The sequence below is a fragment of the Streptomyces sp. NPDC093984 genome, from assembly GCF_044764595.1.
Taxonomy (GTDB): Bacteria; Actinomycetota; Actinomycetes; order Streptomycetales; family Streptomycetaceae; genus Streptomyces; species Streptomyces cynarae.
In genome coordinates, this window is record NZ_JBIWIM010000003.1 from 623,401 (window position 1) to 738,487 (window position 115,087).

The 115,087-nt window shown below is 71.2% G+C and carries 94 protein-coding genes, 3 tRNA genes and 2 pseudogenes (2 of these 99 running past the window's edge); 51 read left to right on the forward strand and 48 right to left on the reverse strand.

All coding sequences use genetic code 11. From position 1 onward, the window contains the following. The 3 genes from ACIRC0_RS15015 to ACIRC0_RS15025 form a co-directional block, all read right to left on the reverse strand. Positions 1–294 carry the 5' portion of a TerD family protein gene (locus ACIRC0_RS15015; RefSeq protein WP_366024289.1) on the reverse strand. Its footprint begins 282 nt before the window's first position, so 294 of the gene's 576 nt are visible here — the first part of the coding sequence; it begins with the start codon at positions 292–294; the stop codon falls past the left edge of the window. A gap of 154 nt (positions 295–448) precedes the next feature. Then, a complete protein-coding gene (locus tag ACIRC0_RS15020; protein WP_200417184.1) occupies positions 449–907 on the reverse strand; it encodes a peroxiredoxin in 459 nt (152 codons plus the stop codon). Between the two features lie 236 nt (positions 908–1,143). Then, complete coding sequence (locus ACIRC0_RS15025; protein ID WP_200417185.1) at positions 1,144–1,581, reverse strand: DUF3052 domain-containing protein; 438 nt, start codon at positions 1,579–1,581, stop codon at positions 1,144–1,146. 426 nt (positions 1,582–2,007) lie between these two features. Here ACIRC0_RS15025 and aceE point away from each other — a divergent pair, with 426 nt between their 5' ends. Together aceE and ACIRC0_RS15035 are read left to right on the forward strand one after the other, a co-directional pair. After that, a complete protein-coding gene (gene aceE / locus ACIRC0_RS15030) occupies positions 2,008–4,755 on the forward strand; it encodes a pyruvate dehydrogenase (acetyl-transferring), homodimeric type (RefSeq protein WP_403616023.1) in 2,748 nt (915 codons plus the stop codon). Between the two features lie 113 nt (positions 4,756–4,868). Continuing rightward, a complete protein-coding gene (locus tag ACIRC0_RS15035) occupies positions 4,869–5,612 on the forward strand; it encodes a potassium channel family protein (protein ID WP_403616026.1) in 744 nt (247 codons plus the stop codon). Between the two features lie 215 nt (positions 5,613–5,827). On the opposite strand, the gene ACIRC0_RS15040 is transcribed toward ACIRC0_RS15035, so the two are convergent. Further along, positions 5,828–6,124, reverse strand: a complete 297-nt coding sequence (locus ACIRC0_RS15040) for a small hydrophobic protein (RefSeq protein ID WP_403616028.1) — start codon at positions 6,122–6,124, stop codon at positions 5,828–5,830. A gap of 193 nt (positions 6,125–6,317) precedes the next feature. Then, positions 6,318–7,934, reverse strand: coding sequence for an MFS transporter (locus ACIRC0_RS15045; protein ID WP_403616030.1), 1,617 nt, complete (start codon positions 7,932–7,934; stop codon positions 6,318–6,320). A gap of 112 nt (positions 7,935–8,046) precedes the next feature. Between ACIRC0_RS15045 and ACIRC0_RS15050 the strand changes: the two genes are divergently transcribed. From ACIRC0_RS15050 to ACIRC0_RS15060, 3 genes are all read left to right on the forward strand, one after another. Then, entirely contained in the window at positions 8,047–8,688 is a 642-nt protein-coding gene (locus ACIRC0_RS15050; protein ID WP_403616033.1) for a TetR family transcriptional regulator, read from the forward strand. A gap of 258 nt (positions 8,689–8,946) precedes the next feature. Continuing rightward, positions 8,947–10,164, forward strand: coding sequence for an alpha/beta hydrolase (locus ACIRC0_RS15055; RefSeq protein WP_403616035.1), 1,218 nt, complete (start codon positions 8,947–8,949; stop codon positions 10,162–10,164). Positions 10,165–10,229: 65 nt separating this feature from the next. Further along, complete coding sequence (locus tag ACIRC0_RS15060; RefSeq protein ID WP_403616037.1) at positions 10,230–11,078, forward strand: DUF4429 domain-containing protein; 849 nt, start codon at positions 10,230–10,232, stop codon at positions 11,076–11,078. A 23-nt stretch (positions 11,079–11,101) separates the two neighbouring features. On the opposite strand, the gene ACIRC0_RS15065 is transcribed toward ACIRC0_RS15060, so the two are convergent. Next, on the reverse strand, positions 11,102–12,118 hold the full coding sequence (locus ACIRC0_RS15065) for an aldo/keto reductase (RefSeq protein ID WP_403616039.1): 1,017 nt from the start codon (positions 12,116–12,118) through the stop codon (positions 11,102–11,104). Beyond that, positions 12,115–12,591 carry a MerR family transcriptional regulator gene (locus ACIRC0_RS15070; protein ID WP_403616041.1) on the reverse strand — a complete coding sequence of 159 codons (477 nt, stop codon included), beginning with the start codon at positions 12,589–12,591 and terminating at the stop codon, positions 12,115–12,117. Before ACIRC0_RS15070 ends, ACIRC0_RS15065 begins: the two co-directional genes overlap by 4 nt. 96 nt (positions 12,592–12,687) lie before the next feature. On the opposite strand from ACIRC0_RS15070, the gene ACIRC0_RS15075 reads away from it, so the two are divergent. Together ACIRC0_RS15075 and ACIRC0_RS15080 are read left to right on the forward strand one after the other, a co-directional pair. Further along, positions 12,688–13,185: a GNAT family N-acetyltransferase gene (locus ACIRC0_RS15075; RefSeq protein ID WP_403616043.1), complete on the forward strand. Its 498-nt coding sequence runs from the start codon at positions 12,688–12,690 to the stop codon at positions 13,183–13,185. 18 nt (positions 13,186–13,203) lie between these two features. Next, a complete protein-coding gene (locus ACIRC0_RS15080; protein ID WP_403616045.1) occupies positions 13,204–14,025 on the forward strand; it encodes a serine hydrolase domain-containing protein in 822 nt (273 codons plus the stop codon). Here ACIRC0_RS15080 and ACIRC0_RS15085 read toward each other — a convergent pair. Together ACIRC0_RS15085 and ACIRC0_RS15090 are read right to left on the reverse strand one after the other, a co-directional pair. After that, positions 13,991–14,482 (reverse strand): hypothetical protein, encoded by a 492-nt coding sequence (locus ACIRC0_RS15085; protein ID WP_403616048.1) that lies wholly within the window; start codon positions 14,480–14,482, stop codon positions 13,991–13,993. The two genes, ACIRC0_RS15080 and ACIRC0_RS15085, sit on opposite strands and share 35 nt — an antisense overlap. Positions 14,483–14,527: 45 nt before the next feature. After that, positions 14,528–15,184, reverse strand: coding sequence for a pirin family protein (locus tag ACIRC0_RS15090; RefSeq protein WP_403616050.1), 657 nt, complete (start codon positions 15,182–15,184; stop codon positions 14,528–14,530). 81 nt (positions 15,185–15,265) lie between these two features. On the opposite strand from ACIRC0_RS15090, the gene fasR reads away from it, so the two are divergent. From fasR to fabF, 5 genes are all read left to right on the forward strand, one after another. Next, positions 15,266–16,471, forward strand: a complete 1,206-nt coding sequence (fasR, locus tag ACIRC0_RS15095) for a fatty acid biosynthesis transcriptional regulator FasR (protein WP_403616053.1) — start codon at positions 15,266–15,268, stop codon at positions 16,469–16,471. Between the two features lie 89 nt (positions 16,472–16,560). Next, positions 16,561–17,475, forward strand: coding sequence for an ACP S-malonyltransferase (locus ACIRC0_RS15100; RefSeq protein ID WP_403616055.1), 915 nt, complete (start codon positions 16,561–16,563; stop codon positions 17,473–17,475). Between the two features lie 16 nt (positions 17,476–17,491). Beyond that, positions 17,492–18,523, forward strand: a complete 1,032-nt coding sequence (locus tag ACIRC0_RS15105) for a ketoacyl-ACP synthase III (RefSeq protein ID WP_403616057.1) — start codon at positions 17,492–17,494, stop codon at positions 18,521–18,523. A gap of 103 nt (positions 18,524–18,626) precedes the next feature. Then, a complete protein-coding gene (locus tag ACIRC0_RS15110) occupies positions 18,627–18,875 on the forward strand; it encodes an acyl carrier protein (RefSeq protein WP_043440034.1) in 249 nt (82 codons plus the stop codon). Positions 18,876–18,995: 120 nt separating this feature from the next. Then, positions 18,996–20,267, forward strand: a complete 1,272-nt coding sequence (gene fabF / locus ACIRC0_RS15115) for a beta-ketoacyl-ACP synthase II (RefSeq protein WP_403616060.1) — start codon at positions 18,996–18,998, stop codon at positions 20,265–20,267. Positions 20,268–20,340: 73 nt separating this feature from the next. Here fabF and ACIRC0_RS15120 read toward each other — a convergent pair whose 3' ends face one another. Continuing rightward, complete coding sequence (locus ACIRC0_RS15120) at positions 20,341–20,835, reverse strand: DUF3145 domain-containing protein (RefSeq protein ID WP_263229724.1); 495 nt, start codon at positions 20,833–20,835, stop codon at positions 20,341–20,343. Between the two features lie 203 nt (positions 20,836–21,038). Between ACIRC0_RS15120 and ACIRC0_RS15125 the strand changes: the two genes are divergently transcribed. Beyond that, positions 21,039–21,923, forward strand: coding sequence for an SGNH/GDSL hydrolase family protein (locus ACIRC0_RS15125; protein ID WP_403616063.1), 885 nt, complete (start codon positions 21,039–21,041; stop codon positions 21,921–21,923). Between the two features lie 10 nt (positions 21,924–21,933). Next, on the forward strand, positions 21,934–22,905 hold the full coding sequence (locus ACIRC0_RS15130) for an aldose epimerase family protein (RefSeq protein WP_403616066.1): 972 nt from the start codon (positions 21,934–21,936) through the stop codon (positions 22,903–22,905). Positions 22,906–23,138: 233 nt separating this feature from the next. Here the strand turns inward: ACIRC0_RS15130 and ACIRC0_RS15135 are convergent, their stop codons facing one another. The 3 genes from ACIRC0_RS15135 to ACIRC0_RS15145 form a co-directional block, all read right to left on the reverse strand. Further along, positions 23,139–23,936 (reverse strand): EI24 domain-containing protein, encoded by a 798-nt coding sequence (locus ACIRC0_RS15135; RefSeq protein WP_403616069.1) that lies wholly within the window; start codon positions 23,934–23,936, stop codon positions 23,139–23,141. An 82-nt stretch (positions 23,937–24,018) separates the two neighbouring features. After that, positions 24,019–24,882, reverse strand: coding sequence for a hypothetical protein (locus ACIRC0_RS15140; protein ID WP_403616072.1), 864 nt, complete (start codon positions 24,880–24,882; stop codon positions 24,019–24,021). Between the two features lie 224 nt (positions 24,883–25,106). Beyond that, entirely contained in the window at positions 25,107–26,105 is a 999-nt protein-coding gene (locus ACIRC0_RS15145) for an NADP-dependent oxidoreductase (RefSeq protein WP_403616073.1), read from the reverse strand. Positions 26,106–26,194: 89 nt separating this feature from the next. Between ACIRC0_RS15145 and ACIRC0_RS15150 the strand changes: the two genes are divergently transcribed. After that, complete coding sequence (locus ACIRC0_RS15150; protein ID WP_403616075.1) at positions 26,195–26,650, forward strand: MarR family winged helix-turn-helix transcriptional regulator; 456 nt, start codon at positions 26,195–26,197, stop codon at positions 26,648–26,650. A gap of 115 nt (positions 26,651–26,765) precedes the next feature. On the opposite strand, the gene yjfF is transcribed toward ACIRC0_RS15150, so the two are convergent. The 6 genes from yjfF to ACIRC0_RS15180 form a co-directional block, all read right to left on the reverse strand. Further along, on the reverse strand, positions 26,766–27,788 hold the full coding sequence (gene yjfF / locus ACIRC0_RS15155; RefSeq protein ID WP_403616077.1) for a galactofuranose ABC transporter, permease protein YjfF: 1,023 nt from the start codon (positions 27,786–27,788) through the stop codon (positions 26,766–26,768). Beyond that, on the reverse strand, positions 27,788–28,885 hold the full coding sequence (locus ACIRC0_RS15160; protein WP_403616080.1) for an ABC transporter permease: 1,098 nt from the start codon (positions 28,883–28,885) through the stop codon (positions 27,788–27,790). Before ACIRC0_RS15160 ends, yjfF begins: the two co-directional genes overlap by 1 nt. Beyond that, on the reverse strand, positions 28,882–30,420 hold the full coding sequence (locus ACIRC0_RS15165; RefSeq protein ID WP_403616082.1) for a sugar ABC transporter ATP-binding protein: 1,539 nt from the start codon (positions 30,418–30,420) through the stop codon (positions 28,882–28,884). The genes ACIRC0_RS15160 and ACIRC0_RS15165 overlap by 4 nt, the downstream gene beginning before the upstream one ends. A 95-nt stretch (positions 30,421–30,515) precedes the next feature. Further along, positions 30,516–31,520 (reverse strand): ABC transporter substrate-binding protein, encoded by a 1,005-nt coding sequence (locus tag ACIRC0_RS15170; RefSeq protein ID WP_403616086.1) that lies wholly within the window; start codon positions 31,518–31,520, stop codon positions 30,516–30,518. 138 nt (positions 31,521–31,658) lie between these two features. Beyond that, positions 31,659–32,675, reverse strand: coding sequence for a LacI family DNA-binding transcriptional regulator (locus ACIRC0_RS15175; protein ID WP_403616511.1), 1,017 nt, complete (start codon positions 32,673–32,675; stop codon positions 31,659–31,661). Positions 32,676–33,151: 476 nt separating this feature from the next. After that, positions 33,152–33,946, reverse strand: coding sequence for a hypothetical protein (locus ACIRC0_RS15180; protein WP_403616088.1), 795 nt, complete (start codon positions 33,944–33,946; stop codon positions 33,152–33,154). Positions 33,947–34,253: 307 nt separating this feature from the next. Between ACIRC0_RS15180 and ACIRC0_RS15185 the strand changes: the two genes are divergently transcribed. From ACIRC0_RS15185 to ACIRC0_RS15230, 10 genes and pseudogenes are all read left to right on the forward strand, one after another. Further along, positions 34,254–35,417: a mandelate racemase/muconate lactonizing enzyme family protein gene (locus tag ACIRC0_RS15185; RefSeq protein WP_403616090.1), complete on the forward strand. Its 1,164-nt coding sequence runs from the start codon at positions 34,254–34,256 to the stop codon at positions 35,415–35,417. Further along, entirely contained in the window at positions 35,414–36,418 is a 1,005-nt protein-coding gene (locus ACIRC0_RS15190; protein ID WP_403616092.1) for a zinc-binding dehydrogenase, read from the forward strand. Before ACIRC0_RS15185 ends, ACIRC0_RS15190 begins: the two co-directional genes overlap by 4 nt. Positions 36,419–36,542: 124 nt before the next feature. Then, positions 36,543–37,508: a hypothetical protein gene (locus ACIRC0_RS15195; RefSeq protein ID WP_403616094.1), complete on the forward strand. Its 966-nt coding sequence runs from the start codon at positions 36,543–36,545 to the stop codon at positions 37,506–37,508. Positions 37,509–37,634: 126 nt separating this feature from the next. After that, on the forward strand, positions 37,635–38,744 hold the full coding sequence (chvE, locus tag ACIRC0_RS15200; RefSeq protein ID WP_403616096.1) for a multiple monosaccharide ABC transporter substrate-binding protein: 1,110 nt from the start codon (positions 37,635–37,637) through the stop codon (positions 38,742–38,744). Between the two features lie 46 nt (positions 38,745–38,790). Further along, a complete protein-coding gene (gene mmsA / locus ACIRC0_RS15205) occupies positions 38,791–40,341 on the forward strand; it encodes a multiple monosaccharide ABC transporter ATP-binding protein (RefSeq protein WP_403616099.1) in 1,551 nt (516 codons plus the stop codon). Next, the gene (gene mmsB / locus ACIRC0_RS15210) at positions 40,338–41,582 is read left to right on the forward strand and encodes a multiple monosaccharide ABC transporter permease (RefSeq protein WP_403616101.1); all 1,245 of its coding nucleotides are present in this window, start codon (positions 40,338–40,340) and stop codon (positions 41,580–41,582) included. The genes mmsA and mmsB overlap by 4 nt, the downstream gene beginning before the upstream one ends. 105 nt (positions 41,583–41,687) lie before the next feature. Next, a pseudogene (locus tag ACIRC0_RS15215) lies at positions 41,688–42,786 on the forward strand (aldose epimerase family protein). A 113-nt stretch (positions 42,787–42,899) separates the two neighbouring features. Then, the gene (locus tag ACIRC0_RS15220; protein WP_403616104.1) at positions 42,900–44,522 is read left to right on the forward strand and encodes a pyridoxal phosphate-dependent aminotransferase; all 1,623 of its coding nucleotides are present in this window, start codon (positions 42,900–42,902) and stop codon (positions 44,520–44,522) included. Between the two features lie 404 nt (positions 44,523–44,926). Continuing rightward, positions 44,927–45,646: a LysM peptidoglycan-binding domain-containing protein gene (locus ACIRC0_RS15225; RefSeq protein WP_403616106.1), complete on the forward strand. Its 720-nt coding sequence runs from the start codon at positions 44,927–44,929 to the stop codon at positions 45,644–45,646. A gap of 118 nt (positions 45,647–45,764) precedes the next feature. Further along, positions 45,765–46,889 (forward strand): substrate-binding domain-containing protein, encoded by a 1,125-nt coding sequence (locus ACIRC0_RS15230; RefSeq protein WP_403616109.1) that lies wholly within the window; start codon positions 45,765–45,767, stop codon positions 46,887–46,889. A 26-nt stretch (positions 46,890–46,915) separates the two neighbouring features. Here the strand turns inward: ACIRC0_RS15230 and ACIRC0_RS15235 are convergent, their stop codons facing one another. Together ACIRC0_RS15235 and ACIRC0_RS15240 are read right to left on the reverse strand one after the other, a co-directional pair. Next, positions 46,916–48,361, reverse strand: coding sequence for a M1 family metallopeptidase (locus ACIRC0_RS15235; protein WP_403616111.1), 1,446 nt, complete (start codon positions 48,359–48,361; stop codon positions 46,916–46,918). Between the two features lie 42 nt (positions 48,362–48,403). Beyond that, complete coding sequence (locus ACIRC0_RS15240) at positions 48,404–48,862, reverse strand: RrF2 family transcriptional regulator (RefSeq protein ID WP_388573026.1); 459 nt, start codon at positions 48,860–48,862, stop codon at positions 48,404–48,406. Positions 48,863–48,901: 39 nt separating this feature from the next. Between ACIRC0_RS15240 and ACIRC0_RS15245 the strand changes: the two genes are divergently transcribed. After that, entirely contained in the window at positions 48,902–51,850 is a 2,949-nt protein-coding gene (locus ACIRC0_RS15245; RefSeq protein WP_403616113.1) for a beta-galactosidase, read from the forward strand. Here the strand turns inward: ACIRC0_RS15245 and ACIRC0_RS15250 are convergent. From ACIRC0_RS15250 to ACIRC0_RS15260, 3 genes are all read right to left on the reverse strand, one after another. Next, positions 51,847–52,836 carry an arabinan endo-1,5-alpha-L-arabinosidase gene (locus tag ACIRC0_RS15250; protein WP_403616116.1) on the reverse strand — a complete coding sequence of 330 codons (990 nt, stop codon included), beginning with the start codon at positions 52,834–52,836 and terminating at the stop codon, positions 51,847–51,849. The two genes, ACIRC0_RS15245 and ACIRC0_RS15250, sit on opposite strands and share 4 nt — an antisense overlap. A gap of 218 nt (positions 52,837–53,054) precedes the next feature. Next, positions 53,055–53,900, reverse strand: coding sequence for an SMP-30/gluconolactonase/LRE family protein (locus ACIRC0_RS15255; protein WP_403616118.1), 846 nt, complete (start codon positions 53,898–53,900; stop codon positions 53,055–53,057). Then, the gene (locus ACIRC0_RS15260; RefSeq protein WP_403616120.1) at positions 53,897–54,670 is read right to left on the reverse strand and encodes an IclR family transcriptional regulator; all 774 of its coding nucleotides are present in this window, start codon (positions 54,668–54,670) and stop codon (positions 53,897–53,899) included. Before ACIRC0_RS15260 ends, ACIRC0_RS15255 begins: the two co-directional genes overlap by 4 nt. 134 nt (positions 54,671–54,804) lie before the next feature. Between ACIRC0_RS15260 and ACIRC0_RS15265 the strand changes: the two genes are divergently transcribed. Continuing rightward, entirely contained in the window at positions 54,805–55,383 is a 579-nt protein-coding gene (locus ACIRC0_RS15265) for a hypothetical protein (protein ID WP_403616121.1), read from the forward strand. On the opposite strand, the gene ACIRC0_RS15270 is transcribed toward ACIRC0_RS15265, so the two are convergent. After that, positions 55,367–56,236 (reverse strand): RimK family alpha-L-glutamate ligase, encoded by an 870-nt coding sequence (locus tag ACIRC0_RS15270; protein WP_403616123.1) that lies wholly within the window; start codon positions 56,234–56,236, stop codon positions 55,367–55,369. The two genes, ACIRC0_RS15265 and ACIRC0_RS15270, sit on opposite strands and share 17 nt — an antisense overlap. Positions 56,237–56,460: 224 nt before the next feature. After that, positions 56,461–57,615 carry an RNA-guided endonuclease InsQ/TnpB family protein gene (locus ACIRC0_RS15275; protein ID WP_403616514.1) on the reverse strand — a complete coding sequence of 385 codons (1,155 nt, stop codon included), beginning with the start codon at positions 57,613–57,615 and terminating at the stop codon, positions 56,461–56,463. A gap of 307 nt (positions 57,616–57,922) precedes the next feature. Here ACIRC0_RS15275 and ACIRC0_RS15280 point away from each other — a divergent pair, with 307 nt between their 5' ends. The 5 genes from ACIRC0_RS15280 (at position 57,923) to ACIRC0_RS15300 (ending at position 63,298) form a co-directional block, all read left to right on the forward strand. Beyond that, a complete protein-coding gene (locus ACIRC0_RS15280) occupies positions 57,923–59,446 on the forward strand; it encodes an acyl-CoA synthetase (protein ID WP_403616125.1) in 1,524 nt (507 codons plus the stop codon). Next, positions 59,439–60,776 (forward strand): carboxyl transferase domain-containing protein, encoded by a 1,338-nt coding sequence (locus ACIRC0_RS15285; protein WP_403616127.1) that lies wholly within the window; start codon positions 59,439–59,441, stop codon positions 60,774–60,776. The genes ACIRC0_RS15280 and ACIRC0_RS15285 overlap by 8 nt, the downstream gene beginning before the upstream one ends. 157 nt (positions 60,777–60,933) lie before the next feature. Further along, complete coding sequence (locus ACIRC0_RS15290) at positions 60,934–61,971, forward strand: rod shape-determining protein (protein ID WP_403616130.1); 1,038 nt, start codon at positions 60,934–60,936, stop codon at positions 61,969–61,971. A 96-nt stretch (positions 61,972–62,067) separates the two neighbouring features. Then, positions 62,068–62,496 carry a DUF6153 family protein gene (locus ACIRC0_RS15295; protein ID WP_403616132.1) on the forward strand — a complete coding sequence of 143 codons (429 nt, stop codon included), beginning with the start codon at positions 62,068–62,070 and terminating at the stop codon, positions 62,494–62,496. A 106-nt stretch (positions 62,497–62,602) separates the two neighbouring features. Beyond that, the gene (locus ACIRC0_RS15300; RefSeq protein WP_403616135.1) at positions 62,603–63,298 is read left to right on the forward strand and encodes a DUF305 domain-containing protein; all 696 of its coding nucleotides are present in this window, start codon (positions 62,603–62,605) and stop codon (positions 63,296–63,298) included. A gap of 238 nt (positions 63,299–63,536) precedes the next feature. On the opposite strand, the gene ACIRC0_RS15305 is transcribed toward ACIRC0_RS15300, so the two are convergent. Continuing rightward, positions 63,537–63,755, reverse strand: coding sequence for a class IIb bacteriocin, lactobin A/cerein 7B family (locus ACIRC0_RS15305; RefSeq protein ID WP_403616137.1), 219 nt, complete (start codon positions 63,753–63,755; stop codon positions 63,537–63,539). A gap of 827 nt (positions 63,756–64,582) precedes the next feature. Here ACIRC0_RS15305 and ACIRC0_RS15310 point away from each other — a divergent pair. Further along, positions 64,583–66,994, forward strand: a complete 2,412-nt coding sequence (locus ACIRC0_RS15310; RefSeq protein ID WP_403616140.1) for a helicase C-terminal domain-containing protein — start codon at positions 64,583–64,585, stop codon at positions 66,992–66,994. A gap of 182 nt (positions 66,995–67,176) precedes the next feature. Here the strand turns inward: ACIRC0_RS15310 and ACIRC0_RS15315 are convergent, their stop codons facing one another. The 5 genes from ACIRC0_RS15315 to ACIRC0_RS15335 all read right to left on the reverse strand — a co-directional run bounded on the left by ACIRC0_RS15315 (position 67,177) and on the right by ACIRC0_RS15335 (position 68,448). Continuing rightward, complete coding sequence (locus ACIRC0_RS15315; RefSeq protein WP_403616142.1) at positions 67,177–67,584, reverse strand: PIN domain nuclease; 408 nt, start codon at positions 67,582–67,584, stop codon at positions 67,177–67,179. Then, positions 67,581–67,814 carry a type II toxin-antitoxin system VapB family antitoxin gene (locus ACIRC0_RS15320; protein WP_403616515.1) on the reverse strand — a complete coding sequence of 78 codons (234 nt, stop codon included), beginning with the start codon at positions 67,812–67,814 and terminating at the stop codon, positions 67,581–67,583. The genes ACIRC0_RS15315 and ACIRC0_RS15320 overlap by 4 nt, the downstream gene beginning before the upstream one ends. A 229-nt stretch (positions 67,815–68,043) precedes the next feature. Further along, a tRNA-Ile gene (locus tag ACIRC0_RS15325) sits at positions 68,044–68,120 on the reverse strand. Between the two features lie 177 nt (positions 68,121–68,297). Beyond that, positions 68,298–68,370: transfer RNA gene (locus ACIRC0_RS15330), tRNA-Asn, on the reverse strand. A gap of 5 nt (positions 68,371–68,375) precedes the next feature. Then, positions 68,376–68,448, reverse strand: a tRNA-Asn gene (locus ACIRC0_RS15335). A 164-nt stretch (positions 68,449–68,612) separates the two neighbouring features. Between ACIRC0_RS15335 and ACIRC0_RS15340 the strand changes: the two genes are divergently transcribed. The 4 genes from ACIRC0_RS15340 to ACIRC0_RS15355 all read left to right on the forward strand — a co-directional run bounded on the left by ACIRC0_RS15340 (position 68,613) and on the right by ACIRC0_RS15355 (position 74,371). Further along, entirely contained in the window at positions 68,613–68,918 is a 306-nt protein-coding gene (locus ACIRC0_RS15340; protein ID WP_403616145.1) for a YtxH domain-containing protein, read from the forward strand. Positions 68,919–69,007: 89 nt separating this feature from the next. After that, positions 69,008–70,462, forward strand: a complete 1,455-nt coding sequence (locus tag ACIRC0_RS15345; protein WP_403616147.1) for an FGGY-family carbohydrate kinase — start codon at positions 69,008–69,010, stop codon at positions 70,460–70,462. A 247-nt stretch (positions 70,463–70,709) separates the two neighbouring features. Next, positions 70,710–72,443, forward strand: coding sequence for an ABC transporter ATP-binding protein (locus ACIRC0_RS15350; RefSeq protein WP_403616150.1), 1,734 nt, complete (start codon positions 70,710–70,712; stop codon positions 72,441–72,443). Next, positions 72,443–74,371, forward strand: a complete 1,929-nt coding sequence (locus ACIRC0_RS15355) for an ABC transporter ATP-binding protein (RefSeq protein ID WP_403616153.1) — start codon at positions 72,443–72,445, stop codon at positions 74,369–74,371. Before ACIRC0_RS15350 ends, ACIRC0_RS15355 begins: the two co-directional genes overlap by 1 nt. Positions 74,372–74,404: 33 nt before the next feature. Here ACIRC0_RS15355 and ACIRC0_RS15360 read toward each other — a convergent pair. The 5 genes and pseudogenes from ACIRC0_RS15360 to ACIRC0_RS15380 form a co-directional block, all read right to left on the reverse strand. After that, positions 74,405–75,696: pseudogene (locus tag ACIRC0_RS15360) on the reverse strand (RNA polymerase sigma factor). A gap of 113 nt (positions 75,697–75,809) precedes the next feature. Further along, the gene (dnaG, locus tag ACIRC0_RS15365) at positions 75,810–77,714 is read right to left on the reverse strand and encodes a DNA primase (protein WP_403616156.1); all 1,905 of its coding nucleotides are present in this window, start codon (positions 77,712–77,714) and stop codon (positions 75,810–75,812) included. 223 nt (positions 77,715–77,937) lie between these two features. Beyond that, the gene (locus ACIRC0_RS15370; protein WP_403616158.1) at positions 77,938–79,203 is read right to left on the reverse strand and encodes an NAD(P)/FAD-dependent oxidoreductase; all 1,266 of its coding nucleotides are present in this window, start codon (positions 79,201–79,203) and stop codon (positions 77,938–77,940) included. Between the two features lie 163 nt (positions 79,204–79,366). Next, positions 79,367–80,692, reverse strand: coding sequence for a deoxyguanosinetriphosphate triphosphohydrolase (locus tag ACIRC0_RS15375; RefSeq protein ID WP_403616162.1), 1,326 nt, complete (start codon positions 80,690–80,692; stop codon positions 79,367–79,369). Between the two features lie 73 nt (positions 80,693–80,765). Continuing rightward, positions 80,766–81,668, reverse strand: a complete 903-nt coding sequence (locus ACIRC0_RS15380) for a sirohydrochlorin chelatase (protein WP_403616164.1) — start codon at positions 81,666–81,668, stop codon at positions 80,766–80,768. A gap of 148 nt (positions 81,669–81,816) precedes the next feature. On the opposite strand from ACIRC0_RS15380, the gene ACIRC0_RS15385 reads away from it, so the two are divergent. From ACIRC0_RS15385 to ACIRC0_RS15395, 3 genes are all read left to right on the forward strand, one after another. Next, the gene (locus ACIRC0_RS15385) at positions 81,817–82,497 is read left to right on the forward strand and encodes a vancomycin high temperature exclusion protein (protein ID WP_403616166.1); all 681 of its coding nucleotides are present in this window, start codon (positions 81,817–81,819) and stop codon (positions 82,495–82,497) included. A gap of 2 nt (positions 82,498–82,499) precedes the next feature. After that, positions 82,500–83,972: a membrane-associated oxidoreductase gene (locus tag ACIRC0_RS15390; protein WP_403616168.1), complete on the forward strand. Its 1,473-nt coding sequence runs from the start codon at positions 82,500–82,502 to the stop codon at positions 83,970–83,972. A 130-nt stretch (positions 83,973–84,102) separates the two neighbouring features. Then, positions 84,103–86,394 (forward strand): molybdopterin oxidoreductase family protein, encoded by a 2,292-nt coding sequence (locus tag ACIRC0_RS15395; protein WP_403616170.1) that lies wholly within the window; start codon positions 84,103–84,105, stop codon positions 86,392–86,394. Here ACIRC0_RS15395 and ACIRC0_RS15400 read toward each other — a convergent pair. Together ACIRC0_RS15400 and ACIRC0_RS15405 are read right to left on the reverse strand one after the other, a co-directional pair. Further along, on the reverse strand, positions 86,342–87,283 hold the full coding sequence (locus ACIRC0_RS15400; protein ID WP_403616173.1) for a protocatechuate dioxygenase: 942 nt from the start codon (positions 87,281–87,283) through the stop codon (positions 86,342–86,344). The two genes, ACIRC0_RS15395 and ACIRC0_RS15400, sit on opposite strands and share 53 nt — an antisense overlap. A 101-nt stretch (positions 87,284–87,384) precedes the next feature. Then, on the reverse strand, positions 87,385–87,798 hold the full coding sequence (locus ACIRC0_RS15405; protein WP_403616175.1) for a gamma-glutamylcyclotransferase family protein: 414 nt from the start codon (positions 87,796–87,798) through the stop codon (positions 87,385–87,387). Between the two features lie 142 nt (positions 87,799–87,940). On the opposite strand from ACIRC0_RS15405, the gene ACIRC0_RS15410 reads away from it, so the two are divergent. From ACIRC0_RS15410 to ACIRC0_RS15425, 4 genes are all read left to right on the forward strand, one after another. Beyond that, on the forward strand, positions 87,941–89,593 hold the full coding sequence (locus ACIRC0_RS15410; RefSeq protein ID WP_403616177.1) for a M4 family metallopeptidase: 1,653 nt from the start codon (positions 87,941–87,943) through the stop codon (positions 89,591–89,593). Between the two features lie 75 nt (positions 89,594–89,668). Next, entirely contained in the window at positions 89,669–90,598 is a 930-nt protein-coding gene (locus ACIRC0_RS15415; protein WP_403616180.1) for an aminoglycoside phosphotransferase family protein, read from the forward strand. Positions 90,599–90,860: 262 nt separating this feature from the next. After that, entirely contained in the window at positions 90,861–91,385 is a 525-nt protein-coding gene (locus ACIRC0_RS15420; RefSeq protein ID WP_403616183.1) for a hypothetical protein, read from the forward strand. Positions 91,386–91,719: 334 nt separating this feature from the next. Further along, entirely contained in the window at positions 91,720–92,340 is a 621-nt protein-coding gene (locus tag ACIRC0_RS15425) for a class F sortase (RefSeq protein ID WP_403616186.1), read from the forward strand. Between the two features lie 34 nt (positions 92,341–92,374). Here ACIRC0_RS15425 and ACIRC0_RS15430 read toward each other — a convergent pair whose 3' ends face one another. From ACIRC0_RS15430 to ACIRC0_RS15445, 4 genes are all read right to left on the reverse strand, one after another. Beyond that, positions 92,375–93,157 (reverse strand): sulfite exporter TauE/SafE family protein, encoded by a 783-nt coding sequence (locus ACIRC0_RS15430; RefSeq protein WP_403616189.1) that lies wholly within the window; start codon positions 93,155–93,157, stop codon positions 92,375–92,377. A gap of 150 nt (positions 93,158–93,307) precedes the next feature. Further along, complete coding sequence (gene nirD, locus ACIRC0_RS15435; protein ID WP_403616192.1) at positions 93,308–93,661, reverse strand: nitrite reductase small subunit NirD; 354 nt, start codon at positions 93,659–93,661, stop codon at positions 93,308–93,310. Beyond that, positions 93,658–96,249 carry a nitrite reductase large subunit NirB gene (gene nirB, locus ACIRC0_RS15440; protein ID WP_403616194.1) on the reverse strand — a complete coding sequence of 864 codons (2,592 nt, stop codon included), beginning with the start codon at positions 96,247–96,249 and terminating at the stop codon, positions 93,658–93,660. Before nirB ends, nirD begins: the two co-directional genes overlap by 4 nt. Beyond that, a complete protein-coding gene (locus tag ACIRC0_RS15445) occupies positions 96,249–97,466 on the reverse strand; it encodes an NAD(P)/FAD-dependent oxidoreductase (RefSeq protein WP_403616196.1) in 1,218 nt (405 codons plus the stop codon). Before ACIRC0_RS15445 ends, nirB begins: the two co-directional genes overlap by 1 nt. Positions 97,467–97,921: 455 nt before the next feature. Between ACIRC0_RS15445 and ACIRC0_RS15450 the strand changes: the two genes are divergently transcribed. Continuing rightward, on the forward strand, positions 97,922–98,527 hold the full coding sequence (locus ACIRC0_RS15450; RefSeq protein WP_403616198.1) for a hypothetical protein: 606 nt from the start codon (positions 97,922–97,924) through the stop codon (positions 98,525–98,527). A 128-nt stretch (positions 98,528–98,655) separates the two neighbouring features. On the opposite strand, the gene ppdK is transcribed toward ACIRC0_RS15450, so the two are convergent. Continuing rightward, positions 98,656–101,349, reverse strand: coding sequence for a pyruvate, phosphate dikinase (gene ppdK / locus ACIRC0_RS15455; protein ID WP_403616200.1), 2,694 nt, complete (start codon positions 101,347–101,349; stop codon positions 98,656–98,658). A gap of 505 nt (positions 101,350–101,854) precedes the next feature. Continuing rightward, complete coding sequence (locus ACIRC0_RS15460; protein ID WP_403616202.1) at positions 101,855–103,075, reverse strand: ROK family protein; 1,221 nt, start codon at positions 103,073–103,075, stop codon at positions 101,855–101,857. Positions 103,076–103,206: 131 nt separating this feature from the next. On the opposite strand from ACIRC0_RS15460, the gene ACIRC0_RS15465 reads away from it, so the two are divergent. The 3 genes from ACIRC0_RS15465 to ACIRC0_RS15475 all read left to right on the forward strand — a co-directional run bounded on the left by ACIRC0_RS15465 (position 103,207) and on the right by ACIRC0_RS15475 (position 108,943). After that, complete coding sequence (locus tag ACIRC0_RS15465) at positions 103,207–104,784, forward strand: MGH1-like glycoside hydrolase domain-containing protein (protein WP_403616204.1); 1,578 nt, start codon at positions 103,207–103,209, stop codon at positions 104,782–104,784. Then, a complete protein-coding gene (locus tag ACIRC0_RS15470; protein ID WP_403616207.1) occupies positions 104,781–106,718 on the forward strand; it encodes a glycogen debranching N-terminal domain-containing protein in 1,938 nt (645 codons plus the stop codon). Before ACIRC0_RS15465 ends, ACIRC0_RS15470 begins: the two co-directional genes overlap by 4 nt. Positions 106,719–106,975: 257 nt before the next feature. After that, positions 106,976–108,943 carry a CDP-alcohol phosphatidyltransferase gene (locus ACIRC0_RS15475; protein ID WP_403616210.1) on the forward strand — a complete coding sequence of 656 codons (1,968 nt, stop codon included), beginning with the start codon at positions 106,976–106,978 and terminating at the stop codon, positions 108,941–108,943. Here the strand turns inward: ACIRC0_RS15475 and dusB are convergent, their stop codons facing one another. Continuing rightward, positions 108,944–110,086: a tRNA dihydrouridine synthase DusB gene (gene dusB, locus ACIRC0_RS15480; protein WP_403616213.1), complete on the reverse strand. Its 1,143-nt coding sequence runs from the start codon at positions 110,084–110,086 to the stop codon at positions 108,944–108,946. It abuts the gene before it with no gap. A gap of 82 nt (positions 110,087–110,168) precedes the next feature. Here dusB and ACIRC0_RS15485 point away from each other — a divergent pair, with 82 nt between their 5' ends. Continuing rightward, the gene (locus ACIRC0_RS15485) at positions 110,169–111,614 is read left to right on the forward strand and encodes an MFS transporter (protein ID WP_403616216.1); all 1,446 of its coding nucleotides are present in this window, start codon (positions 110,169–110,171) and stop codon (positions 111,612–111,614) included. Positions 111,615–111,643: 29 nt separating this feature from the next. On the opposite strand, the gene ACIRC0_RS15490 is transcribed toward ACIRC0_RS15485, so the two are convergent. After that, positions 111,644–112,588: a helix-turn-helix transcriptional regulator gene (locus ACIRC0_RS15490; protein ID WP_403616218.1), complete on the reverse strand. Its 945-nt coding sequence runs from the start codon at positions 112,586–112,588 to the stop codon at positions 111,644–111,646. 101 nt (positions 112,589–112,689) lie between these two features. Here ACIRC0_RS15490 and ACIRC0_RS15495 point away from each other — a divergent pair, with 101 nt between their 5' ends. Together ACIRC0_RS15495 and ACIRC0_RS15500 are read left to right on the forward strand one after the other, a co-directional pair. After that, positions 112,690–114,117 (forward strand): MFS transporter, encoded by a 1,428-nt coding sequence (locus ACIRC0_RS15495; protein ID WP_403616220.1) that lies wholly within the window; start codon positions 112,690–112,692, stop codon positions 114,115–114,117. Positions 114,118–114,255: 138 nt separating this feature from the next. Then, positions 114,256–114,714, forward strand: a complete 459-nt coding sequence (locus ACIRC0_RS15500) for a VOC family protein (protein ID WP_403616223.1) — start codon at positions 114,256–114,258, stop codon at positions 114,712–114,714. A gap of 76 nt (positions 114,715–114,790) precedes the next feature. Here the strand turns inward: ACIRC0_RS15500 and ACIRC0_RS15505 are convergent, their stop codons facing one another. After that, on the reverse strand, positions 114,791–115,087 hold the end of the coding sequence (locus ACIRC0_RS15505) for a glycosyltransferase family 2 protein (RefSeq protein WP_403616226.1). It continues 675 nt past the right edge of the window; only the last 297 of its 972 coding nucleotides appear in the window; its start codon lies beyond the right edge, outside the window; its stop codon occupies positions 114,791–114,793.

A 115,087-nucleotide genomic window follows, 5' to 3' on the forward strand; every position in this document is an offset into this window, starting at 1 on the left:
CACCCCCGCGAGGTTGACCTTGATCACCTCGTCGTCGCCCTCGCCCTCACCCGTGAGGTTGTCACCCGTGTGCTCGACGGAGCCGTCGGGGCTCTTGAGGTTGTTGAAGAACACGAAGTGCTGGTCGCTGGCCACCTTGCCCGACGAGTTCAGCAACAGAGCGCTGGCGTCCAGGTCGAAGTCGGTGCCGGTGGTGGTGCGGACGTCCCAGCCGAGTCCCACGAGGACCGCGGTCAGGCCGGGGGCCTCCTTGGTCAGCGATACGTTGCCGCCCTTGCTGAGGCTGACTCCCACGAGTCCCTCCATTGGTGTCCAGGGGCGGGGAGCCCCGTCGTGCGATGTACCGGATCAACGAATCGATCCTAGTGACGGGTTCCCACACCCCACAGGCCTTGGAACCGAAGTAAGCCGAAGGGGCGCGCCCCTCGGGCGGACCCTCGGCACGCGATCACAGGGTGTCGAGCGCCTTCACGTACTCGTTCAGGTCACGCGCGTCCGGCAGGCCGTTGACGACGGTCCACCGCACCACGCCCTCCTTGTCGATGATGAAGGTCCCGCGCACCGCGCAACCCTTGTCCTCGTCGAAGACGCCGTAGGCGCGCGAAATGTTGCCGTGCGGCCAGAAGTCGGACAGCAGCGGGTACTCCAGGCCCTCCTGCTCGGCGAAGACGCGCAGGGTGTGGATGGAGTCGTTGGAGACGGCGAGCAGCTGGGTGTCGTCGTTGACGAACTTCGGCAGGTTGTCGCGCAGCGCGCACAGCTCGCCGGTGCACACGCCGGTGAAGGCGAACGGGTAGAAGAGGAGCACCACGTTCTTCTGACCGCGGAAGTCGGAGAGCTTCACGGCCCTGCCGTGGTTGTCCTTGAGCTCGAAGTCGGGGGCCTTGTCGCCGACCTGGATCGCCATGGTCCTGCTTCCCTTTCGACGGGACGGTTGAGGCAGGACCACCCTACGCAGCGACCAGGGCACGCTCACGGACGGGCTGGGCGAAACCAGCCCGTCCTGGGGGTGCCCCCTGCTCGAAGAGCTTGGGGGAGATTGCGGACGAGGCCTTTCAGGCCGATGGGGGTCTGGGGGCGCAGCCCCCGGCTGCGGCCACCCAGACGGGGGCACCGCTCAGAGCACGGCCCCCCAGCGGAGCGTCACCGCTTGGACTTCGCGGCCTTCGGCGTCACCAGACGCGAGCCGCTCCAGTCCTTGCCCACACTGACGCTCTTGGACGCCGACAGGCCCGCCGTCGTCGCGGCTTCCGAGATGTCACTGGGCTCCACATAGCCCGTTCGGCCGGTCTTCGGCGTGAGGAGCAGGATCGAGCCGCCTTCTTCGACGTACGTGGTGGCATCCACCAGCGCGTCCGTCAGGTCGCCGTCCTCGTCGCGGAACCACAGCACCACGGCATCGGCAACGTCGTCGTAGTCCTCGTCCACGAGCTCGCTGCCGACAACTTCCTCGATGGCCTCGCGAAGCTCCTGGTCGACATCGTCGTCGTAGCCGATCTCCTGGACCACCTGCTCGGGCTGGAACCCCAGCCTGACGGCAGGGTTCGTCCGCTCCTCCGCGTGGTCCGCGGTCGCGCTCACGGGTTGCCTCCTGATCATGTCTTGGTGAGTATCTCAGCCACGCGCGTACGCGAAGCATTGGCCGTAGTCCACACGGGCGGGACGGATCGCGCAAGTACCCGGCGGTTCAGACCGCCGAAACGGTGACGATCCTGGCCGTGTCGCCGCAACTCCAGGCACGGTATCGCGCCGCGAGGTGACCTACACCACACCGTTCTGCCCGGTTTGCGCATTCCGGAATCATCCACGGGTACGAGTCCCGAATGACTTTGCGGGGCGCGTCACGGCCTGGGCGTATCGTTGCGTTTTGATCGGGCCCGCCCCTGAACATCCGGTCCGCCGCCGTGGTTACCTCAGGGTAGAGATGACGTTTCGCTTCCCCGAGGTACACGATGGGGACCGGTGCAGGCACAGGAAAAAGTGGCCCTCTGACAGGTAAGGAACAGCGTGGCTTCCGGATCCGATCGCAATCCGATCATCATTGGCGGCCTTCCGAGTCAGGTTCCTGACTTCGATCCCGAAGAAACCCAGGAGTGGCTCGACTCGCTCGACGCCGCCGTGGACCAGCGCGGCCGTGAGCGGGCCCGCTACCTGATGCTCCGTCTGATCGAGCGGGCCCGTGAGCGGCGCGTGGCCGTGCCCGAGATGCGCAGCACGGACTACGTCAACACCATCGCGACCAAGGACGAGCCGTTCTTCCCCGGCAACGAGGAGATCGAGCGCAAGATCCTCAACGCCACCCGGTGGAACGCCGCCGTCATGGTCTCCCGCGCCCAGCGCCCCGGCATCGGCGTCGGCGGCCACATCGCCACCTTCGCCTCCTCCGCCTCGCTGTACGACGTGGGCTTCAACCACTTCTTCCGCGGCAAGGACGAGGGCGACGGCGGCGACCAGGTCTTCTTCCAGGGGCACGCCTCCCCGGGCATCTACGCCCGCGCGTACCTGCTGGACCGGCTCACCGAGCAGCACCTGGACGGCTTCCGCCAGGAGAAGTCCAAGTCCCCGTACGGCCTCTCCAGCTACCCGCACCCGCGCTCGATGCCGGACTTCTGGGAGTTCCCGACGGTCTCCATGGGCCTCGGCCCGATCGGCGCGATCTACCAGGCGCGGATGAACCGCTACATGGAGGCGCGCGGCATCGCCGACACCTCCAAGTCGCACGTGTGGGCGTTCCTGGGTGACGGCGAGATGGACGAGCCCGAGTCGCTCGGACAGCTGACGATCGCCGCCCGCGAGGGCCTGGACAACCTGACCTTCGTCGTCAACTGCAACCTGCAGCGCCTGGACGGCCCGGTGCGCGGCAACGGCAAGATCATCCAGGAGCTGGAGTCGGTCTTCCGGGGCGCCGGCTGGAACGTGATCAAGCTCATCTGGGACCGCTCCTGGGACCCGCTGCTGGCCCAGGACCGGGACGGCGTGCTGGTCAACAAGATGAACACGACGCCCGACGGCCAGTTCCAGACGTATGCCACCGAGTCCGGCGCGTACATCCGCGAGCACTTCTTCGGCGACGACCTGCGGCTGCGCGCGATGGTCGAGAACATGACCGACGACCAGATCCTCCACCTGGGCCGCGGCGGTCACGACCACCGCAAGATCTTCGCAGCCTTCTCCGCGGCCAAGGCCCACAAGGGCCAGCCGACGGTGATCCTGGCCAAGACGATCAAGGGCTGGACGCTGGGTCCGAACTTCGAGGGCCGCAACGCCACCCACCAGATGAAGAAGCTGACGGTCACCGACCTCAAGCACTTCCGGGACCGCCTGCACCTGCCGATCTCCGACAAGGAGCTGGAGTCCGGCCCGCCGCCGTACTACCACCCGGGCCGGGAGTCGGAGGAGATCCAGTACATGCACGACATGCGCAAGGCGTGCGGCGGGTACGTCCCGACGCGTGTCGTGCGGTCGAAGCCGCTGGCGCTGCCGGACGACAAGACGTACGCGACCGTGAAGAAGGGCTCCGGTCAGCAGTCCATCGCCACGACCATGGCGTTCGTCCGGCTGCTGAAGGACCTCATGCGGGACAAGGAGCTCGGCAGGCGGTTCGTGCTGATCGCGCCCGACGAGTACCGCACCTTCGGCATGGACTCGTTCTTCCCGAGCGCGAAGATCTACAACCCGCTCGGCCAGCAGTACGAGGCCGTGGACCGGGACCTGCTGCTCGCGTACAAGGAGTCGCCGACCGGGCAGATGCTGCACGACGGCATCTCCGAGGCGGGCTGCACGGCGTCGCTGATCGCGGCGGGCTCGGCGTACGCCACGCACGGCGAGCCGCTCATCCCGGTGTACGTCTTCTACTCGATGTTCGGTTTCCAGCGCACCGGCGACCAGTTCTGGCAGATGGCCGACCAGCTGGCGCGTGGTTTCGTCCTCGGCGCGACCGCCGGCCGTACGACGCTGACCGGTGAGGGCCTGCAGCACGCGGACGGCCACTCGCAGCTGCTCGCCTCCACCAACCCGGCGTGCGTGGCCTACGACCCGGCGTTCTCCTACGAGATCGCCTACATCGTGCAGGACGGTCTGCGCCGGATGTACGGCTCCTCGCCCGAGCACCCGCACGGCGAGGACGTCTTCTACTACCTCACCGTCTACAACGAGCCGATCCAGCACCCGGCCGAGCCGGCGAACGTGGACGTCGAGGGCATCCTCAAGGGCATCTACCGCTTCAGCGAGGGCGCGGCGGGCAGCGTCCCGGCGCAGATCATGGCCTCGGGCGTCGCTCTGCCCTGGGCGATCGAGGCGCAGAGGCTCCTCGCCGAGGAGTGGAACGTGAAGGCCGACGTCTGGTCGGCGACCTCCTGGAACGAGCTGCGGCGCGACGCGGTGGCGTGCGAGGAGCACAACCTGCTCCACCCGGAGGAGGAGCAGCGCGTCCCGTACGTGACGCGGAAGCTCAGCGGTGCGGAAGGTCCGTTCGTGGCGGTGTCCGACTGGATGCGGTCGGTGCCGGACCAGATCGCGCGCTGGGTGCCGGGCACGTACCAGTCGCTGGGCGCGGACGGCTTCGGCTTCGCCGACACGCGCGGTGCGGCGCGCCGCTTCTTCCACATCGACGCGCAGTCCGTCGTCGTGGCGGTGCTCGCGGAGCTGGCGAAGGAGGGGAAGGTCGACCGCTCGGTGCTGAAGCAGGCCATCGACCGGTACCAGCTGCTGGACGTGACGGCGGCGGACCCGGGCGCGGCGGGCGGCGACGCGTGACGTCACGCTGCGCTCGGCTTGAGCGGTAGCCACGGTAGTGGTCGAAGGGCGGCGGGACCCGGCTCCCGCCGCCCTTCGTCGTCATATGTCTTTACGTTCTTTACGATGCGGGCATGAAGGAGCAGTCGGCGCAGGCCCGTTGGGAGTACCACACCCAGCGCCCCCTGCTGGCGCTGGCCGTCCTGTTCGGCGTCGCGTACGCGGTGCCGATCGTGGACAGCGGGGCGAGCCGGGCGCTGGCTACCGCCTGCGCGGTGGTGGAGTGGGCGGTGTGGGCCGCGTTCGCCGCCGACTACCTGGTGCGGCTGGCGCTGTCCGGGCAGCGGCGTGAGTTCGTACGGACGCACTGGCTGGACCTGTGCGCGGTGATCCTGCCGATGCTGCAGCCGCTCAGACTGCTGCGGATGGTGGCCACGCTGATACTCGTCGGGCGGCGGGCTCGGATGGCCTCGCAGATCCGGCTGACGACGTATGTCGGCGGAGCGGTGATCGGGCTGCTGATGTTCGGGTCGCTGGCCGTGCTGTCGGTGGAGCGGGAGTCGCCGCGCGGGAACATCAGGACGCTGGGCGACGCGGTGTGGTGGTCGTTCACGACGATGACGACCGTGGGGTACGGGGATCACGCGCCGACCACCGGGCTGGGGCGGATGATCGCGGTCGGGCTGATGCTGTCGGGGATAGCCCTGCTGGGTGTGGTGACCGCGAACATCGCCGCGTGGTTCATCGCCCGCTTCGAGAAGGACGACGTGGAGGAGCGGCGGCAGACCGCGGCGATCGAGGCGTTGACGGAGGAGGTGCGGGCGCTTCGCGCGGAGGTCGCTTCGCTGGTGCGGGAGCGGGAGGGGCAGCGGGGTTAGCCCGGAGCGTGCCCGGTGCCGGGGCCGGCCGCGGGTTGGCCCGCCACTCGACGGTGCGAGGTGCCTCCCCCAAGCTCTTCGAGCAGGGGGGAGCCCCTGCGCCCACCCTCCCCCAAGCTCTCGGCTTCGCTCGAGCAGGGGGGACCCCCATCGCCCCTGGGGGTACCTCCCAGGCCGTCAAGGCTCTGGGGGAGGCACGACTGCCCGCAGCTGCGTCAAAACCCCGGTGTCCCGCCCGCCAGCCACACGATCGCCAGGAGCGTGTCGATCGCTCCCAGGACCACGGCCACCAGGGCCGGCACCGAACGGCTTCCCGTCCAGGTGCGGCCCATGGCCAGCCAGCCGCAGATGACCGCGACCGGGCCCAGGATGATGCCGAGGGCGAAGAAGCCCGCGATCGCACAGATGACTCCGACGATCCCGAGCGTCGCGCGATCCGGCCCGCTCCGGGACCACATCCGGCTCCGTGAGCGGGGGTACCTGCGCGTGCCGTGTCCGAAGCCCGCCATCATCAACTCCCTGAACTCAGCCGTCGGTTCGGGCTGATGTGCGGGTACCCCCGTTTCGCGTTTCAGTCCTGCCGATGCGCTGCCCCCCTCCAGCAGCGCACCGCAGGACGTGACCCACTGTGACCCGCGGTGCGCGCCCGGCGGGAGGGATCTTGAGCGCCTTCACCCTGATGAGCGAACTTGCCCTCTGGAGGCGTCAGATGTGCGCGGCGCCCGCGCCCGCCTCCGCGTTCTCCCCGCGCTTGGTGAGCAGCGCGACCAGTACGGCCACGGCCGCGACCCCGGCCGCGACGAGGGAGGCGAGGCTCATCCCGGAGATGAACGTGTCGTGCGCGACGGAGGTGATCTTCGCGGCGAACGCCTCCGGCGTGCCCTTCGGCACCGGGGCGACACCGACCTGCACCGCCTCGGAGGCCTGGTCCAGCTGGGCCCGGCCGATCGGCGGGAGCCCCGCGTCCTTCCAGTTGCCGGGCAGGTCGTGGTCCACCTTGGAGGCCATCACGGCGCCCAGCACCGCGGTACCGAGGCTGCCGCCGATCTGCATGGCGGCCTGCTGGAGACCGCCGGCCACACCGGACAGCTCCATGGCCGCGTTGCCGACGATGACCTCGGTGGCACCGACCATCACGGGCGCCAGACCGAGGCCCAGGAGGGCGAACCACAGCGACATCGTGGCGCTGCCCGTGCCCGCCTCGAGCGTGGACATGCCGTACATGGCGACGGCGGTGGCGGCCATGCCGCCGGCGAGCGGGATGCGCGGGCCCAGCTTGGTGATCAGCGCGCCCGCGAGCGGGGAGCCGACGATCATCATGCCGGTGAGCGGCAGGAGGTGCAGGCCGGCGTCGATCGGGCTCATCCCGTGCACGTTCTGCAGGTAGAAGGTGACGAAGAACAGGCCGCCCATGAAGGCGATCGCCATCAGGACCATCAGGACGACACCCGCGGACAGCGGCACCGAGCGGAACAGCGACAGCGGGATCAGCGGCTCCTTCACCCTCGTCTCCCAGACGGAGAAGAGGGCGAAGCCCAGCACGGACGCTCCGATGAACAGCCAGGTCTTCCCGTCGCCCCAGCCCCACGTCGGGGCCTTGATCAGTGCCCAGACCAGGCAGAACATGGCGCCGGACAGCAACGCGATGCCGAGGACGTCGAAGGAGCGCGGCGCGTTCTCGGCGCGGTGGTCGGTCAGGATCAGCAGACCCAGGACCAGGGCGAGGGCGCCGACCGGAACGTTGATGAAGAACACCGACTGCCAGTTGACGTGCTCGACGAGGACGCCGCCGAGGATCGGGCCGCCCGCGGTGGAGGCGCCGATGACCATGCCCCAGATGCCGATCGCCATGTTCAGCTTCTCGGCCGGGAAGGTGGCCCGCAGCAGGCCGAGCGCGGCCGGCATCAGCAGCGCGCCGAACAGGCCCTGGAAGACGCGGAAGGTGACGACCGCTGCGATGCTGTGCGACAGGCCGATGGCCCCCGACGCGGCGGCGAAGCCGGTCACGCCGATGAGGAAGGTCTGCCGGTGACCGAAGCGGTCGCCGAGCTTGCCCGCGGTGATCAGGGAGACCGCGAGGGCGAGGAAGTAGCCGTTGGTGATCCACTGGACATCGGCGAAGCTGGCGCCCAGGTCCTTCTGGATGGCCGGGTTGGCGATGGCCACGATGGTGCCGTCCAGGGCCACCATCATGACCCCCACGGCAACGGTGATCAGGGTGAACCACGGGTGCCCGCGCAGCCCCCTGCCCGGCGCGGGGTCCGACGGGGCTGTCGGCGCCTTGTCCCCCGGCCCTGTCGTGTCGATGGTCTGACTAGTCATGTGTTCGAGGCTAGTGACAGCCACTGACAATAGACAAACCGATTCACAAGTCGGTAACTGTCACGCCGCTCCCGGATAGTGTGAACGGGGCAGATGAACGGAATGAGGACTCATGGAAACGGCGTCGCGGCCGGGTCTGCGTGAGCGCAAGAAGCAGCGCACCCGGGACGCGTTGTTGCGTGCCGCCCTGGAGCTGTTCACCACCCGGGGGTACGAGGAGACGACCGTCGACGACATCGCCGAGGCCGTGGACGTCTCGCAGCGCACCTTCTTCCGGTACTTCGCCGGCAAGGAGGACGTCGTCTTCTTCGCCCAGTCCGTGGCGGAGGAGCACTTCGTCGCCCTCCTGCGCGGACGGCCGCTCGACGAGGCCCCCTTGGAGGCGCTGCGGCAGGCGGTGCTGGAGGGCTGGGACGGCATCGGCGAGGCCATCGAGCGGATCGTCCCGGTGGAACTCCACATGCGCACCTACCGGTTGATCGAGTCGACGCCCTCCCTGTTCGCCACCCATCTGCGCCGCTCGGCGGAGCTGGAGGAGGAGATCGCCCGGATCGTCGCCGAGCGTGAGGGACTCGACGTGGACTCGGACCCGCGGCCGCGTGTCGCGGTGGCCGTGTTCGGCGGGGTGATCCGGGTCACGGAACGCCTGTGGTGCGCGGGCGGCGACACCAGCGTGGACGCGATCCGCGAGCTGACGGCCTCGTATCTCGACGCGCTCCGTCCCGCGTTGGCGGACAAGTGGCGCACCGAGTGACGACGCACGCATTCCGCAGGAACTGATTGCGTGTCGGCCCCGTGGGCGTCAAGTGAATTCCGGGCGCGCCCGAGGGCGGCGGCGACCGGGCGGGTGACCTCTCCGTGACAGCGTGTGTCAAGTGACGTGCACCTCATCGACTTAGCGTGACGATCGAACGCAAGGCCTACCCGTTTTGCCCTAATTGACATATCAGAAACGTGAGACGCGTCACTCGGTTAACGCGAGACCCTCTCGTTCTCCTAGTGTGTCCTCCCAGTGACTTCCTTCGACACCTCCCCGCAACTCAACGTCTGGCGCGCACTGCTCGCGGTGGCCGTGGTCTTCGTGATGCTCGCGACGACCGGCTGGACCGCCGTGCGCAGCCACCGTGGCGCGACACCCCTCGAGGCGTCGCGTTCTGCGTGGGAGCACGGCACGATCGCCGGGCACAGGCTGCCGGACCCCGGTGGCTCCCCGGCCCACCTCGCCCGCTTCTTCTCCTCGATCGGCGCCCACCAGCGCTCCCGGCTCGCCCACCGTTACCCGCTCGCGGTCGGCAACATGAACGGGGCGCCGGTGGGCCTGCGTTACGAGGCCAACCGCATCGCGCTCGACCAGCAGCGGAGGGTCGAGCGCGCCCGGATGCACGACGACCGGCTGTCGTCGGTGGGCCAGCAGGAGGCGGGCCGCCTCATGCACCGCTTCGAGGCGCTGATGCAGAAGGGCCGGCAGATCCTCGCCTTCGACCCGGACGGTTCGGGCCGCATCGCGGAGGTCTTCGGCGACCTGGACTCCGCCCGGCGGGTCTCGGTCGTCGTGCCCGGCGTCGACACCGACCTGCTCACCTTCCAGCGCACCGTCCGCAAGTACTCGGCCCCGGTCGGCATGGCCCAGTCGCTGTACGCGGCGGAGCGTGCGGCGAGCCCCGGCACCCGTACGGCCGTGATCGCCTGGGCCGACTACACCTCGCCCAGCGGCCTCGGCATGGAGGCGGCGACCGCGATGCGCGCCGGGCAGGGCGCCGTCCGGCTGAACGCGCTGCTGCGCGCCCTGCCCGGCCGCTCGTCCGTCCAGCTGTACTGCCACAGCTACGGCTCGGTGCTGTGCGGGATCGCCGCGCGCACGCTTCCCGCACGGGTGTCCGACATAACGGTGGCGGGCAGCCCCGGCATGCGCACGGAGTCGGCCACCGGGCTGCACACGACCGCACGGGTGTGGGCCATGCGGGACGCCGACGACTGGATCCAGGACGTGCCGTACCTGGAGGTCGGGGGCCTCGGCCACGGCGCCGACCCGGTCTCCCGCGGCTTCGGCGCGAGGGTGCTGTCCGCACAGGGGGCGGAGGGGCACGCCGGCTACTTCGCGCCGGGCACCGAGAGCCTGCGCAACTTCGCCGCGATCGGCGTCGGCGCGTACGACGCGGTGCACTGCGCACACGACGATGACGCGTGCCGGGCGGATCTGCCCGGCACGGCGCCGGTCGGACGCGCGTAGAAGACCAGGAATTGCGGTCTGCTCGGGGAGCGACGGAGGAGCGCGTGCCGCATACGATGAGCCGCATGGGTGACGTACTGGCCGGATTTCATGCCGTCTGGGAGTTCGAGTCCGACTCCGTGCTCATCCGCTTCGAACGGGGGATCCGCACACCGAAGCTGTTCCAGGCGCTCGGGCAGCGCCGTATCCCCCTTGAGGCGATCGCGGGGGTCGCACTGGGCCCGGGCAGACGCGGGACCGTGGTCCTGCACGCGGTGCCGAGACCCGGCGCCGACCCGCTGATGGAGGTGGCGGACGGACAGCTCAAGGAGACCTCCGACCCCTACCGGCTGGTCCTGCCCGCCGACCGCGAGACCCTGGCCGAGTCCTACGCGCACGAGCTGCGCGCCCGTATCAGCGGGGACGACACTCCGGCCGAGCGGTTCCTGGTCGCACCGCCCGAGGCGCCGCTGCAGTTCAAGGCATACGACGGGAAGGCGTCCTTCGACGGCAAGGCGGTGTCCTTCCGCTGGTTCCGGACGGGCGCGTCCTCGGCCAAGTGGAAGGCCGGCGACCAGAGTTTCCCGATCACCGGCCTCAGCGGGGTTGAGTGGCGGTCGCCCGAGGTGTTCGACGGGTACCTGCGGTTGCTGCGCCGAGACGGCGGCTTGCAGTCTGCTCAGCCCGATCAGGACCCCGCGGCCGTCGTTTTCGGGCTCGGCTACGGCCCCGTTCACGAGTCGTTGCCGTTCGCCGCGGCGGTGCTGGCCGCGGTGCGCGCCGCGGGCACCGCACCGGTCGCGGTGCCCGCCCCTCGACGGGACCCGGCGGACATCGCCGAGCGGATTCGCCACCTCGGGGAGCTGCATGAGGCGGGGCTCGTCACGGACGAGGAGTTCTCCGTGAAGAAGGCGGAGTTGCTGGCGGAGCTCTGAGCTCCGCCGGGTTCGGTGAGCGCCTACTCCCGCCCCGCCGACGTGAAGCTCATGTCCGCGTAGCGGTCGCCCGCCACCTTGGCCGCGATCGGCTCCAGCAGGGACAGTTCCTCCTGCGTCAGGACGATCCGCGTCGCCGTCACGTTCTCCTCCACCCGCGAGCGCTTGGTCGTGCCCGGGATCGGGACCACCGCGAGGCCGCGCACCGTGGCCTGCTGCTGCACCCAGGCCAGCGCGATCTGCGCCGGGGAGGCGCCGTGGGCCTTCGCGACGGACCGGATCGGTTCGAGGAGCGCCACGTTGGCGGCCGCGTTCTCGCCCGTGAAGCGGGGCATCGTACGGCGGAAGTCCTGGTCCGTGAGGTCCGTCTCCGCGTTCGAGAAGGAGCCCGTGAGGAAGCCCCGGCCGAGCGGCGAGTACGGCACCAGGGCCACGCCCAGCTCCTTGGCGGCCGGCACCACCTGCGCCTCGATGTCCCGGCTGAACAGCGACCACTCCGACTGCACCGCGGCGATCGGGTGGACGGCCTGGGCCGCCCGGAGTTCGTCGGCGGTGACCTCGCTCAGCCCGAGGTGCTTGACCTTGCCCTCGCGCACCAGCTCCGCCATCGTGCCGACGGACTCCTCGATCGGCACGTTCACGTCCCGGCGGTGCATGTAGTAGAGGTCGATCACGTCGACGTCCAGGCGCTTCAGGCTCGCCTCGACGCAACTACGGATGTAGGGCGGGTCGTTGCGGATGATCCGCTTGAACGGGTCGTCGGGCGAGGTGGAGATCGCGAACTTGGTGGCGATGACGACCTCGTCCCGGTGCGCCTTGAAGAACGGCGACAGGAACCTCTCGTTCTCCCCCGCGCCGTACATGTCCGCCGTGTCGTAGAGCGTGACGCCCAGCTCCAGCGCCCGCTCCAGCGCGGCCCGCGACTCCTCGGCGTCCGCGGGGCCGTACGCGAAGCTCATGCCCATGCAGCCGAGGCCCTGCACACCCACCTCGGGGCCGTCGTCTCCGAGCCGCACCTGCGCGATCCTGCTGTCCGTCATCGGGGCCTCTCCGACGCCAGGGCGCGCCCGGCGTCCGCGTAGAAATCGATCTTTCGGTTCAGCACCGCGAGCGTGTCCTGGAGCTCCGCGATCCGGGCGAGCACGTCCCGGCGGGTCGCCTCCAGGAGCTCGTAGCGCTCGGCGTACGTGTGGTCTCCGGCGCGGACCAGCTCGGCGTAGCGCACCATGTCGGCGACGGGCATGCCGGTGAGCCGGAGCTTGCCGACGAGGTCGAGCCAGTCCAGGTCGGCGTTGCAGTAACGGCGCTGGCCGGTGTGCGAGCGGTCCACGTTGGGCATCAACCCGATCCGCTCGTACCAGCGCAGGGTGTGCGCCGTCAGCCCGGTGAAGGCGACGACCTCGCTGATCGTGTAACTGTCCTGCCCATCCGGGCGGGGGTGCCGCCCGGGCGGTACGCCGCAGATGTCGGTCCCGTTTTCGGCCGCCTCGGCCAAGGTCTCGATCACCGTCATGGCCTCCACGCTAGGGCCTTCGAGTGCACTCCAAGCAAGCGGAATGTAATGAAAATGGCGAGACCCGAACGGCGGGCTGTGACTAGCGTGCGGGACATGAGTCTCGTACGCCGGGCCGTGCCCGAGGACGCCGACGAAGTGCTGCGCCTGCGCCAGGTGATGATCGATTCGGTCTTCTCCTCCGACTCCTCCGACTCCGCCACCTCCTCCACCTCGTCCACGAAGTGGCACGAGGAGTCCCTGCCGACCCTGCGCGGCCGGCTCGCCGATCCGGACGGCGGCTTCGCGGCGTTCGTCGTGGACCATCCGGAGCGGCCGGGGGCGCTGGCGGCGCTGGTGGCCGGGACGATCGAGTACCGGATCGGGCGGGCCGGCAATCCGCGCGGGCGGGTGGGGCACGTCTTCAGCGTCGCCACCGATCCGGACGTGCGTCGCCGCGGCTACGCCCGCGCCTGCATGGAGGAGCTGCTGGGCTGGTTCCGGGAGCAGGGCGTCCCTCAGGTCGACCTGAACGCGTCCGCCGAGGCGGAGCCGCTGTACGCGTCGCTGGGCTTCGTGCGCAAGCCGGACCCCTCGATGCGGTTGCAGCTGTGAGCCGCTTAGGCTCGGGGCATGTCCCTGCAGAGCCTGGCACTGATCGAGAACTGGCCCGTCCCCACCGCCGCCGCGGCCCTCGTCCGCGCGGACGGCACCGTCCTCGGTACGCACGGTCCGGTCGACCACCGCTTCCCGCTGGCCTCGGTGACCAAGCCGCTCGCCGCGTACGCGGTGCTCGTCGCGTACGAGGAGGGGGCGATCGAGCTGGACGAGCCCGCCGGGCCGTCCGGCGCGACGGTGCGCCATCTGCTCGCGCACACCTCCGGGCTGGCGTTCGACGAACACCGGGTGACCTCCGCGCCCGGGGAGCGGCGGCTCTACTCGAACGCCGGGTTCGAGGCGCTGGGCGACCACGTGGCCAAGGCGACGGACATCCCGTTCGCCGAGTACGCCCGGCAGGCGGTCCTGGAGCCGCTCGGCATGACGTCCACGACCCTCGACGGCTCCCCGGCGAAGGACGGCGTCTCGACCGTCGCGGACCTCGCGCGGTTCGCGGCGGAGGTGCAGGCGCCGCGGCTGCTGGATGTACGGACGGTGGCCGAGGCGATGACGGTGCAGTACCCCGGGACGAAGGGGGTGTTGCCCGGGTACGGGCACCAGAACCCGAACGACTGGGGGCTGGGATTCGAAATCCGCGACTCGAAGTCGCCGCACTGGACGGGGAGTTCCTCCTCGCCGAGGACCTTCGGGCACTTCGGGCAGTCGGGGACGTTCCTGTGGATCGACCCGGACGCGGGGGTGGCGTGCGTGGCCCTCACGGACCGGGCGTTCGGGCCGTGGGCGATCGAGGCGTGGACGCCGTTCACGGACGCGGTGCTGGCTGAGGTGCGGGGCTGACCGCTCGGGCCCGGCGCTCGGTCGCGAAGCCCCACGCCACCATCAGCGCGGCGGCGCCCAGGCCGAACGCGGCCACGAGTCCGTTCAACCAGGTGTACAGGGCGCTGCTCGAAAACGTCGTGCCGTCGTCCAGGACGCAGTCGAAGCCCAGCGGCACGTAGGACGGCCGGTATCCGGCGAGATGGTGGCGGACGTCCGGCGGGACGTCACGGCACGAGGGGGAGGGGGCCGAGTCCGTGCCGGACTCGGATTCGTGCGCCGCCAGGTCGACCGCCCCCAGCCCGATCAGGTAGAGGCCCACTGCCGCCACCGCCGCCATGACGGCGCACCAGCGCAGCAGGTCCACGGCCCAGTCCGGGCGGCGTCCGGGGAGGGCGGCCGAGAGCAGCTTGAGGACGACGGCCATGAGCCAGACGGGGCTCGCCAACAGGGCGGGCAGTGCCAGCAGGACGAGCACGAGTCGGTCACCTTCCCTGGGCGCGCATGCGGAGGCATTGCACTCCTAGGGAGTCGTTTCCCACACCAGAAGTTCCGCCCGCGTCGCCGCGACCGCCTCCAGGTCCTTGGCGTCCGTGATCCGCACCGCGTCCCCCGGGCCCAACTCGTGCCCCTCCAGCAGCACTTCGCCGCGCACCACGTGCACGTACACGTACGGGGCGTCCGGGATCGCCGTCCGCTCCCCCGCGCCCAGGCGCCGTACATGGAGCATCGCGCCCGCCTCCGGGACCGCGTACGGGGTGGAGTCGGCGATGCCGTGGACGACCTCGTAGACCGGGTCGCCGCCGGGGGCCAGGGGTGACAGCCACATCTGGACGAAGACCAGGGGGGTCTCGCCGTCGTTGCGTTCGACGTGGCGGACGCCTGCCCCCGCGCTGAGGCGCTGGACGTCGCCGGGGCGGATCACCGACGTGTGGCCCGTGGAGTCGCGGTGGGTCAGTTCGCCCTCCACCACCCATGTGACGATCTCCGTGTGGCTGTGCGGGTGCTCGTCGAAGCCGGCGCCCGGTGCGAGCCGCTCCTCGTTGCAGGCGATCACCGCGCCGAAACGGAGATTGTCCGGGTCGTAGTGCGGGCCGAAGCTGAAGGCGTGCAGGGACTCGATCCCGGCCGCCGGGTCCCCTCCGCGGTAGCGCTCGCCGGCGCGCCGTACGTCCATCACAGCCCCCACCGTAGCCCCGTACCTCCCTCGCTCAGGGACCCCCGCCACACGGTCCCGTCCCGATAAGGCAGTCTTGTCCCCGTGCCCGAACCCGAAGCCCGCCTCACCGAGCCCGCAGCGCATTCCATCCATCCGCACGCCGCGACCCTGAAGCGGCTGGAGAAATCGTCCGGAAGCCTCGCCGCGCAGGCCATCGCGCGCATGGACGAGACGCTGCCGTGGTACCGGGCGATGCCTCCGGAGAACCGTTCCTGGATCGGGCTGGTGGCTCAGGCGGGCATCGCCGCGTTCACCGAGTGGTTCCGGCACCCGGACGCCCCGCAGGCCATCTCCACCGATGTGTTCGGGACCGCGCCTCGCGAGCTGACCAGGGCGATCACCCTGCGGCAGACCGTGGAGATGGTGCGCACGACCATCGAGGTCATGGAGTCGGCCATCGACGAGGTGGCCGCTCCCGGCGACGAGTCCGTGCTGCGCGAGGCGCTCCTCGTGTACGCGCGGGAGATCGCCTTCGCCACCGCGCAGGTCTACGCCCAGGCCGCCGAGGCCCGCGGCGCCTGGGACGCACGGCTCGAGTCGCTCGTCGTGAACGCCGTGCTCAGCGGGGAGGCCGACGAGGGGGCCGTCAGCCGGGCCGCCGCACTTGGCTGGAACTCGCCTGAACATGTGTGCGTGGTGCTCGGCACGGCGCCCGACGGTGACAGCGAGTTGACGGTGGAGGCCATCCGACGGGCAGCCCGGCACGCCAAGTTGCAGGTCCTCACCGGGGTGCTCGGGGACCGGCTCGTGGTCATCGCCGGCGGCAGTGACAATCCGCTCGCCGTCGCCAAGTCGCTGATCGGGCCGTTCGCCGCCGGGCCGGTCGTCGCCGGGCCGATCGTGCCCGATCTGCTCGCCGCGACCCGGTCCGCGCAGGCCGCCGCCGCGGGCCTGAAGGCGTGTTCTGCCTGGCAGGACGCACCGCGCCCGGTCCTGGCGGACGATCTGCTGCCGGAGCGCGCGATCGCAGGCGATCCGGGTGCGCGCGAGCAACTGGTGGAGGAGATCTACAGACCGCTGGAAGAAGCGGGCTCGGCGCTGCTGGAAACGCTCAGCGTGTATCTGGAGCAGGCGTCCAGTCTCGAGGGCGCCGCGCGCATGCTCTTCGTTCACCCGAACACCGTTCGCTACCGGCTCCGACGTGTGACTGACGTCACCGGTTGGTCACCCTCTGATGTACGCTCCGCGTTCACGTTGCGGATCGCACTGATCCTGGGGCGTCTGGCCGAGGGTGATCCCCAGACCTAGTCTTTTGTCGGGGGCCCACAAAACCCCCTGCGGTTCTTCGTCCTTGTCCCCACGGGCGGCCCCGGCCGTCCCCAAGAGAGAGTGTGAGAGTGCTCGTACTCGTCGCTCCCGGCCAGGGCGCCCAGACGCCCGGCTTCCTGACCTCCTGGCTCGACCTCCCCGGCGCCGCCGACCGCGTCGGCGCCTGGTCGGAGGCCATCGGACTGGACCTCGTCCACTACGGAACGCGGGCCGACGCCGACGCCATCCGGGACACCGCCGTGGCCCAGCCCCTGCTGGTGGCCGCCGGGCTGCTGTCCGCCGCGGCACTCGGTGACATCACGCCCGGCGCCGTCGCCGGGCACAGCGTCGGCGAGATCACCGCGGCGGCCTTCGCGGGTGTCCTCGGCGACACGGCCGCGCTGACCCTGGTCCGCAAGCGGGGCCTGGCCATGGCGGACGCCGCCGCGATCACGCCCACCGGCATGTCGGCCCTGCTCGGAGGCGACCCCGAGACGACGATCCCGCACCTGGACAAGCTGGGCCTCACCCCGGCGAACGTGAACGGCGCCGGGCAGATCGTGGCCGCCGGCACCCTGGAGCAGCTCGCCGCCCTGGAGGCGGACAAGCCGGAGGGTGTGCGCCGGGTCGTTCCGCTGAAGGTGGCCGGCGCCTTCCACACCCACCACATGGCCCCCGCGGTCGACGCCCTCGCGCACGCCGCCGAGGCGCTGACGCCCGCCGACCCGCGGGTCACGTACGTCTCCAACAAGGACGGGCAGACCGTCGAGACCGGTGCCGAGGTGCTCAAGCGCCTGGTCGGCCAGGTCGCCAACCCGGTCCGCTGGGACCTGTGCATGGAGACCTTCGAGAAGCTGGGCGCGACCGCGCTGATCGAGGTGTGCCCCGGCGGCACCCTCACCGGCATCGCCAAGCGCGCGCTGCCGGGTGTCAAGACCCTCGCCCTGAAGACCCCCGACGACCTCGACGCGGCTCGCGAACTCATCGCCGAGCACAGCGCCTGATCAGGAGAGCGAGAGCATGTCGAAGATCAAGGCACGCAAAGGCGCCCCCTACGCGCGCATCCTCGGCGTCGGCGGGTACCGTCCGGTCCGGGTGGTGCCGAACGAGGTGATCCTGGAGAAGATCGACTCCTCCGACGAGTGGATCCGCTCCCGCTCCGGCATCGAGACCCGGCACTGGGCGAACGACGAGGAGACCGTCGCCGCGATGTCGATCGAGGCGGCCGGCAAGGCGATCGCCGACGCGGGGATCGCCGCCGACCAGATCGGCGCGGTCGTCGTCTCCACCGTCTCCCACTTCAGCCAGACCCCGGCCGTCGCCACCGAGATCGCCGACAAGCTCGGCACGAACAAGGCCGCCGCCTTCGACATCTCGGCGGGCTGCGCGGGCTTCGGCTACGGCCTCACGCTCGCCAAGGGCATGGTGGTGGAAGGTTCCGCCGAGTACGTCCTCGTCATCGGCGTGGAGCGGCTGTCGGACCTGACGGACCTGGAGGACCGGGCCACCGCCTTCCTGTTCGGCGACGGTGCCGGCGCGGTCGTCGTGGGTCCCTCCGAGGAGCCGCACATCGGCCCGACCGTGTGGGGTTCGGAGGGCGACAAGTCCGAGACCATCAAGCAGACGGTGCCGTGGAACGCCTTCCGGCTCGGCGACGTCTCCCAGCTCCCGGTGGACAGCGAGGGCAACGTCAAGTTCCCCGCGATCACGCAGGAGGGCCAGGCGGTGTTCCGCTGGGCCGTGTTCGAGATGGCGAAGGTCGCCCAGCAGGCGCTGGACGCGGCCGGGATCACCCCGGACGACCTGGACGTCTTCATCCCGCACCAGGCCAACGTGCGGATCATCGACTCGATGGTGAAGACTCTCAAGCTGCCGGAGCATGTCACGGTCGCCCGTGACATCCGCACCACCGGCAACACCTCGGCCGCCTCGATCCCGCTCGCGATGGAGCGGCTCCTGGCGACCGGCGAGGCGAAGAGCGGCGACACCGCGCTCGTCATCGGCTTCGGGGCGGGTCTCGTCTACGCCGCCACGGTCGTTACCCTCCCCTAGGCACTCCGTGCCGGATCATGCGGTCCGGTGCGGGAACTGCACCACCTGCCGCTGACGCGGCGGGCGCCACACCCTGATTGATATCTACGAAGGAGCGCCTGACATGGCCGCCACTCAGGAAGAGATCGTCGCCGGTCTCGCCGAGATCGTGAACGAGATCGCCGGGATCCCCACCGAGGACGTCCAGCTGGACAAGTCCTTCACCGACGACCTGGACGTCGACTCGCTGTCCATGGTCGAGGTCGTCGTCGCCGCCGAGGAGCGTTTCGACGTCAAGATCCCCGACGACGACGTCAAGAACCTCAAGACGGTCGGTGACGCCGCCGAGTACATCCTCAAGCACCAGGCCTGATCGACCGATCACCTGGGCTGACAGCCAGGCGCCGGGCCGATGGTCCGGCCGCCGGGCCGTTGCCCCGCCACCCGGCGGTGGCGCCGCTGAATCCTCGTATCCGTTGGAGAAAGAATTCCCGTGAGCTCGACCAATCGCACCGTGGTCGTCACCGGTATCGGCGCAACCACACCGCTGGGTGGCGACGCGGCCTCTACCTGGGAGGGCCTGATCGCCGGCAAGTCCGGTGTCGGACCCCTGGAGCAGGAGTGGGCCGCCGAGCAGGCGGTCCGCATCGCCGCGCAGATCGCCGTGGAGCCGTCCGAGGTCATCCCGCGGCCCCAGGCCCGCCGTCTGGACCGTTCGGCGCAGTTCGCGCTGATCGCGGCCAAGGAGGCCTGGGCGGACGCCGGTTTCACCGCCAAGGCGGGCGAGGACGCAAGCGTCGACCCCGACCGGCTCGGCGCGGTCATCGCCTCCGGCATCGGTGGTGTGACGACCCTCCTCGACCAGTACGACGTGCTGAAGGAGAAGGGCGTCCGCCGTGTCTCCCCGCACACCGTGCCCATGCTGATGCCGAACGGCCCGTCCGCGAACGTGGGTCTGGCCGTCGGCGCCCGCGCCGGTGTGCACACCCCGGTCTCCGCCTGCGCTTCGGGCGCGGAGGCCATCGGCTACGCCATCGAGATGATCCGCACCGGCCGCGCCGACGTGGTCGTCGCCGGCGGTACGGAGGCGGCGATCCACCCGCTGCCCATCGCCGCGTTCGGCAACATGATGGCGATGTCCAAGAACAACGACGACCCGCAGGGCGCCTCGCGTCCCTACGACGTCGACCGTGACGGCTTCGTCCTCGGTGAGGGCGCGGGCGTCCTGGTCCTGGAGTCCGCCGAGCACGCCGCCAAGCGCGGCGCCCGCGTCTACGCGGAGGCGGTCGGCCAGGGCATCTCCGCCGACAGCCACGACATCGTGCAGCCCGAGCCCGAGGGCCGCGGCATCTCGCACGCCCTGCACAACCTGCTGGACAACAGCGGTCTCGACCCGGCGGAGATCGTGCACGTCAACGCGCACGCCACCTCGACGCCGGCCGGTGACATCGCCGAACTGAAGGCGCTGCGGAAGGTGTTCGGGGACCACGCGGACCACATCGCGGTCTCCGCGACCAAGTCGATGACCGGTCACCTTCTCGGTGGTGCGGGCGGCGTGGAGTCGGTGGCGACCGTGCTCGCGCTGTACAACCGGGTGGCGCCGCCGACGATCAACGTGCAGAACATCGACCCGGAGGCCGAGGCCAACGCGGACGTCGTCCGCGGGGAGGCCCGGAAGCTGCGGGCCGAGGGCCGGATCGCCGCGCTGAACGACTCGTTCGGGTTCGGCGGCCACAACGTGGTGCTGGCGTTCCGAACGGTCTGATCAGCACCCCCTAACTACACGTGAGGGGCCCCCACCGGCTGGTGGGGGCCCCTCACGTCGTGTGCGGAGGTCTTCAGACGACCTGGTGCAGCCAGCGCACCGGCGCTCCCTCGCCCGCGTACCGGAACGGTTCCAGTTCGTCGTCCCACGGCTTGCCCAGGAGCCGGGCCAGTTCCGCCTCCAGGTCGCTCTCACCGCGCTGGGAGCGGATGAGGGCCGCGCGCAGCCGGTCCTCGGGGATCAGGATGTCGCCGTGGATGCCGGTGACCGCGTGGAAGATGCCCAGGTCGGGGGTGCAGCTGTAGCGCTCGCCCTCGGCGGTCGGGCACGGTTCCGCGGTGACCTCGAAGCGCAGCAGCTGCCAGCCGCGCAGCGCGGAGGCGAGCTTGGAGGCGGTGCCGGCCTCGCCCTGCCAGGAGAACTCCGATCTCCAGGTGCCGGGGGCGGCGGGCTGCCGGATCCAGTCGAGGTTGACGCGGGTGCCCAGCACGCCCGCGACGGCCCACTCGACGTGCGGGCACAGTGCGCGGGGGGCGGAGTGCACGTACAGGACTCCACGTGTCGTCACCTGAACCTCCGGGCAGAGCGCCACATCTTGTAACTTTACGGAACGGGTGTGGCAAGGGCGGCCACGGGGCGAGGCTACCGTGCGGCGGGCCGAGGAGTGTGACGTACCGTCGGTCCCGTTGCCCGTGAATGCCGCGGTTTCACCCAAGGGGACGCGGGCCTGACCCAGCGTGTTCGAAGCGCTGCCGAACGAGGGGACCAGGGATGCGGAACCGAAGCCACCGCTTCAGGGCCGTCGCCGCGGTCGCGGCCGCGGTCGTCCTGGGGCTCGCCGGATGCGACGCCTCGGGCGGCGGGCGGGGCACCGCGCCGTCGTCGCGGCCGTCCCCGAAGCCGGTCTGGAACCGCTCCCCCGACTCGATCGCCGCCGTCGGCGACTCCATCACGCGCGGCTTCGACGCCTGCACGGTGCTGTCCGACTGCCCCCAGGTGTCGTGGGCGACGGGCACCGACACCGCCGTCGACAGCCTGGCCGTACGGCTGCTCGGGGCGACCGGGGCGGCGGAGCGCAGCTGGAACTACGCGGTGACCGGGGCGCGGATGGCCGACCTGGCCGGGCAGGTCGCGCAGGCGGTGCAGCGCAGGCCGGAGCTGGTGACGGTGATGGTCGGGGCCAACGACGCCTGCCGCTCCTCCACCTCGGCGATGACCCCGGTCGGCGACTTCCGCGAGCAGTTCGAGGACGCGATGGCCGTCCTGCGCCGGTCGCTGCCCAAGGCACAGGTGTACGTCTCCAGCGTGCCGAACCTGATGCGGCTGTGGTCCGAGGGCCGCACCAGCGCGCTGGGCAAGCAGGTGTGGAAGCTGGGAATCTGCCCGTCGATGCTGGGCAACGCGGACGCGCTGGACGCCGCGTCCACCCAGCGGCGCGCCACCGTGCAGTCGCGGGTGGAGGAGTACAACCGGGCCCTGAAGGAGGTGTGCGCGAAGGACCGGCGGTGCCGCTTCGACGGCAACGCGGTCTTCGACTACCGCTTCGGGCCCGCGCAGTTGAGCCCCTGGGACTGGTTCCACCCGAGCAGGAACGGTCAGGCACGACTCGCCGAGATCGCCTACCGTGCCGTCACCGCCGAGGATCCCGTGACCTAGGGTTTCCCACATGAGCGAACTTTTCGGCACACTTTCCGACGGCTCGGCGGTCCACCGCTGGACGCTGGAGCGGGGCGGGGTGCGGGTGCGCGTCCTGTCGTACGGCGGGATCGTGCAGTCGGCGGAGGTCCCGGACCGGGACGGGGGCCGGGCGGACGTGGTGCTGGGCTTCCCGGATCTGGACGGCTATCTGCGCCATCCGGAGCCGTTCCTCGGGGCTCTGGTCGGGCGGTACGCCAACCGGATCGCGGGCGCCCGCTTCCCGCTCGACGGCCGGACCTACGCGCTGGAGCCGAACAACGGCCCCAACTCGCTGCACGGCGGGTCGCGAGGGTTCGACAAGCGGGTGTGGGACGCGGAGCCGGTCGAGCACGGCGTACGGCTGTCCCGGGTGAGCCCGCACGGCGAGGAGGGGTTCCCGGGCCGGCTCGAGGTCTCGGCGACGTACACCCTCGACGCGGACGGCGCGCTGCGGATCGCGTACGAGGCGGTCACGGACGCGCCGACCGTGGTGAACCTGACGAACCACTCGTACTGGAACCTGGCGGGTTCCGGGAACGCGGGCGGCCACGAGCTGAGCATCGCGGCCTCCCGGTACACCCCGGTGGACGCGGACCTGATCCCGACGGGGGCGCCGGAGACCGTCGAGGGCAGCCGCTTCGACTTCCGGGAGTCCCGGAAGGTGGGCTCCGGCTACGACCACAACTTCGTGCTCGACAAGGGTGTGACGCGCACCCCGGTGGAGGTCGCCGAGCTGCACGACCCGGCGTCAGGGCGCCTGCTCACCGTGTCCACGACCGAGCCCGGCCTGCAGCTGTACACGGCGGACCACCTCGACGCCCCGTTCGCCCCCGGCGACGGTATCGCTCTGGAGACCCAGCACTTCCCGGACTCCCCGAACCGCCCGGACTTCCCGAGCACGCGGCTGCGGCCTGGCGAGGTGTACCGGTCGGAGACGGTGTACGGCTTCTCGGTGCGCTAGCGGCTCGGCCCGGACGAGCCACGAGCCCCGGCCCGGCCGTCAGGTCCCGGACCGGGGCTGTTCGTAGGGGGACTCCGTCCCGCCCCAGACGTTAATCGTCGTCGTGACCCGGCGGTCGGCGATCGAGCGTCCGCCCTGGATTTCGTACGAACCCTTCACAAACGTCCACGTGGGCGCGCGCTCGTCCCAAGATCTTCGGCGGGAGGCGGCGGCGTACGCCCCCGGAGGCGCCCTCAGGAATGGGTGATCTGCTCGTCCTCGGGGTTCTCCTCCGCCTCCCGGGCGTTCTCCTCGCCCAGCAGGTCCCGGGCCAGCAGCGTGGCGCCCGCGACCGCGCCCGGCATCAGGAAGACGGCGACGAACGGGACGAGGAACGCCAGGCCGAGAGGTGTGCCGAAGCCCCAGACGAGCAGCTTGCGGGAGCGCAACAGGGTGAGGCGGTCGCGGAGTTCGACGCCGCGGCGCTGGAGTGCCACGGCGGTGAGTTCCTCGGTGAGGAAGAAGCCGGTGACGAAGAAGCCGATGACCGGGACGACGGTCTGGCCCACGAACGGCAGGAAGCCGAGGGCGAAGAGCAGGACGCCCCAGAGCGCGGCCCGTACGAGGACGCGGAGGCTGTCGCGGGCCGATATCCAGATCTCCCGGTGCAGGGGCAGGTCCGACTCGGGTGCGGTGCCGTCCGGGGAGACGTCGCGGTCGACCTTCTCCGAGAGGTTCTCGTAGAAGGGCTGGCCTATGAGGAGGGTGACCGCGGTGAAGGTGAGGACGGCGAGGAGGAGGGCGAGGGCGAACAGCACGACGGTGAGGAAACCGCGGAAGAGCCCGAGCCAGGGGTCCGGCCAGCCGTCGGCGAAGGGGGTGGCCCAGGTGACGAGGTCGTCGCCCCACAGGGCGAGTGCGACGAGCGCCGCCGCGTACAGGACGAGGGCGATCAGGCCCGGCAGGATCCCGAAGCCGTACTGTTTGCCGTGGCGGGCCACCCAGCGTTGGCCCTTGAGGAGATAGCCGAGTCCCGCGCCCAGATCATGCATGGGAAAACCCTATCGACGGTCGGGCTTTCGATTGTCATGATGGCGTCACCGTCGCCCGTCATGCTCGTGTCGCCCTCGCCTGTCATGCCGGTGTCACCGTCACCACGACCGCCCGCTCCGCCGCCGGGCTCATCGCCGCCGACACCCGTACCGCCGTCGCCCTGGTGACGCGGCCCGCGCGCGCAGCCGCCGCCAGGAGCAGCGGCTGGATCTGTTCCAGGCCCGTGACGAGGAGTTCCTCGCCCGCCAGCAGGACCGGGTGGGCCGCCCTCGTCGTCGCGGCGGCCGCTTCCGTGAGGTCCGCCAGGGGTGGCAGGGCCGCCCGGACCAGGGTCGCCACCGTGGCCGCGGCGCGTTCCGTCAGGTCCTCCTGGAGCGGCAGCAAGGGGGCCGCCGCGGTCGTCAACGCGTCGGCGATCCGCGTGAGTTCGGGCGCCGAGTCACGCAGGACCTCCGCCGCGGCGCGGACCAGCGGGGTCAGCGCGAGAAGCGTGCCCGCCGCGAGGCCGGCCGCCGCGGGCAGCAGCGGGGCGGTGGCCTCCATCAGTTCCCCGACGACCGCCGCGACCTCCTCCATCGCCGGTTCCACGGCGTCGAGCACCGGCAGCAGGCCCTCTCCGAGGGCGGCCAGCAGGGCCTGCGCCGGTTCGCTCACCGGGTGCACGGCCAGCGGCGCGCCTGTGGTGCCCAGCCGGGCCAGGGTGTCGACGATCCGGTAGAACGCCTCCTGCGCCTGCGGTGACCCGCTCGCGTCCGCCAGCTCCGCCGTCGTCCGCCGCAGCATGCGCAGCGCCTCGGCGCCCGAACCGTCGCGCGGATCGAGGGTGTTGACGGCGATCCTGCTGATGTTCCCTGCCGTGTCCAGGAGCTGGCCTGCGACGTCGGTGGTGCCGCGCGCCAGGCGCACCACGTCGTGCCAGCGGGGGAGCGTCGGAATCGGGGACATGGGCGGCCCTCCTCGCTCCTCAGCATGCCCGCTCGGGGCCGCCGGGGCCGCCGAGTTCGGGCATCCGTTACCGCCGGGCCACGTCCCCGTCTCCCGGAGGCGGCGATTCCCGCAGGCGGACGGCACGATGAAGGCCGCACCCCACGTCCAGGGGTGCGGCCTTCGCCGTAGGCAACGACCGTGATCAGGCGGGCGTCACGGTGAGGCGGGTGGTGTTCCGCCGGTCAGAGCTTGACGATCATCTTGCCGACGTTGTCGCCGCGCAGGACGCCGAAGAACGCCTCCAGGTTGTTCTCGATGCCCTCGACGACGGTCTCGCTGTACTTCAGCTCGCCGGCGCGGACCCAGGCGCCGACCTCCTCGACGAACTGCGGCTGCAGGTCGTAGTGGTCGCCGACCAGGAAGCCCTCGATCCGGCCGCGGGTCTGGATGAGCCGGGCGAGGTTCCTCGGGCCGGGGGCGGGCTCGGTGTTGTTGTAGACGGAGATCATGCCGCAGACGGCGATGCGCCCACCGCGGTTGAGGGAGCCGATGGCGGCCTCCAGGTGGTCGCCGCCGACGTTGTCGAAGTAGACGTCGATCCCGTCGGGGGCGGCGGCGCGGAGCTGCTCGCTCACGGGGCCGTTCTTGTAGTTGAAGGCGGCGTCGAAGCCGTACTCCTCCAGCAGCAGCTTGACCTTCTCGTCGGAGCCCGCGGAACCGATGACCCGGGAGGCGCCCTTCAGCTTGGCGATCTGGCCGACCTGGCTGCCGACGGCGCCCGCGGCGCCGGAGACGAAGACGGAGTCGCCCTCCTTGAAGGCGGCGGTGCGCAGCAGGCCGGCGTAGGCGGTGAGACCGGTCATGCCCAGCACGCCGAGGTAGGTGGACAGCGGCGCGGCGTCCGGGTCGACCTTGACGGCCTGCTTGGCGTCGACGAGGCCGTACTCGCGCCAGCCCATGAAGTGCAGGACGTGGTCGCCGGGCGCGATGCCGTCCACGTTCGAGGCGACGACCTCGCCGACCGCGCCGCCCTGCATCGGCTGGTTCAGCTCGAAGGGCGCGACGTAGGACTTCGCGGCGCTCATCCGGCCACGCATGTACGGGTCCACGGAGAGGTACTTGTTGCGAACCAGCACCTGGCCCTCGCCCGGTGTCGGGACCTCCGCTTCGACAAGGGCGAAGTCCTCCGGCTTCGGCCAGCCGACCGGTCGGCTGAGCAGGTGCCACTCGCGGTTGATCATGACTGTGCCTTTCGGATTTACTTCAGTACCTGAAACAACCATGCGCCTGAATATTTCAGCGTGTCAAGTAAGCGGTTATCCTGAAGCGCATGGCCACTCCGCGGAAGACCCCTCGCCCCGACGCCCTGACCTTGGAAGTCGTCGAGCTCATCGGCGAGGTGGTGGCCCGCTTCTACGAGGACTACGAGACCGCGGCCGGCGAGCACGCGCTGACCGGCGCACAGGCACGCCTGCTCAGTCTTCTGTCGCTGGAGCCGCTGCCGATGCGCAAGCTGGCCCAGAAACTGAAATGCGAGCCGTCGAACGTCACCGGCATCGTCGACCGCCTGGAGTCCCGCGGCCTGGTCGAACGCCGCCCGGATCCGGCGGACCGCCGGGTGAAGCTGGCCGCGGCGACGGACGACGGCCGCCGCGTCGCCCGCAGCCTGCGCGAGTCACTGCGCTTCGCGAGAGAGCCCCTGGCGGCGCTCACCGAGGAGGAGCGCCACATGATGCGGGGACTGTTGCAGCGGATGCTGACCTCGGGCACCACCCAGGGGCACTGAGAACGGGTGGTGCCGCAGGCCCTGTCGGCCTTGCGCGCCACCGGGGCGGAAACGGACGAGCGGTCCGGTGCACGGTGTGCCCCGGACCGCTCGGACTGGCAACGTCCCTTTGGGATCAGGTCTTCTTGCGGGCCGTCATGATCCGCTGGACCAGGATGAACACGCACAGCAGCACACCGGTGGCGATCTTCGTCCACCAGGAGCTGAGCGTGCCCTCGAACTGGATGATGCTCTTGATCAGGCCCAGCACCAGCACACCGAACAGGGTTCCCAGCACGTAGCCGGAGCCACCCGTCAGCAGCGTGCCGCCGATCACGACCGCGGCGATCGCGTCGAGTTCCATGCCGGTGGCGTGCAGCGGGTCACCGGACTGGATGTACAGGGTGAACAGGAGACCGGCGAGCGCCGAGCAGAAGCCGCTCACCGTGTACACGGCGATCTTCGTGCCGCCCTGCGGGAGACCCATCAGCATGGCCGAGTGCTCGTTGCCGCCGATGGCGTACACCCGGCGCCCGAAGCGCGTGTAGTGCAGGACGTAGAACGCCACGGCGAGGACGACCAGCGCGACGATCGCACCGATCGACAAAAAGCCCGCCCCCAGCGACACCTGTGCATCGGCCATGCTGCTCACCGAGGCGTCGCTGATGGAGATCGACTCCTTGCTGATGACCAGGCACAGGCCGCGGAAGAGGAAGAGGCCGGCGAGGGTCACGATGAAGGGCTGGATCTCGAAGTTGTGGATCACGTAGCCCATCAGGAAGCCACCGAAGGCGCCCACGCCCAGCGCCATGGGGATCACGAGCGGCAGCGGCACCCCCTGGCGCTCCACCAGCCAGGCCGTCAACATCGTCGTGAAGCCCATCATCGAGCCGACGGACAGGTCGATGCCGCCGGAGAGGATGACGAAGGTGGCGCCGACGGCCGCGACCAGCAGATAGCCGTTGTCGATGAACAGGTTCAGGAAGACCTGCGGTTCGGCGAACCCGTAGTACTGGTAGCGGCTCAGGCCGACGCCGTACATCACGATGAAGAGCAGTGCCGTCGCCGCGACGGGCAGGCGCTGGTCACCGAGCAGACGCCGGGCCTTGGACGGGGTACGGCTGTCCGGCGCCGTGGGCCTCTGGGTGGTCGCGCTCATCACGACACCTCCATCTTGGGAGCGGCGTCGGCCGCCGGGGCGGTGTCCGCCGGGGCCACGGCCGGCGTGGCGCTCCCCTTCCTGCCGAGCCTGGCGCCGAACAGCCTGGTGCGGAACTTCGGGGACTGGAGCAGGCAGACGACGATGACGACGGCGGCCTTGAAGACCAGGTTGGTCTGGGTCGGCACGCCGATGGTGTAGATCGTGGTGGTCAGAGTCTGGATGACGAGGGCGCCGACCACCGTGCCGCCGACGGAGAACCGGCCGCCCAGGAGCGAGGTGCCGCCGATCACCACGGCGAGGATCGCGTCGAGTTCGATCCACAGGCCGGCGTTGTTTCCGTCCGCGGCCGAGGTGTTGGAGCTGATCATCAGGCCCGCGACACCTGCGCACAGGGCGCAGAACACATACACCATGATCTTGATGCGCCGGGACCTGATGCCCACCAGGCGGCTGGCCTCGGCGTTGCCGCCTACCGACTCGACGAGCAGACCGAGTGCCGTGCGACGGGTCAGCGCGACGGTGACGGCCACGACCACGGCCACCACGAAGATGGAGAACGGCAGCGTCAGCCAGTAGCCGCCGCCGATCAGCTTGTAGGGGTCGCTGTTGACGGTGATGATCTGGCCGCCGCTGATCAGCTGGGCGACACCGCGACCGGCGACCATGATGATCAGCGTGGCGATGATCGGCTGGATGCCCATCCTGGCGACCAGGAAGCCGTTCCACAGACCGCAGACGACCGCGGCCAGCAGGCCCAGGCCCATGGCGAGCAGCACTCCCGACAGGGCGTTCTGGTCGGCCTGGTGGCTGATGTACGAGCAGGCCAGCGCTCCGGTGATGGCGACCACCGCGCCGACGGAGAGGTCGATGCCGCCGGTGGCGATGACCAGGGTCATGCCGACCGCCACCAGGATGAGGGGCGATCCGAACAGCACGATGGAGACGAGGCTGCCGTACAGGTGGCCGCCCGACATCCGCACGGAGAAGAAGTCGGGCGTAAAGGGAACGTTGACGAGCAGCAGGAGGACGAGGACCGCTACCGGCCAGAAGAGGTGGTGCTGGGTCAGCGCTCGCCATCGGGAAGGGGTGGTCACTGGTGCTCTCCGCTCGCGATGGTCTCCAGGATCCGGCTGGGGGTGATCTCGGGCCCGTTGGCGATCTGCGCCACCAGCCGGCGGTCGCGCAGCACTCCGATGGTGTGACTGAGCCGGAGTACCTCCTCCAGCTCGGCCGCGATGTACAGGACGGACATGCCGTCCTCGGAGAGGGAGACCACGAGCTTCTGGATCTCCGCCTTCGCGCCGATGTCGATGCCGCGCGTCGGCTCGTCGAGGATCAGCAGCTTCGGCTGGGTGATCAGCCAGCGGGCCAGCAGCACCTTCTGCTGGTTGCCGCCGCTGAGCTGTCCGACCCGGGCCTCGGGATTGGCGGGGCGGATGTCCAGCGCCTTGATGTACTTGGCGACGAGTTCGTCGCGCTGCGAGACCGGGATGGGCCGGGTCCAGCCGCGCGAGGCCTGCAGGGCCAGGATGATGTTCTCCCGCACCGTCAGATCCGGCACCAGCCCCTCGGTCTTGCGGTTCTCGGAGCAGAACGCGACGCCGGCGCCGATCGCGTCGTTGGGAGCGCTCATCGACACCTGCTTGCCGCCGATGGACACCTTGCCGCTGTCCGGCTGGTCGGCGCCGAAGAGCAACCGGGCGAGTTCGGTCCGGCCCGATCCGAGCAGGCCGGCGAGTCCCACCACCTCGCCCTTCTTGATCTCCAGGTCGAAGGGGGCGATGCCGCCGGTCCTGCCGAGGCCGTCCGCCTGGAGCAGCGTCTCGCCGAGGTCGGAGTGCAGCTGCTGGTCGTGGAGCTCCTCCAGCTGGTCCAGTGCCTTGCCGAGCATGAGCTGGACGAGCCCGACCTGGTCGAGGTCGCGCACCATGTGCTCGCCGACGAGGGTGCCGTTGCGCAGCACGGTCATCCGGTCGCAGACCTCGTAGATCTGGTCGAGGAAGTGCGAGACGAACAGGATCGCGACGCCCTCGTCCTTCAACCGCCGCATGAGGGCGAACAGTTCGAGGACCTCGTCCCGGTCGAGGCTGGAGGTCGGCTCGTCGAGGATCAGCACCTTGGTGCCCGGTCCCTCGTCGCCGCTGTCGCCGGTGCCCACCGACCGCACGATCGCGACCAGTTGCTGCACGGCCAGCGGGTACGAGGACAGCGGAGCGGTGACGTCGATGTCGAGGCCGAGCCGGTCGACGAGCTCAGCCGCCTCCTTGCGCAGCCGCTTCCACTGGATGCGGCCCATGCGGGTCGGTTCGCGCCCGATGAAGATGTTCTCCGCCACCGACAGGTTCGGGCAGAGGTTGACCTCCTGGTAGACCGTGCTGATACCGGCCTGCTGCGCCTGCTGCGGGCTGCCGAACCGCACGGACTTCCCGTCCAGCGTGATCGTGCCGCCGTCCAGGGAGTAGACCCCCGTCAGCACCTTGATCAAGGTGGACTTTCCCGCGCCGTTCTCGCCGATCAGGGCGTGGATCTCGCCGGGGAAGAGCCGGAAGTCGACGTCCGACAGAGCCCGTACCCCCGGGAACTCTTTGACAATGCCCGTCATTTCCAGGACGGGCCGCGGCTCTGCCATGGCAGCGCTCCTATTGAGACTGGTTCAGGCCCGCAGGGAGCCCCGTGACCGAGGGCTCGGTCGGACGGGGGCTCCCTGCCGGTGGGCGCGGTCGGTCAGTACTTGCGGTTCGGGAGCGCGGCTGCGGCCTGGTCCTGCATGAAGTCGCCCTCCTTGGTCTTGATCCAGCGCTCGACCGACTGGCCCTCGTGAACCTTCTTCACGACCTCCATGAGCTGGGGGCCGAGCAGCGGGTTGCACTCGACAATGGCGTTGATCTTGCCCTGGGACATGGCGACGAAGCCGTCGTGGACGCCGTCGATCGAGACGATCAGGATGTCCTTGCCGGGCTTCTTGCCCGCAGCCTCGATGGACTGGATGGCGCCGAGGGCCATGTCGTCGTTGTGCGCGAAGAGCACGTTGACGTCCGGGTTGGACTGCAGGAAGGCCGCCATGACCTGCTTGCCGCCGGCGCGGGTGAAGTCACCGGTCTGGCTGACGACGATCTTCCAGTCGTCCTTGTGCTGCGCGTCCATGACCTCCTTGAAGCCCTTGGCGCGCTCGATCGCCGGGGCGGCGCCGGTGGTGCCCTCCAGCTGGGCGATCTTCACCGCACCCTTGTGGCCGGCCTTCTGAAGGACCTTCTCCAGGATCCTCGCGGCGCGGCGGCCCTCGTCGGTGAAGTCGGAGCCGACCAGGGTCACATACAACGAGTCGTCGGAGGTCTCCACCGAGCGGTCGGTGAGAACCACCGGGATCTTCGCGGCCTTGGCCTCCTTGAGCACCGCGTCCCAGCCGGTGACGACCACCGGCGAGAAGGCGATGACGTCCACCTTCTGCGCGATGTAGCTGCGGATGGCGGAGATCTGGTTCTCCTGCTTCTGCTGGGCGTCGGAGAACTTGAGGTTGTAACCCGCCGCCTTGGCCGCGTCCTTCACGGAGGTGGTGTTGGCGCTGCGCCAGCCGCTCTCGGATCCGACCTGGGAGAAGCCGAGGGTGATCGTCTTGCTGCCGCCCCCGGAGGAGCCGGAGGAACTGTTGTCCTTCTTGGCGCAGGCCGCCAGGCCGCCCGCGGCCGCCACGCCGACCGCCGCCGTGAGGAAGTTCCTTCTGTTGAGCATGTTCTTCTCCTTTGAAGAGCCGACCCGGGGATGGGACCCGCTGGTGCTGGAGGGGAGCCGGCCGCAGTGCGTCCAGCCTGTCGATCATTGTTCGAAATATCGACCACACTGCTGCATACGGTGCGGCCGACCGGTCGGTCAGTGGGGTACGCCCTCCGTTCGAGCGGCGTACGGGAAAGTGCTGGCGCGGACGACGAGTTGGGGTTCGATCGTGATCCGGGCCGTGGTGGCGGGTGGCCGGCCCTCGATCAACTCCAGGAGTAGCGCGATGCCACGCTTGCCCACCGCCGAGAAGTCCTGCCGAACGGTGGTGAGAGGAGGAGCGTAGAACTCCGACTCCGGGATGTCGTCGAAACCGACCACCGCGACGTCCTGGGGCGTTCGGACCCCCGCCTCACGCAGGGCCCGCAACACGCCCAGTGCCATCTGGTCGTTGGCCGCGAAGACGGCGGTCAGCCCTCGGCCCACCCAGCCGGCCAGTTCCTGGCCCGCGCGGTAACCCGACAGCGGACTCCAGTCCCCGCGCAGCGGCACCGGCGCCTCGACGCCCGCCGCTTCCAGGGTCGCCCGCCAGCCGGCGGCCCGGTCGGCCGCCTCCTGCCAGTCCTCGGGCCCGGCGAGGTGCCAGACCGTGCGGTGGCCTGCGGCCAGCAGATGACTGGTGGCCAGCGTCGCTCCCAGGTGCTGGTCCACACTGACGCCGGGGATGTCGACGCCCGGCGCGCTGCCTACGACCACCACCGGGAAGGGGTAACGGAGTTCGGCGAGAGCGTCCACCGCCGACTGCTGCGGAGCGATGGCGACCACTCCTTCCACTCCGCCCTCGCTGAGGTGGTCCATGGCTTCGGAGAGCGTCTCCATGGTCAGCTTGCGCAGGCTGACCGTCGAGACGAGATATCCCTCGGCGCGGGCCGCCTCTTCGAGCGCGAACAGCGTACTGGCCGGCCCGTAGAGGGTGGTGTCGGAGGCGACCACACCCAGCGTCCGGGTGCGCCGCGTCACCAGGGCTCGTGCGGAGGAGTTGCGGCGATAGCCCATCTCCTCGATCGCGCGCAGCACCCTGGCCCGTGTCGCGTCCCGCACATTGGGGTGGTCCCCCAGCACACGGGACACGGTCTGGTGGGACACACCGGCCACGCGCGCCACGTCCGCCATGGTGGGCGGTCGAAGTTCACTGTCTGGCACGACCCCCCCTCCCCTGGCGCTCGCCTGCCGGTAAGTCCTGCCATGTGGGCGGTTGTCGCCGCGCCGCGGGTTTCACTCCGTGGTTCCGGAAAGCCCGACGGTACGGGCGGGAAGGGCGAGTTGGCGCGCTGTGCATACGGCCCTCGCACCTCCCGTCCCCCGCGTTGACCGCTCACTGGTGAATGCGGGGGCTATTGTGAGCGCTAACAATTCACGGGAGTCAAGAGGGCTGCACCGATATCGTCGTTCACGGTTGAATAACGCACCTGGGGGCTGCACGTCCGCCCTGGTCAAAGGCCCGGAGCAAGCCCCGGGCACCCGTGTCGAGCGGCGGCTCGGCAACGCCGCGGCGACCGGAACGAGCCGACGTGAGCCCCACTGGGGACGTTCGGGGCACGAGGGCGCCGGGCAAGCCGCCTCCCGGACTTAAGCCTCCAGCCGTCGCCCTACGTGCACCACCACAGGAAGCGCGTGCACGTCTGGGACGGCGAGGGATCCGGCTTCGACGTCGTGGGATCCGCCGTCGGCCTGCCCGTCTCGGCCGGGCGCGTCGTCGCCGGACCCTGCGTCGGCGTGACCGGTGAAGGGCCCGCGGTCGCCGACCGGGTGGCCTTGCCGCCGGCGCTCTTGGACGCGGAGGGCGACGGGGAATCCGAGGCCGATGCGGACGTCGACGGGTTCGGGGACATCGAACCGGCGCCCCTGCTCGTCGGGCCGTCCAGGGACCGTGCCGGCCGTGCCGTCCTCTGCGCCTGCGACGACGTTCCGCCCTCGGCGTTCGCACCCCCCGCCGCCGGGGGCCTGGGGTCGGCGAAGGGCGCGTCGACGCCGAGTTCCGCGAGGCTCAGGCCGCCCGCCGCGAGGACGAAGCCCGCGGTGATCAGGAGGGTGCGCCGGCGGCGTCGGCGGTGGGCCGCGGCCTTGCGGTCACGACGACTGGCACTGCCGGCGACGGCCGGTCCGGTCGCCTCCTCGTCGGCTTCCCGTCCAGCCCCCCGCCGGCGCCCCTGTGTCCGGCGCCTGGCCGCCCGCCCCTGCGGCACGCTTGCGTCGTCGGGGCCGTGCATGTGCTGGTCCGGACTGCCGGAGTCCTCCTCGCCGTACGGCTCGACGGCGATGTCCGGCTGCGGAGCGACGTCCGCTTCCTCCGCGTACGCGCGGAGTTCTTCGACTGCTGTGCCGCACCCCGGGCATGCGAGGGCGCCATTGAGGTGCCGTCGGCACGGGTGGCAGAAGTCCATGACGCGGGAAGACTAGGTCCCCCGTCGGGGACGTTCCCAGGAGCGCCTGTGAAGGTTGTGTGGGAAACGCGCCGCTGAGGCGCGGCGACTTGATACCGGCACTCCACATTCCGCGCCATCTCGCGGCATCCCATCGGCAACCCCGGCATCCCCTGCCCATCCCCCCGATGCCGGCACAAAAGTAGCCTGAGAAAGTGTCGGAACCGTTACTCGTTCACCCCATTGACACTCCCGCCGCGCCAAACTTACTGTCTGGCCAGCATTTCGAACGAGTGACGAAATCTCGAACAGCTGAAAGGCGAGCTCCGTGCGCATCACCGGAATCAGCACACACGTGGTCGGCACGCCCTGGCGGAATCTGACGTACGTACAGGTGCACACCGACGAGGGCATCACGGGCGTGGGCGAGACCCGCATGCTGGGCCACACCGACGCGCTGATCGGCTACCTCAAAGAGGCCGAGGTCAATCACATTCTCGGCTCGGACCCGTTCGCTGTCGAGGACCTGGTCCGCCGTATGAAGTACGGCGACTACGGGCGCGCCGGTGAGATCGTGATGTCCGGCATCGCCGTGGTCGAGATGGCCTGCTGGGACATCAAGGGCAAGGCCCTCGGGGTGCCCGTCTGGCAGCTGCTCGGCGGCAAGGTCACCGACAAGGTCAAGGCCTACGCGAACGGGTGGTACACCACCGAGCGGACCCCGGAGGCCTATCACAAGGCCGCCCAGGGGGTCATGGAGCGCGGGTACCGGGCCCTGAAGATCGACCCCTTCGGTACCGGCCACTTCGAGCTCGACCACGAGCAGACCATGTACGCGGTCTCCCTCATCGAAGCCGTGCGCGACGCCATCGGGCCGGACGCCGAGCTGATGCTGGAGATGCACGGCCGCTTCTCCCCCTCGACCGCCGTGCGGCTCGCCAAGGAGCTGGCGCCGTTCAAGCCCGCCTGGCTGGAGGAGCCGGTTCCGCCGGAGAACCTCAAGGCGCTCGAGAAGGTCGCCGCCAAGGTCGACATCCCGGTCGCCACGGGCGAGCGCATCCACGACCGCATCGAGTTCCGCGAGCTGTTCGACAGCCAGGCCGTGGACATCATCCAGCCCGACCTCGGCCACATCGGCGGCATCTGGGAGACGCGGAAGCTGGCCGCGACCGCAGAGACCCACTACATGCTGGTGGCCCCGCACAACGTGGGCGGCTCGGTACTCACCGCCGCCTCCCTCCAGGTCGGCTTCACCACGCCCAACTTCAAGATCCTCGAGCACTTCAACGACTTCGCGGACGCGGAGATCAAGAAGGTGATCAAGGGCGCTCCGCAGGTGAACCCGGAGGACGGCTGCTTCCACATCTCCGACGCACCGGGTCTCGGTGTGGAACTGGACACCGACGCGGCGGCCGAGTTCCCGCAGCAGCGGGCCCACTTCGACCTGTGGGCCGAGGGCTGGGAGAAGCGGAACCCGAAGGACGGGCAGTGAGCACCGCTGTCGTCGTCGAGGCTCCGGGCGTGCACCGGCTCGAGGCCCACTCGCCGCGCGAACCCGGTCCGGGCGAGGCCTTGGTGCGCGTGCACGCCGTAGGCATCTGCGGAAGCGACCGCGAGGTCTACCAGGGCAACCGGCCCGAGGGCTACGTCCGCTACCCCCTCGTCCCCGGCCACGAGTGGTCCGGAACGGTGCAGGCGGTCGGCGCGGGTGTATCCGAGACGCTCGTCGGCCGCAAGACCGTGGGCGAGGGCTTCCGCAACTGCCAGGTCTGCGACCGTTGCCACGCGGGCGAGACGACCCTGTGCACCGCGGGGTACGAGGAGACGGGCTTCACCCAGCCGGGCGCGATGGCCACCACCCTCACGCTCCCGGCCCGCCTGCTGCACCTCCTGCCGGACGACGCCGACCTCACGGCGGCGGCGCTGCTGGAGCCGGCCGCCTGCATCGCGGCCGCCGCGCTGAAGGGGAACGCGCGGCCCGGCGAGCGGGTCGCGGTCGTCGGCACGGGCACGCTCGGCATGTTCGCCGTGCAGTTCCTGAAGGCGATCTCGCCGTCCGAGTTGCTGGTGGTGGGCACCCGGAGCGACCGGGAGGCGCTGTCACGCCGGTTCGGCGCGACCGACTTCCGCACCAAGGAACAGGAGCTCCCCGACGACTTCGACGTCGTCATCGAGACCGCCGGGTCCGCGTCCGCCGCGCACACCGCGGCCTCACTGCTCAGGCGCGGCGGGCGTCTCGTCCTGACGGGCATCCCGGCGCCGGGCGCTGCGGGCCTCGACCCCACCGACCTCGTCGTACGGCAGCTGGAGGTGCACACCGTGTTCGGTGCGCCGCCGGACGCCTGGGCGCACACGGTGCGGGTCTTCGGCGCAGGGTTGCTCGACCCCTCACCGCTGGTCACGCACGAATTGCCGCTCGCCGAGTTCCCGCAGGCCATCGAGCTGGTGGGGTCCGGCGATCCGAAGGTGGGCAAGGTCCTGCTCCGGCCCTGACGCCCGCTCCCAGCCGTACGCCGGTACGGGGCTACCTGACGAGTTCCGTACCGGTGTACCACTTCACCCACCCGCACCCTGCGCCGCGAACCTCGTCCGAAATCCCGAACATGAAGGACTCCTAGTGACCGACTCCGCTACGGCACCCCGCAGGCCCGGTGAGCAGGCGCTCGCCGCGCTCGGCCTACGTGCGCCCGACCTCTCTCCCGCCGACGCCTCGCCGCACACCTTCCCCGGAGGCGGCCGCTGGCGCACCGAGATCCCCTCGTGCGAGGGCCCCGAGGCGCTCGCGGTGGTCCTCAAGGAGTCGTCCAGGCTCGACGTGCCGATCCACCGGATCAGCCAGGGCTCCGGCGTATGGATGCTGACCGACGCCGAGATCACCGAGATGGTCGAGGCCACGGCCGAGCGTGACATCGAACTCTGCCTGTTCACGGGCCCGCGTGGCACATGGGACATCGGCGCCTCGGTCCGCTCCGACTCGCGGGGCGCCGGCCTCAGGGCGCGCGGCCACGACGCGGTCGCCGGCTGTGTCGAGGACGCCGTCCGGGCGACCGAACTCGGCGTCAAGTGCCTGCTCGTGGCCGACGAGGGCGTGCTGTGGACGCTGCACCAGGCCCGCGAGAAGGGCATCATCCCGGCCGAGACCACGCTCAAGGTGTCGGCGCTGATCGGCCCGGTCAATCCGGCGGCGTACGCCGTGTACGAGCGCCTGGGCGCCGACTCGATCAACGTGCCCAGCGACCTCACGCTGGACCACCTCACCGAGATCCGCAGGGTTTCCGGGGCACCGATGGACATGTACATCGAGGCCCCGGACGACCTCGGCGGCTACGTCCGCATGTACGAGGTCGCCGAACTGATCAGACGCGGCGCGCCGCTCTACCTGAAGTTCGGTCTGTCCAAGGCACCCGGGATCTACCCGTACGGACACCACCTGCGGGAGCTGACCCTGGCCACCGCCAAGGAACGGGTACGGCGCGGCCGGCTCGCTCTTGACCTGCTGGCACGCCACGGAGCGGACGGCGACATGGCGCCGCTCGGTTCGCGGCTGCCGGGCTCGCTCAACCGGTTCGACATTCCGTCATAACGTTCCGGAAACTCAGCTTCACACCAGCCGACAGACCCGCGCAGAATCCCACACACCTCTTCTTGGTCGACAGACCGCACGGCATCCGTGCCGCCGAACCTCTCCGCACAGCAAGGACTGATCACCATGCGCACTCGCAGAGCCGCACTCACCGCGATAGCCGGAGCCGCCTCCCTCGCCCTCACCCTGACCGCCTGCGGCCAGAACAGCGAGGGCGGCAGCAAGGAGAAGGCGGGCAGCGCCAAGGGCGGCACCATCGGCATCGCGATGCCGACCAAGTCGTCCGAGCGCTGGATCAACGACGGCAACAACGTCGTCAAGAACCTCCAGGCCAAGGGCTACAAGACCAAGCTGGTCTACGGCGAGGACGACCCCGACACCCAGGTCTCCCAGATCGAGAACCTGATCACCCAGGGCGTCAAGGGCCTGATCATCGCGGCCATCGACAACAAGTCCCTGAACAACGTCCTCCAGCAGGCCGCCGACGCGCACATCCCGGTCATCTCCTACGACCGCCTCATCCTCGGCACCAAGAACGTCGACTACTACGCCTCGTTCGACAACGAGAAGGTCGGCGTGCTGCAGGGCACGTACATCGTGCAGAAGCTCGGCCTGGACAAGGGTAAGAAGGGCCCGTTCAACATCGAGCTGTTCGCCGGCTCCAACGACGACAACAACACCAAGTACTTCTTCAACGGTGCGATGAGCGTGCTCCAGCCGTACATCGACAAGAAGGAGCTGGTGGTCAAGTCCGGGCAGACGCAGCTCAACCAGGTCACCACGCTGCGCTGGGACGGCACCACCGCGCAGAAGCGCATGGAGGACATCCTCACCTCCGCCTACAAGAGCGGCAGGGTCGACGCGGTGCTCTCGCCCTACGACGGCATCTCCATCGGCATCCTGTCCGCGCTGAAGTCGGACGGCTACGGCTCCGCGAGCAAGCCGCTGCCGGTCATCACCGGCCAGGACGCCGAGCTCGCCTCGGTGAAGTCGATCATCGCCGGTCAGCAGACGCAGACCGTCTACAAGGACACCCGCCAGCTCGCCAAGGTCGCCGCGACCATGGTCGACGACGCCCTCAACAACAAGAAGCCGCAGGTCAACGACACCAAGACGTACGACAACGGCACCAAGGTCGTGCCCGCCTACCTGCTCCAGCCGGTGAGCGTCGACAAGTCGAACTACGAGGACGTGCTGGTCAAGGGCGGCTACTACACCGACGCCCAGCTCAAGTAACCGAGCGCACACCCCCACCGACCGCACACGACTGGAAGGCACGACCATGGCGGGACCCGTCCTGGAAATGCGCTCGATCGTCAAGACCTTTCCCGGCGTCAAGGCACTGTCGGACGTCAATCTGACTGTCCGTCAGGGCGAGGTCCATGCCATCTGCGGGGAGAACGGCGCCGGCAAGTCGACCTTGATGAAGGTCCTCTCCGGCGTCCACCCGCACGGCACGTACGAGGGGGAGATCCTCTTCGAGGGAGAGGTCTGCCACTTCAAGGACATCCGGGCGAGCGAACAGCACGGCATCGTGATCATCCACCAGGAGCTGGCACTGGTGCCGTTCCTCTCCATCGCCGAGAACATCTTCCTCGGCAACGAACACGCCGCACGCGGGTTCATCAACTGGAACGAGACGCTCAAGCACGCCACCGAACTGCTGCGCCGCGTCGGTCTCGACGAGCACCCGGAGACCCGGATCGCCGACATCGGCGTGGGCAAGCAGCAGCTCGTGGAGATCGCCAAGGCGCTCTCCAAGGACGTGAAGCTCCTCATCCTGGACGAGCCGACGGCGGCCCTGAACGACGAGGACAGCGGCAAGCTCCTCGATCTCATCCTGGAGCTGAAGAACCAGGGCATCACCTCGATCATCATCTCCCACAAGCTGAACGAGATCCGCAAGGTCGCCGACTCGGTGACGATCCTGCGCGACGGCCGCACCATCGAGACGCTGGACGTCAAGGCGCCGGAGACCACCGAGGAGCGGATCATCGCCGGCATGGTCGGCCGCGACCTCGACCACCGGTTCCCCGAGCGCTCCCCGCACGAGGCGGAGGAGGGCGCGGCGCCGGCCCTGGAGATCCGCAACTGGACCGTGTTCCACCCGATCGACCAGCAGCGCAAGGTCGTCGACGACGTGTCGATCCAGGTGCGGCGCGGGGAGATCGTCGGCATCGCGGGGCTGATGGGCGCGGGCCGTACCGAGCTGGCCATGAACGTCTTCGGGCGCACCTACGGCCGGTACGCGGGCGGCACGGTCCTCAAGGACGGCAAGGAGATCCGTACGAAGACGGTCGCGGAGGCGGTCGCGCACGGCATCGCGTACGTCACCGAGGACCGCAAGCACTACGGCCTGAACCTCATCGACACCATCAACCGGAACATCTCGCTGACCGCCCTGAACAAGGTCGCCAAGCGGGGCGTGGTCGACGAGCAGGAGGAGCGGCAGGTCGCCGAGGGCTTCCGCAAGTCCATGAACATCAAGGCGCCGACCGTGTTCGAGCCGGTGGGCAAGCTGTCGGGCGGCAACCAGCAGAAGGTCGTCCTCAGCAAGTGGATCTTCGCGGGACCGGACGTGCTGATCCTGGACGAGCCCACCCGCGGCATCGACGTGGGCGCCAAGTACGAGATCTACACGGTGATCGACCAGCTGGCCGCGCAGGGCAAGGCGGTCGTCTTCATCTCCTCCGAGCTGCCGGAGCTGCTCGGCATGTGCGACCGCATCTACACCATGGCCGCCGGGCGGCTGACCGGAGAGGTTCCACGGGCCGAGGCCACCCAGGAAGTGCTGATGCGCCAGATGACGAAGGACAAAGAGGTAACCCGATGAGCACGGATGTGACCGCCAAGACCCCGGCCCCCGCGCCGCCGGGCAAGAGCGGATCGGCCACCGGCGGGGGCCTGCTCCAGCTGGTACTGGGCGGGCTGCGCCGCAACATGCGGCAGTACGGCATGCTGATCGCGCTCGGCCTGATCGTCATCCTCTTCGAGGTCTGGACCGGCGGCGACCTGCTGCTGCCGCGCAACGTCTCGAACCTGGTCCTGCAGAACAGCTACATCCTGATCCTCGCGATCGGCATGATGCTCGTCATCATCGCAGGGCACATCGACCTCTCGGTCGGCTCGCTGACGGCGTTCGTGGGCGCCTTCGCGGCCGTGCTGACCGTGGAACACAGTGTGGCGTGGCCCATCGCACTGGTGCTGTGCCTGCTGGTGGGCGCGGTGGCCGGCGCGGTGCAGGGCTACCTGATCGCGTATCTCGGCATACCGTCGTTCATCGTCACCCTCGCCGGGATGCTGCTCTTCCGCGGTCTGACGGAGATCCTGCTCAAGGGGCAGACCCTCGGCCCCTTCCCGGACGGGCTGCAGAAGCTCGGCAACGGCTTCCTGCCCGAGGTCGGCCCGAACACCAACTACCACAACCTCACGCTGCTGCTCGGCCTCGTCATGATCGCCGCCGTGGTCTGGCAGGAGGTCCGCGACCGGCGCCGGCAGCGGGAGTTCTCCCTCGACGTGCTGCCCGCGCGGCTGTTCGCGCTGAAGCTCGTCGCCCTGGTCGCCGCGGTCCTGGCCCTCACGATGCTGCTCGCCAGCTACCAGGGCGCGCCGATCATCCTCATCATCCTGGGCGTCCTGGTGGTCGGCTACGGCTATGTCATGCGCAACGCCGTCTTCGGCCGCCACATCTACGCGATCGGCGGCAACCTGCCGGCCGCGAAGCTGTCCGGCGTCAAGGACAAGCGGGTCACCTTCCAGGTGTTCCTGAACATGGGCGTGCTCGCGGCCCTGGCGGGTCTGGTGGTCGCCGCCCGCCTGAACGCGGCCTCGCCGAAGGCGGGCGTGAACTTCGAGCTCGAGGCGATCGCCTCCTCGTTCATCGGTGGCGCGTCCATGAGCGGCGGTGTCGGCACCGTCCTCGGCGCGATCATCGGTGGTCTCGTCCTCGGCGTGCTGAACAACGGCATGAACCTCCTCAGCGTCGGCACCGACTGGCAGCAGGTCATCAAGGGCCTGGCCCTACTGGTGGCGGTCGGTTTCGACGTGTGGAACAAGCGCAAGTCCGGTTCGTGAGCCGGTAAGGGCCCCCGCCGAAAGGCGGGGGCCCTTTTCCCGGTACAGGAGCCGAACGTGGAACCGGGCGGACGCTCGGTCGTCGCGGGAGCGGCGCCAACGGACATGACCGCGGCCACCTCGGGCAGGGCGCAGGCAGCAGAAAGCAGGAGAACCCGTGAAGGAACTGTTCGGCAAGCTCGCCGACGGCACCGAGGTCCACCGCTGGTCCCTGGAGAACGGCGGCACCCGGCTGAAGGTCCTCTCCTACGGTGGCATCGTCCAGTCCCTGGAGATCCCGGACCGCCACGGCCGCTGCGAGAACGTCTCCCTCGGCTTCGACACCATCGACGACTACGTGGCGAAGACCCCGTACTTCGGCGCCCTCATCGGCCGCTACGGCAACCGTATGGCCAAGGGCCGGTTCACCCTGGAGGGCAAGAGCCACCAGTTGTCCGTCAACGACGGCGTGAACAGCCTGCACGGCGGCGAGCAGGGCTTCGACAAGCGCATCTGGGACGTCGAGCCGTTCACCGAGGGCTCCGACGTCGGCCTGCACCTGTACTACACGAGCGTCGACGGCGAGATGGGCTACCCGGGCACGCTCAAGGCGAAGGTGACGTACACCCTCGACAAGCACGGCGACTGGCGCATCGACTACGAGGCCACCACGGACAAGGCCACCGTCGTCAACCTCACCAGCCACGTCTACTGGAACCTGGCCGGCGAGGGCAGCGGCACCATCGAGGACCACGAGCTGCAGATCGCCGCCTCCCGCTACACGCCCACCGACTCGGGCCTCATCCCCACCGGCGAGCCGGCGAAGGTCGCCGGCACCCCCTTCGACTTCCGCCACGCCAAGCCGGTCGGCCGGGACATCCGGGCCGGCCACCCGCAGCAGGTGCAGGCCAAGGGCTACGACCACAACTGGGTCCTGGACAAGGGCGTCACCGCGAAGCCCGAGCACGTCGCCACGCTCCGCGACCCGCGCTCGGGCCGCACCCTGAAGATCTTCACCGACCAGCCGGGCCTGCAGTTCTACTCGGGCAACTTCCTCGACGGCACCCTGGTCGGCACCGGCGGCCACACCTACCGCCAGGGCGACGCGCTGTGCCTGGAGACCCAGCACTTCCCGGACTCGCCGAACCACGCCGACTTCCCGTCGACCGTGCTGCGGCCCGGGCAGACGTACCGGACGACGACGATCCACTCGTTCAGCGCGTAAACGCGAGGGAACTCACACTCGACGCACACCAGTTGAACAACGCCACGTCCGTATCCGTATGAGTGGGTGGCCCGTGCTCCCCCGCACGGGCCACCCACCGTACGGAGGTTGCCTTGGCAGACAACGTCACCTCGCTGTTCCGCAGCTCCTCGGCGCACAGCCCCTCGATGGCGGCGCTGACACGGGAGAACGACGGAGTCGGCCCGGTGGACTTCTGCATCCCCTGCAACCCGTACTTCCCCACGCCCGCCATGTTCGAGGAGATGGCGGGCAAGCTGCGTGAGATCCTCACCTACTACCCGAGCGGCGCGGAGACGATCACGGCCGAGCTGTGCGGTCTGCTCCAGCTGCCGCCGCAGTGCGTCGCCATGGGCAACGGCTCCACCGAGCTGATCACCTGGATCGACCACCTGCTGGTCCGCGAGTCCCTCGCCGTCCCCGTCCCCACCTTCGGCCGCTGGACCGACCAGCCCATGGAGACCGGCAAGCGGGTCGACATGTTCCCGCTCCAGGAGTCCAGCGGCTTCTCCCTGGACCTCACCCAGTACGCCGAGTTCATCCGCAAGCGGGGCACCCGGGTCGCCGTCGTCTGCAACCCGAACAACCCCGACGGCGGCTACCAGTACAAGCACGCCCTGGTGCAGTTCATGGACCAGATGGCCGACCTCGACCTGGTCGTCGTGGACGAGTCCTTCCTGGAGTTCGCGGACGCCGAGGCCGACCCCAGCGTCGTGCAGGAGGCCATGCTGCGGCCCAACGTCGTCGTGCTGCGCAGCCTCGGCAAGAACTTCGGCCTGCACGGCATCCGCTTCGGCTACCTGGTCGCCAACCCGTCGCTCGCGGGCCGGATCCGCTCCATGCTGCCGAAGTGGAACCTCAACTCCTTCGCCGAGCACGTGGTGTTCATGCTCAAGGAGCACGGGGCGGAGTACCAGCAGAGCCTGCAGCAGGTGCGCCGCGACCGTCTGGAGATGGCCAGCCACCTCTCGGCGCTGCCCGGCCTGACGGTCTACCCGTCCCAGGGCAACTTCCTCTTCGTGCGCCTCCCCGTGGGTGCCGAGGGCACCGTGGTCCGCGACCGGCTGCTCACCGAGCACCGGATCCTGGTCCGCGAGTGCGGCAACAAGATCGGCTCCTCCAGCCGCTTCCTGCGACTCGTGGTGCGCCCCCAGGTGGACGTGCGTCGCCTGGTGTCCGCCCTGGAGCAGGTGCTCTACGGGTCCAGGAGGGGAGCCGCCGTGCCCGAGCTGAGCCAGGGGACCGGCTACAGCTCGGGTACGGCGGCGGTGGACCGCCTGGTCAACCAGACCAACGGGGCCGGGGTGCGGGGGCTCGCCGCCCAGGCCGCAGGGTCCGCTCAGGGGCTCCCGGCCGCCGCGCCGCTCCCCGCCGCGCAGCCGGCCGTCGGCGGAACGCCCATGCCCGCGGCGGCTCAGGCCGCTCCCCCGCCGCCGGCGCCCGCGCCACTGCTCACGCCCGCACCCGCACCGGCTCCGCTGCCGACCCCCGCACCCGCTCCGGCGCCCTTCCCGGCGCCCGCCCCGGTCCCCGCCGCTGCCGCGGCGACCGGCCCCACGCCGCCGGGCGTCCCCGCGCGCGGCGGTCTGACCGCCGCCCAGGTGCGCGGCGTGACCGCGCCCGCCCCCGGCATCCCCGGCCTGGCACCGGCCCCGGCCACCGGCTGGCCCAGCCCGCCGGCCTGGCCGAACGCGGCGGGGATGGGGCAGGCGGGGTAGGGCCGCGGCGCAGGTGCCGTCCGGGTGAGCCGTCCGGGTGATACAAAAGCCACCGAGTTATTGCCTGATGTCCGATTTACTCCTATAAATACCAAGGCGTCACTAAGCAACTGTTTCGCCCACCGGGCGGCTCCACTTGAAATGCCACTCGACCGCGAGTGACGCAATTCACTTACGATGCGCCTTAGTGACTTACCCGGTCCTTAACTCCCCGGCTTTGCAGACATGACCCAATCCGAGGCACGGGCGACAACTAGCCTGCTTAGTAAAGACGGGAATTGTCGAGTTATTCCCGGCGGCTAAGAATGTTCCCGCCGCAGCGCACCGCAAACGAAATGCGGTGCTGTTTGTCGAGGGGAACCGGCAACTGCGGGCAATGCAATCCCCGGACCAAGGACCGCACCATGCCCAAACACGCCTCCAACCGCTCGCGCCGGGCGCGCCGGTTCTCCACCGGCAGCGCCGTCACCGTCGGCTCATTCGCCCTGGCCTGCACGGCCGTGCTCGGGACGGCCCAGGCCGCCCACGCCGCTCCGGCCGCTTCGGCCGTCGCGGGCACTCCGGCCGCGTCCGCCGGTACGACCACATACGTCGTCCGGCTCGGCGACCACCTGGCCTCTATCGCACGGGCCCACAATGTGCCGGGCGGCTGGCAGGCCATCGCAGCGGCCAACAAGATTGCCAGCCCCTACATCATCCGGCCGGGTCAGGTCCTGATTCTTCCCACCGGTTCTTCCTCGATCAAGAAAACCGTGGCCTCCCCGGCCAAGAAAACCGCACCGGCCTCCAGCGGCGTGATCTACGCCAACAACCTGGACGGCTGGATCAAGCACTCGCTGGCGGTCATGAAGCAGCACGGTATTCCGGGGTCCTACAACGGCATTTACCGCAATGTCATCCGCGAGTCCTCCGGCAACCCGAAGGCCATCAACCTCTGGGACTCCAACGCCGCGAAGGGCACCCCGTCGAAGGGCCTCCTCCAGGTGATCGACCCGACGTTCCGCGCGTACCACGTGCCGGGCACCTCGTGGGACATCTACGACCCGGTAGCCAACATCACCGCCGCGTGCAACTACGCCTACCACCGCTACGGTTCGATCGACAACGTCAACGGTCCTTACTGACCCGTCCGGCCCGGACCCCGGGGCGGTGGCCGCGCAGTGCGGCCGCCGCCCCGTCCGCGTTCAGCGGGCGACGGGCCAGCCGCTGCCGAAGTCCAGCAGGTTGATCCCCAGTTTCGGCGTGCCGTTGTCGTGTCGCGACCACTACAAGGTGCTGGCGGTGCTGGAACGCGAGGCGGGCTTCACGGAGCAGACGTTCCCGGACCCCGAGGTGGTCGGCGGCATCGTGGGCGGGGTCCGCCGCGGCAGGATGCGCAGGACCGAGTACTACCCGTTCGCCGCCAGACCGGTCCGGGTACTGCTCGTCCTCCTCGTCCTCGTGCTCATCGGGGAGTCCCTCTACATGCTGCTGCGCAGCGACCCCGAGCCCGCACCGCTGGACTGCGCCAAGGGCACGCTCACCCTGTCCGGGTCCACCGCGTTCGCGCCGGTTCTGCGGGAAGCCGCGCGGCAGTACGAGAAGACGTGCCCCGACGCGCGCATCCCCCTCTCGGACGACACCTTCAAGGGCAGTGTCCCGGGCCTCGACGCCCTCGACGCCGCAGGGAAGAAGGAGAAGCCGGCGGGCGTCCAGGGCCTCGGCGACCGGCTGACGTTCAGCGACGGCCCGAAGAGCGAGGACGGCCGCCCGCAGCTGCTGCCCCGGCCCGTGGCCCTCTCCCTCTTCACACTGGTGGTCAGCCCGGACGCGGGCGTGAAGGACCTGTCGCTGAAGCAGGTCCGGGACATCTACGCGGGCAGGACAACCAACTGGAACCAGGTCAAGGGCAACAACCTGCCCGTCCACCTCGTCAGCCGCAATCCCGGCTCCGGCACCCGCACCACCCTGGAACTCCGCGTCCTCGGCAACAAGCGGCTGCCGGGCGTCACGGCGAGCGACTGCGCCGCCATGGACGCCGCCAAGCCGGGCCGGTGCGAGGTCGGCGACACCCAGACCCTCCTGGACACCGCGGCGTCGACCCCGGGCGCCCTGGGCCACAGCGAGGTCGGCGCGGCCACGGCCGACGCCGGCATCCAGCCCGTCCGCATCGACGGCTACCCGGCCACGCTGGAGGGCGTCGACGGCGGCGCGTACCCGTACTGGCAGACCGAGTACGCCTACACCTACGGCGAACCGCCCGCCGACTCCCTCGCCGCCGGCTTCCTGCGCTACCTCTCCGACGAGGTCGGCAAGGACATCATCCGCTCCCACGGCGACCGCCCCTGCGCGGAACTGGCCAAGCCGCTGCTGTGCCGTCCGAGCTGATTGAGCACTGGCGCCGGCAACGCAGCTCAGGCGGCGGCAGGCCTGCCGTTCCCGTAGAGCCACGTCTGGAACAGGCCGGACAGGTCCTTCCCTGACAGGCGCTCGCACAGAGCTGTGAACTGTGCGGTGTCCGCGTTGCCGTGTCGGTGCTCAGCGGTCCAGGTGCGCAGGATCGTGAAGAAGACGCTGTCCCCCACGGCCTCGCGCACCTTGTGCAGGGTCATGGCGCCCCGTCCGTACACCGGCGGGTCGGACACCCGGACGCCACTGGGGGGTTCCGCCGGGGGAAAGTCCCAGATGCCGTCGCTCTCGGGGTGGACACCTTCGTAGAAGGCGTCGAAGACCTGCTGCGCGGTGTCGCCGCCCGTGTGCTCCTGCCAGAGCCACTCCGCATAGGTGGCGAATCCTTCGTTGAGCCACATGTCCTTCCAGGCGCGTGGCGTGACGGAGTTGCCGAACCACTGGTGTACCAACTCGTGTACCAGCAGGCTCTCGTCGGGAACCGAGCCGAAGTACGGTCTGGTCTGGGTCTCCAGGGCGTATCCGAGATCCGGGAGATGGTCGACGACGGCGCCCGTCGAGCGAAAGGGATACGGCCCGAAGCGGTCGCTCGCCCAGGTCACGATGTCCGAGACCGAGCTCCGCAGCTTCTTGGAGTCCTGGGCCTCGTCGGGATCGACGGCGACGTACACCGGCACGCCGTCGGCCGTCCTGCCCTCGCCGATGTCGAAGGAGCCGACCGCGATGGTGGCCAGGTAGCTCGCCATGGGCTCTGTGCTGCGCCAGTGCACGGTGACGCGGTCCTCCTCCACCTCCTTGCTCATCAGCTCCCCGTTGCTGACGGCGACATAGGAGTCCCCGTCGCCGTCATCGGGCACAGTGACCGTGATGTCGTAGGCGGCCTTGTCCGAGGGGTGGTGATTGCCCGGGAACCAGGCGGCGGAGCCGTTCGGCTCACCGAGGGCGACAGCCCCGTCGTCCGTCTCGAGCCAGCCCTCCACCGCTCCGTCCGCATCCTTGAGCGTCCTGGGGTTGCCGTCGTACCGGATGGTGGCCGTGAAGGTCCTCCCCTTCCCGATCACGTGGGAGGGCGTCAGCGTCAACTCGCCTTCGGACCGGCTGAACCGCGCTTCCACGCCATTCACCGCCGCGTGCCGCACCCTCAGTCCCGTGAGGTCGAGGTTGAAGCGGCTCAGGTCCTGAGTGGCGCGCGCGCTGATCACCGCGGAGCCCTCGAGGTGGTTGGTCTCGGGCACATAGGTGAGCGCAAGACCGTAGTGAGAGACGTCGTAACCACCGTTGCCCGCTGACGGGAAGAGCGCGTCCTCGACACCGGGCGCGCCCGGCTGCCCGACGGTCGTCCGCTCCGGTCCGGAACAAGCGACGCTCGCGAAGAGCAGCAGCGCCAGGAGCAGGGCGCGCCGCGGGGAGTCTGCCCCTCGGGTCCTTCCGAGCGCCAGGCGTTGTGGCACGTTCCCCCCTTGTGTTCCCCCCTTTATGACGTCGGCCCGTCCTCAGGGGTTCTCCCACGACGCAGGTTCCGCGGCCAGGCGGCGGACCGGTTCCGGGAGGGTGTCCGTCGCGATGTCGGCGAGGGTGACGCCCTCGAGGATCTTGCGTACGTTCGCCCGCAGGGCGATCCACAGGGGCAGGAGCGGCTGCGCCGAGCCCGTGTAGGTCAGGCCCGTGGGCCGCTCCCCCCGTACCGACACGATCGGCCCGTCCACCGCGCGGATGACGTCCGCCACGGTGATCGCGGACGGCTCCCGGGCCAGGGCGTAGCCGCCGGTTCCGCCGCGTCGGCTGGTGACCAGGCCCGCGCGGCGCAGATCGCCCAGGATGCCCTCCAGGAACTTGTGCGGAATGCCCTGCGCGGCCGCGACCGTCTCCGCCTTCACCGGGGCGGTGCCCTCGCGCACGGCCAGCTCCAGCGCCGCCCGTACCGCGTAATCCGCCCGTGCCGAGATCCTCATGCGGCCATTCTGATGCCTGCCACGGGTGACAATCCTGACGTGGCGATGAGCAGACGTACATTCCATATGATCACCGGCACCGCCGCGCTCGGTCTGGCGCTCGGCGGCAGCGGTGAGGTGTGCGCCACCGCGAGCGCCCCGACAGGGCCGCCCCCAGGTCCGCCTCGGGCGGACGGACGGGCGCACACTGTCGGCTTCGACCGGTACTCGATGCTCGTCGACGGCCGGCGGGTCGTGCTGTGGTCGGGCGAGATGCACCCGTTCCGGCTACCGAGCCCGTCGCTGTGGCGGGACGTGCTGCAGAAGATGCGCGGCCACGGGTACAACACCGTCAGCGTCTATGTGGCGTGGAACTTCCACTCCTCCGCCCCCGGCCGCCATGACTTCACGGGCGTCCGCGACCTCGACCTGTTCCTGCGTACCGCCGCCGAAACCGGTCTGTACGTGACCCTGCGCCCGGGCCCCTACATCAACGCCGAGGTCGACGCGGGCGGCTTCCCCGGCTGGCTGACCGCGACGCCGGGCACGGCCCGCACCTCCGATCCGACGTACCTCGCGTACGTCGACGAGTGGCTGACGGCCGTCAACCGGATCGCCGTACGGCATCTGTACACGGACGGCGGCGGCACGATCGTCCTCTACCAGCTCGAGAACGAGTACGCGAACCACGTCACCGAGGCCGCCGGCCGCGACTACATGGCCCACCTGTACGACAAGGTCCGCGCCGACGGCATCGATGTGCCGCTCTTCCACAACGACAAGGGCCGCAACGGCTACTGGGCGCCCGGCACTTTCGACACCGGCGCGGAGCGGGGGCGCTGGCTGTACGGCTTCGACGGGTATCCGTCGCCGTTCCGGACGCCGCCGGACTGGGGGTACTTCGGGCCGGGCGGGTCCACAGCGAGTCCCGGCACGCCGGGTTTCCTGGCCGAGTTCGGGGGCGGCTGGTTCGACCCCTGGGGCGGGGTGGAGTTCGGCGGGAAGGGGTACGCGGAGTCGCGCCGCACCCGGGACGCGGCGTACGAGCGGCGCTTCCACCTGACCAACCTCGCCAACGGCATCAAGATCCACAACGTGTATATGACGTTCGGCGGCACGTCGTGGGGGTGGCTGCCCGCGCCGGTCGTCTACACGTCGTACGACTACGGCGCCGCCCTCGACGAGGCCAGGCAGCCGACCGCCAAGCTGGTCCCGATGCACCAGATCGGGCACCTGCTGCACACCGTGCCGGAGCTGGCCGAGCTGGACCGGGCGGAGGACGTCGACGTCGGCGGCGGCTCGGCGCTCAGGGCGTATCACCTGGTCGGTCCGGACACCGGGGCGCATGTGTACGTGCTGCGCAACGACTCCTCCGCTGAAGCCGAGGCCGCCGTCCCCGTCGCCGGGACCACCGTCCGGGTGCCCGTGCCCGGTCTCGACGCCCGGCTGCTGGCCGCCGGGATCTCGCTCGGGCGGCGGACGCTGCGGTACTCCTCCGCGCAGCCCATGCTGCGGCTGGCCGTCGGGCGGCAGGACCTCGCCGTGTTCACGGGCCGTTCGGGCGAGGCGACGACGACCGTCCTGGAGTGCGCGCGCGAGCCGAGGGTCACCGTGCTGGAGGGGGACGCGGCACACACGTACGCGCGGGGCGCCCTGCGCCTGGACGTGCGGCTCGGCGGGCTCGTCCGGGTGCTGGTGGAGGGCGGAGGCGTGGCACGTCCGCTGCTGCTCCTCCTCGCGGACGACGAGACGTCCGTACGGCTGTGGCCCCACTCCACACCGTCCGGGCCGTTCCTGGTGTACGGGCCCCCTCTGCTGCGCACCGCCGAGCGTCGCGGCACCACCGCACAGCTCACCGGCGACACGGTCGACGACGCGGATCTGGAGGTGTGGGCGCCGTCCGGGGTGACCGAGGTCGTCTGGAACGGGGCTCCCGTGCCCGCGCGCGGCACCCCGTCCGGCAGTCTGCGCGCCACCCGGCGGCTGCCGGGCGCGGCACCGGTCCGGCTGCCCGCGCTGACCGGGTGGCGCCGGAGGGCGGAGAACCCCGAGGCCGCCGTCGGCTTCGACGACTCGGCGTGGCGGACGGCCGACCGGACGACGTCGTACGCCACGACTCCCGTGCCGGCCGGACAGCCCGTCCTCTTCGCCGACGACTACGGCTTCCACTACGGGGACGTCTGGTACCGGGGCCGTTTCGAGGGAGCGGCGGGCGCCGGGTCCGTGTCGCTGGCGTACGTGTCCGGCACACAGGGGTTGCTGATGGCGTGGCTGGACGGGAGGCCGCTGGGCACCCACCGGATGCCCGTGCCGGACGCGAGGACGGTGCGGCGGGGGACGTGGTCGGCCACGGCGACGTTCCCCATCGCGCCGGGTGACGGGCCGCATGTGCTGTCCGTGCTGGTCCGGCGCATGCAGCACGACGAGGACGGCGGGGCGAACGACAGCCACAAGGCGGGCCGGGGCCTGGCCTCCGTCGCCTTCGGCGGGGCGTCGCCCGCGGTGCGCTGGCGGATCCAGGGCGAGGCCGCCCCGGACCCGGTGCGCGGCCCGCTGAACAACGGCGGGCTCTATGGGGAGCGGCACGGCTGGCATCTGCCCGGTTTCCCGGACGGCGACTGGGAGGCGGTCGCGCTTCCGCGTGCCGAGCGGGGGCAGGGTGTGGTCTGGTACCGGACGCGGTTCCGGTTGGCCGTCGACCCCGGCACGGACGCGTCCATCGGGCTCACCCTGACGGACGATCCGGCGCGGGCCTACCGGGCGCAGATCTTCCTCAACGGCTGGAACATGGGCCAGTACATCAACGACGTGGGTCCCCAGCACACCTTCGTCCTGCCGAACGGTGTGCTCGACACCCGGGGCCCGAACACGCTCGCGCTGGCGGTCCTCGCCGACGGGACCACCCCGTCGGGGCCGGGCGCCGTCGAGCTGACGCTGCTGGGACGGGCGGCCGGCGGAGTCCCGGTGACGCTGGTGGACTCCCCCGGCTTTCCGGGCCCGTCGTTCTAGTGGCGGATGGTCGACGAGGGCTGCTCGAGCGTGGGCCAGCCGTCGCGTGTCCAGCCGAGCGGGTTCAGGCCCAGCTCGGGTGTGCCGTTGTCGTCCGCGTCGTAGTAGTGGTACGCGATCCAGTCCTCGCCCTGGTCGCGGAAGACGGACTCTCCGCCGGGGCCGATGTAGCGGCCGTGGGAGGCGAGGAACAGGTCGCCGCCGCCGTTCAGCAGGGGTGTGCCGGTGCTGTCGGTGTAGGGGCCGGTCACCGACGTGGACCTGCCGACCCTGATCTTGTACGTGGAGTTCACTCCGGCGCAGCAGGCGTCGTAGGAGGCGAACAGGTAGTAGTACGGGCCGTGTTTGACCACGTAGGCGCCCTCGACGGCGTACGGGGCGTCGGGGCGGGTCGCCAGGTGGTGCACCGTGGCGCCGGGGATCGCCTTGCCGGTCGCAGGGTCCAGTTCGACCATGCGGATGCCGGTCCAGTACGAGCCGAACGCCATCCACAGCTTGCCGTTCGCGGGGATCACCGCCGGGTCGATGGCGTTCCAGGCGTCGGTCGTCTCGGAGGTGAAGACCTTGCCGTGGTCGGTCCAGGTGCCGGGCATGCCGGTCGGGGAGGTGGCGACGCCGATCGCGGAGTGGTTGGTGCCCCAGGAGGAGACGGCGTAGTAGAGCCAGTAGCGGCCGTCGCGGTAGGACAGGTCGGGTGCCCAGGGGTCGCCGGTGGAGTTGTACTCGTACCACCAACTCGGCGGTTCGGCGAAGGCGTTGCCCGCGTCGTCCCAGTGGCGCAGGTCCTTGGAGAGGCGGGCGCCGATGACGCCGCCGGTGGAGTAGGCCACGTAGAGGCCGTTCTCGAGGTGGTGGACGGTCGGGTCGTGGATGATCTGCTGGCCGGTGAGGGGGAGCGGGTCGGGGTAGTCGGCGGCCTGGGCGGTGGAGGGCAGGAAGGCGAGGAGGGCGGCGGCCGGGATCGCCGCGAGTCTGAGGCGCTTCAACGGACGGTCTCCTTACGGGAGATGCTGCGTGACGTGCTGCCGACCGAGCCTGGCGTGTTCGAGATTTCGTGCGATGCTCGTAACTTCGAACGGGACCGTAGAATGGAAGCGGTTTCACGTCAATGGGCCGGACAGGAACCGGAAGAACCGTTTACTCCGGCACAGTTCAGGGCCCCCACCCGGTGACGACCGAGCGGAGGCCCTGAGCGGACGATGGGTCAGCCGGCGAACGCGGGCTGCGCCAGGCCCTTTCCGGCGCCGGGGACGACGAGGAGCGAGCCGGAGAGCGGGTGCGGGGCCTCCAAGCCCGTACGGGCCGTGGTGATGTACAGGTCGGCCAGGTCGGCGCCGCCGAACGCGCATGCGGTGGGGCGCTCGACGGGCAGTTCCAGGACGCGGTCCAGGTCCCCGGACGGGGTGTAGCGGTGGATCGCGCCGCCGTCCCACAGGGCGACCCACACACAGCCGTCCGCGTCGACGGTCAGTCCGTCCGGGAAGCCCCGGTCGACGTGAGCCAGGGCGCGCCCGCCCACCGGGAGCCCGTCGTCGCCGACGTCGAAGACGTCGATACGGCGGGTCGGCGAGTCGATGTAGTACATCAGCCGGCCGTCGGGGCTCCAGCCGGTGCCGTTGCTCACGGCGACGTCGTCGAGGACGGTGCGGACGGTGCCGTCGCCGGTGATCCGGGACAGGGTGCCACCGCCCGGCGCCTCGTCGTAGCGCATGGTGCCCGCCCACAGGGAGCCGTCCGGCGCGACGGCCGCATCGTTGCCGCGGCGGCCGGGGACAGGCTCGCGATGCAGCCAGCGGAAGGTGCCGTCAGGGTCGCGCAGGCCCACGCCGTCGCGGAGGTTGAGCACCAGGCCGCCGCCGGCGCGCGGCTTGGCGGCGCCCACGTGCTGCTCCGTGGTCATCACCGTGCGACGCCCGGAGGCGGGGTCGTAGGTGTGCACCCGCGACCCCAGGATGTCGACCCAGATCAGCCGACCGCCGTCGGCGTCCCACGTCGGGCCCTCGCCGAGGACCGCGTCCTCGCGTACGGCGAGCTCGTACGTCGTCGTCATGCGACGCTCCGGTGGCCGAGCCGCTCGGAGAGTTCCGCGGCGCCCTTCGCGGCGAGCTGCTCCAGCTCGGCGAGGCGCTCGTCGCTCCAGCGGATCATGGGCACGGAGATGGACAGCGCGGCGACGACCTGCCCGGTGCGGTCGCGCACGGGGGCGGCGACGCAGCTGACGTCGGGGTTGGACTCGCGGCTCTCCACGGCGATGCCGCGGGCGCGGATCTGAGCCAGGGCCTCGCGCAGGGCCGCCGGGTCGGTGATGCTGTTGGGAGTCATCGCGACCAGCTCGGCGTCGTCCGGGACACGGGCGGCGAGTTCCGGCTCGGGCAGGGACGCGAGGAGCATCTTGCCGACGGAGGTGCAGTGGGCGGGGAGCCGGCGCCCGGCCGCCGACACCATGCGCACGGCGTGCGTGGAGTCGACCTTGGCGATGTAGATGACGTCGGTGCCCTCGAGGATGGCCACGTGGACGGTCTCGTCGCAGGTCTCGGCCACGGACCGGGCGACCTGCAGGCCCTCGGCGGCGAGGTCGAGCTGCTCGGCGTAGCGGCTGCCGAGCTGGTACGGGCGGACGCCGAGGCGGTAGCGTCCCGGCTGGCCCTGCACCGGCACGATGTACGAGCGCGCGGCGAGCGTGGTGACGAGCTCGTGCACCGTGGTGCGCGGCAGCTGGAGCTTGCGCACGATGTCGGGGGCGGACAGCGTGCCGTCCCCGTCGAGGAAGAGCTCCAGGATGTCGAGAGCCCGGGTGACGGCAGGTACGAGGCGTCCCACGACCGGCCCCCTCTCCATGTTCGAAATTTCAACTGGCGATCGGCATGACGAACACAGGCTAGTCATAGTGCGCTGGGGCGGCAATGGTCCTGCGAAGTGCGGGATCGGGCAAGTGGTCGGCGAGGATGGACGGCATGCCGTCCGCCTTCACACCCCGTGACTTCCAGCTGGTCCTGCTGCGCCGTATGGCCGACCACAATCCGGACCTGGTGGAGGACGCCCGCCATGAGCTCGGCGTCTCGATCGCGGACATGCGCGAGGCCAACAAGCGCTGGCAGGCGATGGTCCGCTCGCCGCGCTCCCGCTCGGCCGTCTCCCGGTACCGCTCGGTCCTGGGCCAACCGGAGTCCACCACTCCCCGCCGCATCGGCGACCTGGACTGCGACGCCCTGCTGTGGCCGGTCCCGCTCTGGCCGGACCTGCGCTTCGAGGTCCTGGTGGCGCCGAACGGGGTGGTGTGGAACGAGTGGCTGGTACGGGCCCCGGGCGCACCGTCCCCACCACTGAAGACCCTGGAGGACCTCACCCCCTGGTCCTGCACGGTCGACGAGGCGGCCCGCGCCTTCGCCCCCGCCCGCCCCCTGGAGGGCACGGCCCCGACCCGCTGGGGCCTGGCCTTCACGGCCCCGGACGCGCGGGGCGTACGCCACCAGGTCGCCGCGGAGTTCACCTGGGGGCTGTTGCAGCGGGTGGGCGTCAGCGGGCAGCGGTGAGGATCGCGTCCACGACCACGGGCAGCGACCCGGTGTGGAGGTCGAGGAACAGGTTCGGCTCGACGAGCTCCAGCTCCATCACGCACGGCTCCCCGTCCGCCCCGTCCACCAGGTCGACCCGGGCGTAGAGGAGCTCCGCCCCGCCCGGTACGGCGGCCAGGGCGCGCTCGGCGGTGGCGAGTTCGGCCGGGGTCGGGGTCCAGGGCTCCAGGCCGGGGTGGGCCACCTTCTTCTCGTCGTACGGGGTGCCGGGCGCCAGGACGGCGCCCTTCCGGCTGGCGTGCAGCAGCCGCCCGCCGAAGAACTGCACCGCCCGCTCCCCGCTCACGTCGATGTCCTTCACATAGGGCTGCACCATCGCCGTGAACCCCTCGGCGTGCATGCGGGCGAGCTGTCGTACGGCGATGTCGTGCTCCCCGGGCGCGTACCGGGCGGCGAACCGGGCGCCGGCGCCCGAGGTGGGCTTGATGACGTACTCGTGGTCGCCGGGCAGGTCGGTGGGGTCGCCGGGGGCGATGTACCCCGTGGGGACGGTGGGGACACCCGCGGCGGCCAGGTCCCCGAGGTACCGCTTGTCGGTGTTCCAGCGCACGACGTCCGCCGGGTTGGCCAGCCGCGTGGCCCTGCCGCACCGCTCGGCCCACGCGGTGAACTCGGCCGCCCGCCAGCTGTAGTCCCACGTGGACCGGATCACGGCCAGGTCGTATCCCGCCCAGTCGACGTCCGTGTCGTCCCAGTACACGGCGTCGGCCTCGGCCCCCGCCGCCCGCAACTCCCGCACGAGCACCGGAAGATCGCGGTCGACGGTGACCTCCGGCCCGGGACGGCAGGTGACGAGTGCGACTCGGGCCACGGCTGGGCTCCTGTTCGTATGACGAATGCTCCGCGACGATGCCTCCGCGCAGGCTAACAACAGAGCGTGGAACCGGGCACGGGCCGTTGACCTTCACCTTCGGTCACCTTCTCGGTCGCGAACGGCCGAGCTTGTGCACTCAGTCGTTTCACACCTCGTCGCGCTCCCGACTGCCCCCTACGACAGGACGGTCACGGGTCGCATCCACCCTGCTCCCCTGTGTTCTAAGGAGTGGGTGCGGGTGCGGTGACGAACACCCACGCCGAGCGTGCGCGGTTGCGCACGTTCACCCCGGCGACGACGTCGGCCGGACCAGCGAGCCCGCACCGACGACAACGGAAATGGTCCCGGGTGGACCGGTTGGCCCGCTCGATGTGGCCGCAGCGCGGGCAGCGCTGCGAGGTATAGGCCGCGTCCACCTCGAGGAAGGGCACCCCGGCCTTGCGTGCCTTGTAGGCCAGGTGCTGTCCGAGCTGGCGGAAGGGCCAGGAGGAGAGCGTGCCCCGCTGGTCGCGGCGAAGCCGTACCCGCTCGCGGATCCCGTCGAGTTGCTCGACGGCGATGCCCCGACCGGTGCGTTGCGCGACGGACACGATCTCCTTGCTGATGCGGTGGTTCACCTGGGTGGCATGGCGCTTCTCCTTCTGCGCGCGGCGTGCGAGACGGCGCGTGGCCGAGCGGGTGTTCTTCTTCTGCAGTTCGGCGCGTTTGCGAGCCTGGCAACGCCGGTAACGGCCCAGCCGGTGGCCCTGGTAATTGGTGCCGTCGGATGTGGTGGCGAGATTGACAACGCCCCGATCCACACCGATGAAGTCGGCCGGCTCGTACACCTCGGGATCCGGGATCTCACAGGTGGCGATCAAAAACCACTTTCCGCCCCGCTGGACCACGTCGCTCTCGCCCTTCCGGTAGGTCACGAGCATCTTGAGCTGGTCGGAAGAACAGGCGAACCCGATGCCCTTCATCCGCCCGTCCACGGTCCAGATCGACACGGTGCGCGCGTCGTATTGCCACGACAGACAGCGGTCGTCGAACGGCTGAGCCGCCTCGGGCCGGAAGGCGATCGGGGAGCTGACCGCTGCGCGGTGCCGCTTGGACGTGGGCGGCCCCAGGTTCCCGGCTTGCAGGTTGGCCTTCAGGGTCGCGTAGGCGTCGACGACCTTCTTCACCACGCGCACCACCGGCTGCGCGGACAGACCAAAGGTGATCTTCAGGTCCGCGTAGACCTGCTTCTGCAGGCCGTTGCGGTCCTTCAACGCCTTGGCGAAGGCCACGCTGGAGGCATAGGTGGCAGCCTGGTTGCAGGCGTGCAGGGTCGCCTCCAGCGCCGACGCCTGCTCGGGTGTCGGCAGCAGCTTGACCTGAACCACCAGCCTCATGCCATCGGACCGTAGTACGGCCACCGTATGCGCGACCGATACTTCCTTGCCGTTCACTAGTCCCGGTGACCCGTGGAATCGTTGTTCGCCTGCCCCGGCTCTGCAGGCCAGACCAAGCGCTCCGCGTCGGTGCGCGAGCGGATGCAGCGACGCTCCGCGTCACTGGGCTGCGGAGCAATTCCTCCCGGCGCACACGCCGGGTGCGGCAATGACAATGCTGACGAGGCCACATGGCCGGCAGGGGAGTGCGGCACGATGGGTCCGTAGGCCCCGTCCGCATGTCCGCCTCGACGCAAGGAGTGTCCGCGTGTCCTCCCTCTTTCCGGCGCTGTCCGATCCCTCGGCCGGGCGGCGGCCCGCCCTGCGGTTCGGGGAGCGGGGTCTGACCTATGCGGAACTCGCCTCGGCGGCGGGGGCGCTAGCCGGGCGGATCGGCGAGGTGATGGGGGTCCCCCCTGCTCATGGGGGTCCCCCCGCTCGAGCGAAGTCGAGAGTGGGGGAGGAGTCGAGAGCTTGGGGGAGGGTGGCCGTGTGGGCCACGCCCTCCCTGGAGACCGCCGTCGCCGCGGTCGCCGCGCTGAGCGCCGGTGTGCCCTTCGTGCCGCTCAACCCGAAGTCCGGGGAGCGGGAGCTCGGGCACATCCTGGCGGACAGCGCGCCGTCGCTGGTGCTCGCCGGGCCGGGCGTCGAACTGCCCGGCCCGGTCGGCGGGCTGGAGCGCGTCGACGTCGATGTGCACGGCTCCGGGGCTCTCCCGCAGGACGGGACCGGCGACGAGGATCCCGCCCTCGTCGTCTACACCTCCGGCACCACCGGCCCGCCCAAGGGCGCCGTCATCCCCCGCCGTGCCGTCGCCACCACCCTCGACGCGCTCGCGGACGCCTGGCAGTGGACCGGTGACGACGTGCTCGTGCACGGGCTGCCGTTGTTCCATGTGCACGGGCTGGTGCTGGGCGTTCTCGGGCCGCTGCGGCGCGGCGGGTCCGTGCGGCACCTGGGGCGGTTCAGTACGGACGGGGTGGCGCGGGAGCTCGGCGGGGGCGCGACCATGCTGTTCGGGGTGCCGACGATGTACCACCGCATCGCCGAGGCCCTGCCCGCCGACCCCGAGCTGGCCAAGGCGCTCGCCGGGGCCCGGCTGCTGGTCTCCGGGTCCGCCGCCCTGCCGGTGCACGACCACGAGCGGATCGCCGCCGCGACCGGCCGCCGGGTCGTCGAGCGGTACGGCATGACCGAGACGCTGATGAACACCAGCGTGCGGGTGGACGCGGAGGCACGCGCGGGGACGGTGGGGGTTCCGCTGCCGGGTGTGGAGCTGCGGCTCGTCGAGGAGGACGGGTCCGTCATCGCGGCCTGCGACGGGGAGAGCGTCGGGGAGATCCACGTGCGCGGGCCGAACCTGTTCACCGGGTACCTCAACCGGCCCGACGCCACCGCCGCCGCGTTCACCCCGGACGGCTGGTTCCGCACCGGGGACATGGCGGTGCGCGAGCCCGACGGGTATGTGCGGATCGTGGGGCGCAAGGCGACCGACCTCATCAAGAGCGGCGGCTACAAGATCGGGGCCGGGGAGATCGAGAACGCGCTTCTCGAGCACCCGGGTGTCCGGGAGGCCGCCGTCGCCGGGGAGCCCGACGACGACCTGGGCGAGCGGATCGTCGCCTGGGTGGTGCCCACTGATCCCGCGGCGCCGCCCGGTGCCGACGAGCTGGCCGGCCACGTGGCCCGCCGGCTCGCCCCGCACAAGCGTCCGCGCGTGGTGCGGTACCTGGACGCCCTGCCCCGCAACGACATGGGGAAGATCATGAAGCGGGCGCTGCCGGATGCCTGAGCGCCCGTCCGCGCGGGACGCCCTCGCCCTTGTCGCCGACGACTTCGCGGAACTCCCCTCTCCCGCGCCCGACGGGCAGCCCGACGGTCCCCTGGCCTGGCCCGGCTACGACGCCTCCCGCGCCCGCGCCGCCGCGCGCACCGGCGAGGAGGAGTCCGTCGTCTGCGGGCACGCCACCGTCGGCGGCACCCCGGTCGTGCTGATCGCGTTCGAGTTCGGCTTCCTCGGCGGCTCCCTGGGCGAACGCACCGGGGACCGGCTGGAGGCGGCCCACGTCCACGCCCGTGAGCGGCGGCTGCCGGTGGTCTCGCTGGTCGCGACGGGCGGCAGCCGGATGCAGGAGGGCATGCTCGCGCTGACCCAGTTGCAGCGCGTGGCCCGCCAGTCGGCGCTCACCCGCGCGGCCGGCCTGCCCCAGCTCGCGGTGTTGCGGGACCCGACGACGGGCGGCGGCTGGGCCACGCTGGGCGCGGGCGCCGACGTGGTGCTGGCCCTGCCGGACGCCCAGGTGGGCTTCGCGGGCTCCCGGGTGCGCCCACCGGACGCGGACCCGGCGGCGTACACCGCTCAGGCGCAGCTCGCGGCGGGCACCGTCGACGCGGTCGTACGGCCCGGAGAGCTGCGCGAGACGCTGAGCCGGTGGCTGGCGCTGCTGACGGCGCGCTCCACCGAACCCGCGCCCGTGCCCGGCGCGCTCGGCCGGGTGGACCTCCCGGCCACCGGCTGGGACGCGGTGCGGCGCGCCCGGGACCCGGAGCGCCCCCGCGCGCACGCCTACCTGGACGCCTGCTTCACCCTCCGGGTGGCCATCAGCGGCGACCGCTGCGGCGGCACCGACCCGGACGGCATGCTGTGCGGCTTCGGCACCCACGACGGCCGGACCATCGCCTACGCCGCCCAGACCGGCACCGCGACCCGGCCCGCCGGGTACCGTACGGCCGCGCGGCTGATCCGCCTGGCGGACCGGCTGTCCCTGCCGGTGCTGACGCTGGTGGACACACCGGGCGCCGCCAACGACGCCGAGGCCGAACGGCAGGGCGCGGGCGCCGCGATCGCCGACCTGTTCGCCGCGGTCGCCACCGCCCGTACGCCGATCACCACCCTGGTCATCGGCGAGGGCGGCTCAGGCGGCGCCCTGGCGCTCGCCGCGCCCGGCAACACGTGGGTCACCCCGGACAGCTACTTCTCCGTCATCGCACCCGAGCTCGCCGCCGCGATACTCAAGCGCCCTCCGGAGCAGATGCGGGAGACGGCGGACCAGCTCCGGGTTCGGCCGCAGGACCTGGTCGCCCTGGGGGTGGTGCGGGGGATCGCCGACGCCGCTACGTGAGGAGCGGACCCCGTACAAGGTCCCCCGTGCGCGACGCGCCCAGGACCACCCGCCCGGACCACCCCGAGGGGCGCGGGCCCGCGTCACGGCGGAGGATGCGGAGAAGAGGCCCGCCGCCCGGCGGCCCGCCCGCGGTCCGTTCTCGGGAGGTACCGCCATGACCGTCAGCCTGGACCAGCTGCGCCGCTGCCACTTCGCCGTCGACCTGGGCGCGGCGAGGACCCGCGTCTACGTCAAGGGCGCGGGGCTGGTGGTGGACCAGCCCAGTGCGGCGGCCGTGAACACCCGCACCGGCGCGCTGATCGCGGTCGGTGAGTTCGCCGAGAAGATGACGGGCCGCACGCCCTCGTACATCCGCGTCGTCCGGCCCGTCTCCGGCGGTACCGTCGTCGACATCGAGATGGCCCAGCGCATGCTGCGCCATCTGCTCGGCGAGAAGCTCCGCCGCAGCCTGCGCCGCAAGCCCCGGCTGCGGGCCGCCGCCTGCACCCCGCACGACGCGGACCCGCTGGCCCAGCGCGCGGCCGTGGAGACGCTGGTCGGGCTGGGGGCGCGCAGGGTGGAGCTGGTGGACACGCTCGTCGCGGCGGCCGTGGGGTGCGGGCTGCCCGTCGAGCAGCCCGAAGCCTCCATGATCATGGTGTGCGGGGCCGCCGCCACGCAGATCGCGGTGCTGTCGCTGGGGAACATCGTGACCGCCGAGCGCATCCCGGTGGGCGGCGAGGCCGTCGATCACGCCATAGTGCAACACCTGCGGCACGAGCACGCGCTGATGCTGCCGAGCCAGTCCGTACGGCCGCTGCGGCTCGCCCTGTGCGCGGGCGGGTTCACCTCGGACGGGCCCGCCTCCACCGAGATCATGGGGCGGGACGTGGCGACCGGGCTCGCGCGCTCCGTGAAGGTCGACACGGCGGCCGTGCGGAACGCCATCCAGACCCCGCTGACCGCCGTCCTGGACGGCATCGGCAAGGTGCTGCGGGACTGCCCGCCCGATCTGGTGGCCGACCTCGCCGACCGCGGGATCATGATGGTCGGGGGCAGCGCGCTGCTGCCGGGGCTCGACGACATGCTGCGCCAGGCGACCGGCATGCCCGTGCACATCGCCGAACGGCCCGACATCTGCGCGGTCCAGGGCCTGGGCGCGATGCTGGAGGGCAGGATCCGGCCTCTGACGCTGGATCCGCTGGCGGCCTGAGCTCCGACCGCTGGCCGGACGGCCTCCGGTGGGAGCCGGACGGCGTTCCGGGTGGCCTCCGCGGGCAGCGGCGGGCGGTTCCGTACGATGGGCGCCATGACCTCCGGCGTGTGCACCCGCTCCTCGGTGAGCCGTGCCCGCCGGGTGCTGCTGGTGATGGCGGTGCTGGCCGGGGTGCTGGCCATGCACGCGCTGTCGCCGTCCGGCACGCCGTCGGCGGGGCAGCACGTCATGGCGGGGGCGCCGGGTACGGCAGGGCATCGGAGCGCAGCCGCACCCGCTCACGCGGACGACTGCGCGTGCGGCCGTCTGTCGAACGCCGGCCATGGCGGGATGGCCATGGATCACTCGGGCGGCACCTGCGCGGCCGGAGGCACCGCCGCCTCCTACGTCCCGCCCGCCCTGCTGCCCGCGCTCGCGGTTCCCGGGGAGTGCGCCGCGGCCTTCTCCGGCCCTCCGCTCGCGCGGACGGCCGACGGCCGGGCTCCGCCCGACCTGTCCGAACTACAGCTTCTGCGGATCTAGAGGCGCCCGCACGACACCTTCCCTCTCAGGTGGCGTGCTCCGGTCCGTCTCACGATCCGTTCTTCCCGCGCGCCTGCGCGGGGTGTTCCAAGGAGCTGTACTTCTCATGGCATTTCGCCGTTCCCCGATCCGCCGTTCCCCGATCCGCCGTACCGCCGCGCTGGCCGCGGCCGCGACCGCAGCGGTGGTGCTGACCGCCTGCGGCGGCACCGACTCCTCCTCCTCGTCCTCCGCTTCGTCGGGGCACTCCGGCCACGGCATGGGGTCCATGTCCCCGGCCACCCCCTCGGGCGCCGCCTCCGCGGCGCAGGGCGGCCACAACGCGCAGGACGTGACGTTCGCGCAGGAGATGATCCCGCACCACCGCCAGGCCGTGGCCATGGCCGGCCTGGCCCCGTCGCGGGCCGCCTCCCAGGACGTCAAGGACCTCGCCGCGAGGATCCGGAAGGCACAGGACCCGGAGATCGCCACCATGTCGGGCTGGCTGAAGGCCTGGGGCGAGAAGGTCCCCGACGCCAGCGGGTCGGGCATGGAGAGCATGCCGGGCATGGACCACTCCGGCTCGTCGATGCCCGGCATGATGTCGGACGGGGACATGAAGAAGCTTCAGGGCCTGTCGGGTGACGCCTTCGACAAGGCCTTCCTCCAGATGATGATCGGCCACCACGAGGGCGCGATCGCCATGGCGAGGACCGAACAGGGCAAGGGCGCCTACGGTCCCGCGCAGACGATGGCGAAGTCGATCGTCACCTCGCAGTCCGCCGAGATCACCGAGATGAAGAAGATGCTCGGCGAGCGGTAGTCAGTAGGCAGTAGCCCCAGGGCCGGTTCGGGGCGGCGGTGGTACGGCCGCCGCCGCCCCGGATCCGGGTCCCTTCGCACCCGGGCCACGGCGGAGTCAACTCACCTGGTGGGCGGGTGCACTTCGGTCGGCACGCGAGGCCGCTCCCTACCCGGCGTGAGCCGGGCGCAGCACGACAAGAAGGGGCCGTCCGCCTCGCGCGAGGAGCGCGGGGCGGACGGCCCCTTCGAGCCGGCGGTCAGAAGGAGACGTTGACGCCGGCCTGGTGGTAGGCGCCGAGGGTGCCGACGGTGCCCAGGGCAACGCCCTCGACGGTGCCGACCTGAGCCAGGACGTCCGCGTCGCTGACCGTCGTCGGGCCGACGACCGCGCTGGCGTGCGGGGCCAGGCCGCCGGAGACGTTGTCGAGCTCGGCGTCGGACAGCTCGGCGGTGTGGACCTGGGGAGCGGAGTTCATGATGGAACTTCCCTTCGCATGTGGTGTTCCGCAAGGGGGGAGCGCCCCGCTGGGGACAGGTGGCGGGCCGCGACCGCGGGCGTGCGGCATCCGTTACCGGCCACCCTTCGCACGACCCCGCGGCGCCTGAGATCAAAGCACGGAGAGCGCCGGCTATCCAATCAACCGGCGCTGCCACCAGGGCGGTTGACCGCGTAGGCCACGCATCCGTAAAGGCGCGCGCACGAATTGGGGGCGGTTTCTCCACACGCCGCGCGGGGCCGGGACGTGGCCGGTGTTGCCCCCGTGATGCGGAATTAGACATTCCGAACCAATGGAGCGCGCTCCGGCAGGCCGGCGTGGAGATCCCTCGCACCTCGTGCCGCAGTTGCGCATTCGCGGTGCAGATTCGCCGAACCCCGGGTGCCCGACGACTCACCCCGCCGAAGAAGGGTGCCCCGCCCGTCCGTGACCGGACGGGAACCGTCCGTCGGGGAACGGGAACCGGTCCGGGAACCCGTCCGCGAGCGGACGGAAAGTGATGTTCCGCGACGGCTCCACCGGGCGCTCGCCGGGAGGTCCGCGGCGCTAAGGCCGGGGCCTGCGGCCCTCCGCACAGCTACGGTCCCTCTCGCCGTCCGGAACCGGTCCCCCCTCCGGTTTCTCCAACTGCCGCACGAGCGGCGGCTCTGCGGGCAGAACCGGTGCGGTCCCGTCCGCAAGTCTCTGAGACGGGCACATACGGCACCCGCCTGATGCGCCATGCTTGGAGGCCATACGGCATAACACGTGTTGCCCGGTCTGCCGGCGCGCAAGCGTGGCGTTCCCTTCACGAGGTGCACTGATCAGTGAAGTCCGGTAAGTCGACCCTGGCAGCGTGGCTGCACCGCCTCGACGCCGAAGACCTGGAGCAGCTGCTCGCGGCACGGCCGGACGCCGTGTCCCCGCCGGAGCCCCGCTCGGTGAGCGAACTGGCTGAACGCCTCCAACGCCCGGGCTCGGTCGCACTCGCGCTGCCCCGGCTCCCGCTGCCCGTCCTGCAGGCAGCCGAGGCACTGGCGGCACTGAGTGCGCCGGCCTCTCCGGACGTCCTGGCGGACCTGCTGGACGCGACGGAGGACGAGGCCGCATACGGCCTGGAAGCGGCGCTCCGGACGCTGTCCACGCATGCGCTGGTCTGGCCGGACAGCGAGGGAAAACTGCACATGGCCGCGCCCCTGCGGCAGGCGTGGGACACACCGCTCGGAGTGGACCAGCCGCTGGCGACGCTGTTGAAGGACACGACCTCCGAGGAGTTGCGCCGCATGCTCACGGCCCTGGGCGTGCGACCTCCCGGCACCAGACCACAGCGTCTCGCGACGCTCCTGGAGCACCACAGCGACCCGGCACGTGTAGCCGCGGTGGTCGCCCGGGCACCGGCCGACGCCCGGAAACTGCTGGAACGCAGGGCGGACCCCGCGTACCGCCCGCAGACATTCGTCCTCTTCGGGGGCCAGTCCGCCCCCGAACCGGGTGCGCGCTGGGCGCTGGAGCGGGGACTGCTGGTCCAGGGAAGATACAGCTACGGCCCCGTGCGGATGCCCGCCGAGGTGACGCTCGCGCTGCGCGGGCCAGGCTGGCATGCTCCGTTCGACCCCGCGCCGCCCGTCACCCTCCTGGTACCCGTCGCCCCGGCGGAGGTCGACGGTGAGGCGTCCGCCGCGGCCACGTCGTTCGCCGCCCACGCCGCCTCTGTCCTGTCGGTGTGTGCGACGACTCCGCCCGCCCGGCTGAAGTCCGGCGGAGTCGGAGCCCGTGAACTGGCCAGGATCGGCAAGGCGGCACGCTGCGAGGAGGCCGTCGTACGCCTCACCCTTGAGACGGCGTACGAGGCCGGTCTCATGGCCCGTGACGGTGACCGGGTCGCGCCGACGGACGCCTACGACACCTGGGCGGAGTCGGAACCCGCAGCACGGCTCCCGGTGTTGCTGCACGCTTGGTGGACACTTGGGCTCACCCCCTCGCAGGCCCGCGACGACGACAACAAGGCGCTGCCCGCCGTGGCCGGGACCCCGTCCTGCGCCGGTTGCCTCCAGGCCCGGCAGGGGCTGCTCACCGCCGCTTCCCGGCTCCCGGCCGGGCAGGGCGCGAAGAACACGGCCGAACTGGGCCCTCTTACCCACTGGTCACGGCCGCTCGCCGAGGAGTTGCCGCAGGACACGACGCCGTTCGCCACCGTGATCCGGGAGGCCGAGCTGCTCGGTGTCCTCGCTCGCGGCGCGCTGTCCCCGATCGGCGCCGCTCTGCTGGCCGACAGCACCGAGGAACTGGCCGCCGCCTGCCGCCGCCTGCTTCCCGACGCCACCGCGACGGCCCGCTTCGGCGGCGACCTGACCGCCGTCGTCACCGGCACCCCCGCCGCACGGCTGGTCACGCTGCTGGACTCGGTCGCCGATCGGGAGACCAGCGGCACGGCCTCGGTGTGGCGGTTCAGTCCGGCGAGCGTGCGCCGCGCCCTGGACGCCGGCCGCAGCCCGGACTCCATCGAGGCCGACCTGACTGCCGTCGCCGCCAACCCGCTCCCCCAGCCCCTGTCTTACCTGATCATGGACACGGCGCGCAGCCATGGGCGGGTCCGCATCGCCTCGGCCGCCTGTGTCGTCCACGGCGAGGAACCTGCCCTCCTCGCCGAGATCGCCGCCCACCGCAAACTCTCCAAACTGGGTCTGCGGCACCTCGCTCCGACCGTCCTCATCAGCCGCACCCCGCTGGAGAAGACCCTCGCGGCACTGCGGGCCGAGGGATACGCGCCGGTCGCGGAGACAGCCGACGGAACCGTGCGCGTCGAACGGCCCCGCAGCCACCGGGTGACCGCGCCGGTACCGCCTCCGCGCAGAGCGGTCGGCGGCCCCGGTGCCCGGTCCCGTACGACCGCCGCCCCGGAGCAAGCCGAGCCGGCCGCGCTGGCCGCCCGACTCGCGGGCGCCCCGCTCGCCCATCCCGACCCGTGCAACGGCGTCCCCTTCGCCACCGATACCGAAGAAATCATCGCCGGACACGCGACCGAGCTCTCTCACGCCGATGTCCGTCAACTCGCCCACGCCGTCGACGACGGTACGGCGGTCACCATCGAGTACGTCGCCGCCACGGGCAGCCGCACGATCCGCACCGTCAGCGGCCTGGAGCTCGACCCCCCGTATCTGTACGCGTGGTGTCATCTGCGCGACGCGGAGCGGGTGTTCACGCTGTCGCGGATCCACGGGGTGATGCCCCCGACGTAACCCCGGAGCGGCGGACCGGGGCGTTCGAGGTGTCCGTACCAATCCGCAAGGTCGTCACCAGGGGCATGACCTCGCGCTGTTGGTGGCCGCCGCCCCCGTCGCGCCGCCGATCAAATGATCGGGAACGTCGATCGCATGGCAGCACCTCGACGGACCGATCTCTCTCACAGCGACTGCCGTCGTCAGGCGCGTGCGTCCCGCTGCCGCACTTCCTTCAGGACCGCTGCCACGGCAGTGAAGTCGTCGTCCACGTGAAGCACCGTGTGGCCGTGGTGTACCGCAGTGGCGCACACCAGGAGATCGACGGTCTCCGCGGAGCGGTGCTGACCCCGCTGCGTGAGCTTGTACTGCGCGGTGTCGACCCAGCGCCATGCGTTCTTCGGCACCGGCGAGAGCCGGCACAGCGCATCCAACTCCTCGGCAAGCTCGTCGCGGTGAGCCGGGCCGGTGGCGGAGTGGAGGAACTCCGTCCTCGTCGGCTCACAGATGTGGAAGACACCGGCGGCAATGTGCCCTTCCCACGGCCGGATCGCCCCAGGAGTGCGGAACAGATGCCACAGAGCAGAGGTGTCCAGCAGATACGTGATCACTCGAAGGCTGCCTGCCGTGCGCGCGTGGCAGCGTCATGCGCGGCCGCCGCAGCCTCGAACTCACCCCGCTCGCCGCGCGCGGCCAGCTTCTCGGCCGCCTCAAGCCGCTTGATGCGCGCCACGTAGTCCCGCAGAGCCGCGTTGACCGTGTCCTTCTTGGTAGTGGAACCCATGAGACGCATCGCCTCGGCGAGTGCCTCATCGTCCAGGTCGATCTGCGTTACGGACATCTCCACCCCCACCGAGTATGCGATGTACACAGTCATGATACGTCACCAACATCCACAAGGTCAGCGATGCGGAAGATTTCGACCATGCCTCGCATGTCGCCCACGTCGGCGTCCACTACGCGTCCACTGGATCTTGGTCTGATCGAATGAACGAGGGTCGCCACCCGGGAGTGGCGACCCTCGTTCTCGCGTCTCTGCAGATAGAAACGGTCCTGCATCCACCTGCGACTGGTGGGGCGGGTGGGACTCGAACCCACGGCCGACGGATTATGAGTCCGCTGCTCTAACCGGCTGAGCTACCGCCCCGTCACGGCGCGTCGCGTACATGTGTGCGCGCCGTCTGCCGCAGCATAGCCGCTCATACGATCTCCTGCTTCGGATGGTCGTCTTCCGCGGCCCCTTCATGACCTTGAGGACTTCGCCGCGGACGCGGCGGTTCCCCCGGACATGAAAAAGGACCCCGAAGGGTCCTCGTTCAGCATGCTCCCCCGACTGGACTCGAACCAGTAACCTGCCGGTTAACAGCCGGCTGCTCTGCCAATTGAGCTACGGAGGACCGAGCTCCCCCGACTGGACTCGAACCAGTAACCTGCCGGTTAACAGCCGGCTGCTCTGCCAATTGAGCTACGGAGGAATGCCTCGTTGCATCGAACGTACCTCCCCGGGTATCCGCCAGGGGGCGCTCGCTCGCTGCGACACATACATTAGCGCAAGCAGGGGGGTGCTCCGCCAACCGGTACTCCCCGACACCGGCGCCCACGCAAGGGACGACGCAGACGCAAGGGAAGGATGGCCGCCATGCGCTATCGGCTCACGTTCGTCGCCGGGGTGGTCCTGGGCTATGTGCTGGGGACACGGGCCGGGCGCGAGCGTTACGAGCAGTTGAAGAAGTCCGCCCGGCAGGTCGCGCAGAACCCTGCCGTGCGCAACACCGCCGAGACCGCCGCCCACCAGGGCCGCGAGATCGCCGGGAAGGCCCTCCACGCGGTGGGGGCCAAGGTGGGCGACCACATGCCCGACTCGGTCGCCGACCGTGTGCGCTCACTGCGTGAACGCGGCACGAACGGCAGCGGCCCGGACGACTGGGGCACCAGCAACAGCTGACCCGGGATCGGTGACGTGCGCGCCGGGAGGGCCCAGCGGCTCCTCCCGGCGCGCACGTCCACCCCCTTCCGTACGGCAGAATTTCCGCCATGGGGATAGTCGCCGGGTTGGACAGTTCGCCCGATTTCACTCGTATCGTCGTCTGCGACGCGGACACGGGGGCCGTGCTCAGGCAGGGGTATGCACCGCATCCGGTGGAGACCCCCGAGGGTGGCAGCCGTCCCTCCGACGTCGACCCGCAGGCCTGGCTGCTGTCGCTCGGGGAGGCAGCCGGCGGCGGGCTCCTGGAGGGTGTGCAGGCCATCGGCGTCTCCGCGCAGGCGAACGCGCTGGTCCCGCTCGACACGCAGGGCGCCACCGTACGGCCCGCGCTGGTCGGCGGCGACAAGCGGGCGCAGGTCGCGGCGGCCGACCTGATCGACGCGCTCGGCGGCCGGCAGGCCTGGGCCGAGGCCGTCGGCTGCGTCCCGCAGGCCGCGCAGCCCGTGACCAAGCTGCGCTGGCTCGCCAAGACGGAACCCGACAACGCGCTCCGCACCGCCGTGCTGATGCAGGCCCACGACTGGCTGGTGTGGCAGCTGCTCGGCCGCCCCGTGAGACGGACCACCGACCGGGGCGGCGCCTCCGGGACCGGGTACTGGTCGGCGGCGACCGGCAGCTACCGCGGCGACCTCGTCGAGCTCGCCCTCGGCCACCAGGCCATGGTGCCCGAGGTGATCGGTCCCTCCGAGGCGGCCGGTACGACGCCGGAGGGACTGCTGATCTCCGCCGGCACCGGGGAGACCATGGCCGCCGCGCTGGGTCTGGGCATCGGGCTCGGCGACGCGGTGGTCTCGCTCGGCGCCTCCGGGTCCGTGATGGCCGTCCATCCCGAAGCACTCGTCGACCCCTCCGGGATGATCACCTCGTTGGCGGACGCCACGGGCATGCACCTGCCGGTGGTGACCACCCTCAACGCCGTGCGCACCCTGCGCGGCACCGCCGAACTCCTCGGCCTGCCGGACCTCGAGTCGCTGTCCGACCTGGCGATGAAGTCGACGCCCGGCTCGCACGGGCTCGTCCTGCTCCCCTACCTGGAGGGCGAGCGGACCCCGAACCTGCCGCACACCGCTGGCACCCTGGCCGGGCTGCGGCGCGAGTCGATGAAGCCGGAGCACCTGGCGCGGGCCGCGTTCGAGGGCATGCTGTGCGGGCTCGCGGACGCGCTGGACGTGCTGCGCGGGCGCGGCGTGGAGGTGCGGCGGATCTTCCTGCTGGGTGCCGCCGCGGAGCTGCCCGCCGTGCAGGCGGCGGCGCCCTCGCTGTTCGGCGCGCAGGTCGTCGTCCCGCAGCCGGCGGACTACGCGGCGATCGGCGCGGCCCGCCAGGCGGCCTGGTCGCTCGGCGTCTCCCAGGGCACGCTCGACCCGCGCACCCCGCCCCCGTGGCAGGGCGCGGCGGCCCAGGTCCTGGAGCCGGGCGAGGAACTCGCGGTGGGCCAGGCCGTACGGCAGCAGTACGTGTCGGTACGCGAGCAGACGCACCCGGGAGCGTTCCGCCCGTAGACGCGCCGATCGTCGCGGCCGTAGAGGCGGCGGTGTCGTCCATCTCACACGGCGTCACCCGTACGGCGGCCGCCCGGCGGTGACGCACGTCACCACCCTTCAGGACTACGCCCGAAGGCCGAGCCCGCTCGGTCTTGTGACCGCTGTCGGCTTAATCGGTTGAGGTAACGCGGGTGGAGTGTTCGACGATAGGGCGTGGTGCACCACCGACCGCCTCCCTTTCGTCGACCACTCCGAGAGATCTCGCGTGCTCATACGTCTTCTGAGGACCCATATGGGTCCGTACAAGAAACCGATAGCCCTGCTGGTGCTGCTGCAGTTCCTGCAGACCTGCGCCACGCTCTATCTGCCCACCCTGAACGCGCACATCATCGACAACGGTGTCGTGAAGGGGGACACGAACTACATCCTGACCTTCGGCGGCCTCATGATCGGGGTCTCGATGGGCCAGGTGGTGTGCAACATGGGCGCCGTCTACTTCGGGGCCCGGACCGCGTCGGCCGTCGGCCGGGACATCAGGGCAGCCGTCTTCGACCGGGTGCAGTCGTTCTCCTCCCGCGAGGTGGGTCAGTTCGGCGCGCCGTCGCTGATCACCCGCACCACGAACGACGTGCAGCAGGTGCAGATGCTCGCCCTGATGACGTTCACCCTGATGGTGTCGGCGCCGATCATGTGCGTGGGCGGCATCGTCCTGGCACTCGGTCTGGACGTGCCGCTGTCCGGTGTCCTGGTCGCCGTGGTGCCGGTGCTCGGCATCTCCGTGACGCTGATCGTGCGCCGGCTGCGGCCGCTGTTCCGCACCATGCAGGTCCGCCTCGACACGGTGAACCGGGTGCTGCGCGAGCAGATCTCCGGCAACCGGGTCATCCGCGCCTTCGTCCGCGACGACTACGAGAAGGAGCGCTTCAAGGGCTCGAACACCGAGCTCACCGACGTGGCCCTCGCCACCGGCCGCACGCTGGCGCTGATGTTCCCGCTGGTGATGACCGTGGTGAACCTCTCCTCGATCGCCGTGGTCTGGTTCGGGGCACACCGCATCGACAGCGGCGGCATGCAGATCGGCGACCTGACGGCGTTCCTCGCCTACCTCATGCAGATCGTCATGTCCGTGATGATGGCCACCTTCATGTTCATGATGGTTCCGCGCGCGGAGGTCTGCGCCGAGCGCATCCAGGACGTCCTCGCCACCTCCTCCAGCGTCGTACCGCCCAGCGCGCCCGTCGCCGAACTGCGCCGGCACGGTCATCTGGAGATCCGGGGCGCCGGGTTCCGCTATCCGGGTGCCGAGGAGCCGGTGCTCAAGGCCATCGACCTGGTGGCGCGGCCCGGCGAGATCACGGCCGTCATCGGGTCCACCGGCAGCGGCAAGTCCACCCTGCTCGGGCTGATCCCCCGCCTGTTCGACGCCACCGAGGGCGAGGTGCTCGTGGACGGTGTGAACGTGCGGGAGATCGAGCCGAAGCTGCTGGCCAGGACGGTCGGGCTGGTACCGCAGAAGCCGTACCTGTTCGCGGGCACGGTCGCCACGAACCTGCGCTACGGCAATCCGGACGCCACCGACGAGGAGCTGTGGCACGCGCTGGAGGTGGCACAGGCCAAGGACTTCGTCTCCGAGCTGGAGAACGGGCTGGACTCCCCCATCGCGCAGGGCGGCACCAACGTCTCCGGTGGCCAGCGGCAGCGCCTCGCGATCGCCCGCACCCTGGTGCAGCGCCCGGAGATCTACCTCTTCGACGACTCCTTCTCCGCGCTCGACTACGCCACCGACGCGGCCCTGCGGGCGGCGCTCGTCCGGGAGACCGCCAAGGCGACCGTCGTCATCGTCGCCCAGCGGGTGGCGACCATCCGGGACGCCGACCGGATCGTCGTCCTGGACGAGGGCAGTGTCGTCGGCACCGGCCGCCATCACGAGCTGATGGCTGGCAACGAGACCTACCGGGAGATCGTGCTCTCCCAGCTCACGGAAGCGGAGGCTGCCTGATGGCCGGGCCCATGCGGGGGATGATGGGCGGGGGCGGCCCCGACCAGCGCTCGATGGACTTCAAGGGGTCCGGGAAACGGCTCCTCGCCCAGTTCGCACCCGAACGCCCCACCATGATCGCGATGCTGCTCTGCGGTGTGCTGAGCGTCGGGTTGTCCGTGGTCGGACCGAAGATCCTGGGCAGGGCGACGGACCTGGTCTTCGCCGGGATCATCGGCCGTCAGATGCCGGCGGGCCTGAGCAAGGAGCAGGTCCTCGACTCCATGCGGAGTCGGGGCCAGGGCGGCGTCGCCGACATGCTCTCCGGCACGGACTTCACCCCGGGCAAGGGCATCGACTTCGGTGCCGTGGGGGACGTCCTGCTGCTCGCACTGTGCACGTTCCTGGTGGCCGGCCTGCTGATGGCGGTGTCGACGAGGCTCTCCAACCGGGCCATCAACAGGACGATCTACCGCATCCGCGAGGATGTGCAGGCGAAGCTGTCGCGGCTTCCGCTGTCGTACTTCGACCAGCGGCAGCGCGGTGAGGTGCTCAGCCGCGCGACCAACGACATCGACAACATCCAGCAGACGCTGTCGCAGTCGATGGGCCAGCTCATCAACTCGCTGCTGACGATCGTCGGCGTGCTGGCGGTGATGTTCTGGGTGTCGTGGCTGCTGGCGCTGGTCGCCCTGGTGACCGTGCCGCTGTCGTTCTTCGTCGCGACCCGAGTGGGCAAGCGGTCGCAGCCCCACTTCGTGCAGCAGTGGCGCACCACCGGCAAGCTGAACGCCCACATCGAGGAGATGTACACCGGGCACACGCTGGTGAAGGTGTTCGGCCGGCAGGAGGAGTCGGCCCAGCAGTTCGCGGAGCAGAACGAGGCGCTGTACGAGGCGGGGTTCCGGGCGCAGTTCAACAGCGGTGTGATGCAGCCGCTGATGATGTTCGTGTCCAACCTGAACTACGTGCTGGTCGCGGTGGTCGGCGGTCTCCGGGTCGCGTCGGGCGCCCTGTCGATCGGTGATGTGCAGGCCTTCATCCAGTACTCACGGCAGTTCTCGATGCCGCTCACGCAGGTCGCGTCGATGGCGAACCTGGTGCAGTCGGGTGTCGCCTCGGCGGAGCGGATCTTCGAGCTGCTGGACGCGGAGGAGCAGGGGGCCGACCCCGAGCGCGGGCTGCGCCCGGAGGAGCTGCGCGGGCGGGTCGCGCTGGAGAACGTGTCCTTCCGCTACGACCCGGAGAAGCCGCTCATCGAGAACTTGTCGCTGAAGGTGGAGCCGGGCCAGACGGTCGCGATCGTCGGCCCGACGGGAGCGGGCAAGACCACGCTCGTCAACCTGCTGATGCGGTTCTACGACGTCACCGGCGGGCGGATCACGCTCGACGGGGTCGACATCGCGAAGATGTCCCGGGACGAACTGCGGTCCTCGATCGGGATGGTGCTGCAGGACACCTGGCTGTTCGGCGGCACCATCGCGGAGAACATCGCCTACGGCGCCTCCCGCAAGGTCACGCGCGGCGAGATCGAGGAGGCGGCGCGGGCGGCCCACGCGGACCGGTTCATCCGTACGCTGCCGGACGGCTACGACACCGTGATCGACGACGAGGGTACGGGGGTCAGCGCGGGTGAGAAGCAGCTCATCACGATCGCGCGGGCGTTCCTGTCGGACCCGGTGATCCTGGTGCTGGACGAGGCGACGAGTTCCGTGGACACGCGGACCGAGGTGCTGATCCAGAAGGCGATGGCGAAGCTGGCGCACGGGCGGACGTCGTTCGTGATCGCGCACCGGCTGTCGACGATCCGGGACGCCGACACGATCCTCGTGATGGAGAACGGCTCCATCGTCGAACAGGGCTCGCACACGGAGCTGTTGGCCGCGGACGGGGCGTACGCGCGGCTGTACAAGGCGCAGTTCGCGCAGGCTGTCGCCGAGGTCGACTGATCCCCCCGGGGGCCGCCCCGACGGGCGGCCCCTTCAGTCCAGATAACCCCTGAGCTGGTCCGCGAAGGCGTGGTCCCGGAGCTTGTTCAGCGTCTTGGACTCGATCTGGCGGATGCGTTCGCGGGTGACGCCGAAGATGCGGCCTATCTCCTCCAGGGTGCGGGGGCGGCCGTCGACGAGTCCGTACCGCAGCTGGACGACCTTGCGCTCCCTCTCCCCCAGCGTGGACAGGACCGCTTCCAGGTGCTCCCTGAGCAGCAGGAAGGCGGCGGACTCGACCGGGCTGGCGGCGTCGCCGTCCTCAATGAGGTCGCCGAGGGCCACGTCGTCCTCCTCGCCCACGGGGGCGTGCAGGGAGACGGGCTCCTGGGCGAGCCTCAGCACCTCGCTGACCCGCTCGCTGGGCAGCTCCAGATGCGCGGCGACCTCTTCCGGGGTCGGTTCGTAGCCGCGTTCCTGGAGCATCCGGCGCTGGACGCGGATGACCCGGTTGATCAGCTCGACGACATGCACCGGGACGCGGATGGTGCGGGCCTGGTCGGCGAGGGCGCGGGACATGGCCTGACGGATCCACCAGGTCGCGTACGTGGAGAACTTGTAGCCGCGGGCGTAGTCGAACTTCTCGACGGCCCTGATCAGACCGAGGTTTCCCTCCTGCACGAGGTCGAGCATGGTCAGCCCGCGGCCGATGTACCGCTTGGCGACGGAGACGACGAGGCGCAGGTTGGCCTCGATCAGCCGCCGCTTGGCCATGCGCCCCATGACGACGAGCCGGTCCAGGTCGAGCGCGAGCCGGGTGTCCAGGTCGGGGGTGTTGAGGAGCTTCTCCTCGGCGAACAGGCCGGCTTCGACGCGGCGGGCGAGTTCGACCTCCTCGGCAGCCGTCAGCAGCGGGATGCGGCCGATCTCGCGCAGATACTGGCGGAACAGGTCGGAGGAGGGGCCACCGGTGTCGGCACGGTCGCGGAGGGCTCCGACGGGTTCAACGGTTTCGACGGGTTCGACGAGTTCGACGGCTTCGACGGCTTCGACGGGTTCGAGCGGCTCGTCCAAATCGGACGGGCCCGGTGGCTCGGGCTCGGCCTCCGTCTCGGGGTGGTGCGCGAGCCGGTTCTGCGGCGGCACCGCCGGGAGGGCGTCGGTCTCCGCGTCCGGCTCGTCGTTCAGGATCTCCGGTTGGGTGAGGGTCTGGGTCTGCACGGGGGGCGACCTCCAGGAATGTCGCTGCTTCAGGCGTGCGGCAGCGGTACGTCGGTGAGCGGAACCGCGGGGGTGTCGGACCCGCCGCCATGGACGGGCCGGCCGCGCTCCGAGGACTCAGGCACCGGAACCCAGTGTGGAGTACGACACATCACCGCCACGAGGGTTGTGCGCCCACTTTTTGAGTCCGGTCCGTGACCGGGTGGTTACGCTGCCGCACGGGTGTGCGGTACGCCGCCTACAGCGCGGCCGCCCCCCGCTCCCGCAGCGCCTGGTCGTACTGCTGCAGTACCCACAGCTCGTTCTGCACGGCGGCCAGTTGGGCCGGGTCGCCGTGTGTGCCCAGGCGGGTCAGGGTGGACTGGATGTCGCGGATCCGCCGTTCTACGGCGCGGCGGCGGACCGTGACGAGGACCGTGCCCGCGTACACGTCGTCCACCGTCCTGCGCATGATCGCCTCGACGGCGAGCTCCGTGACCATCGCGCGCACCGTGTCGTCGGGTGCCGCGTCGCGGACCCTGACCAGGTACTCCTGCGGGTCCTGCGCGCCCCACTCCGCGCCGCCCGCCTCCATGATCGCCTGCCGTACGGCCGCGTACGGCGCCGCCGTGAACTCGTCGACCCCGTAGGCGTCGAACGCGGGCGACACCAACTCCGGCCGCTGGAGAGCGAGTTTCAGCAGCTCGCGCTCGGTCGCGTAGACCGGGTTGCGGAGGGTGAGGGCCGGGCCGGAGACGGCCGGGCGGGGCGCCGCCTCGTAGCGCTCCGCCGGGCGCGGTCCGGTCGGCGCGGGGCCCCTGCCGCCCCGGTCGCGCGCCCAACGGGCCAGCTGCGCCACCCGCTTCACCACGAACTGCGTGTCCAGGATGCCGAGCATGCCCGCGAGCTGGACCGCCACCTCGTGCTGCGCGCCGCTGTTCTTGATGCGGGCCACGACCGGCGCCGCCTCGTCCAGCGCGGCCGCCCGGCCCGCCGGGGTCTCCAGGTCGTAGCGGCCGACGATCTGGCGCAGCGCGAACTCGAAGAGCGGCGTACGCGGCTCCGCCAGGTCCGCGACCGCCTCGTCGCCCTTGGCGAGCCGCAGGTCGCAGGGGTCCATGCCGTCCGGCGCGATGGCGATGTACGTCTCGGCGGCGAACTTCTGGTCGTCCTCGAAGGCGCGCAGGGCCGCCTTCTGACCGGCCGCGTCGCCGTCGAAGGTGAAGATGACGCGGGCGCTGCCGTTGTCCATCAGCAGCCGCCGCAGGATCTTGATGTGCTCGCCGCCGAAGGCCGTGCCGCAGGTCGCGATGGCCGTGGTGACGCCCGCGAGGTGGCAGGCCATGACGTCGGTGTAGCCCTCGACGACCACCGCCCGGCTGGTCTTCGCGATCTCCTTTTTCGCCAGGTCGATGCCGTACAGGACCTGGGATTTCCGGTAGATCGCCGTTTCGGGGGTGTTGAGGTACTTCGGGCCGGTGTCCGCCTCGTAGAGCTTGCGGGCGCCGAACCCGACCACGTCCCCGCCGATGTCCCGGATCGGCCACATCAGCCGGCCGCGGAAACGGTCGATGGGGCCCCGGCGGCCCTCCTGGGACAGGCCGGAGAGGATCAGCTCCTTGTCGCTGAAACCCTTGCCGCGCAGGTAGCGGGTGAGGTGGTCCCAGCCCTGCGGGCTGTAGCCGACGCCGAAGTGCACGGCGGCGGCCTGGTCGAAGCCGCGCTCGGCCAGGAACTTCCGCCCCGCCTCGGCCTCCGCGCTCGCGTCGAGCTGCTCGGCGTACCACTGGGCGGCCAGCTGGTGGGCCTCCACCAGGCGGATGCGTTCGCCGCGCTGGTGGGTGGGGTTGTACCCGCCCTCCTCGTACCGCAGCGTGATGCCCGCGCGCGCGGCCAGGCGCTCGACCGCCTCCGAGAACGAGAGGTGGTCGACCTTCATCACGAACGTGATGGTGTCGCCGCCCTCCTGGCAGCCGAAGCAGTGGAACAGCCCCTTGCTGGGGCTGACCTGGAAGGACGGCGACTTCTCGTCATGGAAGGGGCACAGCCCCTTCAGGTTTCCCCCGCCGGCGTTGCGCAGCTGGAGGTACTCGGACACGACGGCGTCGATCGGGACAGCGTCCCGTACCGCCTTCACGTCCTCGTCGTTGATCCGTCCTGCCACGCGTGAATTCTACGGGGCAGAACTGACACGCCTGGGGCAAGCGAGACAGCTCACCGGCCGGGGGTCCGGGGGTTGCTCCCCGGGCATCACAGCACGGGGCAGAACTGACACGCCTGGGGCAAGCGAGACAGCCCACCGGCCGGGGGTCCGGGGGTCGACCCCCGGGAATCACAGCACGGGGACGGTGTGACAGGGGCGGCGACAGTGGGCGGCGTCCGCCGTCTCACCGGGCCAGGCTCTCCAGCGGTACCCCCGGGTCCGACAACGCCTCCGGGTCCACCACCGTCCGCTCCCGGATCAGCTTCTGGATGCGGTCCGTGACATCCCACACATTCACGTTCATCCCGGCCAGCACCCTGCCCTCCTTCAGCCAGAAGGCGATGAAGTGCCGCTTGCCGGCGTCCCCCCGGATCACCACCTCGTCGTACGTCCCGGGCGGCGCCCACCCCGAGTACTCCATCCCCACGTCGTACTGGTCGGAGAAGAAGTACGGCACCCGGTCGTACGTCACCTCGCGCCCGAGCATCGCGCGGGCGGCGGCCGGGCCGCCGTTCAGGGCGTTCGCCCAGTGGTCGACGCGCAGCCGGGTGCCGAAGAGGGGGTGGTGGAAGGACGCCACGTCACCGGCCGCGTAGATGTCGGGGTCGGAGGTGCGCAGGGACGCGTCCACCGCGATTCCGCCTCCATGCGCGGGGTCGGCCAGCTCCAGCCCGGCCGCCTCCGCGAGAGCGACCCTGGGGGCCGCGCCGATCGCGGCGAGCACGTCGTGCGCGGGGTGCTCCTCGCCGTCGTCGGTGCGGGCGGCCAGGACCATGCCGTCCTGGCCGATGATCTCGGTGAGCCGCACCCCGAAGTGGAAACGGACCCCGTGGTCGCGGTGCAGCTCCGCGAACAGCTCGCCCAGCTCGGGGCCGAGGACGTGGTGCAGCGGGGTCGGCGCGGACTGGATGACGGTGACCTCCGCGCCGTACTCGCGGGCCGCCGCCGCGACCTCGAGGCCGATCCAGCCGGCGCCCGCGATCACGATGTGGCCGTTGTCCCGGCCGAGGGCGGTGAGGACGCCCTTGAGGCGCTCGGCGTGGGCGAGCCGGCGCAGGTGGTGGACGCCCGCGAGGTCCGTGCCGGGGATGTCCAGGCGGCGGGGCTCGGCGCCGGTCACGAGGAGCAGCTTGTCGTAGTGGACGAGCGTGCCGTCGTCGCCGAAGCGGACCGTCTTCGCGGCGCGGTCGATGGCGTCGACGCTCTGGCCGAGGTGCAGCTCGACGTCGTTGCGCGCGTACCAGGAGGGCTCGTGGACGAAGACGCTGTCGCGCTCCTCCTTGCCGAGCAGGTAGCCCTTGGAGAGGGGAGGGCGTTCGTAGGGGTGGTCGCGTTCGTCGCAGATCAGTATCACGCGGCCGCTGAAGCCCTCCGCTCGGAGCGTCTCGGCCGCCTTGGCGCCGGCGAGACCTCCTCCGACGATGACGAATGTCTGATCCGCGTCGACCACTTGATGCCTCCTCGTAAGGATGTCGCCACATGCGAGCCTCCCGCACGGGGGCGGGCTGCGGGAAGAGGGAGTGCCCCGATCAGGCCACGGAAGGGCACGACCGGCGGTCACGTGCCGCCGTCATGTACGGGTCAGGGCGGGTTGTGTGCGGGTCATGTGCCGGTCATGCGCGCCCCGTCAGCCGCGCGTGCAGGTGGCCGGCCGAGGCGTCCGTGAGCGAGGCGATCTGGTCGACGATCACCCGCTTGCGGGCGCGGTCGTCGGCGGCCTCTTCGAACAGCGCCCGGAACTGCGGGTCCAGTCCGTCGGGCGCGCGGGCGGTGAGCGCCTCGGCCAGTTCGGCGACGACGACGCGCTGGTCGGCGCGGATCCGCTCCTGCTCGGCCCGCTGCATCACGTACAGGTCGGCGACCGCCTTGAGGACCGCGCACTCCATGCGGGTGCTGCGGGGTACGACCAGCTCGGCGGCGTATCTGGTCAGGCGTCCGCTGCCGTACGCCGCCCGGGTGGCGCCCTCCGCCGCCAGGCAGAAGCGGCCGATGAGCTGGCTGGTGGCGTCCTTGAGGCGGCCCTGGGCGATGGCGGAGCCGTCGTACTCGCGTGGCCACCACTGCTGGGCGAGGAGCCGGTCGAGGGCTTCGGCCAGTTCCTCGGGGTCGGTGTCCGCGGGCACGTACCGGCCGAGGGCGACGGCGAAGACCGCCTGCCGCTCCGGTTCGGCGTGCAGGCTGCCGGGGTCGACGTATCCGGCGTGCAGGCCGTCCTCGAAGTCGTGCACGGAGTAGGCCACGTCGTCGGACCAGTCCATGACCTGGGCCTCGAAGCAGGTGCGGTGTCCGGGGGCGCCCTTGCGGAACCAGTCGAAGACGGGGCGGTCGTCCTCGTAGACGCCGAACTTCGCGGAGGCGGGGTCGGTGGGGTGCGCGCCGCGCGGCCAGGGGTACTTGGTGGCGGCGTCGAGGACGGCGCGGGTGAGGTTGAGGCCGACGCTGACGACGTCGCCGGTGCAGACATTGGGGACGAACCGCTTGGGCTCGATGCGGGCGAGCAGGCGCAGGGACTGGGCGTTGCCCTCGAAGCCGCCGCAGTCGTGAGCGAACTCGTTCAGCGCCTGTTCGCCGTTGTGCCCGAAGGGCGGGTGGCCGAGGTCGTGGGAGAGGCAGGCGGCCTCCACCAGGTCCGGGTCGCAGCCGAGGGCGGCGCCGAGCTCGCGGCCGACCTGGGCGCATTCCAGCGAGTGGGTGAGCCGGGTGCGGGGGCTGGCGTCCCAGGCCTCGCTCCGCGTGCCGGGGGTGACGACCTGGGTCTTGCCCGCCAGACGGCGCAGCGCGGCCGAGTGCAGCACGCGGGCGCGGTCGCGCTGGAAGGCGGTGCGGCCGGGGCGTTTGTCGGGCTCGGCGGCCCAGCGCTCGGTGTCCGAGGCGTCGTACGCCGAACCGTTCTCGCAGCGTGCGGGGGTCTCGTGGGCCTTCGGTGCGATCCCGTCCATGACCTGACAGTAATCGCAGCCACGGACAATCGGGATGTCGTCGTCCGTTGCTCGCCGGAGCGTCGGGCGTGGTTCAGGCCGATGCCAGCGCGGGCTCGGTGGCCGCCTCCGGGGTCACGAGGGCCTGGTCGTAGCGGTGCAGGACCAGGCCGGCCATCGCCGCATGGGCGCCGAGAGGGGCCGCCGCGATCCACGGGGCGGCCTCGGCGCACTCCGTGTGGAAGCGGCCGGGGGCGGTGAAGTACGAGGCGACGGCGACCCGGTGGCGGCCGCGGGCGGCCAGCGCGCGGACCGCCTGGGGCACGGTGGGCGCGGCGGCGGAGGCGTAGGCGGGGACGACGGGGACACCGAGGCGTTCGGCGAGGAGCTGGGCGGTGCGGCGGGTGTCGAGGGCGGATTCGGGGTCGCGGGAGCCGGCGGCGGCCAGCACCACCGCGCTGGTGCGGCGCAGGGCGTCGCTCATGCCGGCCGGCCAGCCGGCCTCGACCAGCCGGGCGTACAGGGTCTCCACGAGGAGCGGGTGCGGGCCGAGCGGGGCCGCCACGCGCGTGTGGGCGCGCGCCGCTTCCGCCGCCTCGGGGATGTCCTGCTTGACGTGGTAGCCGCGGCTGAGCAGCAGCGGTACGAGGACGGCGTGAGCGTCGCCGAGGGTGGCGAGGGTGTCGGGCAGCAGCGGCTCGTTCAGCTCGATGTGCCCGAGCCGCACCGGCAGGTGCGGGCGCAGCTCGCGGACCCGTTCCATGAGGGTCCGTACCGTCGCCAGGGCGCGCGGGTCGCGGCTGCCGTGCGCCACGAGGACGAGCGCGGGCGGGGCGGGGCGCCGGCTGCCGTCGAGCGAGACGAGGCTGAGCTGACTGCCGAGCTGGCTGGTGATCCGGTTCATGAGCTGCGCCGTACTGTCGAGGTGGGCGCCACCGGGCGGCCGGCCGCCGGGGCGCGGGGTGGACTCGTCGGGTGGAAGGTGCGACGCCGTCATGCACCGATCCTGGCGGCAGCAGGTTGCCGCGCCGTTGCGCGGCCGTGACCGGGTTGTTTTCCGGCGTTTCACGGCGCGGGCGCGGAGGGTGTGAGGGGGGCGCGCGAACCGGATGGCCGTTCGCCGCGTCCCTCTTGGCATGCCGGGCATGAAGATCCGCAGACCGAGGCTGCCGCGCACGCGCGCCGGACAGCGCAGGGCCGTTCAGGCCCTGGCCGCGCTGTGCGTGCTGGCGCTGCTGCCGGCCACCTGGTTGTACCTGACCACGTCCGGCCGGCTGCGCACCCCGGCGGACGTGCCGCGCACCGAGGTCGCCGTCGTCTTCGGCGCGGGCCTGTGGGGCGGCGAGCCGTCGCCGTACCTCGCCCATCGCCTGGACGCGGCGGCGGACCTGTACCGGGCGGGCCGGATCAAGGTCGTCCTGGTCACCGGGGACAACAGCCGCGAGGACTACGACGAGCCGGACGCGATGCGCGCGTACCTGGCGCGGCACGGCGTACCGCGCGAGCGGGTCGTGACCGACTACGCCGGCTTCGACACCTGGGACTCCTGCGTCCGGGCGAAGAAGATCTTCGGTGTCGACCGGGCAGTCCTGGTCAGCCAGGGCTTCCACATCCGCCGCGCGGTCGCCCTGTGCCAGGCGGCGGGCGTGACGTCGTACGGCGTCGGGGTGGACGCCAAGCACGACGTGACCTGGTACTACGGCGGCACCCGGGAGGTCCTCGCGGCGGGCAAGGCGGCCCTGGACGCACTGTTCCACCCGGACCCGACGTTCCTCGGGCCGAAGGAGCAGGGGATCACGAAAGCGCTGGCGGGGGCACGGGACTGAGCGTGGAGATCACGGATCTGACGCCGGCCGAGCGCCGCGTGTGGGAGGCCTTCCCGCTCGGCGAGGGCGTGGACTTCCGGGAGGGCGCGGACGAGGACGCCACCCAGGGCGCCTCATGGGGGCCCGGGCGGACCCTGCGGGCGGAGGTGCTGCGGGCGCTGCTGCTGGACGGGCCGGTGCGGGACGACCGGATCGCCGGGCTGAAGGTGTGGGGCGCACGCATCACCGGGCGGCTGGACCTCAAGTACGGGACGGTCGAGCACTCCCTCCGCCTGCGGTGCTGCCATTTCGAGCAGGCGCCGGACCTGTACGGGGCGCGGATCGTCGCCCTGGTCCTGAACGACTCGGTGCTGCCCGGGCTGACGGCGGGGAACCTCCGCTCCGAGGGCGTCGTACGGATCACCTGCTGCCGCATCGCGGGGCCGGTGCGGCTGGCGGGGGCGAAGATCTCCAGCGGGTTCTTCGCCAACGCGGCCAGGCTGGGCAGCCCCGACGACGGGACCCCCCAGGAGCCCGTCCTCCAGCTCAACCACGCCGAGGTGAGCACGGACGTGTGGGCCGCCGGGCTGGTCGCGCACGGCCAGGTCCGGATGAACGGGGCCGCCGTCGGCGGCCAGGTGAACCTCGAGAACGCCGAGTTGTACGCCCCCGGCGGGACCGCCCTGCACGCCGAGACCCTGACGGTCGGCACCGACCTGCACGCCAGGGGGCTGCGTGCCCGTGGCCGGGTCAATGTGAGCGGGGCCCGGATCCCCCGCCACCTCAGTCTCACCGGGGCCCGTCTGTCCCACCCGGGCGGACAGGCCCTGCGCGCCAGCAGCAGTGTCGTCGGCGAACTGTGGCTGCGCGGCGCCGCGCCCGTCGAGGGCGTCGTCAATCTGCGCGGCGCCCAGGTGGACCTGCTGCACGTGCCGCCGGAGGTGTGGCCCGGGCAGGTCCGGCTGGACGGGCTCGGTTACCGGGTGCTCGCCCCGCATCTGCCCGCCGAGCAGCGGCTACCGCTGCTGGAACGCGACACCGATGGCTACCTCCCGTACTCCTACGAGCAGTTGAGCACGGCCTACCGCACCGCGGGCGACGACGCCGCCGCCCGCACCGTCCAGCTGGCCAAGCTCCGCCGCCACCGGCGCACCCTGCCCCGGTACGCCCGGCTGTGGGGGTATGTGCAGGACGCCGCCGTGGGCTACGGCTTCCGCCCGATGCGGGCCGCGGGCTGGCTGCTGGTGCTGCTGTGCACCGGTGCGCTCGCCTTCGCGCTGCACCGTCCGCCCGCGCTGAAGCCGTCCGAGGCGCCCGGCTTCAACCCGTTCGTCTACACCCTGGACCTGCTGCTGCCGATCGTCGACTTCGGCCAGCAGGGGGCGTACGCGCCGCGCGGCTGGTACCAGTGGCTGTCGTACCTGCTGATCGCCACCGGCTGGGTGCTGGCGACGACGATCGCGGCGGGCGTCACGCGCTCCCTGAACCGGCAGTAGGCCCCGGGAACCGGCAGTGGGCCCCGGCTGCGGACCTCACGCCGCCCCGGGCCCGGCGGGGAGGTCCTGGTCCCGGCCGTGTAACCGGCAGCGCCCCGCCGTGTAACACGCCCGACGCACGCTGAGCGGCATGCAGACCACCTCGACGCCCACGCACTGCCCGTACTGCGCCCTGCAGTGCGGGATGAACCTCACTCCCACGCCCGAGGGGGGCGTCGAGGTGGCCGAGCGTGCCGACTTCCCGGTGAACCGGGGCGCGCTGTGCGGCAAGGGCCGTACGGCGCCGGAGGTGCTGTCGTCACGGGTGCGGCTGACGTCGCCGCTGGTGCGGTCCGGGGGCGAGCTCAGGCCTGCCACCTGGGAGGAGGCGCTGGACCGTGTCGCCGGGGCGTTCTCGCGCGCGCGGGCGGAGCACGGGCCGGACGCGCTCGGGGTGTTCGGCGGGGGCGGGCTGACGAACGAGAAGGCGTACACGCTCGGGAAGTTCGCCCGGGTGGTGCTCGGCACCTCGCAGATCGACTACAACGGGCGGTTCTGCATGTCGTCCGCGGCGGCGGCCGGTACCAAGGCGTTCGGGCTCGACCGGGGGCTGCCGTTCCCGCTGGAGGACATCCCGAAGACGGGCTGTGTGATCCTCGTGGGCTCCAACCTCGCCGAGACGATGCCGCCGGCGCTGCGGTACCTGACGGAGCTGAAGGAGAACGGCGGCACGCTGATCGTCGTCGATCCCCGGCGGACGCGGACGGCCGAGCAGGCGGATCTGCACCTGGCGGCGCGCCCGGGCACGGACCTCGCGCTGGCGCTCGGCCTGCTGCACCTGGTGGTCGCCGAGGGGCGCACGGACGAGGCGTACATCCGGGAGCGCACCAGCGGCTGGGAGGAGGCGCGGGCGGCGGCGATGGCGCACTGGCCGGAGTATGTGGAGCGGATCACGGGGGTGTCCGTTCCGCAGCTCCGGGAGGCCGTGCGGCTGTTCTGCGCGCCGGAGAACGCGATGGTGCTGACCGCCCGCGGGCCCGAGCAGCAGTCCAAGGGCACGGACACGGTGAGCGCGTGGATCAACCTGTGCCTGGCCACCGGGCGCGCGGGCCGCCCGCTGTCCGGGTACGGCTGTCTGACCGGGCAGGGCAACGGGCAGGGCGGCCGGGAGCACGGCCAGAAGGCCGACCAGCTGCCCGGCTACCGCAAGCTGACCGACCCGGCGGCGCGCCGGCACGTGGCGGAGGTGTGGGGCGTGGACCCGGACTCGCTGCCGGGCCCGGGCCGCAGTGCCTACGAACTCCTCGACGCCCTCGGCACGGACATCCGCACGCTGCTGCTCATGGGCTCCAACCCGGTGGTGTCGGCCCCGCGCGCCGCGCACATCGAGGACCGGCTGCGCTCGCTGGACTTCCTCGCCGTGTGCGACGTGGTCCTGTCGGAGACGGCGGAGCTGGCGGACGTGGTGCTGCCGGTCACGCAGTGGGCGGAGGAGACCGGCACGACGACCAACCTGGAGGGCCGGGTCCTGCTGCGCCGCCGCGCGCTGACCCCGCCGCCCGGGGTGCGCAGCGACCTGGAGGTCATGCACGAACTCGCCGCACGCCTGGGCGTGGAGAAGGGCTTCCCCACGGACCCGGAGGAGGTCTTCGAGGAACTGCGCCGCGCCAGCGCGGGCGGCCCGGCGGACTACTCCGGGATCACCTACCGCAGGCTGGCGGAGGAGAACGGGGTGTTCTGGCCGTGCCCGGCACCGGCCGACAGCGCGGAGCCGGAGGGGCGCGCCGGTGTCGAGGGGGCGTCCGCGCGGAGGCCCGAAGGCCTGAGCACGGTCGCCCCCTCGACACCGGCTGAGGCGCCCTGGAGGCGGAGCGCGGACAAACACTCGCAGGAAGGCGAGGACGCCTGCCTCGACGTGCTCCCCGACGACCCGGCGGACCCCTCCGGCGAACAGGCGCCCGACGCCCACCCCGGCACGCCCCGTCTCTTCCTCGACCGTTTCGCCACCGAGGACGGGCGGGCCCGGTTCGCGGCCGTGTCCTACCGGGCGGTCGCCGAGGAACCCGACGACGCGTACCCGGTGCTGCTGACCACCGGGCGTGTGGTGGCGCAGTACCAGTCGGGGGCGCAGACACGGCGTGTCGCGGAGCTGAACGCCGCCGCGCCCGGGCCGTTCGTGGAGATGCACCCGCGGCTGGCGGAGCGGCTCGGCGCGGCGGAGGGGGACGCGGTCGCGGTGGTGTCGCGGCGGGGACGGGCCGTAGCGCCCGCCCGGATCAGCCGTGCCATCCGGCCCGACACCGTGTTCATGCCGTTTCACTGGCCGGGCGAGGGCCGCGCCAACACGCTGACCAACCCCGCCCTCGACCCCACCTCCCGCATGCCCGAGTTCAAGGTGTGCGCGGTACGGCTGGAGCGCTTGGGCCAGAGCTCCGCGGAGTGAGCTCGGAGGTGGGCGTACGGGACGCGCTCGCCGCATTGTCCGGCGGTGGCGTGCTGTCGGCCGACGCGCTGCTCGGCAGGGGGGAGGTGGGCGCGCCGCCCGCTTCGGTGTTCTCCCGGGTCGGGTCGATGCCGACGGTCAGCGTCGCGACGAGGCCCGTCTCGGCGTCCCCGGTGACCGTCATCAGCCCGTCCCTGGCGCCGCCCCCGCGGTAGACCGGGTCGTGCGCGAGCCGGGTACTGGTGCCGGTGTGCTGGGTGTACGGGGGCTTCGCGTACACCGCTTCGGCGTCGCTGTCGGGGAAGAAGAGCTGCCCGGTCCAGTTGACCCTGCCGCCCTTGTAGGTGCCGGCGGTCTTCTTGCCGCCGGTGTGCACCTTGACGTGGAGGTGCGGGGCGCGTCCCGTGTACCAGCCGGGGAAGATCGTCACGAACTCGGCGACGCCGTCGGCGCCGGTGGTCTGGAAGCCGCGCAGGTACGTCGTGGGGGCTGTGCCGCTGGTGTGGCTCTCTGCGGGTGCCGTGCCGCCCGAGTGCACGCCGGGGAAGCCGGAGTGGTAGCCCCAGGCGTCGCACTGCCAGATCTCGACGGCCGCGTCCTTCAGGAGAGCGCAGGCGTGGGGCTGGTCGCGCACGGTGAGCCGTACGGTGAGCGGCACCCCTTCCTTGCCCTCGGTGATGTCCCTGCGGAAGGGCGCGTCGGCCAGGTGGTACGGCCCTTGTGTGACGCTCGGGTTCAGCACGCACAGCTCGGCGCCGCGTGCCTTGTGGGCGTCCGGCTCGCGTCGGTGGGAGGACGAGCAGGCTCCGGTCCCCAGTCCCAGGACGGCACCCACGGCGGCACCGCCCAGCCTGAGCGCACGCCGCCGGGTGAGGTCGCTATCGGTCATGGCCGGGACCCTAGGCGGGGCGGCGCGTCGGGGGGCGGGGGCACACGGGGTGGTAGCCCGCACGAGCGACGGGAACGGCTCTTTCGCCAAGTGGCGGGCCGTCAGCGGCGGGCGCGCCAGTCCCCGCTCCCGATCAGCTTGCCCCGCGTCCGCAGCCGGGCCGCGACGGCGGGTGCGGCCAGGTACACCCAGGCGCGTACGGTCCGGCCGTCCGCGGCGGTCACCTCCCGCTGCACCCGCTCGTACAGGCTGCGCGGATCACCCGGCACGTACTCCTCGAGGCGGTCCAGGACGGTGAGCAGCCGGTCGTACGCCTCGGGGCGCGCGGTGACGATCTCGCCGGTGACCGTGCCGCCGTCCTCGTCCGCCACCGCGTAGGGGTAGCCGGGCCCTTCGTACAGCACCGCGCCGCGCAGCAGGCCCGGTTCCTCGGAGCCGGTGCGGCCGCGCAGGAAGAGGGCGTGGTTGTGCTCCCCCGGGCGCAGCGTCCCGTAGACGAAGAACGGCAGTCTCACAGAACCGATTCTTCCCCCTCACACATCTCCCCGGCGGCTCCATGGACATGACATGCCCTGAACCCTTGAATCGGAGGGACGCCAGGGGGTTCCCCGCCCCTGCCCTCCCCACGCGCCCCCGGGCGCCTTCCCTAGGAGACCGATGAGCCGGATACGGCCTGCCCGAGGTTCCCGTCTCACCGCGGCCGGCACCGCCGCGACCGCCGCCGCCCTGCTGGCCGCCGCGCTCGCCCCGGCCCCCGCCGCCGGCGCGGCCGCCAGACCCAGCCGGTCCACCGTGATCCGCGACGCCGCGGCGGTGCTGGTGCGCGAGGCCGCCCGCCTGGGCCTGACGCCGGCGCAGGGCACGAGCGTACGAGACGTCGTCGTGGACCCGGACGGCAGCCGGCATGTGCGCTATGACCGGACGTACCGTCAGCTGCCCGTCGTCGGCGGCGATTTCGTGCTCCACCTGGCGCCCGACGGGTCCTACCGCAGCGCCGACCGGGCCACCGGGCGCGACATCTCCCTGTCGACCATCACTCCGGCCGTGAAGGCCCCCAAGGCCGCCGACCTCGCCACCGCCGCGCTGCGCGCCGCGAACGCCGGGGAGTTGCTCAAGCACCTGACCGCCAGGCCGCAGCTCGTCGTCGACGCGCTGCACGGCGCGCCCCGGCTGGCCTGGCGCACCGAGGTCACCGGGCAGGACACGCTCGGCAACCCGGTCGCGCGCACGGTCGTCACGGACGCCGGCACCGGGCGGCAGATCGACGCCTGGGACAGCATCGAGACGGCCACCGGTGACGGCAAGTCCCTCTACAGCGGGACGGTTCCGCTTCAGACGACGCAGTCCGGGTCGGCGTACCAGCTCAAGGACCCCACGCGGGGCGACACGTACACGGGCGACGCCGAGAACAAGACCGACCTGTGCTTCCTCACCACCATCTGCGTCAGCCGCGCTCCCGCCACCCTCTTCGACGACTCCGACAACCACTGGGGTTCGGGCACGGTGTCGGACCGCTCATCAGCGGCGGTGGACGCGCAGTACGGCACCGACGTGACCTGGGACTACTACAAGAACGTGCACGGCCGCAGCGGCATCGCGGGCGACGGCAAGGGCTCCTACAACCGCGTCCACTACGGCACGAACTACAACAACGCCTTCTGGGACGACAACTGCTTCTGCATGACGTACGGCGACGGTGACGGCACGACGCTCGGGCCGCTGGTGGCGCTGGACGTGGCCGGGCACGAGATGACGCACGGCGTGACGTCGAAGACGGCGGCGCTGGCGTACTCCGGGGAGTCGGGCGGCCTGAACGAGGCCACGTCGGACATCTTCGGGACGCTGGTGGAGTGGTACGCGAACAACGCCTCCGATCCGGGCGACTACCTCATCGGCGAGAAGATCGTCCGGTCGGGCTTCGGCAAGTCGGCGCTGCGCTACATGGACAAGCCGTCCAAGGACGGCAACTCGGCGGACTGCTGGAGCAGTTCGGTGGGCAAACTGGACGTGCACTACTCGTCCGGCGTCGCGAACCACTTCGCGTACCTGCTCGCGGAGGGCAGCGGCGCCAAGACCCTCAACGACGTCGGCTACGACTCCCCCACCTGCAACGGCTCCACGGTGACGGGCATCGGCCGGGAAAAGCTCGGCAAGATCTGGTACCGGGCGCTCACGGTCTACATGACGTCCTCCACGAACTACGCGGGCGCCCGCACGGCGACGCTGAACGCGGCGAAGGACCTGTACGGGGCGGGGAGCACGGAGTACAACGCGGTGGCGGCGGCCTGGAGCGCCGTGAACGTCGGCTGAGGAAATGCCGTGGCGGACCGGGTGCCGCCCTGCCTACGCTGCGGCACCCGACCGCCTACCCCCGCCTGGAGACCGATGCCCGCCGTGAAGATGCACGCCGACGAACTGGACGTGGACACCGCGCTGGTGCGCCGGCTGGTCGCCGAGCAGTTCCCTCGGTGGGCCGGGCTGCCGGTCACCGAGGTGCCGTCCGCCGGGACGGACAACGCCATGTACCGCTTGGGCGACGACATGGTCGTACGGTTGCCCCGGCGGCCCGGCGGGGCGCGGCAGGTGGACAAGGAGCAGCGCTGGCTGCCGCTGCTGGCCCCGCATCTGCCGCTGACCGTCCCGGTGCCGCTCGGCAGGGGCGCCCCGGCCGCCGGGTACGCGCAGCCGTGGTCGGTGCTGCGCTGGCTGGACGGCGGGAACGCCTACGACGACCCGATCACCGAACTCGACGCGGCGGCCGTGGAACTGGGCCGTTTCGTGGCGGCACTGAGGCGGGTCGACGCGAGCGGCGGTCCGGCGTCCTGGCGGGGCGGCCCGGTGGCGGCGAACGACGCGTACGTCCGCGCGGCCATCCGCGACCTGGGCGCGGACGGCACGGTGGACGCCGCCGCGGCGACGGCGCTGTGGGAGGAGGTCGTCCGGCTCCCGCAGTGGGAGGGCGATCCGGTCTGGCTGCACGGGGACCTGCTGCCGGGGAACCTGCTCACGACCGCGGGCCGGCTGACCGCGGTGATCGACTTCGGCGGCCTGGGCGTGGGCGACCCGGCGGCCGACACCCTGGCCGCGTGGGCGGTCTTCACCTCCGGCACCCGCGACCTGTTCCGCGAGGCGGCCGCCGTGGACGACGCGACCTGGGCCCGGGGCCGGGGCTGGGCCCTGTGCTTCGGCCTGATGGCGGAGCATTACTACCGGGAGACCAATCCGGTCCTGGCGGCGGTGGGGCACCGGGCGGTGGCCGAGGCTCTGGCGGACCGGGGTTTCCCGGCGGCACGGCGGACGGGATCCGGCGCCTGACGACCGGTCACCCGTTCACCACCCCTGTCCGCCACCCCCGTTCACCCTCGGGTGTTCTTCCCTCACTCACCACCCCTGCGGCGTTGACCTGCCCAAACGCCGCCGCTCACACCTTCGCCGGGCACCCGTTCACCGTATTCCTGACACACGGTCAGCGAGCGGCCGCGGCCCGCTTCCCTTTTCCTCGACAGTGCGGGGACACGACCGACACAGCGGCACGCCGGTGAGGCCGCGGGCCGTGTCCCGCCCGAGGAGCACCACGATGCGACGTATGGCCCGTTCGCTGACCGGCACCGCGCTCGCCCTCGCCGCCGCGGGGCTCGCCGCCGCACCCGCGTACGGCGGTGAGACCGGGAGGCTGGAGGTCTTCCCCTCCATGGCCGCGCCCGGGAACGTGGTCACCGTCAACACGGCGGCGTGCGGCGCGGACGGCTCCGCGGCGGGCGACGCCACCGCTGTCGGCGGCGGCACGTTCACGCTCGCGCCCAGCACGCACGAGCAGGACGTGATCGGCCGGTTCCGGGTGCCGCCCAGCGCGCAGCCGGGGACGTACGAGATCGTCGCCACGTGCTCCGGAGGCCGGCGGGCCAGGGTGACCGGCGACCTGACGGTCACCCTCAGCGCGGCCAAGGACCAGACGCGTCCGCGAGGAAGCGTGAAGACGGGGGTCGGCGGTGCGCTCGGCCCCGACCCCGTGCGGACCGCGGCCGGTGTGACGGCACTCGCCGTCGCCGCCGCGGGCGGTACCTGGCTCCTGCATCGCCGAATGAGAGGCGACGGGATCTGACGGACATCTCCGCTGTCCGTCGCCGGTACCGCCGTCCCCATCCCCCTCCGGGTCCGACTGCCCCTCGCGGCCCGGAGGGGGTCCGGGACCAGGGCCTGTCTTTCGGCTCAGGTCGGCCGCAAGAAGCAGTCCCTCTCAGCCCAGCCGAGCGGGGCGTGGTGCGTGCAGCTGCAAGGCGGAGGAGGGAGTCGACGCGATGGGGGTCCCCCCGCGCGAGCGTGTTCGAGCGTGGGGGAGTCGGCGACCGACGACAACGCCGCAGATGTGCGTGCCACGCCCCGCGACGCCGAGCTGATCCGAAAGACAGGCCCTGGCCCCGCCGGAAGGAGCTTCTGTGCACAAGGTCGGAAACGCCGCGATAGCGTCCGTCACGGCGGTCTCCCTCTGCTCCGGCGCCTGGCTGCTGCACGGCGCGTACAAGAGCGACGCTCCTCCTCAGCCCTCGGCCGCGCAGGGCGCCCTGGACCCGGACCGCGAGGGCTCCGCCGCGCCCGCGCTGCCGCCCTCCCCGCCCGACCGCATCCGCATACCCTCGATCCACGTGGACGCCCCGCTGATGGGCCTGAGGCTGACCAGTGCGGGCAGCCTGGACGTCCCGCCCGCCGACGACAAGAACCTCGCCGGCTGGTACGAGGCCGGCACCATGCCCGGCGAGACCGGCACCGCGATCGTCGCGGGGCACGTCGACAACACCCGGGGCCCGGCGGTCTTCTACGACCTGGGCGCCCTGAGCAAGGGCAGCACGATCGAGATCGGCCGCCGCGACGGCTCGACCGCCGTGTTCACCGTGGACGCGGTCGAGGTCTACGACGCGCGGCACTTCCCCGACGACAAGGTGTACGGCGCGGCGGGGCGCCCGGAGCTACGGGTGATCACCTGCGGCGGCGGCTACTCGAAGGCGACGGGCTACCAAGGCAACGTGGTCGTCTTCGCCCACCTGACGGGCAGCCGCTGATCCGCCCGGGACACCTGCGGCACCTACCGCTCGATCAGGCCAGCCACTGCTCGTACGCCAGGTCCGCGACCAGGGCGAACACCACCGTCAGCAGCACGATCCGCACGAACCCGCTGCCCCGCTTCAGCGCCGTCCGCGCCCCGATCATGCCGCCCGCCAGGTTGAAGCCGGCCATCAGCACCGCCAGCTGCCAGAACACCGTGCCCTTCCAGGCGAACGTGGCGAGCGCGCCCGCGTTGGTGCAGCAGTTGACGATCTTCGCGGTGGCGGAGGCGGTCACCAGGTCCAGGTGCAGCACCGCGGTGAGCGCCAGGACGAGGAAGGTGCCCGTGCCGGGGCCGATGAGGCCGTCATAGAAGCCGATGCCGAGGCCCGCGAGCCCGATCGCGGCGAGCACCCGGCGTGCGGAGACCGGCCCGGTGAAGGGGGCGGTGCCGAAGGCGGGGCGCAGGATCACGAAGGCGCCGACGCCGAGCAGCACCACCATGACGACCGGCTTGAGGACGTCGGTGCTGAGCCCGGCGGCCACGAACGCCCCGGCCGTGGACCCGGCGAGCGCCGCGATCCCGATCCGTACGGCCGTCCCCACGTCGACCGGTGTCCGGCGCGCGTACGTCACGGCCGCCCCCGTCGTCCCGACGATCGCGACGGCCTTGTTGGTGCCGAGCGCGTACGTCGCCGGGGTGCCGCCGGGCAGCCCCAGCAGCAGTACGGGAAGCAGCAGCAGCCCGCCGCCTCCGACCACGGCGTCGATCCAGCCGGCTGCGAGCGCGGCGAGGCACAGGGCGGCGACCATGGTCAGCGAGATGTCGGGCATGATCGCGACCCTAGGGACGGGGTCGGTGGCCCGTCCATCCATATGAGGGTCTTCTGAGGTTGCACGGGGGTCTTCGGAGGTTGCCGACGGCCCCGCCGCCGGGCCTGTGAGCGGCCCGGCGGACAGAGGGAGGGGTCCTCGGCGCCGTCCTCAGGCGGCCCGTACCTCGTACGCCGCCACCCGGACCGTCTCGTCGTCCAGGCACTGGCCGGTCTCCAGGTCGAAGCGCTGCTTGAGCAGCGGCGAGGCGACGAAGGGGCGGCCCTGGTGGGTACCGGTCAGCCCCCGGGAGAGGACCGCGGCGCCGCCGAAGGGGTCCCGGTTGTCGATGCCGTACAGCCGGCCCGAGCGGTCCCGGAAGAGCGCCACCTGGCGACCGTCCGGCAGCAGTGCCGCCACGCCACGGCCCGGGATCAGCGTGCTCATGTCGCAGACCGGGAACCAGGTGTCCTCATCGATCCGGAGCTCGATCTTCAGGTCGGTGGTCTCGAGTGCCAGGGTCATCGCTGGGCGCTTCCTTCCAGGGGTCGCGTGCCGATGGTGAGCAGCGGCAGGTCGGGCTTGATCTGGTCGCGCTCGGGGACGAAGCCGACGACCGGGTCGGGGGTGTCCGGCGCGTTGACGAAGGACACGAACCGGGCCAGCTTCTCGGGGTCGTTGATGGTCTCGGCCCACTCGTCGCGGTAGTTCGCGACGTGCGCGGCCATCAGGGCCTCCAGCTCGTCGCAGATGCCGAGCGAGTCGTGGACGACCACGTCGCGCACGTGGTCCAGGCCGCCGGGGATCCGCTCCAGCCACACCGAGGTGCGCTCCAGACGGTCGGCGGTGCGGATGTAGAACATCAGGAACCGGTCGATGAGGCGGACCAGCTCCGCGTCGGACAGGTCCTGGGCGAGGAGGTCCGCGTGGCGCGGGGTGGCGCCGCCGTTGCCGCCGACGTAGAGGTTCCAGCCGTTGGCGGTGGCGATCACGCCGAAGTCCTTCGACTGGGCCTCGGCGCACTCGCGGGCGCAGCCGGAGACGGCCGACTTCAGCTTGTGCGGGGAGCGCAGGCCCCGGTAGCGCAGCTCCAGGTCGATCGCCATGCGGACGGAGTCCTGGACGCCGTAGCGGCACCACGTGGAGCCCACGCAGGACTTCACCGTGCGCAGCGCCTTGCCGTAGGCGTGGCCGGACTCGAAGCCGGCGTCCACCAGCCGGGCCCAGATCAGCGGGAGCTGCTCGACGCGCGCACCGAACAGGTCGATCCGCTGACCGCCGGTGATCTTCGTGTAGAGGCCGAAGTCCCGGGCGATCTCGCCGATCACGATCAGCTTCTCCGGGGTGATCTCACCGCCGGGGATGCGCGGCACGACCGAGTAGGAGCCGTTCTTCTGCAGGTTGGCCAGGAAGTGGTCGTTGCTGTCCTGCAGCGCGGCCTGCTCCCCGTCCAGGACGTAGCCGCTCGCGCCGATCGTCGGGGCGAGGGAGGCGATGATCGAGGCGACGGCGGGCTTGCAGACCTCGCAGCCGTCGCCGCCCCGGGCCTCCTCGCGACCGTAGCGGTCGAGCAGGTCCTGGTAGGAGTTGATGCGCAGGGCGAGGACGATCTCGTACAGCTCCTCGCGGGTCTGCGAGAAGCAGCCGCACAGGCCCTTGTCGACCTCGACGCCGCTCGCCTCGAGTTCGGCGTCGACCAGCTGGCCCAGCACCTTGACACAACTGCCGCACGTCGTTCCGGCCTTGGTGCACTTCTTCACCTCGGGCACGGTGGTGCACTTGTGCTCGGTGACCGCGCCGCGGATCGTGCCCTTGGTGACGTTGTTGCAGGAGCAGATGATCGCGTCGTCCGGCAGCGCGGTCGGGCCGAGCTGGGCGGACTCCCCGGCACCTGCGGGCAGCACCAGCGACTCGGGCGAGACGGGCGGGACCGAACCGGTGAAGGCCTTCAGCGTGCCGTACGCCTCCGCGTCGCCGACCAGGATGCCGCCGAGCAGCGTGCCGTCGCGGCCGATGACCAGCTTCTTGTACAGACCCGAGCGGGAGTCGGAGTAGACGACGTCGAGGCAGTCCTCGGTGGTGCCGTGCGCGTCGCCGAAGGAGGCCACGTCCACGCCGAGCAGCTTCAGCTTGGTGGACAGGTCGGCGCCGGTGAACTCCGCCTCGTCGGCGGCGATCGTCGCGGCGGCCGTCTCGGCCTGCTCGTAACCGGGCGCGACCAGGCCGTACACCCGGCCGTCGGCGGCCAGCGCGCACTCGCCGATCGCGAACACGTGCGGGTCGGTGACCGTACGGCACTGCTCGTCGACCGTGATGCCGCCGCGCTCGCCGACCGTGAGGCCGCAGTCGCGGGCGAGCTGGTCGCGGGGGCGGACACCGGCCGAGAACACCACCATGTCGGTGGAGAGTTCGGAGCCGTCGGAGAGCCTCATACCGGTGACGGAGCCGTCCTCACCGACGACGATCTCCTGGGTGCCCGTGCCGGTGTGCACGGTCAGGCCCATGTCCTCGATGGTGCGCAGCAGCGCGGCACCGCCGCCCTCGTCGACCTGCACGGGCATCAGGCGCGGCGCGAACTCCACGATGTGCGTGTTCAGTCCGAGGCCCTTGAGCGCGCCGGCCGCTTCCAGACCGAGCAGGCCGCCGCCGACCACCGCGCCCGTCGTCGCCTTCGTCTTCGCGTACTCCTCGATGGCGAGAAGGTCCTCGATGGTGCGGTAGACGAAACAGCCCTCGGCGTCCTTGCCGGGGACCGGCGGGACGAAGGGGTAGGAGCCGGTGGCGAGGACGAGGGTGTCGTAGGCGACCGTCAGCCCGGAGCGGGCGGTGACCGTCTTCGCCTCCCGGTCGATGGTCTCGGCCGGGTCGCCGATGTGCAGCTCGATGCCGTGCGTGGCGATGAACTCCATGTCGGTCATGGACAGCTCGTCGGGCGTGGTGCCCGAGAAGTACGAGGTGAGCTGGACGCGGTCGTAGGCGGGGCGGGGCTCCTCGCACAGCACGACCACCCGGTGCGTGTCGGTCAGGCCGCGCTCGGCGAGCGCTTCGAGGAAGCGCTGGCCGACCATGCCATGGCCGACGAGCACGATCGTGGGGGTGGTGTCCGTGGACATCAGGAGCCTCCATCGTTGGTGAGCAGGTGGAGCAGCGGGGCACCGTCCGTGGGGAGCGGCTCTGCTCCCTCCCAGGCGCGGGCGAGCGCGCCGACGGTGCCGAGTTCGCCGACGAGTACGCCGCCGACCAGGCGGTCGTCGCGGACGACGACCTTCCTGTAGGTGCCGCGGGTGGCGTCGGTGAGCTGAACGACGTCGTCGCCGGGGCGGGGTTCGGTCTCGCCGAAGGCGGCGAGGTCGAGGAAGTCGTGCCCGGCGAGGGTGAGCCGGGTCAGGGAGCGGGTGCCGGTGTAGCGGGAGTCCGGGTCTCCGGCCAGCGACTCCGCCAGCGCCTCGGCCTGTTCGAGAGCCGGGGTGGCGAGCCCGTACACCGTGCCGTCGTGCTGCGCGCAGTCGCCGATGGCCCGGATGTGCGGGTCGGAGGTGCGCAGTTCGTCGTCGACGAGGATGCCCTTGTGGACGGCGAGGCCCGCGTCCTGGGCGAGGCCCACCCGGGGGTGGACGCCGCAGGCGAGGACGACGAGGTCGGTGTCGAGGGCGTAGCCGTCGGCCATCTCCACGGTGCGGACGGCGCCGCCGAGGGTGCGCACGCCGCGCACCCGGGTCTCGGTGTGGACCTCGACGCCGAGGTCGGTGAGGTGGCGGCGCACCAGCTTCGAGGCCGAGGGGTCGAGCTGGCGTTCCATCAGGCGCTCGGCCTGCTGGGCCAGGACGACCTGGGCGCCGCGGGCGGCGAGGGCGCGGGCGGCGGAGACGCCGAGGAGCCCGCCGCCGATGACGACGGCGCGCACACCCGGGCGGACGGCCTTGGCGAGGCCCAGGCAGTCGTCCATGGTGCGGAACGCGTGGACGCCCTCGGGCAGCTCGGGCCGGTCGGGGGTGAGCAGGCCGCGCAGGGGCGGCAGGACGGGGTTCGAACCGGTGGCGAGGACGAGCGTGTCGTATGCGATCACCGAGCCGTCCGAGCAGTGGATCTCGCGGGCCGCCCGGTCGATCCGGGTGACCCGGGCACGGACGAGGCGCTCGGGGGCCTGGAGGGAGATCACCTCGTGCGCGTAGCGGCCGGCCAGCACGTCGGCGAGCAGCACACGGTTGTACGGGGGGTGCTCCTCCTCGCCGACGACCAGGGCGGGCACACCGAGCTCGCCGAGCCGCCGGGCGAGACGGACGCCCGCGAGCCCGGCGCCGATCACCACCACACGCGTATTCGAGGTCATGTGTCGAGCGTGCGGTGCCGACGTTACCCGGCCGCATCACGACTGTTTCCCACGAGGAACGCTGCCCTCAGCGGGGGCGGGGGGTGGGTGTGAGGGTTCCGGGGGCGGGGCGGGGGCGCGGTGTGAGGCGGAAGCAGAGGAGCGGGGGCGGTGTGGCCGAAGGCGCCGCGCAGGCAGTCGTCGAGGGCGGCCGGGCAGCCGCCGAGCAGCCGCCCGGCCCGTGAACGTCTCGCGTGAATGTGCCGCACCTGCGGTCGCGCCTCATGCAGCCGCTGCCCGGCGCACAGCCCGGCCACGATGCCTGCGCCGGGCGACGGGCGCCGGGCGCCGGGCGCCGGGCGACGGGCGCCGGGTGCCGGGCGACGGGCGCCGGGCGACGGGTGCCGAGCGCCGAGCGCCGAGCGCGCAGGATGCCCCCACGACCGTTGTCAGAGCCGACTGGCAGAGTGTTCGACATGGAGCAGGAGCACCAGCAGCGCACGTCAGTTCGCCTCGTCGTCGTGGATCCGGAACTGGACGCTCAATGCGACCGGGTGGAGCAGCGCTTGCTGGTTCCTCTGGCCGGGGCTCCCCGTGAGGGGTGTGATCACGCGCTGTTCGCGGACGGACTCGCAGCCTTCCGGCGCGTCCGGGCGACGCTGGCCGAAGCGGTGGCGCGCGGACCGCGGGTGTGGACGCCGAACGGCCGCTGGGAGCACGAGGGTCTGCGCGTCGTCCAGCTGCCCGCCGAGGAGACGGACCTGTTGTACGCACTGCTGCGTGAGCTGTCCGGGGCCCTGGTCGCATCGCCGCAGCCGTCGGGCGGCGTCGCCGCGTTCCTCGGCGAGGTCTCGTCGAACGGAGAGTCCGCGGCCGGCCTGGTCGGGGCGTTGGCGCGGGTGCTGTCGATGGTGGACCTCGCGCCCGACGCCGACACCGAGGTCCTCTTCACAGCGCTGAAGGCACCCGGCAGCGAGGATGTGCGGCTCTCCTACGCCCAGGAGGAGGCGTGGCAGCGGCTCGCCCACCGCGTGACCATGCTGCTGACCGAGTCCGCTCCCCTGCACCGTTTCCTGTACTGACACGAGAGGGCGGCACCCCCCGCACAGGGGTGCCGCCCTCTCTCGGTGCTCCGGAACCGCTGCCGAGTCGGTGAGGGTCGGGGTGACCGGCAGCTGTTCCGGCGTTCGGTGAAGGTCCGTTTGAAGACCTACCGGTGGTCGCTTCCCTGCGACTGCGACGCCGCGCGGCCGGCCTCCAGGCGGGCCACGGGGATGCGGAACGGGGAGCAGGAGACGTAGTCCAGGCCCACCTCGTGGAAGAAGTGCACCGACTCCGGGTCACCGCCGTGCTCGCCGCACACGCCGAGCTTGAGGTCGGGGCGGGTCGCGCGGCCCGCCTTCGCGGCGTCGCGGACCAGCTTGCCCACGCCGTCCTTGTCGATCGTCTCGAACGGGGAGACGCCGAAGATGCCCTTCTCCAGGTATGCCGTGAAGAAGCTCGCCTCCACGTCGTCCCGGCTGAAGCCCCACACCGTCTGCGTGAGGTCGTTGGTGCCGAAGGAGAAGAACTCGGCGGCCTCCGCGATCTGACCCGCCGTCAGCGCGGCGCGCGGCAGCTCGATCATCGTGCCGATCGCGAGGTTCAGCTCCGTGCCCGTCGCCGACTCGACCTCCGCGATGACCTTGTCGGCCTCGTCGCGGACGATCTCCAGCTCCTGGACCGTGCCGACGAGCGGGATCATGACCTCGGCGCGCGGGTCGCCCTTGGCCGCCTTGCGCTCGGCCGCCGCCTCCGCGATCGCCCGGACCTGCATGGTGAACAGGCCGGGGATGACCAGGCCGAGGCGCACGCCGCGCAGGCCGAGCATCGGGTTCTGCTCGTGCAGCCGGTGCACGGCCTGGAGCAGGCGCAGCTCGTTCTCGTGCGGCTCCTGGCGGGACTCGGCGAGGGCCACGCGGACCGACAGCTCGGTGATGTCCGGCAGGAACTCGTGCAGCGGCGGGTCCAGCAGGCGGATCGTGACCGGGAGGCCGTCCATCGCCTCGAACAGTTCCACGAAGTCCTGCTTCTGCAGCGGCAGGAGCTGCTTGAGCGACTCCTCGCGCTCCGTCTCCGTGTCCGCCAGGATCAGGCGTTCCACCAGCTCACGCCGGTCGCCGAGGAACATGTGCTCGGTGCGGCACAGGCCGATGCCCTGGGCGCCGAAGCGGCGTGCGCGCAGCGCGTCCTCGGCGTTGTCGGCGTTGGCGCGGACGCGCAGGCGGCGCTTGCGGTCCGCGAAGGCCATGATCCGGTGGACCGCCTCGACCAGTTCGTCGGCGTCGTCGGCGCCCGCGTGCATCCGGCCCTCGAAGTACTCGACGACCGGGGACGGCACGACCGGGACCTCGCCCAGGTACACCTTGCCGCTCGAGCCGTCGATGGAGATCAGGTCGCCCTCCTCGACGACCTGCCCGCCCGGCACGGTCATCCGGCGGCGCTTGGTGTCGACCTCGAGCTCCTCCGCGCCGCACACACAGGTCTTGCCCATGCCGCGCGCGACGACGGCCGCGTGGGAGGTCTTGCCACCGCGCGAGGTCAGGATGCCCTCGGCCGCGATCATGCCGTCCAGGTCGTCGGGGTTGGTCTCGCGGCGGACCAGGATGACCTTCTCGCCGGAGCGGGACCACTTCACCGCGGTGTACGAGTCGAAGACCGCCTTGCCGACCGCCGCGCCCGGCGAGGCCGCGATGCCGCGTGCGACCTGCTGGACCTTCGCCTTCTCGTCGAACCGGGGGAACATCAGCTGCGCGAGCTGCGCGCCCGTCACCCGCTGCAGCGCCTCGGCCTCGTCGATCAGGCCCTGGTCCACCAGCTGGGTCGCGATGCGGAAGGCCGCGGCCGCCGTGCGCTTGCCGACGCGGGTCTGCAGCATCCACAGCTTGCCGCGCTCGATGGTGAACTCGATGTCGCAGAGATCCTTGTAGTGGTTCTCCAGCGTCTCCATGATCTGCAGCAGCTGGTCGTACGACTTCTTGTCGATGTTCTCCAGCTCCGCGAGCGGGACGGTGTTGCGGATGCCCGCGACCACGTCCTCGCCCTGCGCGTTCTGCAGGTAGTCGCCGTAGACGCCCTGGTGGCCGGAGGCGGGGTCCCGGGTGAAGGCGACGCCCGTGCCGGAGTCGGGGCCGAGGTTGCCGAAGACCATCGAGCAGACGTTGACCGCGGTGCCGAGGTCGTGCGGGATGCGCTCCTGGCGGCGGTAGAGCTTGGCGCGGTCGCCGTTCCAGGAGTCGAAGACCGCCTTGATGGCGAGGTCCATCTGCTCACGCGGGTCCTGAGGGAAGTCCCGCCCGGCCTCGGTCTTGACGATCTTCTTGAACTTGGTGACCAGCTTCTTCAGGTCGGCCGCGTCGAGCTGGGTGTCGTCGGCGACCTTCTTGGCCTCCTTGGCCGCCTCCAGCGCGTCCTCGAAGAGCTCGCCGTCGACACCGAGGACGGTCTTGCCGAACATCTGGATGAGCCGGCGGTAGGAGTCCCACGCGAAGCGGTCGTCGCCGGCCTGCTTGGCCAGGCCCTGCACGGACTTGTCGGAGAGCCCGATGTTCAGGACGGTGTCCATCATGCCCGGCATCGAGAACTTGGCCCCGGAACGGACGGAGACGAGCAGGGGGTTGTCGGGCTGGCCGAGCTTCTTGCCCATCTTCTTCTCGAGGGCCTCGAGGTGCGCACTCACCTCGTCACGCAGTGCCGGGGGTTCCTCGCCGCTGTCCAGGTAGACCTTGCAGGCCTCGGTGGTGATCGTGAAGCCCGGAGGGACCGGCAGGCCCAGGTTGGTCATCTCGGCGAGGTTCGCGCCCTTGCCGCCGAGAAGGTCCTTGAGGTCCTTGTTGCCTTCGGTGAAGTCGTAAACGAACTTCATGCCCTCGACGCCGTTCTCTGTTACGTGGCGATCTTTGTTTTCCGACACGGTCTCGACTCCTCGAGGACGCGGTGGCTGCCCTGACGGCGAGGAACATACCCAGATCAAAGGCGTCTGGGTACGTCCACTTGTCCGTCATGTGCCCGTAACCACTCGTCCGCCACCGGATCGAAAGTCAAGGCTTGGCAAGTGGCGACCGGGCGATGTTTTCACTTGTTGAAGGCATCAACGCCCGTAGACGGGGTTTGATGCTCACATGAGCAGGTCTCGACACTTCTGATTTTCGATCGATGAACGATCAAGGGGTGACACTCAGTGCCACCCCTTGAGGAAGTGCAACCGCCCAAGATCCGCTCATCTGAGCGCAACCCCTATCAGGGGTGGCGAGAATCACGCTAACCGAGGTCGCCCGATTTCACCATGCGGACGCCGATCCGGACCGAAATGCAACTGTCACGCACACGACAAGAACGAGGGAGGGATCTCCGGGGTACGGGCGGGGGCTTCAGACACCCAGTGCCTTCAGCCGCTCCTCCACCCGCTCCGGTGCGTACAGGTGCTCGACGACCAACGCGCCTGCACCGACCAGCCCCGCCCGCTCCCCGAGCCGCGAGACCACCACGTCCAGGTGCGCGGTGGAGCGGGGCAGCGCCCGCTGGTACAGCAGTTCCCGTACGCCCGTCAGGAACGGCGTCCCGGCCAGGTCGCCCGCGATCATCAGCACCCCCGGGTTCAGCAGGGTCACCACGGTCGCCAGCACCTCCCCGACCCTCCGCCCGGCCTCCCGCGCGAGCGCGACGGCCTCCGGGTGCCCCGCGGCCAGCAGGTCCCGCACGTCCGAGCCGGAGGCGGCAGGCACCCCCGCCCGATCCAGCCGGCGCGCCACGGCACCGCCGCTCGCGACGGCGGCCAGGCAGCCGTAGGACCCGCAGCGGCACAGCGCGTCGGCGCCCTCGGGGACCCGGATGTGCCCGATGTCGCCGGCGCCCCCGTCGACGCCGCGGTAGATCCGGCCGCCCATGACCACGCCCGCGCCGATGCCGGTGGAGACCTTGACCAGCACGAACGCCCGGCAGTCCCGGTGTGCGGTGCGCTGTTCGCCGTACGCCATCAGGTTCGCGTCGTTGTCGACCAGGACGGGGACGTCGGCGGCGCCCCTCGCGTGCTCGGTGAAGGCGCGAGCGAGACGCCCGGTTATGTCGTAGCCGTCCCAGCCCGGCATGATCGGCGGCTGCACGACCCGGCCGGTGTCGCTGTCGACGGGCCCCGGTACCGCGAGGCCGATCCCGCAGACCTCGTGCGCCTGGCGGCCCGCCTTGTCGAGGAGTCCGGCGAACCAGCGGCCCAGTTCACCGAGGACGGCGTCCGGGCCCTCCTCCAGGAGCAGGACGCCGGTGTGCTCGGCCAGGATCTCACCGGCCAGGGTGAGGACGGCCGCGCGGGCGTGCCGGGTGTCGAGGTCGGCGGCGAGCACCACGGCATGGGCGTCGTCGAACTCGAGCGTGATCGAGGGGCGTCCGCCCAGCGGCGAGTCGACCGGTCCGCCCGCGCCCTCCCGCAGCCACCCTGCCCGGAACAGCCGGTCCAGGCGCTGGCCGACCGTGGCCCGGGACAGACCGGTGGCCTGCTGCAGGGCACCCCGGGTCGTGGCGCGGCCACTGCGCACCAGTTCGAGCAGATCTCCGGCGCCGGCCGACGCGCCCGGCTTCCCGGCTCTTCCGCTCATGCGCACCCCCTTGCGTTCACCGACCTTGCCTTACATATTGAGTTTTGCGTGTTAAATAGACGTAACCCTACGGTAGCCACTGCCGAACCGCGCCGAACCGCTCGGCCGCACGTCTTTCGGGGGAGACCTGAGTGGAGCGCACGACCCGACTCACCGCCCGCCGTACGGAACCGGCGCCTCCCGCGCGTCCCTCGGGCTCACCGACCACGTCCCGCCCCTGTGAGACCACCCCTTCCGGCGCACGTGTACACGATCCGGCCATTCCGGGATCGCTGCACGTCAGGGCGGCGCAGGTACTCGACACCAACTGGACGGGGACGTCCACGGTCCCCTCGCGCGGGCTGTACCCGCACCAGTGGTCCTGGGACTCGGCGTTCATCGCGATCGGGCTGCGCCACATCTCGCCGTTACGGGCGCAGACCGAGTTGGAGACGCTGCTGGACGCACAGTGGGCGGACGGGCGGATTCCGCACATCGTGTTCAACCCCTCCGTGCCCTTCGACGCGTACTTCCCGAGCCCCGACTTCTGGCGCTCCTCCACGGCCGGGCGCGCCGCGGGCGCCCCGCGCACCGTACAGACCTCGGGCATCGTGCAGCCACCGGTACACGCCCTGGCGGCCTGGCTGGTGCACCTGGCCGACCCGGGGCTGTCCCTGGCGCGCGGCTTCCTCGCCCGGGTGTACCCGCACCTGGCGGCCTGGCACCGCTATCTGCTGCACCGCCGCGACCTGGGGGGCGGCGGGCTGGCCTCGGTGGTGCATCCCTGGGAGCAGGGCATGGACAACAGCCCCGCCTGGGACGCGCCGCTGTCCCGGATCACCCCGGCCCCGGCCCGCTCCTTCCGCCGCGCCGACCTGGCCCACGGCGCGCCGGAGGACCGGCCGACGGATCTGGACTACGGGCGGTACGTCCGACTGGCGACGGAGTACCGCGACGGCGGATACGCCGACGGCAGCGGCACGTTCGCGGTGGAGGACCCGGCGTTCAACGCGCTGCTGATCGCGTCGGAGCACGCGCTGGCCCGTATCGCGCAGGAGTTGGGCGCACCGGGGACGGCACGGCACGCCCGCGCGGAGCGCCTGACGGGGGCTCTGATCGACCGGCTGTGGGACCCCGTGGAGGGGATGTTCTTCTGCCGGGACGTGTTCGGCGGCGAGACGCGGGAGAGCGGTGCTCTCGATCGAGATCGACGCTTCGGGAGCAGTGCTCTCGGGACAGAGCGCCGCTCCCCCACCGGCACCCTCGTCCCCGAGCGCACCGTCTCCGGCCTCATCCCCCTCCTGCTGCCCACCCTCCCGCGCGACATCACCACCGCCCTCGTCCGCACCCTGCGCGGTCCGCACTTCTCGCTCGGCGACGCCACCCGGCTCGTGCCCAGCTACGACCTGCTCGGCGAGGCCTTCGATCCGCACCGGTACTGGCGCGGGCCCGCCTGGTTCAACACCGGCTGGCTGCTGGAGCGCGGGCTGCGCCTGCACGGCGAGCAGGCGGACGCCGACGCGCTGAGCGAGGCCCTGCTGGAGACCGCGGGCACCTCCGACTTCGCGGAGTACGTCGATCCGTACACCGGCGAGGCGTGCGGAGCGGCCGGCTTCGGCTGGACCGCCGCCCTCACACTCGACCTGCTCCACGACCACCCCGGACAGGGCGTGTCCCCGACGGGCACCGGCACGTTCGACAGGAGTGACAAGGGAGGGGGCCGGGGATGACGGACCGGCATCATCTGCTCGTGTGCGGCGGGACGTTCGCCGCCGTGAGCGACGGCGGGGACATCAGCGGGGTGCGGGGCGTCACCTCCCCGTCCGGGTTGTTCGTACGGGACGCCCGCCATCTGAGCCGCTGGCAGCTCACCGTGGACGGCGCGGTGCCCGAGACGCTCACGCCGGTCGCCGACGGGGACACGGCGCGCTGCGTCCTCGTGCCGCGCGGAGGCCGCCAGGAGCCGCCCGCGCACACGCTCTTCCGCGAACAGGCCGTCGTCGACGGTGCGTTCGTGGAGTCGCTGCTCGTCACCAGCAACCGCCCGGTGCCGACCACGGTCCGTGTCGCGGTCACCGCGGACGCCGACTTCACGGACCAGTTCGAGCTGCGCTCCGACCACCGGACGTACGCCAAGACGGGTGCCGTGCGCTTCCGCCGGGTCCTCGAGGACGGCGTGGAGTTCGGCTACCGGCGCGGCGAGTGGCGCTCCTGTACGAGGGTCACGGCGGAGCCCGCGCCGGACAGTGTCGAGGAGACCGGCACGGGCGCCCGGCGCCTTAAGTGGACGCTGGAGCTGGAGCCGCACGGCTCGGCGGAACTGTCCCTGCGGGTCGCCGCCCGGCCGCACGGGGCGGCTCAGGACCCGGTGGTCCCCGCGTCCCCGGCCGCCGCCAACCACCGACTCCTCCGCCTGGAGGGGGAGTTCATGGAAGGCATCGCCTTCCCCACCGGCTGGCCCGAGCTGGCCACGGCCTGTGCGCGGGGCCTGTCCGACCTGGCCGCGCTCCAGGTTCCGGCGACGGGCCCCGACGGCGAGGAGCTGCGCGTCCCGGCGGCCGGCGCGCCCTGGTTCCTCACGCTCCTCGCCCGCGACGCGCTGCTGACCTCCCTCTTCGTGCTCCCCTATCGCCCCGAGCCGGCGGCGGCCACCCTGCCCGCGCTCGCCGCGACCCAGGCGACCGAGGTCGCCGCGGGGTCGGTCGCCCAGCCGGGAAAGATCGTGCACGAGGTGCGGCACGGGGAGCTGGCTCACTTCGGGCAGGTGCCGTACGGGCGGTACTACGGCTCGGTCGACGCGACACCGCTCTTCCTGGTGCTGCTCGGGGCCTACGTCGAGCAGACCGGTGACACGGCGATGGCTCGCCGCCTGGAGCCCCACGCCCGAGCGGCGATCGGCTGGATGCTGGACCACGGTGGCCTCACCTCGCGCGGCTACCTGGTCTACCGCGCCGACCAGGGCGGCCTCGCCAACCAGAACTGGAAGGACTCCCCCGGCGCGATCTGCTCCGCCGACGGGAGCCGCCCCACCGGGCCGGTGATGGCGGCGGGCGCGCAGGGCTACGCGTACGACGCGCTGCGCCGCACCGCGCACCTGGCGCGCACGGTGTGGGAGGACGAGGTGTACGCGGCGCTGCTCGAACAGGCGGCCGCGGATCTGCGCGACCGCTTCCAGCGGGACTTCTGGATGGAGGACCAGGCGTTCCCGGCGCTGGCGCTGGACGGCGAGGGCAACCAGGTGGACGCACTGGCCTCGGACGCGGGGCATCTGCTGTGGTCGGGCCTGCTGGACAAGGAGTACGGGGAAATGGTGGGCCGCCGCCTCCTGGAGGAGGACTTCTTCTCGGGCTGGGGCGTCCGGACCCTGGCCGCGGACCAGGCGGCGTACCACCCGATGTCGTACCACCGCGGCTCGGTCTGGCCGCACGACAACGCGCTGATCACGCTGGGCCTCGCCCGATACGGCCTGCACGACGAGGCCCGTACGGTCGCCCACGCCCTGGTCGACGCGGCGACGGCGACGGGCCACCGGCTGCCGGAGGTGCTCGCCGGATACGGCCGCGACAGCCACCCGGAGCCGGTGCCGTACCCGCACGCCTGCGTCCGCGAGTCCCGCTCGGCGGCGACCCCGCTCGCCCTGCTCACGGCGGTGGGCGGGGCGTAGCCCCTCAGACACCCGGGACCGCGCGGAGCCAATGGGCGGGCGGCGCGCGGCCCCGGGGCGGCTCCTTCCCGACGCCTCACCTGTGCGACCCGACGTACTCCCGGAGTGGGTTGACCTGGGATTTGCCGGGTGTTTGCCGGGTGCTGGGGCGTCGTGGTGAACGCATGTACCCGGCCACCCGTACGGGATGACGGCGGGCCGGCCTCCCCAGCGCGGCCCGCCCTCCACCACGGGCTTCGCACGGAAGGACCCTCGGGTTGCCTCTCAACACGCGCGCACCACACACGACGAGCAAGGCGGGGGCGGCCACCGACGGGGTCCTGCCGGCGGAGGAGGACGAGCGACCGGCGCCGGAGGCGGAGCCCGCCGCTCCGGACGCGCCCGCCGAGCGTACGACGGAGCCGGAGCCCGCCGCTCCGGACGCGCCCGCCGACCGGACGACGGAGCCGGACGCCGCGGACGCCCCCACGGCCGCGGACGCCCCCACGGCAGAGGACGAGGCGGTGGGAACCGACGCGGCGGAGAACCGAGCCGGCATAGCCGACGGCCCCCGTCTCCGCTTCCGCTGGCGCACCTGGCGGGCCGACCACCCGCTCGCCGCCCGCGTCCTCGGTATCACCGTCACCGTGCTCGCCGGCGTCCTCGTCGTCGTCTCGCTCGTCATGCCCAACAGGCCCGCGAGCTTCCGGCCGGCCATGTTCACGCGGATACCGGTGGAGGCGCTGATAGGTGGCGTCGTGCTGACCGCTCTGCCCCGGCGGCCGCGGCTGGTCGTCGCCTGGGTCGGCGGTGTCGCCCTCGGCGTGCAGACCATGCTCAACCTGCTGGACGCCGGCTTCTACCAGTACCTCGGCCGCGACTTCAACGCCGTCCTCGACTGGCCCCTCCTCAGCGACGCCTACTCCTACCTCCAGGACACCCTCGGCGGAGCGGGCGCCCTGGGAGTCCTGTGCGCGGCCGTCGCGATCGTCCTCGCCGTCCTCGCCGTCTCGGCGCTCTCGGTCGTGCGGCTCGGCAACGTCATGGCCCGGCACCGCACCACGACCACCCGTACCGTCCTCGTGCTCAGCATGGTGTGGATGACCTGCACGGTCCTCGGCCTCCAGTTCGGCGGCGTGCCGCTGGCCGCCGAGCGCACCGTCACGATGCTCAAGGTCCGCTCCGACCTCATCCGTCAGACCCTCAGGGACGAGCGGGACTTCGCGAAGACCGCCCGAGTCGACGCCTTCGGTGCCACCCCGGGCTCGCAGCTCGTGCCCGATCTGCGGGGCAAGGACATGATCTTCACGTTCATCGAGAGCTACGGCCGCAGCGCCATCGAGGACCCGATCATGGCTCCCGGCGTCGACAAGACCCTCGACACCAGCACCCAGGCCCTCGCCAAGGCCGGCTTCCACGCCAAGAGCGGCTGGCTGACCTCGGCGACGTACGGCGGCAGCAGCTGGCTCGGCCACTCGACCTTCCTGTCGGGCCTGTGGATCGACAACCAGAACCGCTACCGCACCGTCACCACCAGCGACCACCTCAGCCTCACCAAGGCCTTCCAGAAGACCGGCGCCTGGGACACCGTCGGCATCATGCCCGGTGTGCAGAAGGGCTGGCCGGAGCAGAAGTTCTACGGCCTCGACAAGGTCTACAACGCCTTCGAGATGGGATACGAGGGCCCGAAGTTCAGCTGGTCCACCATGCCCGACCAGTACGCGCTCGAGGCGTTCCAGCGCCTGGAGCACGGCAAGAAGCGCGACAAGCCGCTGATGTCGGAGATCATCCTGACGTCCAGCCACACCCCCTGGGCGCCCATCCCGAAGATGGTCGGCTGGGACCAGCTGGGCAACGGCTCGATCTTCGACGCCATCCAGAAGGCGGGCAACAAGCCCGACTACACCTACACCAGCGACACCCACTCCAGGGAGGAGTACGGCAAGTCCGTCCAGTACTCGGTGACCGCCCTCACCCAGTTCCTGGAGCGCTACGGCAACGACGACACCGTGCTCGTCTTCCTCGGCGACCACCAGGCCAACGCCCACGTCAGCGGCGACCACGCCAGCCATGACGTGCCCTGCGCCATCGTCGCCAAGGACCCGAAGGTCCTCGACAAGATCGCGAGCTGGGGCTGGACGGACGGCCTGCGGCCCGCGCACAACGCGCCGGTGTGGAAGATGAGTTCGTTCCGCGACCGCTTCCTGACGGCGTACGGCTCCACGCCGCACCCCTCAGGGGACTGATCAGCCTCCGGAGGTGTCGAGCTCCGCGTCCTCGCCGATGCCCGCGCAGTCGTACGGGTCCTTCAGCCAGCCGTCCGGCAGCACCACCCGGTTGTTGCCGGACGTACGGCCGCGGGGCCCGTCGGCGCCGGACGGCCAGGACTGGTCGAGGTCCAGCTCGTCGAGGCCGGCCCGCAGCTCCTCCAGGGAGGAGGTGATCGCGAGCCGCTTGCGCATCTCGGAGCCGACCGCGAAGCCCTTCAGGTACCAGGCCACGTGCTTGCGGAAGTCGATGACGCCGCGCGACTCGTCGCCGAGCCACTCGCCGAGCAGGGTCGCGTGCCGGACCATGACGTCGGCGACCTCGCGGAGGGCCGGCCTGGCGATGTCCTCCGTCCGCCCCTCGAAGGCCGCCACCAGGTCCGCGAACAGCCACGGCCGCCCCAGGCAGCCGCGACCCACGACCACCCCGTCGCAGCCCGTCTCGCGCACCATCCGCAGCGCGTCCTCGGCCGACCAGATGTCGCCGTTGCCCAGCACCGGGATCTCCGGCACATGCTCCTTCAGCCGCGCGATGGCGTCCCAGTCCGCCGTGCCGCCGTAGTGCTGGGCGGCCGTACGCCCGTGCAGCGCGATGGCCGTCACGCCCTCCTCGACGGCGATCCGCCCGGCGTCGAGGTAGGTGATGTGGTCGTCGTCGATGCCCTTGCGCATCTTCATGGTGACCGGGAGGTCGCCGGCGCCGCTGACCGCCTCGCGCAGGATCGCCCGCAGCAGGTTCCGCTTGTACGGCAGCGCGGAGCCGCCGCCCTTGCGAGTCACCTTCGGCACCGGGCAGCCGAAGTTGAGGTCGATGTGGTCGGCGAGGTCTTCCTCCGCGATCATGCGGACGGCCTTGCCGACGGTCGCCGGGTCCACGCCGTACAGCTGGATCGACCGCGGCCGCTCGCTCGCGTCGAACTTGATCAGCTGCATGGTCTTGTCGTTGCGCTCGACCAGCGCCCGCGTCGTGATCATCTCGCTCACGAACAGGCCCTTGCCGCCGCTGAACTCCCTGCACAACGTGCGGAACGGCGCGTTCGTGATCCCGGCCATGGGCGCGAGCACGACGGGCGGCTGGACGGTGTGCGGGCCGATCTGCAAGAGGGACTCGGTCATGGGCATTGCCCCATTGTCGCGTATCGGCAATGACCATGCAGGACTCATTAGTTAGACACACTATCAATGTCGGCGTACCATGGCCCGCATGCCCGAGCTCAGCCATCGCCGACGTCTTCTGGTGCTCGCGATCTGCTGCATGAGCCTGCTGATCGTGAGCCTCGACAACACCGTCCTGAACGTGGCGCTGCCCTCGATGCAGCGGGAACTCCATGCCAGCGTCTCCGGCCTGCAGTGGACGATCGACGCGTACACGCTGGTCCTGGCCTCGCTGCTGATGCTCGCGGGTTCCACGGCCGACCGGATCGGCCGCAAGCGGGTCTTCATGGCGGGCCTGATCGTCTTCAGCGTCGGCTCCCTGCTGTGCTCGCTCGCGCCGAACCTCGAACTGCTCGTCGTGTTCCGCATGGTGCAGGCGGTGGGCGGTTCGATGCTCAACCCGGTCGCGATGTCGATCATCACCAACACCTTCACCGACGCCCGTGAACGCGCCCGCGCGATCGGTGTGTGGGGTGCCGTGGTCGGCATATCCATGGCCGCGGGCCCACTGGTCGGCGGGCTGCTGGTGGAGTCGGTCGGCTGGCGGTCGATCTTCTGGGTCAACCTGCCGGTCGGACTGGCCGCGCTCCTGCTCACCCTGCGCTTCGTCCCCGAGTCCCGGGCGCCCAAGGCGCGTCGCCCGGACCCGGTCGGCCAGCTGCTGGTGATCGCCCTGTTCGGCTGCCTGACGTACGCGATCATCGAGGCCCCGGCCGCCAGTGCCGCAAGGATCGTCCCGTTCGCCGTGGTCGCGTTCGTGGCCCTGCTCGGCCTGTTCTGGTACGAGCCGCGCCGCGCCGAACCGCTCATCGACCTGCGCTTCTTCCGCTCGGCGCCGTTCAGCGGGGCCACGGTGATCGCCATCAGCGCGTTCGCGGCCCTCGGCGGCTTCCTGTTCCTGTCCACGCTCTACCTGCAGAACGTACGCGGACTGGACGCGCTGCACGCGGGCCTGTGGATGCTGGCGCTGGCGGCCCCGACGATGCTGTGCGCCCCGCTGTCCGGCCGCCTGGTCGGCAACCGAGGGCCGCGCCTGCCGCTGCTGGTGGCGGGCTGTGCGATGACCGCGAGCGCGGTGCTGTTCGCGGCCTTCGAGGCGGAGACGTCGAACACCACGCTGCTCGTCGGCTATGTCCTGTTCGGCATCGGCTTCGGCTTCGTCAACGCCCCCATCACCAACACCGCCGTCTCCGGCATGCCCCGCGCCCAGGCCGGCGTCGCCGCGGCGGTCGCCTCCACCAGCCGCCAGCTCGGCCAGACCCTCGGCGTGGCGGTGGTCGGCGCGGTGCTGGCGTCCGGTGTGACGGCGTCGTCGTACCGGGAGACGTTCGTGACGGCGGCACGCCCGGGCTGGTGGATCCTCGTCGCCTGCGGCGCGGCGGTGCTGGCCCTGGGCGCGCTCACCACTGGCCGCTGGGCCAGGAAGACGGCCGAACGCACGGCTGAGCGGCTGGAGTCCCCCGAAGTCCGTGAGGCGTCCGGCGTCTCGGCGTAGAGCGTAAAGCGTGGAGCGTGGAGCGCCCGTCACGCGTCGGCGGCGCTCCGCTCCAACGCGATGGCGTGCAGCTTCTCCAGCCGCTCCCGCGACTCCCGGTCGGCCGGCGCGTACGTCACCATCCGAGGCCCGTTGTGCGGCCCCAGCCACAGATCCGTGTGGTCCAGCGACAACAGCCCCACATGGGCGTTGCGGAACTCCTTGCGCTTGCTGCGCGCGCTCTCCACCTCGTGCCGCTCCCAGACCTCGCGGAACTCCGGAGACTCGGCCGTCAGCCGCTTGAGCAGCATCTTCCAGGCGGGCTCGCCGAGATGTCCGGCCATCGCGCCGCGGAACCTGGCGGCCATGAGCCGCATGGTCTCCTCCAGCCGCACGATCGATGCCTGCCAGTCCGCGTTCGTGTAGCACAGCACCATGCAGTTGCGGTCCGCCGGTGCGATCGCGTCGAGGTCGCACAGCAGCAGTCCGTAGGTGCGGTTGTAGGCGAGGATGTCGTACCGGCTGTTCTGGATGCAGGCCGGGATCGGCTCCAGCTGCTCCAGCAGAAGGCGCTGGGCATCGGTGACCGCCGGGCAGTGCGCCCCGGGCGCGGGGTCGACTGCCCCGGCCAGGTTGAACAGGTGTGCCCGCTCGCCGGCGTCGAGCAGCAGGGTGCGGGCGAGGGAGTCGAGGACCTGGACGGAGACCTGGATGTCCCGGGCCTGTTCCAGCCAGGTGTACCAGGTGACGCCGACCGCGGCGAGCTGCGCGACCTCCTCGCGCCGCAGCCCGGGTGTGCGCCGGCGCCGGCCGCGGGGCAGCCCCACCTGCTCCGGCGTGATGTGCTCACGGCGGTGCCGCAGGAACGCGGCGAGTTCGTGCCGCCGGATCTCCGCGGCGCGCCTGCCGGGCGCCTGCGCCTCTGGGGTTTCCCCGGCCCTGCGGGTCTCCGCTGCCTCCCGGACCGCCGCCGTCTCCTGCACCATGGTCGCCATGACTCCAGCCTGCCGCCCCCTGGACCCTGTTTCCAGGTAGTCCTGGTACCAGGATAAAGACACTCTGGTACCACTCTGAGGGGCGGCGGAGCCTTGCTGATGTGACCGAGACTCTCACTACCCCTGCTGTCCGCTCACCGGTGGCGACCCCACGGCTGGGCGGGCTCGGACTGTTCACGGTGCTGCTGGGCGCGGCACTGCCCCTCATCGACTTCTTCATCGTCAACGTCGCCCTTCCGACGATCGGCAGGGACCTGCACGCGGGCGAGTCCGTCCTCGAACTGGTCGTCGCCGGGTACGGGGTGTCGTACGCCGTGCTGCTGGTGCTCGGCGGCCGGCTGGGCGATCTGTTCGGCCGGCGTGAGTTCTTCCTGTACGGGATGGCCGCCTTCGGTGTGGCCTCGCTGGCGTGCGGGCTCGCCCCGACCGCCTGGACGCTGGTGGCGGCGCGGGTCGCGCAGGGCGCGGCGGCCGCGGCGATGCTGCCGCAGGTACTCGCCACGATCCAGGCGGCGACCAGCGGGCAGCGCCGCGCCAAGGCGATGGGCCTGTACGGCGCGACGGCCGGTCTGTCCATGGTGGCCGGGCAGATCCTCGGCGGTGTGCTGGTGGCGGCGGACATCTGGGGCACCGGCTGGCGTTCGGTGTTCCTCGTCAACGTGCCGGTCGTGGTGGTCGGCCTGTGCCTGGGCGCGCGGGCGGTGCCGGAGACCCGCTCGCAGCACCCGGAGCCGGTGGACGGGCCCGGCACGGTGCTGCTCGCCGTCTCGCTGCTGACCCTGCTGGCGCCGCTGACCGAGGGCCGGGCCGCGGGCTGGCCGCTGTGGACCTGGCTGGCGCTGGCCGCGTTCCCGTTCGCGGCGTGGGCGTTCTACGCGGTGGAGCGCCGCGCGGACCGGCAAGGCCGTACGCCGCTGGTGCCGCCGAGCCTGTTGGCGCTCACGTCGCTGCGGCGTGGACTGGTGATGATGGTGCCGTTCTCGATCGGGTTCAGCGGATTCATGTTCGTGATCGCGGTGTCGCTGCAGCAGGGCGCGGGGCTCGGTCCGGTCTCCGCGGGTCTGGCGCTGACGCCGATGGCGGCGGCGTTCTTCGTGGTCTCGCTGTACGGGCCTCGGCTGGTCGCCCGCTTCGGCACCCGGGTGGTGACCGCCGGGGGGCTGATCCAGGCGGTCGGCATCGGGCTGCTGGCCCTGACCGCCTGGCGCTCCTGGCCGCATCTGGGCGTGTGGGAGCTGCTGCCGGGCGCGGCGGTCGCGGGCGCGGGCCAGGCGCTCCAGCTCCCGATCATCATGCGGATCGTCCTGTCCGAGGTGCCGACGGCACGGGCGGGCGTCGGCAGCGGTGTCATGGTGACGACGCAGCAGTCGGCGCTGGCGCTGGGCGTGGCGACGCTCGGCACGCTGTTCCTGACGCTGGTTCCGGGCATGGGCATGCGCGACGCCCTGGTGACGACGCTGCTGGTCCAGCTGGCCGGCATCGCCCTGACGGCGGCCCTGAGCCTGCGCCTGCCGCGCACGATCAGCTAGTCCCGCGAGTCGACGACCGGACGCGGCCCCGCACCCCTGTGAGACGGGTGCGGGGCCGCCGTGTGCTCCCGCGCCGCGGCCATGTCCTCCTCCGGGATCTCCAGGACAGGCGGAGGCGCCGGCCGGGATAGTGGCTGCATGGCAGCCACACTGGACTGGAAACTGGTCGTCGACACGCACGACGCTCCCGCCCTCGCGGACTTCTGGGCGGCGGCGCTGGGGTACGAGGTGGAGGACAACAGCGCGCTGGTCAACCGGCTCCTGACGGCAGGTCAGCTCCCGGAGGCGGCGGTCGCCGAGCACAACGGCACGCGGATCTTCCGGGGTTTCGCCGCCATCCGGCACCCGGACGACCCGTACGACAAGGAGACGGGCATCGGCCGGGGCCGCCGCATCCTCTTCCAGGACGTCCCCGAGCCGAAGACCGCCAAGAACCGCCTCCACCTCGACGTGCACGCCGGCCCGGACGCCCGCGAGGCGACGGTCGCCCGCCTGGAGTCCCTGGGCGCGAGTCGCGTCGAGGAGGTGGACAAGGGCCCGGCCGGGCACTGGTGGGTCATGCGCGACCCGGAGGGCAACGAGTTCTGCGTGGCCTAGTAGCGGCCTGGTAGTGGACTCGTAGCGACCTCGCAGCGGCCTCGCGGTGTGCCGTGCAGTGGCCTGGTCCTGGTCCCTAGTGCACGGCGGCAGCCGTCGCGGCGGGGTCGCTCTCGCGCGTGGGCGGGGCGGCGGTGCCGGTGTGCGCGGCCAGCGCTTTCTCCAGGCGACGGATGTGGTAGTACTGCACGCGCGCGGTGCGCTGCAAGGCCATGACCGCACCGAGGAACTGATCCATCTCGGCGGCCCGGGTGAGGATGTCGTCGGGTACGTTCTCGTCCCGCAGGCAGGCTTCCGCGTCCTGACCGAGTACGGCGTGTGCCCAGCCACGCGTGATCGGCTTGTACAGGCCCGGGTGTTTGACCACGATCCG

What these genes read in the sequence shown, in the direction of transcription:
- ACIRC0_RS15020 (WP_200417184.1), bottom strand. Translation starts at nt 907, where the DNA reads ATGGCGATCCAGGTCGGCGACAAGGCCCCCGACTTCGAGCTCAAGGAC.
- ACIRC0_RS15035 (WP_403616026.1), top strand. Translation starts at nt 4,869, where the DNA reads ATGAAGGAGCAGTCGGCGCAGGCCCGTTGGGAGTACCACACCCAGCGC.
- ACIRC0_RS15040 (WP_403616028.1), bottom strand. Translation starts at nt 6,124, where the DNA reads ATGATGGCGGGCTTCGGACACGGCACGCGCAGGTACCCCCGCTCACGG.
- ACIRC0_RS15045 (WP_403616030.1), bottom strand. Translation starts at nt 7,934, where the DNA reads ATGACTAGTCAGACCATCGACACGACAGGGCCGGGGGACAAGGCGCCG.
- ACIRC0_RS15050 (WP_403616033.1), top strand. Translation starts at nt 8,047, where the DNA reads ATGGAAACGGCGTCGCGGCCGGGTCTGCGTGAGCGCAAGAAGCAGCGC.
- ACIRC0_RS15060 (WP_403616037.1), top strand. Translation starts at nt 10,230, where the DNA reads ATGGGTGACGTACTGGCCGGATTTCATGCCGTCTGGGAGTTCGAGTCC.
- ACIRC0_RS15065 (WP_403616039.1), bottom strand. Translation starts at nt 12,118, where the DNA reads ATGACGGACAGCAGGATCGCGCAGGTGCGGCTCGGAGACGACGGCCCC.
- ACIRC0_RS15070 (WP_403616041.1), bottom strand. Translation starts at nt 12,591, where the DNA reads ATGACGGTGATCGAGACCTTGGCCGAGGCGGCCGAAAACGGGACCGAC.
- ACIRC0_RS15075 (WP_403616043.1), top strand. Translation starts at nt 12,688, where the DNA reads ATGAGTCTCGTACGCCGGGCCGTGCCCGAGGACGCCGACGAAGTGCTG.
- ACIRC0_RS15080 (WP_403616045.1), top strand. Translation starts at nt 13,204, where the DNA reads ATGTCCCTGCAGAGCCTGGCACTGATCGAGAACTGGCCCGTCCCCACC.
- ACIRC0_RS15105 (WP_403616057.1), top strand. Translation starts at nt 17,492, where the DNA reads ATGTCGAAGATCAAGGCACGCAAAGGCGCCCCCTACGCGCGCATCCTC.
- ACIRC0_RS15110 (WP_043440034.1), top strand. Translation starts at nt 18,627, where the DNA reads ATGGCCGCCACTCAGGAAGAGATCGTCGCCGGTCTCGCCGAGATCGTG.
- ACIRC0_RS15125 (WP_403616063.1), top strand. Translation starts at nt 21,039, where the DNA reads ATGCGGAACCGAAGCCACCGCTTCAGGGCCGTCGCCGCGGTCGCGGCC.
- ACIRC0_RS15130 (WP_403616066.1), top strand. Translation starts at nt 21,934, where the DNA reads ATGAGCGAACTTTTCGGCACACTTTCCGACGGCTCGGCGGTCCACCGC.
- ACIRC0_RS15135 (WP_403616069.1), bottom strand. Translation starts at nt 23,936, where the DNA reads ATGCATGATCTGGGCGCGGGACTCGGCTATCTCCTCAAGGGCCAACGC.
- ACIRC0_RS15140 (WP_403616072.1), bottom strand. Translation starts at nt 24,882, where the DNA reads ATGTCCCCGATTCCGACGCTCCCCCGCTGGCACGACGTGGTGCGCCTG.
- ACIRC0_RS15145 (WP_403616073.1), bottom strand. Translation starts at nt 26,105, where the DNA reads ATGATCAACCGCGAGTGGCACCTGCTCAGCCGACCGGTCGGCTGGCCG.
- ACIRC0_RS15150 (WP_403616075.1), top strand. Translation starts at nt 26,195, where the DNA reads ATGGCCACTCCGCGGAAGACCCCTCGCCCCGACGCCCTGACCTTGGAA.
- yjfF (WP_403616077.1), bottom strand. Translation starts at nt 27,788, where the DNA reads ATGAGCGCGACCACCCAGAGGCCCACGGCGCCGGACAGCCGTACCCCG.
- ACIRC0_RS15165 (WP_403616082.1), bottom strand. Translation starts at nt 30,420, where the DNA reads ATGGCAGAGCCGCGGCCCGTCCTGGAAATGACGGGCATTGTCAAAGAG.
- ACIRC0_RS15170 (WP_403616086.1), bottom strand. Translation starts at nt 31,520, where the DNA reads ATGCTCAACAGAAGGAACTTCCTCACGGCGGCGGTCGGCGTGGCGGCC.
- ACIRC0_RS15175 (WP_403616511.1), bottom strand. Translation starts at nt 32,675, where the DNA reads ATGGCGGACGTGGCGCGCGTGGCCGGTGTGTCCCACCAGACCGTGTCC.
- ACIRC0_RS15180 (WP_403616088.1), bottom strand. Translation starts at nt 33,946, where the DNA reads ATGGACTTCTGCCACCCGTGCCGACGGCACCTCAATGGCGCCCTCGCA.
- chvE (WP_403616096.1), top strand. Translation starts at nt 37,635, where the DNA reads ATGCGCACTCGCAGAGCCGCACTCACCGCGATAGCCGGAGCCGCCTCC.
- mmsA (WP_403616099.1), top strand. Translation starts at nt 38,791, where the DNA reads ATGGCGGGACCCGTCCTGGAAATGCGCTCGATCGTCAAGACCTTTCCC.
- mmsB (WP_403616101.1), top strand. Translation starts at nt 40,338, where the DNA reads ATGAGCACGGATGTGACCGCCAAGACCCCGGCCCCCGCGCCGCCGGGC.
- ACIRC0_RS15225 (WP_403616106.1), top strand. Translation starts at nt 44,927, where the DNA reads ATGCCCAAACACGCCTCCAACCGCTCGCGCCGGGCGCGCCGGTTCTCC.
- ACIRC0_RS15240 (WP_388573026.1), bottom strand. Translation starts at nt 48,862, where the DNA reads ATGAGGATCTCGGCACGGGCGGATTACGCGGTACGGGCGGCGCTGGAG.
- ACIRC0_RS15255 (WP_403616118.1), bottom strand. Translation starts at nt 53,900, where the DNA reads ATGACGACGACGTACGAGCTCGCCGTACGCGAGGACGCGGTCCTCGGC.
- ACIRC0_RS15265 (WP_403616121.1), top strand. Translation starts at nt 54,805, where the DNA reads ATGCCGTCCGCCTTCACACCCCGTGACTTCCAGCTGGTCCTGCTGCGC.
- ACIRC0_RS15275 (WP_403616514.1), bottom strand. Translation starts at nt 57,615, where the DNA reads ATGAGGCTGGTGGTTCAGGTCAAGCTGCTGCCGACACCCGAGCAGGCG.
- ACIRC0_RS15285 (WP_403616127.1), top strand. Translation starts at nt 59,439, where the DNA reads ATGCCTGAGCGCCCGTCCGCGCGGGACGCCCTCGCCCTTGTCGCCGAC.
- ACIRC0_RS15290 (WP_403616130.1), top strand. Translation starts at nt 60,934, where the DNA reads ATGACCGTCAGCCTGGACCAGCTGCGCCGCTGCCACTTCGCCGTCGAC.
- ACIRC0_RS15295 (WP_403616132.1), top strand. Translation starts at nt 62,068, where the DNA reads ATGACCTCCGGCGTGTGCACCCGCTCCTCGGTGAGCCGTGCCCGCCGG.
- ACIRC0_RS15300 (WP_403616135.1), top strand. Translation starts at nt 62,603, where the DNA reads ATGGCATTTCGCCGTTCCCCGATCCGCCGTTCCCCGATCCGCCGTACC.
- ACIRC0_RS15305 (WP_403616137.1), bottom strand. Translation starts at nt 63,755, where the DNA reads ATGAACTCCGCTCCCCAGGTCCACACCGCCGAGCTGTCCGACGCCGAG.
- ACIRC0_RS15320 (WP_403616515.1), bottom strand. Translation starts at nt 67,814, where the DNA reads ATGTCCGTAACGCAGATCGACCTGGACGATGAGGCACTCGCCGAGGCG.
- ACIRC0_RS15340 (WP_403616145.1), top strand. Translation starts at nt 68,613, where the DNA reads ATGCGCTATCGGCTCACGTTCGTCGCCGGGGTGGTCCTGGGCTATGTG.
- ACIRC0_RS15345 (WP_403616147.1), top strand. Translation starts at nt 69,008, where the DNA reads ATGGGGATAGTCGCCGGGTTGGACAGTTCGCCCGATTTCACTCGTATC.
- ACIRC0_RS15355 (WP_403616153.1), top strand. Translation starts at nt 72,443, where the DNA reads ATGGCCGGGCCCATGCGGGGGATGATGGGCGGGGGCGGCCCCGACCAG.
- ACIRC0_RS15375 (WP_403616162.1), bottom strand. Translation starts at nt 80,692, where the DNA reads ATGGACGGGATCGCACCGAAGGCCCACGAGACCCCCGCACGCTGCGAG.
- ACIRC0_RS15380 (WP_403616164.1), bottom strand. Translation starts at nt 81,668, where the DNA reads ATGACGGCGTCGCACCTTCCACCCGACGAGTCCACCCCGCGCCCCGGC.
- ACIRC0_RS15385 (WP_403616166.1), top strand. Translation starts at nt 81,817, where the DNA reads ATGAAGATCCGCAGACCGAGGCTGCCGCGCACGCGCGCCGGACAGCGC.
- ACIRC0_RS15395 (WP_403616170.1), top strand. Translation starts at nt 84,103, where the DNA reads ATGCAGACCACCTCGACGCCCACGCACTGCCCGTACTGCGCCCTGCAG.
- ACIRC0_RS15400 (WP_403616173.1), bottom strand. Translation starts at nt 87,283, where the DNA reads ATGACCGATAGCGACCTCACCCGGCGGCGTGCGCTCAGGCTGGGCGGT.
- ACIRC0_RS15410 (WP_403616177.1), top strand. Translation starts at nt 87,941, where the DNA reads ATGAGCCGGATACGGCCTGCCCGAGGTTCCCGTCTCACCGCGGCCGGC.
- ACIRC0_RS15415 (WP_403616180.1), top strand. Translation starts at nt 89,669, where the DNA reads ATGCCCGCCGTGAAGATGCACGCCGACGAACTGGACGTGGACACCGCG.
- ACIRC0_RS15420 (WP_403616183.1), top strand. Translation starts at nt 90,861, where the DNA reads ATGCGACGTATGGCCCGTTCGCTGACCGGCACCGCGCTCGCCCTCGCC.
- ACIRC0_RS15430 (WP_403616189.1), bottom strand. Translation starts at nt 93,157, where the DNA reads ATGCCCGACATCTCGCTGACCATGGTCGCCGCCCTGTGCCTCGCCGCG.
- nirD (WP_403616192.1), bottom strand. Translation starts at nt 93,661, where the DNA reads ATGACCCTGGCACTCGAGACCACCGACCTGAAGATCGAGCTCCGGATC.
- nirB (WP_403616194.1), bottom strand. Translation starts at nt 96,249, where the DNA reads ATGTCCACGGACACCACCCCCACGATCGTGCTCGTCGGCCATGGCATG.
- ACIRC0_RS15445 (WP_403616196.1), bottom strand. Translation starts at nt 97,466, where the DNA reads ATGACCTCGAATACGCGTGTGGTGGTGATCGGCGCCGGGCTCGCGGGC.
- ACIRC0_RS15450 (WP_403616198.1), top strand. Translation starts at nt 97,922, where the DNA reads ATGGAGCAGGAGCACCAGCAGCGCACGTCAGTTCGCCTCGTCGTCGTG.
- ppdK (WP_403616200.1), bottom strand. Translation starts at nt 101,349, where the DNA reads ATGAAGTTCGTTTACGACTTCACCGAAGGCAACAAGGACCTCAAGGAC.
- ACIRC0_RS15460 (WP_403616202.1), bottom strand. Translation starts at nt 103,075, where the DNA reads ATGAGCGGAAGAGCCGGGAAGCCGGGCGCGTCGGCCGGCGCCGGAGAT.
- ACIRC0_RS15470 (WP_403616207.1), top strand. Translation starts at nt 104,781, where the DNA reads ATGACGGACCGGCATCATCTGCTCGTGTGCGGCGGGACGTTCGCCGCC.
- dusB (WP_403616213.1), bottom strand. Translation starts at nt 110,086, where the DNA reads ATGCCCATGACCGAGTCCCTCTTGCAGATCGGCCCGCACACCGTCCAG.
- ACIRC0_RS15485 (WP_403616216.1), top strand. Translation starts at nt 110,169, where the DNA reads ATGCCCGAGCTCAGCCATCGCCGACGTCTTCTGGTGCTCGCGATCTGC.
- ACIRC0_RS15490 (WP_403616218.1), bottom strand. Translation starts at nt 112,588, where the DNA reads ATGGCGACCATGGTGCAGGAGACGGCGGCGGTCCGGGAGGCAGCGGAG.
- ACIRC0_RS15500 (WP_403616223.1), top strand. Translation starts at nt 114,256, where the DNA reads ATGGCAGCCACACTGGACTGGAAACTGGTCGTCGACACGCACGACGCT.